General features: G+C 44.9%; 89 protein-coding genes, 2 pseudogenes and 1 other annotated feature (2 of these 92 cut by a window edge). Of the genes and pseudogenes, 22 read left to right on the top strand and 69 right to left on the bottom strand.

Going from position 1 to position 115343, the window contains the following annotated elements:
* Positions 1-262: the beginning of a DUF1989 domain-containing protein gene (locus AC1RRX_RS16255; protein WP_011996295.1), read on the bottom strand. It extends 335 nt beyond the left edge of the window; 262 of the gene's 597 nt are visible here — the first part of the coding sequence; its start codon is at positions 260-262; the stop codon falls past the left edge of the window.
* Positions 263-386: 124 nt separating this feature from the next.
* On the opposite strand from AC1RRX_RS16255, the gene AC1RRX_RS16250 reads away from it, so the two are divergent.
* Positions 387-1715 carry an amino acid permease gene (locus tag AC1RRX_RS16250; RefSeq protein ID WP_003156623.1) on the top strand — a complete coding sequence of 443 codons (1329 nt, stop codon included), beginning with the start codon at positions 387-389 and terminating at the stop codon, positions 1713-1715.
* 1 nt (position 1716) lies between these two features.
* Here the strand turns inward: AC1RRX_RS16250 and AC1RRX_RS16245 are convergent, their stop codons facing one another.
* The 3 genes from AC1RRX_RS16245 to AC1RRX_RS16235 all read right to left on the bottom strand — a co-directional run bounded on the left by AC1RRX_RS16245 (position 1717) and on the right by AC1RRX_RS16235 (position 3700).
* Entirely contained in the window at positions 1717-2478 is a 762-nt protein-coding gene (locus AC1RRX_RS16245) for a YqcI/YcgG family protein (RefSeq protein WP_038456905.1), read from the bottom strand.
* Between the two features lie 67 nt (positions 2479-2545).
* Complete coding sequence (locus AC1RRX_RS16240; protein ID WP_043021494.1) at positions 2546-3175, bottom strand: LysE family translocator; 630 nt, start codon at positions 3173-3175, stop codon at positions 2546-2548.
* A gap of 63 nt (positions 3176-3238) precedes the next feature.
* Positions 3239-3700 (bottom strand): MarR family transcriptional regulator, encoded by a 462-nt coding sequence (locus AC1RRX_RS16235; RefSeq protein WP_003156626.1) that lies wholly within the window; start codon positions 3698-3700, stop codon positions 3239-3241.
* A gap of 113 nt (positions 3701-3813) precedes the next feature.
* Between AC1RRX_RS16235 and AC1RRX_RS16230 the strand changes: the two genes are divergently transcribed.
* The gene (locus AC1RRX_RS16230; protein ID WP_020955287.1) at positions 3814-5346 is read left to right on the top strand and encodes an MDR family MFS transporter; all 1533 of its coding nucleotides are present in this window, start codon (positions 3814-3816) and stop codon (positions 5344-5346) included.
* A 41-nt stretch (positions 5347-5387) separates the two neighbouring features.
* On the opposite strand, the gene AC1RRX_RS16225 is transcribed toward AC1RRX_RS16230, so the two are convergent.
* The 4 genes from AC1RRX_RS16225 to AC1RRX_RS16210 form a co-directional block, all read right to left on the bottom strand.
* Positions 5388-6341 carry an L-lactate dehydrogenase gene (locus tag AC1RRX_RS16225; RefSeq protein ID WP_014416851.1) on the bottom strand — a complete coding sequence of 318 codons (954 nt, stop codon included), beginning with the start codon at positions 6339-6341 and terminating at the stop codon, positions 5388-5390.
* Between the two features lie 262 nt (positions 6342-6603).
* The gene (gene amyE / locus AC1RRX_RS16220; RefSeq protein ID WP_047935177.1) at positions 6604-8583 is read right to left on the bottom strand and encodes an alpha-amylase; all 1980 of its coding nucleotides are present in this window, start codon (positions 8581-8583) and stop codon (positions 6604-6606) included.
* Positions 8584-8812: 229 nt separating this feature from the next.
* On the bottom strand, positions 8813-9301 hold the full coding sequence (locus AC1RRX_RS16215; protein WP_144464867.1) for a DUF6773 family protein: 489 nt from the start codon (positions 9299-9301) through the stop codon (positions 8813-8815).
* A 91-nt stretch (positions 9302-9392) separates the two neighbouring features.
* Positions 9393-10826, bottom strand: a complete 1434-nt coding sequence (locus AC1RRX_RS16210; RefSeq protein WP_020955283.1) for a YfcC family protein — start codon at positions 10824-10826, stop codon at positions 9393-9395.
* Between the two features lie 133 nt (positions 10827-10959).
* Between AC1RRX_RS16210 and AC1RRX_RS16205 the strand changes: the two genes are divergently transcribed.
* On the top strand, positions 10960-12081 hold the full coding sequence (locus AC1RRX_RS16205; RefSeq protein WP_053104604.1) for a M20 peptidase aminoacylase family protein: 1122 nt from the start codon (positions 10960-10962) through the stop codon (positions 12079-12081).
* A gap of 34 nt (positions 12082-12115) precedes the next feature.
* Here AC1RRX_RS16205 and AC1RRX_RS16200 read toward each other — a convergent pair whose 3' ends face one another.
* The 10 genes from AC1RRX_RS16200 to AC1RRX_RS16155 form a co-directional block, all read right to left on the bottom strand.
* Positions 12116-12997: a glycine betaine ABC transporter substrate-binding protein gene (locus AC1RRX_RS16200; RefSeq protein WP_007409051.1), complete on the bottom strand. Its 882-nt coding sequence runs from the start codon at positions 12995-12997 to the stop codon at positions 12116-12118.
* Complete coding sequence (opuAB, locus tag AC1RRX_RS16195; protein WP_003156639.1) at positions 12997-13845, bottom strand: glycine/proline betaine ABC transporter permease subunit OpuAB; 849 nt, start codon at positions 13843-13845, stop codon at positions 12997-12999. Before opuAB ends, AC1RRX_RS16200 begins: the two co-directional genes overlap by 1 nt.
* Positions 13846-15102 carry a glycine/proline betaine ABC transporter ATP-binding protein OpuAA gene (gene opuAA, locus AC1RRX_RS16190; RefSeq protein ID WP_003156640.1) on the bottom strand — a complete coding sequence of 419 codons (1257 nt, stop codon included), beginning with the start codon at positions 15100-15102 and terminating at the stop codon, positions 13846-13848.
* Positions 15103-15483: 381 nt separating this feature from the next.
* Complete coding sequence (locus AC1RRX_RS16185) at positions 15484-16686, bottom strand: MFS transporter (protein ID WP_144464865.1); 1203 nt, start codon at positions 16684-16686, stop codon at positions 15484-15486.
* A gap of 114 nt (positions 16687-16800) precedes the next feature.
* Positions 16801-17889 (bottom strand): toxic anion resistance protein, encoded by a 1089-nt coding sequence (locus tag AC1RRX_RS16180; protein WP_029973928.1) that lies wholly within the window; start codon positions 17887-17889, stop codon positions 16801-16803.
* Between the two features lie 6 nt (positions 17890-17895).
* Positions 17896-19518 carry a YceG family protein gene (locus AC1RRX_RS16175; protein ID WP_144464863.1) on the bottom strand — a complete coding sequence of 541 codons (1623 nt, stop codon included), beginning with the start codon at positions 19516-19518 and terminating at the stop codon, positions 17896-17898.
* Between the two features lie 72 nt (positions 19519-19590).
* The gene (locus AC1RRX_RS16170; RefSeq protein ID WP_003156644.1) at positions 19591-20364 is read right to left on the bottom strand and encodes a TerC family protein; all 774 of its coding nucleotides are present in this window, start codon (positions 20362-20364) and stop codon (positions 19591-19593) included.
* A gap of 38 nt (positions 20365-20402) precedes the next feature.
* Complete coding sequence (locus AC1RRX_RS16165; protein WP_003156645.1) at positions 20403-20981, bottom strand: TerD family protein; 579 nt, start codon at positions 20979-20981, stop codon at positions 20403-20405.
* A gap of 32 nt (positions 20982-21013) precedes the next feature.
* Positions 21014-21595, bottom strand: a complete 582-nt coding sequence (locus AC1RRX_RS16160) for a TerD family protein (protein WP_003156648.1) — start codon at positions 21593-21595, stop codon at positions 21014-21016.
* A gap of 23 nt (positions 21596-21618) precedes the next feature.
* The gene (locus AC1RRX_RS16155; protein ID WP_144464861.1) at positions 21619-22215 is read right to left on the bottom strand and encodes a TerD family protein; all 597 of its coding nucleotides are present in this window, start codon (positions 22213-22215) and stop codon (positions 21619-21621) included.
* A 275-nt stretch (positions 22216-22490) separates the two neighbouring features.
* Between AC1RRX_RS16155 and AC1RRX_RS16150 the strand changes: the two genes are divergently transcribed.
* Positions 22491-23486 (top strand): LLM class flavin-dependent oxidoreductase, encoded by a 996-nt coding sequence (locus AC1RRX_RS16150; RefSeq protein WP_029973930.1) that lies wholly within the window; start codon positions 22491-22493, stop codon positions 23484-23486.
* Between the two features lie 43 nt (positions 23487-23529).
* Here the strand turns inward: AC1RRX_RS16150 and AC1RRX_RS16145 are convergent, their stop codons facing one another.
* The 6 genes from AC1RRX_RS16145 to AC1RRX_RS16120 form a co-directional block, all read right to left on the bottom strand.
* Entirely contained in the window at positions 23530-24369 is an 840-nt protein-coding gene (locus tag AC1RRX_RS16145) for a metal ABC transporter permease (protein WP_007409044.1), read from the bottom strand.
* Positions 24327-25022 (bottom strand): metal ABC transporter ATP-binding protein, encoded by a 696-nt coding sequence (locus tag AC1RRX_RS16140; RefSeq protein WP_021495283.1) that lies wholly within the window; start codon positions 25020-25022, stop codon positions 24327-24329. The genes AC1RRX_RS16145 and AC1RRX_RS16140 overlap by 43 nt, the downstream gene beginning before the upstream one ends.
* A 54-nt stretch (positions 25023-25076) precedes the next feature.
* The gene (locus AC1RRX_RS16135; RefSeq protein ID WP_032867360.1) at positions 25077-26036 is read right to left on the bottom strand and encodes a metal ABC transporter substrate-binding protein; all 960 of its coding nucleotides are present in this window, start codon (positions 26034-26036) and stop codon (positions 25077-25079) included.
* A gap of 185 nt (positions 26037-26221) precedes the next feature.
* Entirely contained in the window at positions 26222-27901 is a 1680-nt protein-coding gene (locus AC1RRX_RS16130) for a glycoside hydrolase family 13 protein (protein ID WP_144464859.1), read from the bottom strand.
* Positions 27902-27983: 82 nt separating this feature from the next.
* Positions 27984-28763 (bottom strand): glucose 1-dehydrogenase, encoded by a 780-nt coding sequence (locus tag AC1RRX_RS16125; RefSeq protein ID WP_144464857.1) that lies wholly within the window; start codon positions 28761-28763, stop codon positions 27984-27986.
* Positions 28764-28878: 115 nt separating this feature from the next.
* Entirely contained in the window at positions 28879-30000 is a 1122-nt protein-coding gene (locus AC1RRX_RS16120; RefSeq protein ID WP_007409040.1) for a response regulator aspartate phosphatase, read from the bottom strand.
* 109 nt (positions 30001-30109) lie between these two features.
* Here AC1RRX_RS16120 and cwlK point away from each other — a divergent pair, with 109 nt between their 5' ends.
* On the top strand, positions 30110-30613 hold the full coding sequence (gene cwlK, locus AC1RRX_RS16115) for a peptidoglycan L-alanyl-D-glutamate endopeptidase CwlK (protein ID WP_007409039.1): 504 nt from the start codon (positions 30110-30112) through the stop codon (positions 30611-30613).
* Here cwlK and AC1RRX_RS16110 read toward each other — a convergent pair.
* On the bottom strand, positions 30610-31968 hold the full coding sequence (locus AC1RRX_RS16110; protein WP_015239098.1) for a YcdB/YcdC domain-containing protein: 1359 nt from the start codon (positions 31966-31968) through the stop codon (positions 30610-30612). The two genes, cwlK and AC1RRX_RS16110, sit on opposite strands and share 4 nt — an antisense overlap.
* A 200-nt stretch (positions 31969-32168) precedes the next feature.
* Positions 32169-33569 (bottom strand): YcdB/YcdC domain-containing protein, encoded by a 1401-nt coding sequence (locus AC1RRX_RS16105; protein ID WP_144464855.1) that lies wholly within the window; start codon positions 33567-33569, stop codon positions 32169-32171.
* Positions 33570-33695: 126 nt separating this feature from the next.
* Between AC1RRX_RS16105 and AC1RRX_RS16100 the strand changes: the two genes are divergently transcribed.
* Entirely contained in the window at positions 33696-34691 is a 996-nt protein-coding gene (locus AC1RRX_RS16100; RefSeq protein ID WP_015416740.1) for a DUF5105 domain-containing protein, read from the top strand.
* Positions 34692-34734: 43 nt separating this feature from the next.
* Here AC1RRX_RS16100 and AC1RRX_RS16095 read toward each other — a convergent pair whose 3' ends face one another.
* From AC1RRX_RS16095 to AC1RRX_RS16080, 4 genes are all read right to left on the bottom strand, one after another.
* On the bottom strand, positions 34735-35667 hold the full coding sequence (locus AC1RRX_RS16095) for an aldo/keto reductase (RefSeq protein WP_144464853.1): 933 nt from the start codon (positions 35665-35667) through the stop codon (positions 34735-34737).
* Between the two features lie 130 nt (positions 35668-35797).
* Positions 35798-36868, bottom strand: coding sequence for a helix-turn-helix domain-containing protein (locus AC1RRX_RS16090; protein WP_015416739.1), 1071 nt, complete (start codon positions 36866-36868; stop codon positions 35798-35800).
* Between the two features lie 136 nt (positions 36869-37004).
* Positions 37005-37649, bottom strand: a complete 645-nt coding sequence (estA, locus tag AC1RRX_RS16085) for a lipase EstA (RefSeq protein ID WP_007409033.1) — start codon at positions 37647-37649, stop codon at positions 37005-37007.
* Between the two features lie 195 nt (positions 37650-37844).
* Positions 37845-38960 carry a type II asparaginase gene (locus tag AC1RRX_RS16080; protein ID WP_144464851.1) on the bottom strand — a complete coding sequence of 372 codons (1116 nt, stop codon included), beginning with the start codon at positions 38958-38960 and terminating at the stop codon, positions 37845-37847.
* A gap of 177 nt (positions 38961-39137) precedes the next feature.
* Between AC1RRX_RS16080 and lmrA the strand changes: the two genes are divergently transcribed.
* Together lmrA and lmr(B) are read left to right on the top strand one after the other, a co-directional pair.
* Positions 39138-39704, top strand: a complete 567-nt coding sequence (gene lmrA, locus AC1RRX_RS16075; RefSeq protein ID WP_007409030.1) for a transcriptional regulator LmrA — start codon at positions 39138-39140, stop codon at positions 39702-39704.
* Positions 39705-39740: 36 nt separating this feature from the next.
* Positions 39741-41180 (top strand): lincomycin efflux MFS transporter Lmr(B), encoded by a 1440-nt coding sequence (gene lmr(B) / locus AC1RRX_RS16070; RefSeq protein ID WP_032865253.1) that lies wholly within the window; start codon positions 39741-39743, stop codon positions 41178-41180.
* Between the two features lie 35 nt (positions 41181-41215).
* Here lmr(B) and AC1RRX_RS16065 read toward each other — a convergent pair whose 3' ends face one another.
* The gene (locus AC1RRX_RS16065) at positions 41216-42343 is read right to left on the bottom strand and encodes an aminotransferase class V-fold PLP-dependent enzyme (RefSeq protein WP_053104611.1); all 1128 of its coding nucleotides are present in this window, start codon (positions 42341-42343) and stop codon (positions 41216-41218) included.
* 71 nt (positions 42344-42414) lie between these two features.
* Between AC1RRX_RS16065 and pcp the strand changes: the two genes are divergently transcribed.
* Positions 42415-43062 (top strand): pyroglutamyl-peptidase I, encoded by a 648-nt coding sequence (gene pcp / locus AC1RRX_RS16060; protein ID WP_144464849.1) that lies wholly within the window; start codon positions 42415-42417, stop codon positions 43060-43062.
* On the opposite strand, the gene tatC is transcribed toward pcp, so the two are convergent.
* The 4 genes from tatC to AC1RRX_RS16040 form a co-directional block, all read right to left on the bottom strand.
* The gene (gene tatC / locus AC1RRX_RS16055) at positions 43059-43784 is read right to left on the bottom strand and encodes a twin-arginine translocase subunit TatC (protein ID WP_033575134.1); all 726 of its coding nucleotides are present in this window, start codon (positions 43782-43784) and stop codon (positions 43059-43061) included. The genes pcp and tatC overlap by 4 nt on opposite strands.
* A gap of 61 nt (positions 43785-43845) precedes the next feature.
* The gene (locus tag AC1RRX_RS16050; RefSeq protein WP_003156681.1) at positions 43846-44043 is read right to left on the bottom strand and encodes a twin-arginine translocase TatA/TatE family subunit; all 198 of its coding nucleotides are present in this window, start codon (positions 44041-44043) and stop codon (positions 43846-43848) included.
* Positions 44044-44055: 12 nt separating this feature from the next.
* Positions 44056-45807, bottom strand: a complete 1752-nt coding sequence (gene phoD, locus AC1RRX_RS16045) for an alkaline phosphatase PhoD (protein ID WP_033575133.1) — start codon at positions 45805-45807, stop codon at positions 44056-44058.
* A gap of 263 nt (positions 45808-46070) precedes the next feature.
* A complete protein-coding gene (locus AC1RRX_RS16040; protein ID WP_011996267.1) occupies positions 46071-46499 on the bottom strand; it encodes a cell wall hydrolase in 429 nt (142 codons plus the stop codon).
* A 153-nt stretch (positions 46500-46652) separates the two neighbouring features.
* On the opposite strand from AC1RRX_RS16040, the gene AC1RRX_RS16035 reads away from it, so the two are divergent.
* Positions 46653-47036 carry a DUF2512 family protein gene (locus AC1RRX_RS16035; RefSeq protein ID WP_003156684.1) on the top strand — a complete coding sequence of 128 codons (384 nt, stop codon included), beginning with the start codon at positions 46653-46655 and terminating at the stop codon, positions 47034-47036.
* A 63-nt stretch (positions 47037-47099) separates the two neighbouring features.
* On the opposite strand, the gene AC1RRX_RS16030 is transcribed toward AC1RRX_RS16035, so the two are convergent.
* The 4 genes from AC1RRX_RS16030 to AC1RRX_RS16015 all read right to left on the bottom strand — a co-directional run bounded on the left by AC1RRX_RS16030 (position 47100) and on the right by AC1RRX_RS16015 (position 49722).
* The gene (locus AC1RRX_RS16030) at positions 47100-47438 is read right to left on the bottom strand and encodes a thioredoxin family protein (protein ID WP_007409022.1); all 339 of its coding nucleotides are present in this window, start codon (positions 47436-47438) and stop codon (positions 47100-47102) included.
* Between the two features lie 179 nt (positions 47439-47617).
* Complete coding sequence (locus AC1RRX_RS16025) at positions 47618-48007, bottom strand: DoxX family protein (RefSeq protein WP_007609195.1); 390 nt, start codon at positions 48005-48007, stop codon at positions 47618-47620.
* Between the two features lie 131 nt (positions 48008-48138).
* Positions 48139-49077, bottom strand: coding sequence for a ring-cleaving dioxygenase (locus AC1RRX_RS16020; protein WP_144464846.1), 939 nt, complete (start codon positions 49075-49077; stop codon positions 48139-48141).
* A 24-nt stretch (positions 49078-49101) separates the two neighbouring features.
* Positions 49102-49722 (bottom strand): nitroreductase family protein, encoded by a 621-nt coding sequence (locus AC1RRX_RS16015; RefSeq protein WP_144464891.1) that lies wholly within the window; start codon positions 49720-49722, stop codon positions 49102-49104.
* Positions 49723-50150: 428 nt separating this feature from the next.
* Between AC1RRX_RS16015 and AC1RRX_RS16010 the strand changes: the two genes are divergently transcribed.
* Positions 50151-51044 (top strand): cation diffusion facilitator family transporter, encoded by an 894-nt coding sequence (locus tag AC1RRX_RS16010; RefSeq protein ID WP_007409018.1) that lies wholly within the window; start codon positions 50151-50153, stop codon positions 51042-51044.
* A 144-nt stretch (positions 51045-51188) separates the two neighbouring features.
* Here AC1RRX_RS16010 and AC1RRX_RS16005 read toward each other — a convergent pair.
* The 5 genes and pseudogenes from AC1RRX_RS16005 to glnK all read right to left on the bottom strand — a co-directional run.
* Positions 51189-51382 (bottom strand): annotated as a pseudogene (locus AC1RRX_RS16005) (transposase); the annotation flags it as partial.
* A gap of 114 nt (positions 51383-51496) precedes the next feature.
* Positions 51497-51661: an anti-TRAP protein gene (rtpA, locus tag AC1RRX_RS16000; RefSeq protein ID WP_007409016.1), complete on the bottom strand. Its 165-nt coding sequence runs from the start codon at positions 51659-51661 to the stop codon at positions 51497-51499.
* 86 nt (positions 51662-51747) lie between these two features.
* Positions 51748-51998: a binding site (T-box leader), on the bottom strand.
* 48 nt (positions 51999-52046) lie between these two features.
* Positions 52047-52427: pseudogene (locus AC1RRX_RS15995) on the bottom strand (phosphotransferase); the annotation flags it as partial.
* A 5-nt stretch (positions 52428-52432) separates the two neighbouring features.
* On the bottom strand, positions 52433-53380 hold the full coding sequence (gene glnL / locus AC1RRX_RS15990) for a glutamine utilization two-component system response regulator GlnL (RefSeq protein WP_007409014.1): 948 nt from the start codon (positions 53378-53380) through the stop codon (positions 52433-52435).
* Between the two features lies 1 nt (position 53381).
* Positions 53382-54674: a two-component system sensor histidine kinase GlnK gene (glnK, locus tag AC1RRX_RS15985; RefSeq protein ID WP_038463582.1), complete on the bottom strand. Its 1293-nt coding sequence runs from the start codon at positions 54672-54674 to the stop codon at positions 53382-53384.
* A 243-nt stretch (positions 54675-54917) separates the two neighbouring features.
* Between glnK and AC1RRX_RS15980 the strand changes: the two genes are divergently transcribed.
* From AC1RRX_RS15980 to AC1RRX_RS15965, 4 genes are all read left to right on the top strand, one after another.
* Positions 54918-55901, top strand: coding sequence for a glutaminase (locus tag AC1RRX_RS15980; RefSeq protein WP_007409011.1), 984 nt, complete (start codon positions 54918-54920; stop codon positions 55899-55901).
* Positions 55902-55925: 24 nt separating this feature from the next.
* Positions 55926-57362, top strand: a complete 1437-nt coding sequence (locus AC1RRX_RS15975; RefSeq protein WP_032870223.1) for an alanine/glycine:cation symporter family protein — start codon at positions 55926-55928, stop codon at positions 57360-57362.
* A gap of 115 nt (positions 57363-57477) precedes the next feature.
* A complete protein-coding gene (gene mmuM, locus AC1RRX_RS15970; protein ID WP_144464844.1) occupies positions 57478-58425 on the top strand; it encodes a homocysteine S-methyltransferase in 948 nt (315 codons plus the stop codon).
* A 113-nt stretch (positions 58426-58538) separates the two neighbouring features.
* Complete coding sequence (locus tag AC1RRX_RS15965) at positions 58539-59942, top strand: amino acid permease (protein ID WP_161620106.1); 1404 nt, start codon at positions 58539-58541, stop codon at positions 59940-59942.
* A gap of 40 nt (positions 59943-59982) precedes the next feature.
* Here the strand turns inward: AC1RRX_RS15965 and AC1RRX_RS15960 are convergent, their stop codons facing one another.
* Positions 59983-61050, bottom strand: a complete 1068-nt coding sequence (locus tag AC1RRX_RS15960) for a branched-chain amino acid aminotransferase (RefSeq protein WP_099567256.1) — start codon at positions 61048-61050, stop codon at positions 59983-59985.
* A 369-nt stretch (positions 61051-61419) separates the two neighbouring features.
* On the opposite strand from AC1RRX_RS15960, the gene gltP reads away from it, so the two are divergent.
* Positions 61420-62670 (top strand): glutamate-aspartate/proton symporter GltP, encoded by a 1251-nt coding sequence (gltP, locus tag AC1RRX_RS15955; RefSeq protein ID WP_007409006.1) that lies wholly within the window; start codon positions 61420-61422, stop codon positions 62668-62670.
* 36 nt (positions 62671-62706) lie between these two features.
* Here gltP and trhO read toward each other — a convergent pair whose 3' ends face one another.
* The 9 genes from trhO to AC1RRX_RS15910 form a co-directional block, all read right to left on the bottom strand.
* On the bottom strand, positions 62707-63675 hold the full coding sequence (trhO, locus tag AC1RRX_RS15950; RefSeq protein ID WP_031378711.1) for an oxygen-dependent tRNA uridine(34) hydroxylase TrhO: 969 nt from the start codon (positions 63673-63675) through the stop codon (positions 62707-62709).
* A 104-nt stretch (positions 63676-63779) separates the two neighbouring features.
* Entirely contained in the window at positions 63780-64055 is a 276-nt protein-coding gene (locus AC1RRX_RS15945; RefSeq protein WP_007409004.1) for a hypothetical protein, read from the bottom strand.
* A 42-nt stretch (positions 64056-64097) separates the two neighbouring features.
* Positions 64098-64913, bottom strand: coding sequence for a phosphatidylserine decarboxylase (locus AC1RRX_RS15940; protein ID WP_007409003.1), 816 nt, complete (start codon positions 64911-64913; stop codon positions 64098-64100).
* Positions 64906-65394 (bottom strand): DedA family protein, encoded by a 489-nt coding sequence (locus AC1RRX_RS15935; protein WP_003156711.1) that lies wholly within the window; start codon positions 65392-65394, stop codon positions 64906-64908. The genes AC1RRX_RS15940 and AC1RRX_RS15935 overlap by 8 nt, the downstream gene beginning before the upstream one ends.
* Entirely contained in the window at positions 65385-65918 is a 534-nt protein-coding gene (gene pssA, locus AC1RRX_RS15930) for a CDP-diacylglycerol--serine O-phosphatidyltransferase (protein WP_007409002.1), read from the bottom strand. Before pssA ends, AC1RRX_RS15935 begins: the two co-directional genes overlap by 10 nt.
* Before the next feature lie 476 nt (positions 65919-66394).
* Positions 66395-67549, bottom strand: a complete 1155-nt coding sequence (purT, locus tag AC1RRX_RS15925) for a phosphoribosylglycinamide formyltransferase 2 (RefSeq protein ID WP_032870218.1) — start codon at positions 67547-67549, stop codon at positions 66395-66397.
* A gap of 80 nt (positions 67550-67629) precedes the next feature.
* Positions 67630-68700 (bottom strand): iron-containing alcohol dehydrogenase family protein, encoded by a 1071-nt coding sequence (locus AC1RRX_RS15920; protein ID WP_007409000.1) that lies wholly within the window; start codon positions 68698-68700, stop codon positions 67630-67632.
* A gap of 71 nt (positions 68701-68771) precedes the next feature.
* Complete coding sequence (locus tag AC1RRX_RS15915) at positions 68772-69242, bottom strand: helix-turn-helix transcriptional regulator (protein WP_003156718.1); 471 nt, start codon at positions 69240-69242, stop codon at positions 68772-68774.
* 264 nt (positions 69243-69506) lie between these two features.
* A complete protein-coding gene (locus AC1RRX_RS15910) occupies positions 69507-69950 on the bottom strand; it encodes a Ser-Thr-rich GPI-anchored membrane family protein (RefSeq protein WP_007408999.1) in 444 nt (147 codons plus the stop codon).
* A gap of 373 nt (positions 69951-70323) precedes the next feature.
* On the opposite strand from AC1RRX_RS15910, the gene AC1RRX_RS15905 reads away from it, so the two are divergent.
* From AC1RRX_RS15905 to hpaB, 3 genes are all read left to right on the top strand, one after another.
* Positions 70324-72498, top strand: coding sequence for a glycoside hydrolase domain-containing protein (locus AC1RRX_RS15905; RefSeq protein WP_020955257.1), 2175 nt, complete (start codon positions 70324-70326; stop codon positions 72496-72498).
* A 72-nt stretch (positions 72499-72570) separates the two neighbouring features.
* Positions 72571-72996, top strand: a complete 426-nt coding sequence (locus AC1RRX_RS15900) for a hypothetical protein (RefSeq protein ID WP_033575121.1) — start codon at positions 72571-72573, stop codon at positions 72994-72996.
* A gap of 150 nt (positions 72997-73146) precedes the next feature.
* Positions 73147-74592: a 4-hydroxyphenylacetate 3-monooxygenase, oxygenase component gene (hpaB, locus tag AC1RRX_RS15895; RefSeq protein ID WP_144464842.1), complete on the top strand. Its 1446-nt coding sequence runs from the start codon at positions 73147-73149 to the stop codon at positions 74590-74592.
* A 55-nt stretch (positions 74593-74647) separates the two neighbouring features.
* Here the strand turns inward: hpaB and AC1RRX_RS15890 are convergent, their stop codons facing one another.
* On the bottom strand, positions 74648-74890 hold the full coding sequence (locus tag AC1RRX_RS15890; RefSeq protein ID WP_007408994.1) for a DUF2651 family protein: 243 nt from the start codon (positions 74888-74890) through the stop codon (positions 74648-74650).
* Positions 74891-75224: 334 nt separating this feature from the next.
* Here AC1RRX_RS15890 and glpT point away from each other — a divergent pair, with 334 nt between their 5' ends.
* The gene (glpT, locus tag AC1RRX_RS15885; protein ID WP_003156725.1) at positions 75225-76559 is read left to right on the top strand and encodes a glycerol-3-phosphate transporter; all 1335 of its coding nucleotides are present in this window, start codon (positions 75225-75227) and stop codon (positions 76557-76559) included.
* A gap of 95 nt (positions 76560-76654) precedes the next feature.
* Positions 76655-77542, top strand: coding sequence for a glycerophosphodiester phosphodiesterase (locus AC1RRX_RS15880; protein WP_007408993.1), 888 nt, complete (start codon positions 76655-76657; stop codon positions 77540-77542).
* Positions 77543-77722: 180 nt separating this feature from the next.
* On the opposite strand, the gene AC1RRX_RS15875 is transcribed toward AC1RRX_RS15880, so the two are convergent.
* The 4 genes from AC1RRX_RS15875 to aimA form a co-directional block, all read right to left on the bottom strand.
* On the bottom strand, positions 77723-77971 hold the full coding sequence (locus AC1RRX_RS15875) for a DUF2651 family protein (protein ID WP_014720665.1): 249 nt from the start codon (positions 77969-77971) through the stop codon (positions 77723-77725).
* Positions 77972-78038: 67 nt separating this feature from the next.
* Complete coding sequence (locus AC1RRX_RS15870; RefSeq protein ID WP_144464840.1) at positions 78039-79241, bottom strand: YycP family beta-propeller protein; 1203 nt, start codon at positions 79239-79241, stop codon at positions 78039-78041.
* A 64-nt stretch (positions 79242-79305) separates the two neighbouring features.
* The gene (locus tag AC1RRX_RS15865) at positions 79306-80046 is read right to left on the bottom strand and encodes a hypothetical protein (RefSeq protein ID WP_038456822.1); all 741 of its coding nucleotides are present in this window, start codon (positions 80044-80046) and stop codon (positions 79306-79308) included.
* Between the two features lie 369 nt (positions 80047-80415).
* Positions 80416-82035: a glutamate/serine transporter AimA gene (aimA, locus tag AC1RRX_RS15860; protein WP_144464838.1), complete on the bottom strand. Its 1620-nt coding sequence runs from the start codon at positions 82033-82035 to the stop codon at positions 80416-80418.
* A gap of 185 nt (positions 82036-82220) precedes the next feature.
* Between aimA and AC1RRX_RS15855 the strand changes: the two genes are divergently transcribed.
* Positions 82221-82481, top strand: a complete 261-nt coding sequence (locus tag AC1RRX_RS15855; RefSeq protein WP_003156732.1) for a YbyB family protein — start codon at positions 82221-82223, stop codon at positions 82479-82481.
* A gap of 44 nt (positions 82482-82525) precedes the next feature.
* Here AC1RRX_RS15855 and AC1RRX_RS15850 read toward each other — a convergent pair whose 3' ends face one another.
* The 10 genes from AC1RRX_RS15850 to AC1RRX_RS15805 form a co-directional block, all read right to left on the bottom strand.
* Positions 82526-83224 (bottom strand): YqeB family protein, encoded by a 699-nt coding sequence (locus AC1RRX_RS15850; RefSeq protein WP_033575117.1) that lies wholly within the window; start codon positions 83222-83224, stop codon positions 82526-82528.
* A gap of 109 nt (positions 83225-83333) precedes the next feature.
* Positions 83334-83582, bottom strand: coding sequence for a sigma-G-dependent sporulation-specific acid-soluble spore protein CsgA (locus tag AC1RRX_RS15845; RefSeq protein ID WP_007408989.1), 249 nt, complete (start codon positions 83580-83582; stop codon positions 83334-83336).
* Between the two features lie 80 nt (positions 83583-83662).
* The gene (locus AC1RRX_RS15840; protein WP_033575116.1) at positions 83663-84139 is read right to left on the bottom strand and encodes a DUF4879 domain-containing protein; all 477 of its coding nucleotides are present in this window, start codon (positions 84137-84139) and stop codon (positions 83663-83665) included.
* A 156-nt stretch (positions 84140-84295) separates the two neighbouring features.
* Complete coding sequence (locus AC1RRX_RS15835) at positions 84296-85339, bottom strand: methyltransferase (RefSeq protein ID WP_033575115.1); 1044 nt, start codon at positions 85337-85339, stop codon at positions 84296-84298.
* Positions 85340-85359: 20 nt separating this feature from the next.
* A complete protein-coding gene (locus AC1RRX_RS15830; RefSeq protein WP_144464836.1) occupies positions 85360-91980 on the bottom strand; it encodes a type I polyketide synthase in 6621 nt (2206 codons plus the stop codon).
* Between the two features lie 97 nt (positions 91981-92077).
* Positions 92078-93601 (bottom strand): phytoene desaturase family protein, encoded by a 1524-nt coding sequence (locus tag AC1RRX_RS15825; RefSeq protein WP_144464834.1) that lies wholly within the window; start codon positions 93599-93601, stop codon positions 92078-92080.
* Positions 93602-93622: 21 nt separating this feature from the next.
* Positions 93623-98413, bottom strand: a complete 4791-nt coding sequence (locus tag AC1RRX_RS15820; RefSeq protein WP_144464832.1) for a type I polyketide synthase — start codon at positions 98411-98413, stop codon at positions 93623-93625.
* A gap of 185 nt (positions 98414-98598) precedes the next feature.
* A complete protein-coding gene (locus AC1RRX_RS15815) occupies positions 98599-103371 on the bottom strand; it encodes a type I polyketide synthase (RefSeq protein ID WP_033575112.1) in 4773 nt (1590 codons plus the stop codon).
* A gap of 43 nt (positions 103372-103414) precedes the next feature.
* Complete coding sequence (fabD, locus tag AC1RRX_RS15810) at positions 103415-104668, bottom strand: ACP S-malonyltransferase (protein WP_144464830.1); 1254 nt, start codon at positions 104666-104668, stop codon at positions 103415-103417.
* Between the two features lie 82 nt (positions 104669-104750).
* Positions 104751-115343 carry the 3' portion of a non-ribosomal peptide synthetase gene (locus tag AC1RRX_RS15805; protein ID WP_144464828.1) on the bottom strand. 165 nt of this gene lie beyond the right edge of the window, so the window shows 10593 of its 10758 coding nt (coding positions 166-10758); its start codon lies beyond the right edge, outside the window — the gene reads right to left on this strand; its stop codon occupies positions 104751-104753.

The following is a 115343-nucleotide window of genomic DNA, read 5'->3' as shown; positions in this document are numbered from 1 at the left end:
CATGCTTGCCGACTGTATCCTCAATCAGCGTCAGCATCGGCTTGTATAAATTCGAATAAATATGATCACCCGTTTTTACATGAATGGACTGGTTGGCATCAATCGTCGCGCCCTGATCAAGATGTTCATAAAAGTCCTTGGCATGATACGCCGTAAAATCAGCCACCTGCTGCCCTTCCACATCGACTACTTTTATAATCTGCCCTTTGTGAACCTTCAGGCCGAGCCCTTTTTTCGGCGGTACGATAAATTGCTGTGTCATCAGACTGCTCCTTTTTTTCTTCTATTATGAACCCCGGCCGTTTGTTTCATGTAAAGCAATTTATTGGATGTATATTCCCCTTCTGACGGCCGCAATCTAAGCTTTGATAAAGGGGTTGAACTTCATGAGTAAATCACAGGACCAGCCTAAAGGGAATCTCGCTTGGTGGCAGCTCTCCTTAATCGGCGTCGGCTGCACAATCGGGACGGGCTTTTTTCTCGGGTCCAGCATCGCTATTGTCAAAAGCGGATATTCCGCGCTGATCTCATTTCTTATTGCCGGGCTTGGCACCTATTTTGTCTTTGAGCAGCTCGCGAAGCTCTCGGCCAAACAGCCCGAAAAGGGGTCTTTTTGCGCTTATGCGAGAAAGGCTTTCGGCACTTGGGCCGGTTTCAGCAACGGATGGGTGTACTGGTCGTCCGAGATGCTGATCACTGGAAGCCAGCTGACAGCGATCTCGCTTTTTACGAAGCATTGGTTTCCGAATGTGCCGCTGTGGATTTTCGCCTCCATCTATGCGGTGCTCGGTCTCTTGATTATATTTACGGGGCTGTCCGTTTTTCAAAAAACGGAAAATGTGCTCGCTGTTGTCAAGACGGCGGCGATTGTTATGTTTATCGTCATCGCCATATTGGCGCTGTGCGGTATATTTTCTCATAAACCGGATGTACAGGTGCCGAACGAATCAAAGGATTTGTTCCCGCACGGAGCGATGGGGTTATGGACCGGATTGATTTATGCGTTTTACGCCTTCGGAGGAATTGAAGTCTTGGGGCTGATGACCGTGCATTTGAAAAAGCCGGAGGAAGCCTCAAAATCAGGCCGGCTGATGCTTGCCGTTCTTGCGGTGATTTACGTCATTTCTCTCGGCCTGGCGCTGCTGTTAGTGCCGCTGGGCAAATTCACCGAACAGGACAGCCCGTTTATTACATCGCTGAAGGGTTTTCATTTAGATATCATTCTTGATATTTTTAACGGGATTTTTATTATTGCGGGATTTTCCACGCTCGTCGCCTCGCTGTTTGCCGTGACGACATTGCTTTGTACGATGGCAGATGACGGAGATGCGCCGAAATGCTTCAGATTAAAGGAAAACAAAAAAATCTGCTGGCCTGCGCTCGGATTAACGTTTGCCGGACTCATCGTCTCCATCATCCTGTCATTGGTGCTGCCGAAAAATATATATGAACACATGACAACCGCGGCGGGACTGATGCTTCTTTATACGTGGCTGTTCATTTTGTTCTCAGGCAAGAAACTGCTCGAAACAACAAAGATGGGAACCGTACAGATTGTTATCGCCCTTGTGCTGATTGTCGCGGCCGTCTCCGGGACGCTGTTTGAGAAATCGAGCCGGCCCGGTTTTCTGGTCAGCCTTTGTTTTCTCGCCGTCATTGCGATCGTGACATGGATCGTACAAAAAAAGCAGGGACACAGCCCTGCCGGATCATAGCTTATTTCGTCGGTTTAAACAGTCTCTTCAAATAAGAAAAGGGACACTTTGACACTTGCGTCTCATCATCACGGAGGAAATATTGCTTCCATTCTAAATTGTCTTTTCCTCCGTACCACCCCAATCGGGGATGAAGAGGGGCTTCATCATACGCCTCTAAGCGTTTTCTGATCAGCCGGCTCATGTTTCGTCCGAACGCGGTTGAATCATTTAATCCTTCGAAAACCCATCTCGGCTGAAACGCGAGCATAAAAAACGGGAAGCTTCTGCTTTGTCTCGCTTCATGCGCAGGCGTCGCGCACAGAATAAAATACGGCTCGCCGTCAAAGCAGAACTCCCATTTATAATGTTCAGGGTCTTCCGGTATGTCTTCCGGCCAGTCTTTCGGGTCGCAGCCGCTCAGCCGGTTTAAAAAAGACCAGAACAGCTCTTCATACGCCTCAACGGAATAATGCTCAGCTAAATCCTCAGGCGTATCAAAAATCACAAGCAGCGACGCGTATTTTCCGGTATTCCTTGATATCTTTCCGTACTCGGACAGCAGCATCCCCACTTCCTCCGGGGTTCCCTCTTCGCGGGGATCACCCGCAAAAGATATCCGGAGCTGATCTGTCAAAAATCCCTGACGTCCCGGAATGCACGGAAACGCGTCCGCTTTATCGCCTACTTTTTCTGATAGAAGCTCAAAAGCGACTCTCTGCCAATTTGGCAGATCCAATAACTTTTCCTCAAGGCAACTTTTTGTGTACAGCTCGCTTGCCATCGGCCCACCTCCAGTATCGTCATGATACGTTATGATGGAGACAGGCGATGGGTGACAGTCCTTCTATTTATGAGATGAGCATTTGAATCCCCTGCCAGCCGAAATAAAATCCGAAAACGATCAAAGACACACCCGCCGCTCCCGTCAGCCAGCGAAGCGCTGTTTCATGAAGGAGATTTCTGAAAGTGCTCGCGGCGATCGCCATGCAGAAATCCCAGATCAAAATGCCGAGAAGAATGCCGGAGCTGTAAATCAAAAGCTGATTTGCATCGAAGGATTCAGCGGTTTTAGCGAGGATGCTGCCGTATATGCCGAGCCAGAATAAAATGCTCAGCGGATTGGAAAGAGAAATAAAAAATCCCGCGCCGAATGTTTTGTAAAAAGCCGGTTTTCCTTTTCCGCTTCTGACATTCATGGCTTCCCTGATATTTTTTAGCGTTTCGACTCCCGTATAGGTCAGCACGAAAAAACCGAAGAGCCACAAAAACGTTTTAACGAAAGGCGCCGTCAAAAATTGAGACAGCCCGAAATAGATCAGAATCATATACAGCCCGTCCGCGGCCATGGCGCCAAGACCGAAAATCCATGCATGCCAAAAGCCGTTTTTGATGCCTTTGTCAATTTGCGCCGCATTGACCGGGCCGACAGGTGCTGACAATGACAGCCCGAGAACGATGTAGCTTAAAAAGATGTTCATTGGCTTCCCCCTCATTCATGCAACTTGTACAAGTTATTCATGAATGGGCCGTGCTATGATATATTATTTTAATTTCTCAAGCTCGTCTTCCATCATGTCCGTCGCTTTTCCTAAAAAATCGAATATCAGCCGCAGTTCTTCTTCTTTATATTGTCGGCAAAGGCTGATCGTGGACTGGGATAAGGAGCTGAACAATTGCTTCACATTCGCCTTTCCGGCTGTCAGCGGCACGATAATCACCCGACGTTTGTCTTCGGGGTCTTTTTTCCTCATGACATATCCCGCTTTTTCGAGCCGGTCAATGAGCGCCGTTACCGAACCTGTGCTGAGACCGGTTTTTTTCCCAAGCTCGCCTGCGGTCATCGGGCCTGCTTCATTTAAGATATCAGCTGATTTTAAATCGGTCGGAAACAGACCGAGAGATTGAGCGGCCGCCTGATGAAAAAGGATCGTCCTTGTGGCCATCTTTCGGAATAACTGTATCGCGGTTTCCTCCGTCTCGCTTCTGGTATTTCTTGTTGACAACTGACAGGCCTCCCTATAAAATCAATTTATCTTGACGATCAAGATAATTTTCGGCAAATCTAATATGATCATAGCAAATTTAATGATCAAAAGTAAGTATGGGAGGAAAAAGCATGGAACAAACAGCCGCGAAGGACGCCTCGACGAAGTTTGTCGTCATCGGTCTTTTGCTGGGCATTTTAATGTCGGCTATGGATAATACAATCGTTGCCACTGCGATGGGAAATATCGTGGCGGACCTCGGAAGTTTCGATAAGTTCGCGTGGGTGACGGCATCATACATGGTAGCCGTTATGGCCGGTATGCCGATTTACGGAAAACTGTCCGATATGTACGGACGCAAACGTTTCTTTTTATTCGGTCTTATTCTTTTCTTAATCGGATCCGCGTTATGCGGAATCGCCCAAACAATGGATCAGCTCATTATTTACCGCGTCATTCAGGGAATCGGCGGAGGCGCGCTGATGCCGATCGCCTTCACGATCATTTTTGATTTATTTCCGCCGGAAAAACGCGGAAAAATGTCGGGCATGTTCGGTGCCGTTTTCGGCCTGTCCAGCGTTCTCGGGCCGCTTTTAGGCGCGCTCATTACCGACTCCATCAGCTGGCACTGGGTGTTTTACATCAACGTGCCGATCGGTATTTTATCATTGTTTTTCATTCTTCGTTATTATAAAGAATCCCTTGAACACAAGAAGCAGAAAATCGACTGGGCCGGCGCAATCACGCTGGTGGTTTCCATTGTCGGTCTGATGTTCGCTCTTGAGCTCGGCGGAAAAACATATGATTGGAACTCCGTGCAGATCATCGGTCTGTTCGCTGTGTTCGCCGTGTTCTTTATCGCCTTTTTTATTGTGGAAAGAAAAGCGGAAGAACCGATTATCTCATTTTGGATGTTTAAAAACCGTTTATTTGCTACGGCACAGATTCTGGCGTTCCTTTACGGAGCCACGTTCGTCATTTTAGCGGTGTTTATCCCGATCTTCGTTCAGGCTGTGTACGGAAGCACCGCGACAAGCGCGGGCTTTATTTTGACGCCGATGATGATCGGCTCTGTTATCGGAAGTATGATCGGCGGAATTTTCCAGACAAAAGTGCGGTTCCGCACTTTAATGCTGATTTCCGTGGTCGCTTTCTTTATCGGAATGCTGCTGCTTTCCAATATGACACCGGATACGGCGCGTACGATGCTGACGGTATTCATGCTGATCTCAGGATTCGGCGTCGGCTTCAACTTCTCACTGCTGCCGGCTGCGTCCATGAACGATCTGGAGCCGCGTTACCGCGGAAGCGCCAACTCAACAAACTCGTTTTTGAGATCATTCGGTATGACGCTCGGTGTGACGATTTTCGGAACCATCCAGACGAATGTGTTTACCAACAACCTCACAGATTCATTCAGCGGCATGAAAGGAGCGGGCGGTGCGATGCAGAACATCGGAAATCCGCAGGAGATTTTCCAGGCCGGCACGCGCGCCCATATTCCGCCGCACATTCTGGATCGCATTATTGACGCCATGTCGCAAAGCATCACATATGTATTTACGCTTGCGCTGGCGCCGATCGTCATTGCGGCCGTTACCATTTTGTTTATGGGAAAAGCGAGAGTAAAAACCTCTCAGGAAATGGCGAAAAAAGCGAATTAAAAAAAGCAGTACATGGCGTTTGTCATGTACTGCTTTTTTGTTTACTCTGCGAAATGCGGAGCGAGAATATCTTTCAGCACGTTTGCGCTGCGGCTGAATTGAGCCTGTTCTGTTTCATTCAGCTCAAGTTCCGTCACACCTGCGATGCCGTTCCGATTGACGACGGCCGGAACGCCGATAAAGACGTCGTTTACACCGTATTGGCCGTCCAGATATGTGCTGACGGTTAAAATGCTGTTTTCATTACGCAAAATCGCTTTTGTGATGCGGGCGAGGCTCATCGCCACTCCGTAATATGTCGCGCCTTTTTTCTCGATAATATGGTAGGCCGCGTTTTTCACATCGTCAACGATCTGATCCAGCTCGTCCTGTTTGTAAGCTGCATTTTTCTCCAGCAATTGCTGCACCGGCACTCCGCCAATATTGGCGTGACTCCATACAGGAAGCTCGGTATCGCCGTGCTCGCCGATAATGTGGGCGTGTACGTTTTGCGGAGCGGCTCCGAAGTATTCGCTCAGCATATAACGGAATCGCGCAGAATCCAGTGTCGTGCCGCTTCCGATGACGCGTTCTTTCGGCAGCCCGCTGAATGTCCATGTCGCATAAGTGAGAATGTCGACCGGGTTTGTGGCAACGAGGAAGATGCCGTCAAATCCGCTTGCCATTACTTCACCGACAATGCTTTTAAAAATGGCGAGATTTTTTTCGACCAGCTCAAGTCTCGTTTCGCCCGGTTTTTGATTGGCTCCGGCACAGATGCACACGATATCGGCATCCTTGCAATCCTCATATGTGCCGTAAGATGTTTTGACCGGATGAGGCGCAAATGCCTTTCCGTGATTTAAATCCATGACATCTCCCATGGCTTTTTCTCTATTTACATCAATGATCACAAGCTCATCTGTGATCCCTTGGTTAATTAACGCAAATGCATAACTGCTTCCAACAAAACCTGCTCCGATTAATGCTACTTTGTTCACTCGTTCGTTCATCATATATGCTCATCCTCCAGTGTTTCGTGGTGTCTGTTTTTATCTTGTGAAGTATTTCACATTTATATTGTGCAATACTTCACAAACTTTTGCAAGAGAAAAGTTTGATTTTTGGACAAAAAAATATCGGTGATGGTTTCCGGATTGTTGACAACATCCTAAAACGGAACCGTTTTAGGATGCTGTCATCTTTTCAGCGTGATTGAAAACGCGCTGTCCTTTTCCTAACCGAAGTAAGGGTTTGATGTGATGATGGCCCTATCCATTAATGCGGAAGATAACCGTTTAAACCGGAGTTGTTATACAAACCATTCTGCACATAATCAAAGCCGGGCTGGTTCTGTCCGGGCACTTGGGCGCTGCCATTGTTAAAAATCACTTTGGCATTGGCCGTATCCGCATTCGCAGGCAGCGTCAGCGTGTAAATTCCATTTGCATTCTTAGTCATTGCTTTCCCGGGCCACGATCCGGTTAATTCTATGGCCCTGCCTCCATCATGTTTGTAAATATATACATTTACCTGGCCCCAATGATCCGGATTTTGATAGCCAATGATGTTGGTTTGGGCCGGGTCTTTTTTGACAAACGTGTATTCTTGGGTTCTCGCTGCACCCTCGACGTTCGTTCCGGTTAACTTGATGTTGTATGTCGTGCCGATTGGATCTCCTTTCCCGATCGTTAATCGGTCCCCATCCTTAAATGCTGTCTGCTGCCCATTATTGATTTGGTAAACGGCTTTTGTTGTTTTCGCATTTGCACGCAGGGTGACCGTCAGCTGATCATTGAAAGAATGGACTGCCCCCGTTTGGTAATTCTCAAGAAAGACATGAGGCGCATTCCCAATATCATCAGGATAAAGAACAGCCGCCGATCTGGCATTGATCGTACCTGTCAGTTTGCCGTTCGCTACTTGAAATGAACCGGCGCCGGCCCTATTATCATACCTGCCGTCAGGTAATTTCGTTGAAGTATTGATGGTGACAGAAGACGATCCTGCATTTGCCAGCACAACGCCTTTTGAGCCGCGCTGATTCATAAAGATTTGGTTGTTCCCATTCGGATTCGAGAGTTCCTCAGGCTGCCCGGCCATTACATTGTGAAATTGATTGACCGCAGTGATCGCCTGATCTTTAAATAAGGCGCTCCCGCGATCTCCTATTTGACTTTTTCCGGGAAATCTTACACCATTTCCTCCGCCCTCAGGTCTGGAAAAGAAAAGAGGCGTGCTTCCTGAGCGGGAACCAATCACTGCCCAGCCTAAACGAATATCGTCATCACTCATCCATGTGGACTCTTCATCATCATTGGCATACGTATCATGTGATTCCACCCATGTGACTAACTTGTCCGCAGACACGTCAGATGCATAATGGGAGATATTCGACACACTCAGATTACGGTTCTTTAAAGCGGATCTGATGGAATGCCCGTAGTTAGAAGCCGTCACATTCATATAATTCGCATAAGCAGTATCTCTGGACGCGCTGTCTTGCAGGATTTCTCCGTATTGGAACTCTGCCGATATATTTGTGATATTCGGCCAAAATTGGCTGCCGTAATTCCCATCATCCGGAAGCTCTATATGCTTGGCGGCATCATAGCGGAATCCGTCTGCTCCGTCATTCAATGCTCTTTCCAAGAAACGTTTCAGATAGACCTGCACCTCAGTATTCTGTGTATTCCAATCATACAGCCCAAGCAATGAATTTTGAGTGACGTCCCATCGATCCGACCAATTTTTAATTTGTGTGTTTCCATGGGTCCAGTTTGAAATACGCTTAATCTCGTCAGAAATCGCGCCATAATCGCTGGTAGTATGATTGATAACCGCATCGACAATGACTTTTACGCCATATTTTTCCGCGGCTGCACACATGTCCTTAAATTCTTGTTCAGTGCCTAAGTAACGGTTGCCGATTTGGTACGATGTCGGCTGATACAGCCAGTACCAGTTCCTCATGCTTTTATCTCCTTGGTTCCCTTCCTTTACTTGGTTAATCGGAGACGTCTGAATGGCTGCATAGCCCGCATCACGAATATCTTTCATATTTTGTGTTAACGTATTGAACGACCAATTCCATGCATGAAGGATGGTCCCGTTTTTGACCGATGACGCGGTCACCTTATTCGATTTGTTTGCAGTTTCAGCGTTTGCAGCCGCCGGGCCTGACAAAACCAAATGAAACAGCAATAAAAATCCGGCGAATAACGGCAGTAAAGAGGTTTTGAATCGTTTTTCAAACATTTTTGACACTCCTTATTTGATTTTTGAAGACTGACTGCGGAGTCAAAAATTCCTCTTACTCTTTCTTCAGCTCCTTTCAACTGTTGTGAAGACTGGAGAATTTTGTTAACGCTTACATTTCAACTTATCACACTCTCTCTATCAAAGCAACGTGACAGAGTGAATTCAAATCTATATTCCTATCAATTAAAAAGACTTCCCGCTTTCAAACAAAAAAAGAAACCACCTGTCAAGATGATTTCTTTTTTATTTCTTTTATCGCTCTTCTGTAAGACAGCTTCACAATGACATACCGAAGCAGAAACAGAATGCCTCCGCAGACGATAAAAAGAAAGATCATTTTCAGCCAAGCAAAGAATGTATGGGGAACCCCCCTGTCGTACATCGTAATCGCCGCTGCCGCAAAAGTGACCGCAATTGAATCTATCCGCTGCTGCTTCACCCGCTTTTGCAGTTCTTCTTTCGTGTCTATTCTCGGCATGAGCATTCCCGACGCTCCCGCCCTGATGCAATAATAAACAATTATAATGAAGAAAACCGCCAAGCTTCCGGCCCATTCCCTAAACGGACAGTTCAGAACAAGTCCGCGTACGATGATGTCAAGCAAAGACAGTGTGCCCACAAGCATTCCGACTTCTGACCAAATCATTCGTTCTTTCTCTTTCACACTCTCACTCTTTCCATTCACGTTTGAAAGTCTGTTCCGACGCTGATTCATGACTTCCTCCCGTACTATTAAGAATGGCTTACAACTCCCATTATATCTTGCCGATTCATAATGATAAACCGAAATATCATTGACAAAATGTTTAATAAGGACCCCAATTGATCAGGACGCCTATGCAGATAAACACGAGGCCGATGACAAACCAAATCAGCGCCAGCGGAATCATGAAGCGAAGCCACTTTACGTACGGAATGCCGCTGGCAGCCAGTACGGCCATCAGCACGCCGGAAGTCGGATTGACACAGTTTACGACGCCTTCTCCGAGCATGACCGCTTCAACCGCGACCTGTCTCGTGATGCCCATCAGATCGGCAAGCGGCGCCAAGATCGGAATAAATACGACCGCCTCCCCTGAGCCCGATGAAATCAGAAAATGAAGCAGGGCGCTGGAAATATACATTCCGATTGCGCCTGCCATCGGGCTGAAACCGTGCAGCAGTGACGCTAGTCCATTGACTACCGTATCAAGCAGCTTTCCATGTTCCAGGATAACGGAAATGCTTCTCGCCATTCCGACGATCAGCGCACCGTAAACGAGCCCCTGACAGCCTGTAATAAACGTTTTTGCGATATCATTTGCCGCCATTCCCGCAATCAGGCCTGACACGATTGAGATAAAAATGAACACGGCGGCCATCTCTGAATCAGACCAGCCAAGAGTAAGCGCGCCGTATAAAAAGCCGGCAAGCGACAAAGCCGCAACAGCCAGAATCAATTTATGGCGGACGGTAAACGGGACATGCTTGTCCTCCGGCTCAGAAACCTGCGGGAGTGAACCTGCCGCCGGAAACCAATCGTTCCCCAGCAGACTGGCGTCCTTTGCTTTTCTGAGTTTTCTCGTATACCGATAAATATATAAAATAGATGATAACAGAAAACAAATGTAGACGGCAATCCGCAGGCCGATACCGGAAAACAGCGGCAGCTCCGCGATGCTTTGTGATAACCCGAGCGGTGAAGGTGATAAAATCGTCGCGTTAAACCCGGCATAGCAGCCGATATAAATAACGGCCGCTCCGGCCACGGCGTCCCATTTCAGCGAGCGGGCGACGATCAGGCCGATCGGAATAAAACCGATCACGGAATTAACGACGATGCCGGTTGTGCCGAGGATCGAAAATAGAGATCCGACAATCGCAATAAACAGCAGCTGTTTTGTGCGGAACGTACTGATGACATTACTGATCAATCCATTGATGGCGCCCGTTTTCTCCAAAATCGCAATGGTGCCGCCCGTAAACAGGATTAAAAAAATAATCGGCGCGGAACTTGTCATCCCTTCCTGAATCGCGGTAAAAAAAGCGATCGGGCTGACAGGAGACTGGTCTAAAGAATGATAGCTTCCCGGGACGGCGGACGACACACTGCCCTTTGTCACCCTGTCAAATTCCCCCGCGGGAACGATGTACGACGCTATCGCGCATAGTAAAGCGACAATGAACAGCAGCACATAAGCATCAGGCATCACAAACAATTTCTTCTTTTTCAATACAGGTTCGGCCTTCGGCACAGCCATAACATCACCATCCCGCTTTAAATTTATAAACTATTCAGAAAATACAGATATGTGCTATATTATATACAGACCGATTGCCTGTTTTCAATATCAAAAATAAAAAACAGACAGCTTTTGAAGGAGGACTTACGGCATGAACAGACTCACAGCGCATGAAAAGCAAGTCATTATGGATATTTTTGACCACCTGCACGCCAATCCCGAAGTAAGCTGGAAAGAATATCAAACAACTGAATATCTGACTGAAAAACTGAAAGAGGCCGGCTGCCGAACCCGCACGTTTGATGATTGTACCGGTGTTGTCGGCGAAATCGGAGAAGGCTCGCCCGTTGTGGCTGTCCGGGCGGATATTGACGCGCTGTGGCAGGAAGTGGACGGTGTCTTTCAGGCGAACCATTCATGCGGACATGATTCACATATGACGATGGCGCTCGGCACGATGATGCTTTTAAAGAGTCAGCCGAAACTTCCGAAGGGCACCATCCGCTTTATTTTTCAGCCGGCTGAAGAAAAAGGCGGCGGAGCGCTGAAAATGATTGAAAAAGGCGTACTGGATGATGTTGACTTCTTATACGGCGTGCACGTGCGCCCCGTACAGGAAACGGCAAACGGCCGATGCGCACCGTCCATTCTGCATGGCTCAAGCCAGCATATAGAAGGCCTGATTATCGGAGAAGAAGCCCACGGCGCGAGACCGCATCTCGGGCTTAACAGTATCGAAATCTCCGCTCTTCTCGTCCAAAAACTCAGCTTCATTCATCTTGATCCCGGCATCCCGCATTCCGTGAAGATGACAAAGCTTCAGGCAGGCGGTGAGAGTTCCAATATCATTCCGGGAAAAGCATCGTTCAGCCTTGACCTCCGCGCACAAACAAATGCCGCCATGGAGAAATTAACCGCCGAAACCGAAAGAGCCTGTGAGGCGGCGACTGCCGCATTCGGCGCAAAAATTGAATTACAAAAAGAACACAGCCTCCCGGCAGCCGAGCGAAACAAAGAGGCGGAAGCCATCATGGCATCTGCGATCAGCGGCATTCTCGGAGAAGAACATGTGGATGAACCTCTTGTGACAACCGGAGGAGAGGATTTTCACTTTTACGGGTTAAAGGTGCCGAACTTGAAAACGACGATGCTAGGCCTAGGATGCGGTCTGGAGCCGGGACTTCACCATCCCCAAATGACATTTGACCGAAGCGCCATCTTTACTGGCGTTGAGATATTAACGGCCGCCGTCCTCAAATCGTTTGAAGCATAAGAAAAGCAGCCCGTTACAGGGCTGCTTTTCTTCGTTATTTCTTCAAATCTTCAATTGAATTGACGTTTTTCATATACTGAGGAACGACCAGACCCATCTTGACGCCTGTCAGACTCGTTCCTACATCTTCATATTTGCCTTTATATTTAGACGCATATGCCTTATGGGTATTCGGAAGCCAAGCAGACAATGACGCATCCGCGCTGCCTGTCGCAATCGCAGTCCACATCGGTCCTGCCTCCACTTGCGTCAGCTTCACGTCATAGCCGAGGTCTTGAAATACTTTTCCGATTACATTCGTACTTGCGATTTCACTGTCCCATGCCACATAAGCCAGGTTAATTTTATCCCCTTTAACTTTATGGGCGCCTTTTGTCCATTGAGCCACTTGGTCTTTGTGTTTTTTCACATATTCAGCAGCGGCTTTGGCCGGCTTTTCGCCTTCTTCAACGGCAATCATGACTTCTCCCATATCGTCCTGCGTCCATTTGAACTGGCTGAGAACTTTGGCCGCGTTAGGCTGTTCCTTACTGAAGCCGGTTCTTGTAATTGTATGAATCTGCTCGGCAGTTCCGTACGTTTTTTTCGGATCATCAAGGAACTTCAGCTTGTATCTGGAGAACATCCAGTGCGGCGTCCAGCCCGTTACGATGATCGGCTTTTTCCTGTCATATGATTTCTTCAATGTCGCCGTCATGGCAGCACTTGACGCCGTGACGACATTCCAGTCTTTCAATCCGTAATCCTTCACAGCCTCATCCGTCAGGGCCATGATCCCCGATCCCGGATCAATACCGATAATGGTTTTGTTCACCTGGTCCGCAGCCGTTGCCTTACCATCAGTCTGCGAACCGCAGGCAGCCAAAGAAAGAGCCAGCGCAGCGGTAACGCCGACACCGATGATTTTCTTAAGCATCAGGCATTCCCCCTGCTCTTCTTCTTCACTTTAATGTTTTGCGTGATACGGTCGAGTGTAATCGCTACGATGACGATCGCGATACCCGCTTCCACTCCGACACCGGTTTTCAACTGTGTCACGGCGCTGTATACTTCAGAACCGAGGCCCGGCGCACCGACCATGGCCGCGATAACGACCATTGACAAAGCAAGCATGATGCTTTGGTTAATACCGGCAAGAATTGTTTTTGTGGCAAGCGGAAGCTGCACCTTGAACAGACGCTGAGACGTCGTTGAACCGAATGCTTCCGTCGCTTCGATCAAATCAGCCGGAACTTGTTTAATACCGAGAACCGTCATGCGGATCGTCGGAGGCATCGCGAAAATAACAGATGCCACGACGCCTGGCACAACCCCGATATTAAAGAAGAAAATTGCAGGCAGCAGATATACGAAAGCCGGCATGGTCTGCATTAAATCCAGAATCGGTGTAACAATGCGGCGGACCGTTTCTTTCTGAGACGCCCATATGCCGATCGGAACCCCGATAATAATGGAAATCAAAACAGATGTGACGACAAGCGCCAACGTTTGCAGCATCGGCGACCAATAGCCCAAATAATCAATAACAAGGAATCCGATTAACGTAAAGAGTGCAATTCCTCTCGTACTGATCCACCAAGCGAGAGCTGCAAAAATAACAGTCAATAAAATAGACGGGATGAAACCCAAACCGCTCACAATCGCGTTTACGAAAGCGGCCAAACCGTTTGAGATTCCGTCAAAGAAACCCCCGAACGTCATGGTAAGCCAGTCAACAAACCGGTCAACGATATCTGCTAACGGAATTCTAGGCAATCTGTCCATTTACTTCACCCCCTGAACAGAAGAATCCTGAGCTTGTTCAGCAGAATCTTCAACATTTATATAATCGTTATTTCCTGAAAGCGCGCCGATTAATGCGCCTTTTACGACAATGCCTTTCATGCGGTCCTTATCATCCGTGACGGCGATCGGAATATTCGCATCAGACACGACATCGAAAATTTCAGTCAAGTATGTGCTTTCATGCACAGTCGTAAATTCAGTATTTAAAATATCCTGAAGCGATAAGTCGGATTCCACCGCTTTTTTCGCATCCGCCGCGTGAATGACGCCGAGAAGCTGTTTCTGTTTATCAACGGCGTAAATAGAAGAAATACCGAGATTCTTCATGAGCTGCAGCGCTACACGAGGCCCTTTGTCAATCCGCACGGTTTCAGCGCGCTTCATGATGTGACCCGCTGTCAGAACTTTGGATAAATCAACGTCCTCAACGAATTTCTCAACGTATTCATTGGACGGGCTCATCAGAATTTCTTCAGGCGTCCCGATCTGAACGATGTTACCATCTTTCATCAGCACGATTCTGTCGCCGATGCGCAATGCTTCATCAAGATCATGCGTGATAAAGATGATCGTCTTGCCGACAGAGTCATGAAGGTCTAAAAGCTCATCCTGCATGTCTTTGCGGATCAGCGGATCAAGCGCACTGAAAGCTTCATCCATCAGAAGAATGTCAGGATCATTCGTCAATGCGCGCGCAAGTCCGACACGCTGCTGCATTCCTCCGCTGAGCTGATCAGGGAATTGGTGTTCAAAGCCTTCAAGACCGACAAGTTTAAGCGAATCAAGCGCTTTTTGCTCACGCTCTTTTTTGTCGACGCCTTGAAGCTCCAGGCCGTATTCCGTATTTTCAAGAATCGTTCTGTGCGGAAACAGTGCAAATTTTTGAAAGACCATGCTGATTTTTTTCCGGCGCACTTCCCGGAGCTGGTCTTTTGACATATTTGTTATCATGTCACCATCAATATAAATATTCCCGGCAGTCGGTTCAATAAGCCGGTTTAACAGCCGAACTAAAGTTGATTTACCGCTCCCCGATAGACCCATGATGACAAATATCTCCCCATCATATACATCAAAGTTTGCTTGATTGACACCAACGGTTGATCCGGTCGCTTTCAGGATCTCTTTTTTGTTTTTTCCGCTGGACAGCATCTGAATGGCTTTTTTTGTCTGTTTTCCGAAAACCTTAGATACATTTTCGACTTTTATCTTAATTGGTTTCTCATCCAAATTCATATTTTCCCTCCATAATAAGCAATCTTTAATACCGTAACACGTTTGTAATAAGTCAAACAAACATCATAATCCCGTTTATTTTGTATCATTACTTTAAAAACATCCCTGTGTCTTATTTTCCTCTGGTATGCTTCTAAATACTCTCTAATCCTCCTTATTGAGGATAAATTATAAAGGAAATCGGGCTTTTATCAGGCTTGAGAACGTTTCCATCGAATGTGCTGCAAACTGATTTCCTATCCTTTTTTTACAAAAACAAGAATTTTTTCGCGACATTGTCCTGAAAAAAGAAGTTTTCCCCTCCTAAAAATAAGGAATATTAAGGAAAAATATAGGTCTGCCAACAGACGGCTCACTAAAAAAAGCACCCCAAAAGGGTGCTCATTGCGCAAGCTCTGTCTGTTTCGTTTCTTTTCCGAGAATAATAATGGTGATGACGGCAACCAGGATGGCCGCACAAAAGACGGCGAAAATCACTGTAAACGAAACGTTCCGGGCTGCAAGCGATCCGACGAGAAGCGGACCGAAAATGCCTCCGATTCTGCCGACGGCCGCCGTTGTGCCGGAACCGGTCGCACGGATCGCCGCAGGATACTGCTCCGGTGTATAGGCGTAAAGCACGCCCCATGCGCCGAGATTGAAGAAGGACAGCAGCATGCCCGCTGTGAGCAGCATGGCCAATGAATCCGCGGCACCGAAGAAATAAGCGCTGCCCGCCGTTCCGAGCAAATAGAAGACTAAGATGGTCTTCCGCCCCGCTTTTTCGATCAGCCACGCCGCAGAGAAATATCCGGGAAGCTGGGCAAGTGTCATCAGAAGGACGTATTCGAAGCTCTCAATCATGCTGTAGCCTTTCATCAGCATCACGCTCGGCAGCCATAAAAACATGCCGTAATAAGAAAAGACGACGCAGAACCAAACGACAGACAGCAGCACCGTCGGCCGGATATACGGTTTCGTCCAGACACTTCCCGCCTGCCCGCGTATGCTTTTTTTCTGCGGCAATGCCTGATGCGCCGGTGATTCCGGAAGGCTTTTCCGCAAGTACAGCGCATAAAACGCGGCCAGCGCCGTTAAGAGCAGCGCGGCCTGCCAGCCGAATGACGGTATGACAAAGTAGGAAATCACCGCCGCAAGAAGCCAGCCCGCGGCCCAAAAGCTCTCAAGCAGCACGATGATCCGTCCTCGCTTTTCGGGAGCGGACGCTTCTGACACGAGCGTCGAGGCGACAGGCAGTTCCCCGCCAAGCCCCATTCCGATCAGAAAACGCAATATGAGAAAAACCGTCAATCCCGTTGCGAAAGCGGATATGCCGCTTCCGACAGAAAAGAATAACAGCGTGATCATAAACACTTTTTTCCGGCCGATCCTGTCGGCCAGCATTCCGAATACAAAGGCGCCCGCTGCCATACCGATGGAATTGACGCTTCCGATCCATTTCATTTGATCAGGTGTTAAATTCCAATCAGTGTGAAGCGCGGCAATAATAAACGATAAAATTCCGACATCCATCGCATCAAACAGCCAGCCCATTCCGGCAATCGCCAGAAGTTTTCGCGGAGTGACGGCAGGTTGTTTGTTCATAAGCAGCACCTCAAATCGAAAATGATTACCGTATAAGTTTACACCTGTCTTTACACATTGTCATTATCTTTTTCACAAAAAAATCCCGCTTGCCGTAAGCAAGCGGGGTGTGTGTTAATTCTTTAAGACTGCGTTTTTAATATTATCCTGAAGCTGTTGAATCCGTTTCGCGCCGTCTTCTCTGATACGTCTGTTCTCTTCCTCGATCTGTTTCGTTTCCTGCATACCGCTGACAATCGTATTCCAAGACGTTTCAATCGTCTCAATGTCAATGCTCGGACGGCCTGCCATACGGGCAATCTCCACGCTTTGGTTTGAGATATTTTCAGCGTTTCGCTTCAGCATTTCATTCGTGCGGCGGTCCAGCTCGCTCATTGAATCAGCCACAAGCTTTTGCCGTTTGACTGTGACAGCCTGAATAATGCCGTTTTTGAAAATCGGAATCGTAATGACGAAAGCGGAATTGATTTTCCCGATGAGCTTCGTATTCCCGCGCTGAAGGAGGCGGATCTGCGGTGCCGTTTGCAGCGCCACCATCCGCGCCATATCTAAATCATACACACGTTCCTCAAGCGCCTGAAGCCCGTCACGCAGCGTATCAAGCTGCATTTGCGCAAGCTGGTTTCCGCCGGCCGCTTTTTCTTCATAAGAAGGAATGAGCGCCTGCATTTCCTCAAGCTTCATCTGCCCGGCAACGACATACTTTTCAAGCTCCATGTAGTAGTTCATGTTGTTTTCATACATCTCTTCAAGCGTATGGTTCGTCTTTGCCATTTCATCTTTGTATTTTGAAATTTCGACGTGGATTTTTTCAATTTCTCCGCCCAGGGTGCGGTACTTTTGAAAGATCTTTTCAATCATGCTGTTGCCGCGTTTGAACATTTTAGCGAGAAATCCTTTTGGTTCATCGAAATCATTTTTGTCGAAACGGTCCATGATTTTTCCGAGCTGCGTCAGCATTGTGCCTGAATCCGTGACACTTGTTGTTTTCATCATATTTAAGATGCGGTCGGAGAACTTCGAGATTTCAACTGCCGGTTCTTTTCCGTACTCAAGCAGCTCCATTTGGTTTTTCACGTCAATCTGCTGCGAAATGCGCTGCACCTCAGGGTCTTGGCGCAGCTGCACCCTGATGTCATCTGCTTTTTGTTCAGAAATCTCTTCATTTTTATCAAGAACAAGCGGATTTTGATTTTCTGTCATGTTTATTTACTCTCCCTGCTTTTGCGTAATGGTTCTAAACAGCTTTCTTACGAGTGACGGCTCCTTATATTCCTGCCGAAACACCATGTCCTCCAGCCAATGGACATCAAATTGGCTTTCTTCTATATAATGCTCAATATCTTGATGCCCCGGCGGATTATACAAGATGATATCGACGCCGAATTTATTTAAAAACAATAGAGCGGCGGCGTCAGAACGTGTAAGTTCGCCATTTTGTTCCGTATGATATAAAACGAGTTTCGGAACGGTTTGGGCGTAATCAAACGTCTGAATCAATTGCAGCAGCGAAGCGGGCAGGTTCGTCGCCTGGCGGAACAAATAGATTGCGGCATCCCTTGCCTGCTCCCCGGGCAAAGCCTTCAGCCCTGGGTTTCTGCACATGTCAGAAATCACATTGGCGATGGCGTTCTGCACGCCTGACGGGAGATGCTTGTACTGCCAGATGTTGCTTCTTTTCAGCCTGTCCGCGTCAATCGCTCCTTCTTCGTTCAAAACCTGACTGTAGTGATACTGGTAGTTGGCTTTCAGCTCTTCCGTAAACGGAAAACTGCGGATCATGTGTGTCTCCTGATAGTCTGCGGCGGTATGGAGTCTGTTCCAATATTCTTTCGTATCTTTGGAAACCCCCATCACTTTCGCAAAAAGGTTCGGAACGGCCACCCGCTCCCTGTCCGCTTTAAATTGCGGCCGGATAAACGCCCGCTCCTTCGCAATGAGAAATAACTCATCATACGTCGTTTTTAATGTCACGGACTGCGGGGTATGATCCCTGAACTGCCAAGGCTTATACATCATAGATTCCTCATGGTTCAGCACATGCTCAATTTCTTTCGTTGACCGGTAGGCCGTCGTGGACGTTCTGTCCGGCTTTTCTTTCGGGAATGGCTCAAGGCCGCCTGTTGCGGGGAGCTTTATCACAAAGCTGAGTTCCTCATCCGGATCAATCAAGCTGAACGGGTCTTCCGCAGCCGGATGAAACAATAGGACGTCACAGCCGATCAGCATGAGATAATAGAGAAAATAGAGCTGGCTTTTGGCAGCGTCTCCATACCACACCACCTTCGGCATCTCACGCTCTATATCGGCTTGTTCGAGCCATGGATTCAGGTGGTTCAGCGAAAACTTTGACACATCCAAGAGCACACGCCGGAAATCGGGATGATTCAGCCCGTTTTCATGCCGGTCCGCAAAAGTTTCCAAAAGCGTCATAAACGCGGTCCTCAGCCGGCGGTGCATAAGCGGATCAGCATGTTTGGCAAGCAGCCTGCCCCCATCGAGAAACGCGACAAATCTGGAAACCGAAAGCCCTTTCTCTTTTTGATTGACCGAATGGATGTGCTGGAGCGCCTGAAACGTTTCAGGCGCGATGGTCTTATCCAGCGTCTCGCTTAACACATGGATGTTTTCATGAGAAGACAGCTCGAAAAGCTTATTGTAATACTCCGTCTCATCATAAGGAGTGCCCAAAATCCGGACGGCAAGACGGGTAAACGCCAGCCCGTTTTCCCGCTCGTAACCGGGACGTTCCGGCAGCGGCCGCATCAGAAACGTTTCCCAGTCATCGTTTTCCGGCTCGGCCTTTCGGATCACCAATTCTTCCTGCTTCATCATTTTCCTCCTTTCTCTTCATGATTATCGGTACAAAAAAGGAAGGAAATGAACTCTCCCTCCTTTTTTGTTTTATTCTTCTTTAGATGCAGCCGTTTGCTCCTGAACCTGCTTTTGTTTGTTGAAATAGTGGATAATAAACGTTACCACAAACGCAGCGATGATGATTCCGAAGAACACCACGTGCGGCATTTCATAATCAAAGGCGCTCGCCGCCATTTTCACGGCGATAATCCCGATCAGCACAAAAGCCGTATTTTCAAGCTCAGGGATTTTATCAATTAAAACAAGGAATACTTTTGCGACTGTACGCATCATGAGAATGCCAAGCATACCGCCGATCAAGAGCACCCACACTTTTTCCGATACCGCAAACGCGGCCAAAATGCTATCAACAGAGAAGGCCAGATCCATTAACTCAACTGAAACGACAGTGGCCCAGAAAATTCCGAACGTACGGACCATCCATGAATTTTTCTTCATGCCTTCCGTATCGTCATCACCTTCTCCGATCCAGAAATGCTTAATGACGAGCCAAGCCAGGTACAGCGCGCCAAGCACTTTGATCCACCAGAACTTAATAAGCAGCATCCCGATTCCGATAAAGATAAAACGGAAAATATATGCCCCGAACAATCCGTATGTTAATGCTTTCTTCCGCTGTTTTTCAGGCAGATGCCTTACCATAACCGCAAGCACTAACGCATTGTCGGCCGACAGCAGCCCTTCCAGCAGAACCAAGGAACCGATCAGCCCCCATGATACAGGGTCAGTCAGCACCTCACCCCACATTTTCCAATCAAAAAAGGAAGCGTAGGTCGACATAATATGATGTAGAAAATCCAAGTTTTTTCCTCCTATTTAGTAAAACGATAATTTCCTGCTTACACCTGCAAGCCGTAATTCCGGCAAAGTGATGCCAGACCGCCGGAAAACCCGCTGCCGATGGCGTTAAACTTCCACTCAGCCCCATGGCGGTAAAGCTCACAAACGACAACCGCCGTTTCAATCGAGAAGTCTTCCCCTAAATCGAAACGAAGCAGTTCATTCTGGCTGTTTTCATCGACGACGCGCACGAACGCGTTCGAAACTTGTCCGAAATTTTGGCCGCGCGCTTCCGCATCATGAATCGTGACGGTGATGCCGATCTTTTCAATATTTGCGGGTATTTTTGAGAAGTCGACGATAATTTGTTCATCGTCTCCCTCGCCCTCGCCCGTCCGGTTGTCTCCCGTATGGATGACGCCCCCGCTCGGGTGTTCCAGGTTATTGTAGAAAACAAAATCAAGATCATTTACACAGTTGTCATGGGCATCGACAAGAAAAGCCGACGCATCAAGGTCAAAGTCATGCCCTCCGGAGTACTTGTTCGTATCCCAGCCTAAACCGATCACCGCTTTTGTAAGACCGGGGTTCGTTTTTGTCAGATCAACACGCTGTCCTTTCGCCAATTGAATAGCCATGTGCCGTCTCTCCCTTCTGTGTTTGATATGGTTCAGCCGATTTGCAGGCCGTAATCTGTCGCAATACGGGCCAGTCCGCCTTGGTAGCCTGAACCGATCGCGGAAAATTTCCATTCGCCGTTATGTCTGTAAAGCTCCCCTGCGATAATGGCTGTTTCAATTGAGAAATCTTCAGCCAGATCGTAGCGGATCAGCTCTTCATTTGTCTCTTCATTGACAATGCGCACGAACGCGTTGGAAACTTGTCCGAAGTTTTGGCCGCGCGCTTCCGCTTCATGAATCGTGATGACGAATGAAATTTTGTCAATAGCCGCAGGCACCGCGCTCAGGTTGACTCTTACGCTTTCGTCATCGCCCTCGCCCTGGCCTGTCAGGTTGTCGCCTGAATGTGCGACAGAGCCGTTTCCTCCTTCAAGCTGATTATAGAAAATGAAATCATCAGGCGACGCGCATCTTCCCGCTTCATTTAATAGAAAGACGCTGGAATCTAAATCAAAATCATGTCCGCCATCGTATTTGTTTGTATCCCATCCAAGGCCGACAACGACTTTAGAAAGACCCGGATTTGTTTTAGTCAAATCTACTTTTTGTCCTTTTGCCAATGAAATTGCCATGTGTGCACTCTCCTTTTTATCGTTTAGGCGTATCGGTTAACGATATCGCCGATTTTTGTATCGTTTGTGCCTTCTCCTACTGCGGCGAATTTCCACTCGCCGTCCTGGCGGTAGATTTCAGCCGCGATCAGGCTCGTTCTGCCTGAATAGTTATCTCTTAAATTGTAAGTCACCAGTTCTTCGCGATTAGCCTGATCAACGACGCGGATGAACGCGTTTTGAATCATGCCGAAGTCCTGTTTTCGTCTGACGCAGTCGTAAATATTGACGACAAACACAAGTTTATTAATCTGAGCGGGCACTTTCGCCAAATCGATGAGAATTTGTTCATCATCGCCGTCGCCTTCACCCGTCAGGTTGTCACCCGTATGTACGACACCGCTGCAACGGCTTTTCAGATTGCCGAAATAGATGACGTTTTTGCTGTCTGTCATTTTATCATTTTCAAGCATCAGTACGGAAGCGTCACAGTCGATATTGGCACCGCCTCCGCCGAACAGCTTTCCGAAAAAGCCCCCGGATGATACAGGGTCCCAGCCGAGTCCGACCAGCAGTTTTGACAGGCCGGCTTTTCCTTTTGTTAAATCAATCCGCTGTCCTTTTTGTAAAGAGATCGCCATATGATTCACTCCTATTCTGTAAGGGTGCCGCTAAGCACGCCGCAAGTGCGCATTTTTACTAAATTCCGGGACAAGAATCCCGGTGTTTATTAAGATATACGTCTTTTATTATATCAAAGTTTCATAAAACATAAGAATTTTTGGCGAAAAACGGCGAAAAATTACTTCCTATATTCTCCTTCGTTCCGGAGAAAATAGAGAAAACAAAGAAATTGACGAAGACTGAACATTTTTCCTATCCTTGTATCAATACATGTCAGGAAAGGGGCAGACGAGTGATTGATTTAAGCATACTTGATCAGGCGCCCGTATCCAAAGGAAACGGGCCGCACGAGACGCTCCGCCGTTCAGCGGAGCTCGCCCGCCTCAGTGAAGGATGGGGCTATAAGCGGTACTGGTTTGCCGAGCATCACGGCACAAGAGGGCTCGCAAGCGTTTCGCCGGAAATTATGATCGCTCATACCGCCGCAGCCACAACGTCCATCCGTGTCGGATCAGGCGGCGTGCTGCTGCCGCAGTACAGCCCCTATAAAGTCGCGGAAACTTTCCGTCAGCTTGAGGCGCTGCACCCGAACCGGATTGACCTTGGGGTCGGACGCTCACCGGGCGGCACGACGAAAATCCGGCTCGCCCTCACAGACGGGGTAAAGAAAAGCATGACCGAGTTTAACAGGCAGCTTCAGGATTTATCATCCTTTCTGACAGATTCGGTTCCCTCGGACCATGCTTATGCAGGAATAAAAACAGCGCCTTTGATTGAAACAGCCCCGCAGCTTTGGGTGCTCGGCCTCGGGGAAAACAGCGCCAGACGCGCCGCTCTTCAAGGTGCGGGCTATGTCTTCGGCCATTTCATTAATCCGGAACGCGGGGAAAAAGCTTTTCAGATCTATCGGGACCATTTCCGGGCCTCCGCCCATTTTTCCGCTCCCGCCTCGCTCTGTGCCATTTTCGTCATATGCGCGGCTACGGATGAGAAAGCGGAAGAACTCGCCTTAAGCCAGGATTTATGGCTTCTTCGTGTCGGAAAAGGCGCCGACAGCCGCGTGCCGAGTGTGGAAGAAGCGAAGGCTTATCCATATTCGCCGGAGGATCGTAAACAGATAGAAGAAAACCGGAAGCGGATGGTGATCGGCTCTCCTGCCGCAGTGAAACGCCGTCTGCTTGAACTTTCTGCGCGGTATCAGACAAAAGAGATGATGGTGCTGTGCAACGTCTTTGATTTCGAAGCAAAAAAAGAGTCATATGAGCGTCTTGCTGATATATTTCTGTAAAAAAAGCCGTCAAACGGAGCAGCAGATGAGACTGCTGCACCGCTTAACGGCGGTTTTTTCGTTCTTTTCCTTTTTTAAACGCATTCCAAATCCCTTGCAGCGTAAACCCGAGCAGAAGCAGAATGATTAACAGTAAAGTGATTGACGGCCCCGGAGGCGTTCCGAGCTGGTACGAAGACGTCAGCCCCATGAACACACTGAAAAGAGAAATAATAATGGCTGCCGCAAACACCCATTTAAACCCTTTGGCGATACGGATTGCAAAAGCCGCGGGCAGTACGAGGAGCGCGGAAACGAGCAGCACGCCGATAATCGGAATAATGACCGAAATCGCCAGCCCCGTCACGATGCTGAATGACATTGACAGCAGGTTTGTGTTAATGCCTGATGTCTTCGCCGTCGCCTCGTCAAAGGTAAGCAGATAGAGCGGTCTGTTTAATATAATGAAATAAAGCAGAATCAGCAGGGTAATGCCTCCGATAATATAGACCTGCTGCTGGCTGACCGTGACAAGCGATCCAAATAAATATTGATCGATGCTCATCGACGCGCCGCCTTTTGACAGGCTGATCAGAAACATCGCAAACGACAGCCCGGCCGCCATTAAGATTGCGATAGATACCTCGGAATATGTACGGTACGCCCGCCGCATGTATTCAATGCCGATCGCTCCGATCGTGACGACAACGATGCTCGCCGCCGTAATATTGGTACTGAGAAAAAAACCGATGGCCACGCCCGACAATGAAATATGAGACAGCGTATCCGCCATCAGCGCCTGTCTTCTCAGCACGAGATATACGCCTAATATCGGCGCCATAATTCCGATCATGCTTCCCGCTAGAAAAGCTCGTCGCATGAATTCCAAGTCAAACATTTCCATCCGCCTTTTTCCCCCCTTTCAAGCCGTATGACTTTATCCAGATACTGCTGTACTTCGTTTTGTTCGTGTGTCACCATGACGACGGTGCGGTTGTGATTTTTCACCTGATGGTGCATAAATTCGTAGAAACCCTGCCTGCTTTCATAATCAACCGCGGTTGTCGGCTCATCAAGCATCAGCAGATCCGGATTGCTCGCAAGCATTCTCGCAATGCAGATTTTCTGCTTCTGTCCGCCGGATAAATCGCCGATTTTCCGGTGGCGGAAATCCCACATTTCCACCATCTTCAGCGCGTTTTCCACCTCATGGTGATCCGTTTCGTTCAATCGTTTAAACCATTTTCCTTTCGTATAACGGCCTGATTGCACAAGCTCCAGAACCGTACTTGGGAATCCTGCGTTAAATGAAGAAATCTGCTGCGGAACATAGCCGATTGTCAGGCGTTTTCCGGCTGCGTTTTTTTTACTGATCTCGGCCGTTCCTTCCCAAGGTCTGAGCATGCCGAGCATGACTTTCATCAGCGTCGATTTTGACGCGCCGTTCGGTCCTGTAATGCCGACGAATTCGCCGCTTTTGATTTCCAGCGACACGCCGTCAAGCACCGGTGTATGCGAATAACCAAAAACGATATCTTTTAATGTAACGAGATTCATGCTGACCTTCCTTTCCCGCATAGAAATAGTGTGCACCCCGCGGCGCACACTATGTTATTTAACCAATAGCGAATCTTTCAGTGCATCAAGGTTTTTCTCCATAATGTCGATATAACCGATGCCTTTATCCCGTTCTTTTTGGCTTAAACCTTCCAGTGTATTGAGCACTTCCGTTTTCGCGCCGATTTCACCGGCAAGCGTATCTGCAACTTTAGGCGATGCAACTTCTTCAAAGTAGATGATCTTCACATCATGCTGTTTGGCAAACGTTTTGAGATCCGCCAGTTTGGCCGCACTCGGCTCTTCTTCAGGAGAAAGGCCTGCAATCGCAACTTGTTTTAAGCCGTATTCTTTGGCGAGATAGCTGAATGCCGCGTGCTGTGTGATCAATTCTTTTTTCGCCGCTTTATTTAATGTTGTACGGTATAGTTTATCAAGATCCTGCAGTTTTGCAATATATTCTTTACTATTTTTCTCATAGTATGCTTTATTCTTCGGGTCCTGTTTTACAATCTGCGCCGTAATGGTTTTGACCTCTTTTTGCGCAAGAACCGGGCTGAGCCACACGTGAGGGTCCATGCTGTGGCTGTGGTCATGACCGCCGTGTCCATGTTCCTCTTCCTCTTCATCCGAACCTTCGAGTAAGTCAATTCCTTTCGACGCCTTTACAAACTTCGCATGATCAGAGCCCATGCTTTTTTCCGCTGAAGGAACCCATGTCTCCATATATTCGCTGTTGTATACGAAAAGATCGGCGTTTTGAATGCCGGCGATATCCTTCGGCGTCGGCTCCCAATCATGGGGTTCGACCGAAGACGGGATGAGAATGTCTACATCGCCTTTGTCTTTGACAATTTGTTTCGTGAATTCGTACATAGGATAAAAGGTCGTCACGACGTGCAGTTTGCCGCTTTTTGAAGAACCTGACGAACCTTTTGAAGATGAATTGCCGCAGCCCGCCGCAATTAAAAAGCATGCCGCAATGACAATGATTCCGCTCCATTTTTTAAACAAGCCGTTTCCCCCTGTTCTGTAAATCAGAATGATGACGATTTCCAAAGCGTTCTTTCTCGTTCATTTGTTACCTATACCATAATAAAACGAAGTAATTACGTTTTGCAAGATATTTTTTTCTAAATTAATATCCAATTTACCTAAAAAGCCCCCGCCATGTATGGACGGGGGAGTCCTATCACATATCAGGCAAGCAGATAAACTCTTGTTTCGTATGGGCGGAATGTGATGCGGGATTCCGTGCCGCTGTCATTATCATAGTTGCTGAGAAGCAGCTCGGCCCTTTCAGGTTCGGAACCGTCCGGCCAATAAAAAGCGGCTTCTTCTTTCGATACGTTGCTGATGGACATGAGTTTTTGTCCGTTTGCCTGTCTTTCATACACGAACAGCTGCGGGTCATCAGGAAGCAGCAGCGTGTAGCTGCCTTTTATGATATCAGCATACTGTTTTCGCAGGCGGATCAGTTTTTTGTAAAAGTTCAATATAGAATCGGGATCATCCTGAGCCTCGGCCGCATTGACGGTTTTGTAATTGGAATTGACCGCGAGCCACGGTTCGCCCTCCGTAAATCCGGCATTCTTGCTGCCGTCCCACTGCATCGGTGTACGGGCATGGTCCCGGCTTTTCGCCATAATGGACGCCATGACTTCTTCCCTGTTCCGGCCCATTTCAAATACCCTTTTATGATACATATTGATGGTCTGAATATCTTGATAATCCTCTATTCTGTCAAACGGAGCGTTTGTCATGCCGATTTCTTCCCCCTGGTAAATGTACGGCGTGCCTTTCATGAAATAAAGCAGAGCGGCAAGCATTTTGGCGGATGCTTTGCGGTATGTGCCTTCGTCTCCGAAACGGGATACGATCCGGGGCTGGTCATGATTGCACCAATACAGCGTATTCCAGCCTCGATGTTCCAGTTTTTCCTGCCAATCTGTGAGCACTTTCTTCAAATCGGACAGCTCAAGCGGTTTTACATCCCAATGCTCTTGGCCCGGCTTTTGATCAAGCTCCATATGCTGAAAATGAAAAATCATATTCAGTTCATGCTCATCGGTTCCCGTGTAGACCAGCCCTTCCTCAGGCGTCACTGATCCGGCCTCGCCGACCGACATCACGTCATATTTGGAAAATACCTCTTTCGTCATTTCTTTTAAGTAATCATGTATCCGTGCTCCGTTTGGCCGGAAAGGCTTCGGATCGGCCCGGCGGGCGATGTAATCTTCATATGGCGGCAAGTATTCTTTTTTTGACAGAAGATGGAGCTGGTCTATTCGCAATCCGTCCACGGCTTTATCGAGCCAAAATCTCATCATCTCGTACACGGATTGCCGAACCTCGGGATTTTCCCAATTCAGGTCGGCTTGTTTGACGGCGTTCATATGCAGGTAATATTCGCCCGTATGTTCTTCGTACTGCCAGACGGATTGTCCGTAATCCGACACCCAATCGGTCGGCGGGCCGTCCGCGGTGCCCGGCCGCCAAATATAATAATCGCGGTATTTGCTGTCCGGATTCATTTCCGCCTCTTTGAACCAAGGATGCTCCGTGGAGGTATGATTTAAGACGAAATCCATCACAAGCTTTAATCCGCGGCTGCGGCATTCTGTAAGCAGATCGTGAAAGTCCTCCATCGTTCCGTAAGATTCCATAATCGCTTGATGATCCGTCACATCGTAGCCGTTATCGACGTTTGGCGACGGGTAAATCGGGCAGATCCATATCACATCAGCGCCAAGTTCTTTTATATAATCGAGACGCGCGATAATCCCCCGCAGGTCGCCTATACCGTCGCCGTTCGTATCTTGAAAGCTTCGCGGATAGATTTGATAGACAACGGCGTCTTTCCACCAGTCATTCGCCATCTTGCGGCCCTCCTGTTTTTTAGAGAACCATTTCCTTTATGATCCTTCCCTAAACAAAAAAGAGAAGGTTTCCCCTTCTCTTTTATCTGTCCAGCTGAGACGGATAAAGCGTCATGCCTCCGTCGACGAAAAGTGTCGTTCCGGTTACGTAACTCGCTTCTTCCGACACCATCCATGTGGCGGCCGCGGCGACTTCTTCAGGTTTTCCGAAGGCGTTCATCGGAATTTTTTTCAGCTGGGCCTGTTTATGTGTTTCATCTTCCAGATCCTTATTGGACTCCGTGGCGATCGTGCCGGGAGCGATGGCATTCACCCGGATGCCTTTGGATGCGTAATTGAGCGCCATCGTTTCCGTCATCATTTTGATCCCGCCTTTGGATGCCGAGTACTGCACGTTTTCAGGACGGGGTATTTGCTGATGAACGCTCGATATGTTTAAGACCGTTCCTTTTTTGCCGCGATCGAGCATATGTTTCAGTGCCGCTTTCGCCCCCAAAAAGGTGCCGGTCACGTTGACGTCGATGACCCTTTGCCAATCCTCCAAGCTCATTTCATGGGGCATCGCTTCGGCCCCGTTAAAGCCGGAATTGTTGACCATCACGTCCACACCCCCGAAATGCTCCTGGGCGGCATCAAACAGCGCCTGAATCCCTTCTTCTGAGGATACATCGGCTTTTACGGTGACGGCTCTGCCTCCCGCTTTCTCAATGATGTCCGCCGCTTCTTCCGCTCCGGCGGAATCACCGAGGTAGTTCACAACCACATTCATCCGCTCCTTGCCGAAGCGTTCGGCAATGGCTTTTCCGATTCCTTTCGAAGAACCTGTTACGATTGCTGTTTTTCCCTGTAAATCCTGATACATTGTCTCATTTCCTCCCTGATGTTAATACAGAGCATGTACCCGGTTTTGATCGGCCGAAAACAAAAGAGATCATAAAAAGAACGATGAAGCCGAAGCTCCCTCGTTCTTTTTTTCATTATGCGTAGTTGTTCATTTGCAGCCTTTTTTGCACGCCGACAAGCCTGCTGAAAAAATAAGATGCCGCTTTGTAGTTCTCCCGTTTATGAAAGAAATGAGCCGCGTCCTGAAGCAGTTCCTCTGTGTCAGCCAACAGCTCTTTTGATTCCAGAATGTCAAAATACTCTTTGAGCGAATCCTGTCCGCCTTCCCCCTGATAAAGCTCTTTAATCAGACGGAATTTCGTCATATAGATCTCATCTTCCCACTCCGCCGCGCTTCTCATGCCCCGCGCGCAGCTGGCGGCGGCTTCACTGTATTTTTCCGTTTTAAAGTAGATATGCGTGAGTGAAAAAACAGCCTGGATGACCTGCCGGAAGCTGTGTGCTTCAAATCCGGCAGCCGCCCGTTCAAAATCCTCCGCCGCCTTGCAAAAGTCACCCAGACTGTACATACAGTGCCCGATATTATAATAGGCCGCAGCAATCATATATTGATCATCAAGCCGCTCCGCGTGTTCCAAGGCGCATTCGAGGTATTCCAGCGCTTTTTTATGCTGCTGGGCGTCCATCAGATTTCCGGCAATGATAAATTTGCACTGCACCCTTCTCATTCCGTATAATTCATATTTCTTGTAAATATCAAGCGCCTGTCCCGCGTAATTCATCGAAAAGAAAGTCTGCTTGATATGATAGTACACCTCAGAAATTTTATACAGAAACTCGGCTTTCTCTATGTCATCTTCCACATATTCAAGCTTTTCCTCAGCCCGCTTATAATGAGAAATCGCTGAGATGAAGTTTTTCTGCTTAAATTCATACATTCCCCTGAAATAGTAAAAATAATATTCCAGTAAGCCGGTCAGCTTTTGCTGGTTCATCTCAATCTCAGTGAGCATTTCAGAGAACGGAGGCTGGCAGTCGCCGTCTTTCATGGGTTTTAATTTATCCAGCATGATGCGGTGCCGAAATTCCATCAATGAAAAATACAACAATAAATCCTGGTTCTCTTCCATATCTTCGAGTTCATATTGAATCTCCCGCTTCAGCGCTTCAGCTTGATCGGCTTCAAACGCGCGGATCAGCTTATACCATTCATTCATCTTTACGGCCACTTCTTCAGATGGAATCTTGGATTTCATAGATTTGCCTCCTTCCTCCGGCTACTAATTATGTTATATTTTATCATAGCAAATTTATGGCAGTGAGCAAACAAAGATTTTAATCAATTAAAGAAAGAGAGAATTCACCATGAAACGACCAGTCAGAATTGCGCTGCTTTTGATCCTCTTCTTTTCCGCAGACCTATGTTTTTCCTATGTGCAGAAAGAATTGAGGCCGCAGACGGCATTACAAGACAGAGCCATTCCAAGCGCTCTTCATCCGCTCGTGAAACAGAATGCGGAGCTATTGCAGACGGCCGCTCTGAACAAAGGCATCACCGTCGTTATCACAGAGGGTTTCAGATCAATTGAGGAACAAAACGAATTGTACCGTCAAGGACGTTCAAAAAAAGGAAATATCGTCACCTACGCAAAAGGCGGGGAATCTTACCACAATTACGGCCTTGCGATCGACTTCGCCCTGCAAAAAAAGGATGGAAGCCTGATTTGGGATATGACGTACGACGGAAACCGAAACGGCACGCCCGATTGGCTTGAGGTCGTATCGATTGCCAAAACGCTCGGTTTTGATTGGGGAGGCGATTGGAGAGGCTTTAAAGATTATCCTCATTTACAAATGATCCCTGGCTAATAAAACCTTTTCTTTTTTCGCTTTTGCGCATCAATGTACGGAGGATAGACAGGCCTGTACACAAGCTTATATCCTTCATTGCCGGACGGCGTAAAATCGCGCTGCCACTCCAGCCGCAGATGGAAATCGGATAAAAAAGCGGCCTTTGCTTCTTCGGGAGTAACGGCCGGCACCGGATTGATCTTCTCCAGCTGCTCCGGGTCAATGTCAGGCGCCATGTAAGCTTCCACAAGCCCCGTTACGGGACTGACAAGTATTCTCGCAGCGCCGAACCGCAGCGGAATATCCTGATGCCATATGGAAAAATGGAAGCGGAACCTGCCCCTTCCGTCCGTTTTCACCGGGTTCATTTTAAAAAACTCGTCCGCTCTCGGATAAAGCTTGTATAAAAATTGAAGCGCGACGGCCTCACACTCTTCCGCAGAATAAAAGGCCGGGCCCTGGTGCTCAATAAAAGATTTAAAGGCTGTCATTTTCCCTGTCTTTTTGTCCGTTTTCATCTTCATTGTATTTTTGTTGCTGCTTTCAAAATAGCTTTCGATACTCAAATCTTTCCGTTCCGGAACCGATCCTTTCCGCCATGTCGTTCCGATCTCATCCCCGAGATCGCGCCGGCGCGTCTGAACCATATCCGAGGTAAACCCCATTAATTCATCCAGGCTGATTTCCCGTTTATGTTCAAACGCGGGAAGCGGTTTTGCCGGCTCATTCCTGTCTTCGCAAAGCTGCTGATCCGGCACGATATCATCTTCACCGGCCGGATAGCTGTAAGCCGGCAGAATCGGTTCATAGACGAGACGCGGTATTTTCTCAAAATTGACCACATCATAGACGAGACTGAATGTCAGCACACTCATATAATGCGAGACGACTTTTTCCCGATCGACGAATGTTTCCGGAACGGGCGCTTCACCCTTATCCCCGTAATAGATAAACTGCACGACGAAGCCGCTCCTGGTTACATCAACGAAAAAACCTGAATCGGGAAGCGGCCGGCCGAGCACTTTTTTTGTATAGATAAATCGGATGCACCCATTGCGTTCTTCCCTCGCCTGAAAGATGAAATTCATAAAAGTTAGCGGGCGGTGTCTCGCCGCAAACCGAAGAGCCGTCAGCTTTAATTCGGCGTCTGACAGCTGCATGTCTGAACTCGGACAGTCGTTGCGTGAATAGGTAAGCAAAGATCCGTCGTCGCCCAGCTCAATCGTGACCGTTTTATCCGGATGGTTACGATCTTTCCATATATAATAGGCTTTCGTTTTTTGTTTTTCATCATAATCTTCTATTTCAAGCTCATAGTCCGGCGGTATGTTCCCGATTTCCAGCGCTTTTTTTCTCAGATGTTCTTTCAGCAATGGGGTCATCCTTTCAGAAGAGTGTATAAAAAAGAACTGTTTTTTATTATATAAAAACGTCCTTATCCTTTTAAAGGGAAGAAAGTGCCTTTTATGTGTCTATTTTTAGCAAAGAGGGAAAAGAGCCGTATTCAGAGCGGCACTTTTTCATACAAATGTCACATTCCCCGTGAAAGCCCCGGGACGAACGCCCATGACCTTCAGCCTATTAAACTCGTGATCGCTTCCCCTGTATGAGCCTCAATAAACCGCGGGAAAACCGGCTTGTATACGAGCCTGTACACTTTTCCGCAGCTGTCGTCATCGTAACAACGATCCCAAGCGAGCTCGGCTTTGATGGCCCGGCGGATCGCGTCCTTCGCCTCTTCCATTGTCAATGAAGGAACGGGATCGATTTCCTCGAGCTCTTTCGGATCAATTTCCGGCGGCATATAAAAAGTGACAAGACCCGTCTTTTTGCTGACACAGATTCTTCCCTCTCCGAATCGCAAATCAACGCCGCCCGAACAAGCCTTATATGTAAGTCCCACGTTTTCTCCTTCATCATCCGGTTCATCATATTGAACCCGGAAATACTGATCCGCTTCCGGAAACATGGCGAATAAAAAGCGGATGGCCATGTGATGGCATTCTTCCTCGGAAAACACCGATTCACCTTCAACTTTTATAAATGACATCACCCCGGTGAGCCGGCCCGATTCTTTATCATATCTTGTTTTCAATACGTGTTCATTCCGTTCTTTAAACAGACTTTCAAAGCTTTTATCTTCCCGCACGGATTTTGTTTTTTCAGGACGCCAGGCAATGCCGATACAGCCCTCTCCAAGATCGCTTTCCCTCTCTTTATAAAAACCGTCGTGCAGCCCGATCATGTCATTGATGCTCATCTTTTCCGCTTCAGGTGCAGGGCATGAAATCGGGACATACGGCCGCGTGCCGTCTTCCAGCTCTTCATATTCGTCTAATTCTGCATTCTCTTCCTTCAGGTCGGCCGATATCGGCCGCGTCGGAGACACGATTTCATAGACGAGATGGGGCTTGTCATCCCCCTGCACATAGACGGACTGATGCAGGACGGTGAACAACAGCTCTGCTTCAATATGTTTGACAAAGTGAGCCAATGCTTCCCGCTTGTCCGCAATTGTCTCCGGTCTTAACAGATCATCGGCCTTCCCATGGTAAGAAAAGCCGGTTACTTCCCCTGTCACAGCCAGGTCGATGTAAAACCCGGTCAGCGGAAGCGGCAGACCGTCAGCCATCTGAACATAGGAATATCTCACATCGCCATCATTTGCGGGTCCGTTTTTTTCCGGTTCAAACTCAGCCAATGCCCCCGGACGATGGGTTTCTAAAAACGCCCGCATCCGTTCTTCTATGTCCGATTCCGAAAGAGCCGGCAGATCAGTCTGGAAAGCCGGACGGGATAAGTATTTCAGTTTTCCTTCCCGGTCTAATTCGACCATGATGCCGGCTTGCGGATCATTCTTATCTTCCCACCAAAACAGAACCTCATCTTCCTGGTATTCTTCCACATTACTCTCGTAGCGGGCAGGTACGTTTCCGATTCGGAGAGCCAGCTGTTTCAATTCTTCTTTATTCATCATAACACTTCCTTTTCTTCCAAAAAGATTGATGATTACCAAGACTCTTTTATACAAAACTAGTATAATTAACCTGTCTGTCTTCATGACTATCGAATTAATCATTAACAACAGGGGGTAAACCAGATGTCCATCAAAAAAATGAGCGCCGTGTTTTTCATTCTGCTTCTCACGGCATTTACCGCCGCATGCAGCAGCGAAACGAGCGGCGGCCAGGAAAGCAGCACGGCGAAAGTGAAAATAAAAGAGACGGCATGGGCCGCTTCAGACGATACTGAACATCCGGCCGCGCTGAAAGTAACGGTCACCGTCAAAAATACGGGCAAAGACCCGCTTACCGTCAAAAGCAGCGACTTCTCACTTTATCAGGATGACGCGAAAACAGCCAAGGCCGATAAGGAAGATTTGATGCAGAGCGGCACGCTTCATGCCGGTAAGACAGTGACGGGCAATCTGTACTTCACGGCTGACGAAGGCAAATCCTATGAATTGGTATATCAGCCGCAGGCAAAAGACGCGAAGCCTTTATCTTATAAACTGAAAGTCAAAGGCACAGCCTCCAACGCAAAACCTGACCCGGCGGACGCATTATCCGCATACATTGATGTGATGCTGTACGGCAAGCACAATAAAGATTTCACCCGCCTGACCGGTGTAAATGAAAAAATGACGGCCGCCGCATATCAGGAATCGGCGAAAGCCAGCTTTATCGCTTCTGCAGGCATTTCACAAGAACAGGCGGATTCAAAAGCCATTTCCGCTATTATTGACGCCATGTCATCAGCGCTTCGGGATAACACAGAGCTCAAGGTGCATACCAAATCCATGTCAGGCAAAAAAGCCGTCCTTGAAGCAAAAGTGACGCCGCTTGATATGTCTCCGCTTGCGGGCCAGCTGCAAGACCGCGTGCAAGACTATGCCGGAAAGCACCCTGATGCTGATGAAAACGAAATTGTCAGCCACCTGCTTTCTGTCTATCCGGAAGAGTTTATGCGCCTGAAACCGGCTTCTTCTTCTGTTACAAGAGAAATTGAGATGAAGAAAAACGCCCGCGGCCAGTGGTATCTGGATACAGACGCCGATCTGGAAGGATTGACAGAAGCGTTTTTGAAAACGTCCTGACAACAAGAAAGGAAATAGCGCAGGCTATTTCCTTTTTTTATTTTCACTTAAAGATGTCACTGATATATTGAACCTCATCCTCGGTTAACTGCACATGAAGCGCGTCCAGATTGTGTTTCAGCTGGTCGGGGCGTTTGGCTCCGGGAATGATCGCATCCACCGCCGGCTGCGACAGAAGCCATGCGAGTGCGATATGCGCTGTCTGCGCCCCTTTTTCCTCCGCAACGGCCCGAAGCTTATCCACTCGCTCCAGATTTTGGTGAAAAGCTTCTCCCTGAAACGGCGGCCTGTTCTTTCGTCTGTCCTCAAAGACTGTGTCTTTTGTAAACTTTCCCGTCAGCAAGCCGGAAGCAAGCGGAAAATAAGGAATAAAGGAAATGCCGTTCTTTTCACAATAAGGCAGCAGATCATGCTCCGCCTCACGCTGAATCAGTGAATATTCCGATTGAAAAACCTCTAAATAGCCGTCGGCGTTAAACTCCTGCAATTGCCGGAAGCTGAGATTGGACGCGCCGATTGCTCTGATTTTCCCTTCGTCCTTCAGTTCTTTTAGCGTGCCCGCCACTTCGGAGAGCGGTGTTTTGCCGTCAGGGAAGTGGACGTAATACAAATCAATCACGTCTGTTTTCAGCCGCTTCAGGCTGTTTTCCGCCTCACTCCGGAGAAATTCACGGCTGTTGTCCAGCTCGATTTGTCCGTTGACTTCTTTATGCGCGCCTTTTGACGCAATCACGAGGCTGTCCCGCACGCCGCGCTCTGCGACAACTTCACCGATTAACTCTTCGGAACGCCCCAAACCGTATATAAACGCCGTATCAATAAAATTGACGCCGCCGTCCAATGCTGTGCGGATGAGTTCTTTTCCCGTTTCATCATTAAGATTCGGAAACAGATTATGTCCTCCGACCGCATTTGCGCCAAAACCGATACGCTTTACCCGTAAATCCGTCCTGCCCAGCGTACGTGTCTCATCCATGGCTCAGGCTCCCTTCTTTTTATCGCTCTGTTTAGTATTAGATAGACGGTAAGAATTATCCTGCCTGAGAGCCTATCTACAGAAAAAACCTTGAAAAGCGTTTGCCCTTCAAGGTTTTTTTGGCTGTGTATTAAGATGTCAGAGCTGCGGCGAAGCGTTCGGCTTCATCCGTGAGAGCACCCTCGATTTCCTTATAGCGGCTGGAAATCGTTGAGGCGCTGACGCCGTACTTCTTCGCCAGCTTCGCTTGAGAAACGGACGCGCCGTTCAGAGAAATGCTGTTTACGTAATATTCGACCGCCGCCGCGAAAGCTTCAGGCTTTCTGATCGTCGGTGTTTTTTTGACACAGAACGTTTTCCACAGATCAATAACGGCCGGAACCAGCTCAGCCGGGTATTCATCCCCGCTCAGGCCTTTTTCAATGGCGTCTGCCGTTTCCTTCTCCATGTCGTTGGCCCACTCTGTCTGTTTTTCTTCAGCAGCCTGCTCAGGCTCTTCCGCCGTTCCTAAAAGAGCGGCCAGCACAATGTCGAAGTTGTCCTGCATAAAGCGCTCAGGCGATTTTCCTTCCGCAAGAGCCGGGGCAGCCGCCTTTTTCACTTTGCTGATTAGAGCTTCGGTCCGCTTCACAGGGAAGATCGTAAATTGCATGAAGAACTCCGCTTTTTCCGCTTCGTGGATCGGATAGCCGAGAATCAGGCTTCCCGCCGGCGGAAGATCCTGCTGGCTGACGTCCATTTCCACTTTGAATTGTTTTTTCGTCATCACATCTTCAAAGTGAATCATTCCTTCTTTCACATCTTCAAGCACCATAACGGCAGGTGTCATGCTTTTCCATGATTCAACGATTTCCCGTGTTTTCGGGCGGTTGATGCCGCCGGCTTTTTTCTGAAGATATTCTTCAAAAATCGTCTTGCCGCCTGCCAGCGGACGGAAGAAAATTCCCCAGATGCCGAGGTTGAAGACTCCGATGTCTTTTGTCTGTCTGTCCAGCTCCGTAATGAACGCGTGCTGGTTAATAAATGATGATATGCCGTCTCTATGTGCTGTAAAGGCGTACTCCATTAGGCTTTCCTGAATCTGTTTCGCTTCTTTTGCCGCGATGTCTGCCGGAATGGCAGCTTCTTTGCTTCCGCAGCATTTTTTATATTTCTTCCCGCTGCCGCATGGGCAAGGGGCATTTCTTTTCACTTTTCCCACAATAAACCCTCCGAATTCTGATATAACTTTATTATTTTAACAAAAATAACTTCAGAGGGCTTGGTTTACGGCGAAAAAAGAATATGGAAGAAAAAAAGACCCCGGGATATTCTCATTCTCCGGGGCTTTGAAACTGTTAATTTGTATTTTGTCCGCCGCCGTTCAGACCTTCTTTAATCAGCCCGTTTACTTGGCTGTTCATCAAAAGTCCGATGTGTCCGACACCGTGAATCTGCACGTTTTTCCCGCCGATCAGCCGTGACAGCGGGTTCAGGACGATTAAGTCCGCTGAGCTGTAAATCGATGTATATAAAATCTTTTGGTTCGGATCAGTCCCCGGAAGCGCCCGGTTGGTCACAAGGCCGTTCGCTCCGCCCAGTGTGACGACGTTTGCGATTTTGTCTCCGCCGTCAAGATTTTTAATGTAATAGAGCGTGTTGGCGCCGCCCATGCTGTGCGCGACGATATCGACTTTTTTCGCACCTGTTTCGCTGAGCACTTTTTTCACGTAATTGGACAGTCTCGGTGCATTGTGTCTGTTGTTTCCGGTTTTGTCCAGAAAATCAATGGCGTACATCTCATTTCTTGACCAGCCTTGGGATGCCAAGTACGTTTTGATTCCCGCGAAGTTAAAGGACGCCCCGCCGATTCCGTGGACCATGACAACCGGGTTATGCTCTGAGGAGGCTTTCGATACGGTCGGCTGGAAGGCAAATACGGAAATGACGGAGAGCATGCAGACTGTAAGGATCGCTAGGATTTTGCTTTTGATTTGTTTCATGAACTTTCCTCCTGTTATGTAATTTTTTGCAATTTTCATTTTATTAGAGAAGAAAAGGAAAAAATAGAGTATTTTTTACTGTTTTCAACAATTGAAAAAGAGGCGGAAAAATGAGAAAGACGCCCCTTTCCCGAAAGCACACTTATACTTTAATACGGCAAACAAAAAAAGGAGAGAACACCCGGTTCTCTTCTCCTAGTACTCATTGAAATAGGTTTGAATCCGCTTAGGGTCATGCGTTTTTGTCAGCGCGAGCATCAGCAGAATCCGCGCTTTTTGAGGGTTGAGAGAGTTTGAAGCTGTCAAATGGTCTTTTTCATACTCTCGATTAGGTGTTACCGTTCCGTTTCCCGTCCTTGTGGAGCGGACGACCGCCAGCCCGCTTTTGACCGACTTTACGGCGCCTTTTTGCGCCGCATCAGACATTGAGCCGTTTCCCGAGCCTGCAAAAATAATGCCTTGCGCCCCTGATTTTACGGCAGCTTCAAAGAGATAGCTTCCGTCATTTTGATAGCCGTATATAATATCGACTTGCGGCAGTTTATCAAGTTTATCTATCTTGAAATCTGTATCCTTCGTATGTTTTCGGGTCATGATGTTATTAAAATAGATGTCATCAGCAATTGTTCCGATATAACCCATTTCTTCCGATTTGAATGTGTCGGCCGCGGTTGTATTGGTTTTTGTCACATAGCGCGCCGAAGCGATTCTGTCATTTAATACGACAAGCGTCCCCTTACCTTTCGCATCAGGCGCAGCCGCTGTTTTTACAGCGTTATATAAGTTGGACGGCCCGTCTGCTCCGATCGCCGTGGACGGCCTCATTGACCCGGCGACAACAACGGGCTTGTCACTTTTGACCGTCAGATTGAGAAAGTAGGCGGTTTCCTCAAGTGTGTCTGTTCCATGTGTAATGACAATGCCGTCTGTATCATCAGACTTGAGCAGCTTGTTTACCCGTTTTGCAAGTTTCAGCAGTGTCTCGTTATTCATATTCTGGCTGCCGATATTCACAACCTGTTCTCCGCTCACATGCGCGACCTCTTTTATCTCCGGAACGGCCTGAATCAGGGCATCAACTCCGATTGCCCCCGCCGTGTACTCCGTAGCTGACGTCTTTGAAGGAGCAGCGCCTGCAATTGTGCCGCCGGCGGCAAGAATTTTAACATTCGGAAGTCCGTCTTTTTTCGCTGGGGCTGCGGCTGCCATCCGGGGCGGTGTTTCTTTCGCTTGAGGAGATTGGGAGCAGCCGGCCGCGATGAAGAGCAGAGCCGTGATAAATGTAATGAAGGGCATAAATTGTTTTTTCATTCTTTTCTCTCCTTTTCTTTATTTATGAAGATTTTCCTCTCACCGGTCAACGCGCTTGTCAGGCAACCTCCCGAAGAAAATAACCGTTAAAAAACCTTGACACCGTCATGTGAAATCAAGATAATAGACCAGTCACTATATTTTAAATTTGTCAAAAATCAGTAAGGTGGGAACATTATGAGCTATGGAGATTCTCGTGAAAAAATCCTCGCCGCGGCAACCAGGCTGTTTCAGCTTCAGGGGTATTACGGCACGGGGCTGAATCAGATTATTAAAGAAAGCGGTGCGCCGAAAGGTTCTCTTTACTATCATTTTCCGGACGGCAAAGAGCAGCTCGCCATTGAGGCTGTCAATGAAATGAGCCATTATATCCGTATGAAAATAAAAGAAAGCCTTGATGCCCATCCTGATCCTGCGGAAAGCATTCAAGCGTTTTTACAGGACTTATCAAGCCAATTCACATGTCCGGAAAACTTTGAAGGGTTTCCTGTCGGTTTACTGGCTGCCGAGACTGCTTTAAAGAGCGAAAAGCTCCAGCAGGCCTGTCAAAGCGCTTATCAGGAATGGGAGAATCTGTTCGCGGGCAAATTGAGATCAGCCGGTTTTTCTGATGAGAAAGCGGCGGAAATCAGCACTGTTTTAAATGCCATGATAGAAGGCGGCATCATTGTGTCCTTAGCCAAAAAAGACAAAATGCCGATCCTCCATATTTCTAAACAAATCCCGAACCTGCTGAAGACATAAAATACGAGAGACATGTACGTATAGAAAGAGAGGAGAATGATTTTGGAAAACGCTCAGCCTTCCAAACAATATAAAGTCATGCCGATCATGATTTCTTTACTGACGGCAGGGTTTATCGGCATGTTCAGTGAAACGGCGCTGAATATCGCCCTGACTGACCTGATGAAGGAGTTACATATCACTCCTGCGACCGTCCAGTGGCTGACGACGGGCTATCTGCTCGTTCTCGGTATTCTTGTCCCGGTATCGGGTCTGCTTTTGCAATGGTTTACGACGAGACAGCTGTTTATCGTTTCACTCGCTTTTTCCATTATCGGCACGCTGATTGCAGCGCTTGCACCGAGCTTTCCGTTTCTTTTGGCGGCAAGAATCGTGCAGGCTTTAGGAACCGGGCTGCTGCTGCCGCTGATGTTTAATACGATCCTCGTCATCTTCCCGCCGCATAAGCGCGGAGCGGCGATGGGGACGATCGGGCTTGTCATCATGTTCGCTCCTGCGATCGGTCCGACATTTTCAGGGCTTGTGTTAGAGCATTTGAACTGGCATTGGATTTTCTGGATTTCCCTGCCGTTTCTTGTGTTGGCTCTTTTATTCGGCATCGCCTACATGCAGAACGTGTCTGACATTACAAAACCGAAAATTGACGTGCTTTCCATTATTCTGTCTACAATCGGGTTTGGCGGCATCGTATTCGGATTCAGCAATGCGGGCGAAGGATCAGACGGCTGGTCAAGCCCGACGGTTATCGGTTCGCTCACTGTCGGTGCGATCGCGCTCATCTTATTTTCCATCAGGCAGCTGACAATGAAGCAGCCGATGATGAATCTGCGCGCTTTCCGCTATCCGATGTTTGTTCTCGGTGTCGTGATTGTGTTTATCTGTATGATGGTTATCTTATCGACAATGCTCCTCTTGCCTATGTATTTACAAAGCGGACTGATGCTGACGGCGTTTACGTCCGGGCTCATCCTGCTGCCGGGCGGTATTTTAAACGGCTTTATGTCTCCGGTGACGGGGCGCCTGTTTGACAAATACGGACCGAAGTGGCTTGTCATTCCCGGGTTTGTCATCACGGCCGCCGTACTTTGGTTTTTCTCAAACATTACCGGCACTTCAACGGCCATTCTCATCGTCGTGCTCCACACATGCTTGATGATCGGCATTTCCATGATCATGATGCCGGCGCAAACGAATGGCTTAAACCAGCTGCCGCCGGAATTTTACCCGGACGGAACGGCCATTATGAATACGCTCCAGCAGATGGCCGGCGCAATCGGCACTGCGGTGGCGGTCAGCATCATGGCAGCCGGGCAGAAGAATTATATGAGCACCGTGAAAAACCCGAATGATCCTTCCGCATACTCTCACGCGCTGATTGCGGGCGTCCAGCACGCCTTTATCTTCGCGATGATTGTCGCCGTTATCGGCTTGATCAGCGCTTTCTTTATGAAACGGGTCAAAGTGAATCACTCATAAGAAAACAGCAGGCTCCCCGTGAGTCTGCTGTTTTTTTATATATCGCGCGCTTCAGCCAGTTCATCAATCGCATACATCAGATCATCGGCCGTGTTATAGAAATGAGGCGCCAGCCGGATGATATGTCCGCTGGGTGCGCATACGATGTTTTTCCGCCTCAACAGCGCAGCCGTTTCCGCCGCTTTTTCATCCCGTATGGAAATCATGCCGGGTCTGTCATCGGCAGACGGCGGCCCTGTGAGATTCAATCCTTTTTCAGAAGCGTATTCATACGCAAATGCACTGAGTTTTTTTACTTCTTGGTGAATGCGGTCTGTGCCGGCATCGTTTACTAGAGATAAAGCCGCCTGTGCCGCATATATGCTGATAAATGCCGGGGTTCCGGTCTCAAAGCGTTTGGCTCCGTCCGCATAAGAAAAACGGGTTAAATCCAGCATCGACGCCCGCTGCTGCCCGAACCACCCGGTGACTTTCGGCTTCAGCCGTTCGGCAAGTTCCTTTCTGACATAAAGAAACGCCGTTCCCGGTATGCCGAGCATATACTTTCTCGCACCCGCGGCCAGCATATCAACTCCCCATTCTTTTACATCAATCGGGATGTGCCCCGCTGATTGATAAGCATCGACAAAAAGAAGCGATCCCTTCTTTGCGGATATCTCGGCAATGCGCTTCATATCCTGGACAAAACCGGACGTATATGACACATGGGGCACACAGGTGAAAAGCGTCTGTTCCGATATGTACGTCTCATACCGCTCTAACGGGATCATTCCATCTTCAGACGGCACGACTGAAAGCTCCATCTCAGTCTGTGCCTTCAAAATGTGGGCGATCGCCGGAAAATCCAATTCCGTATACACCGCCTGTTTCTTTCGGCAATCCGGTAAAGCGGAAACGACGGCAGAGACAGCAGCCGTTACTGAAGGTAAAACGGCGATTTCTTCAGGATGGGCGCCGATCAATTTCGCAAATTCACACCTTGCCTGCTCCGTTCGTCCAATGGCTTCTTCCCAGTTTCCGCCATGCTGAAGCAGGCTTTCCTGATAGTCATTGATCGCTTTTGAAACCGGCAGGGCAAGAGCGCTTTGAGAGCAGCTGGCGAGCATCGTATGTGTGCGGAGCGCCGGAAATAAAGATCGGTATTGCACCAGAGGCGAATTCAAGACGTGTTTCCCCCTTCGGCAGGAATATATGTCCATTATAGAGTATGGTAAAAAGAAAAGGAGGGTTTTATATGGAGAAAAAAGTATTGCTGACAGGCTTTGACCCCTTCGGCGGGGAAACGGTCAATCCTTCATGGGAAGCGGTCAAACGGCTGAATGGTGCCGCTGAGGGCCCCGCCTCTATCGTATCTGAACAAGTGCCAACCGTTTTTTATAAGTCTCTTGCCGTGCTGCGCGAGGCGATCAAAAAGCATCAGCCTGACATTATCATCTGTGTCGGACAGGCAGGCGGCAGAATGCAGATCACGCCGGAACGGGTCGCGATCAATCTCAATGAGGCGCGCATACCGGATAACGAAGGAAACCAGCCTGTCGGGGAAAACATTTCTCATGTCGGTCCCGCGGCCTATTGGACCGGCCTTCCGATCAAACGGATCGTTGAGGAAATCAAAAAGGAAGGCATTCCCGCGGCTGTATCCTACACGGCGGGGACATTTGTATGCAATCACCTCTTTTACGGGCTGATGGATGAAATCAGCCGCCATCATCCGCACACCCGCGGCGGGTTTATACACATCCCGTACATTCCGGAGCAAACCTTGCAAAAGTCTGCGCCGAGCCTCAGCCTGGATCTCGTGACAAAAGCGCTCAAAATCGCCGCGGTGACCGCCGCGGCGCATGAGGACGATATTGAGACCGGCGGAGGCGAACTTCACTAAGCTGCAGACGCCGCCTCGGCCCATTTCTTCCGGTAAACGATGCGGGACAGCGTCACACTGATTTCATAGAGGACGAGCAGCGGAATCATGACGAGAAAGTCAGACATAAAATCCGGAGGCGTAATCAGCACCGAGACGACGATCAGCACAAAATACGAAAGCTTCCGCGCCTTTGCCAGCCGGGTTGGATTCACGATTCCGAGCCGTGTCAGAAACATGACGGCCAGAGGCATTTCAAACAAAAATCCGAACGGCAATGTAAGATTCAGCATAAAGGTAAAATACTTGTCCGCCGTAAATACCATGTCAAAATGGCCGGCGGATAATTGTGTTAAAAATCCGAGCACAATCGGAAACAGCACAAAATACCCGAAGGAAATTCCGATAATAAACAAAACCGAAAGCCCCGGAATGTAAAGCAAAGCGGCGCGGCGTTCAAACGGGGTCAAGGCCGGCGCCGTAAAACGCCAGAGCTGAAAGGCCGCAACCGGAATCGTTGCCGTAAGGGCACATATTCCCGCAATCATCATATACACCCATAAAATCTCACTCGGCCCTAAAACGGCCAGCCTGCCATCCAAATCCTTGATCAGCCAGTCATAAATATCCTGCACAAACCAGCAGGCGCCGATAAAAAACACGAGAAAGGCGATAACGGTTTTAATGAGACGCTGCCGGACTTCCTCTAAATGCCCGATCAAGTGGGTTTCTTTTTTATCCAATCGTACATCCTCCTTATAGAGAAAGAGGCAGAAGCGGATTCGTCTGCCCCCATGTCAGGATTCAGCCTGCCGTTTTGTCTTTCTCAGCCGTCTGCTTGTCCGGCTCTTCATTTGAGACCAGTGTTTTTGCGGCGCTTTTAAATTCAAGCAGCGTGCGGCCGGCGGCACGGCCGATTTCCGGAAGCTTTGAAGGCCCGAAAATGATGAGAGCGATGACGAAGATCAGGATCAACCCGGGAATGCCGATATTAGAAAACATGAGTGTGCCTCCTTATTGTGAGATTTTGGCCCGTTTCTTTCTCATTTGCTTTTCATGCGCATTGTTATGGGCGAAGAAACGATCCTCTTCCACCTCATTTGACTGCTTTACACCGCCTGCAACCGCAGCTTGAGAGACCTTCCGAATCCCCGTCTGGTCTTTCTGATAAATGAATGAAGCCCGCGTGGATACCTCAGCCCCCGGCTCCGTCACGTACGGCACCACTCTGTAATCCGCTCTCCATTGGGCAGGGGTCACCGTACAGCGGACATAGCCGCGGTAATCGTTGAAAAACTTAATATGCGGGTTTTGTTTTAAGATCTGATCCGTATCGGCCCGTTTATCCGCTCCGTTTCCTCCAGATGTAATGGAAGTTCCGACGAATTCGGCTCCGAAAATCTTTGAATTCGTTTGATTAAAATCGGTATGCAGGTTTGACGCCCAGCTTGCGTGAACATCACCCGTCAGCACGATGACATTGTTCAGGTTTTTGCTTTTTATAAAATTGATGACCCGCTCCCGCTGAGCCGGGTAGCCGTCCCATGAATCCATGCTGTATATCGGATTGGCGGTTGTTCCGAAATTCCATTGCGCGAAAAAGATTTGCTGCGCCAGCACATTCCACTTCGCTTTCGAGGCGGCTAAATTTCCGAAGAGCCATTGCTCCTGTTCTGTCCCCATCAATGTACGCTTCGGATCTCTCCACTCATCAGAAGGCGGCTTATTCCCGTCGCCGTTGGCCTGATCATCTCTGTACTGTCTTGTATCAAGCACATTGAACGATGCTAAATTGCCATAAGAAAATTGCCTGTACAGCCGCATATCAGGACCGTTCGGCAATGACATGCGCCTGAGCGGCATGTGTTCATAATAAGCCTGATAAGCTGCGGCCCTCCTGAGCACAAACGCTTCAACGGATTGGCCTTTTTCAGGGATAATATTGGCATAATTGTTTTCCACCTCATGATCGTCCCACGTCACGACCCACGGAAATGCGGCGTGGGCGGCTTTCAGATTGGCATCAGAGCGGTATTGGGCATGACGGTTGCGGTAATCTGACAGTGTATACACTTCAGCGCTGCTGTGCGTCCTGACATTTCCCGTTTTTGACACATATTCGTTCGGTCCGTATTCATAAATGTAATCTCCGAGATGGAACACGAGATCAAGCTTTTCCTTCGCCATATGTTTATACGCCGTATAATAGCCGTGTTCATACTGCTGGCATGAAGCAAATGCAAACGTCATGGCGGATACGTCAGCACCGGGAGCGGGCAGCGTTTTCGTCCGGCCGACGGGACTGAGCTCATGCCCGCTTTTAAACCGGTAATAGTACACTTTATTGGGCTTGAGCCCGTCCGCCTCGACATGGACGGAGTGTCCGAGATTCGGCTTGGCCATTTCCGTTCCGCGTTTGACAATGTGACGAAAATGTTCATCAGCGGCGATTTCCCATTTTACCGGCACGGCCTGCTTCGGCATGCCGCCCCCATTCAGCGGGTCAGGGGCAAGACGCGTCCAGAGAATGACGCTGTCAGACAGCGGGTCGCCGGAAGCTACGCCGAGGGTGAACGGATAGTTTGAAAATTTCGGAGCGGCATTCACTTCAAACGCGCCGATGGATTGCGCGATCGCTAACCCGAGGGAAAGACCGGCGATTTTCCCGGCGCCCTGTATAAATGCGCGGCGGTCAAACGTATTGTTCTGAAAGCTTTTGTTCTCCAATTCCTTGATCCATTCATCTAAACGGCCGTCATGTGTCATGTCAGTTCCCCTTTCGTCTCATTGATCGCCCTTATTATAAAAAAGAAATGTTAAACCGCTATGAAGAAGTGTGAAGGGTTTGTAAGGCTGAAAAATGGACGGCGGGAGACATTTTTCACATTGTTTCGACAAACCTTGCCCCGCCGGGAGAAAACCCCCTCTGTTTCTTTTTGGCTTGTCATCCGTCAAGCGAACTTTTTTCCTATTTTTCTTCACAAGAAATTAAAAAAGCACCGTTCATTCTCAGAACGGTGCGCCCGGGATTAAAATGTATTGTACACGTTTTCGCACGTTTCACCTGTCGGCTGATAGAAGCAGTGGGATTTGAATCTCGCGACAAACGGCTGATCATACCAAGTCGGCGGGCAGTTTCCCGGCGGCTTAAAATACCACAGACTGAACTTAGCCGGCCAAAACCGTTCTCCGTTAATCGTCCGGCGGGCAAGCCTCCGCTCGGATTCACGCGGTCTCTGGTAAAAGTATCCGTGAGTCACCGCTTCAAACGCGTGCGGCTGAAACACCATCTGCCTGATGGTGCGCAGGCCTTTAAAATCAGAACAATTCGCCCGCACCCGATTGATTCCCACATTGCCGACCAAAAGCATTCCCTGCTTCCCTTCGCCTTCCGCTTCCGCCCTGAGCAGCCTTGCCATTAGATCCAGATCGGCGCTCGACGCTTTTACGACTGCCATCATGACACCTCCCGTATTTTCTCCCTTCATCATATTCAGCCGCGGCCCAGTGATGACAGACAAAAGCCAGAAAACAAATGTTCACGAAAAAAGGGTTTATATTTCACGTTATGAGGAAACATATTAACATGATTTCCATAAGGAGGAATTCGCATGGAACACATTAAAGCGCTTGCCATTAAAGGCATTATGACCATCATTATTCTGTATCTGATACTCGGCTTAGGTTTTCGCTTTACATTCGGCGACGTGCTGCTGATGACCATTGTGCTGGGAGCCGTTTCCTACTTTACGGGCGACCTGTACGTGCTTCCGAGATGGAATAATATCACGGCGGCGTCCGCTGATTTCGGAATCGCGTTTCTTGTTGTCTGGCTGATGGGAATGCCGCTGTCCATGGGCATTTCCGGAGGAAGACTGGCGTTTGCCGCTCTTATTTCCGCCGTCATCATCGCCGTCGGAGAATATTTTTTCCATATCTATCTGATGAGAAAAGACTTGGGCGGGTCCCGTTTTTTAGAACCCCGGTCCGAATAACGTAAAAAAGGCCGGATAAAAGCCCCTTTAAAGGGGGCTTTTTATTTGTAAAGTATAAACGCTTTATACATCTTGATATAACTGATAAACCCTTTTCAGCCTTTCTTCGAGCTGTTCAAAATGAACAAAGCGGGCTTCTCTCAGAAACTCAGTCCCATCAATGAACAAAAGAAGCACGGGAACAGTGAAGACTGAAAATCTGCCGGCCACCTCTTCTACCTCGTCAGCATTGATATGCCCCAATTTGATATTCGGAAACTGATCCAATACTTTTCTGAGCTGCGGCAGAACAGCGTGACATACTGTACAGGCGGGTCTTGAAATGTAGATAAAACTGAATTGATGCTGTTTAATAAAATTCTCGATAGAATCTAATGAATGTAATTCTGCCATCTCTTTCAACAAAACCCTCCTCCAAATCGGCTCGTCTTTCATGACCAAGCTCATCAATACTCTTACATTCACTATACACATTTATATTGAACATATCCGCTTTTTTGCTATTCAGAGCACCTGAACGTTGTGCTTAAAAAATAAAAGAACAGTTACCGCTTTTCAGTAACTGTTCTTAGATACTTATATTAAAAATGCAAAGCGTACGCCCCTGAACCGATGAGTGCAACTCCGATGGAGACTGCAATCAGCACCAAGTTATATTCAAAACCGCCGGCACCGTTGGCAAATCCTTTCGCTCCATGGACTTTTACGATGGCACCTAACATAATAATCGTTATAATAGCAGCTCCGAGCGGGAGGAAAACACCTAAAATAAATAGAATTCCGCTTGCGAGTTCCCCGAGACCTGATAAAGCGGCCGCGGCATTGCCTGGTTTAACTCCAATTGACTCGAACCATTGTCCGGTTCCTTTAATTCCGTATCCGCCAAACCAGCCGAATAATTTTTGTGATCCATAAAACAGAAACACCACACCAATCATGATTCGAATAAGTAATAGTCCTGCATCTTCCATTTTTATCTCTCCTTATTTTTCATATTATATGATGTCTGCAAGGCAGCTGTTTACCAACAGTCGCTTCCAGCAAACATCTGTTAAATGTATGTCTTTTTATTTTTTCTTCATGCTTCACGTTCATCTATCAATCAATCTAATTCTCTCACTTCAAACGGCAGCAGCCCTTGTTCAATTTGTGCCCGGTGCGGTTCATACTGCTCAGGGAGCATCAGTTTTCCGCCCATTGTTTCTTGTGACTCATCATGGGCAAAGCCCGGCGGATCAGTTGCGATCTCAAATAAGATTTCCCCATGTTCTCTGAAGTAAACCGCATTAAAATAGTTTCTATCCTGAACAGGAGTCACACCATATCCGTGCGCAGCAATGAACCTTTGCCAATCTAATTGATCTTCGTCATCCTGAGCCCGCCAAGCGATGTGATGGACCGTGCCGACACCCATTTGCCCGCGGCCGATAGGCGTTAACTTAAGGTCAATCACATTTCCGATATCACCGGCAGAACGATAACGAACGAAGTCTCCTTCTTTACCGACTCGCTCAAGCCCCATGATGATTTCTAGCAATTCACCTGTTTTTTCAGGCTGTGCTGATAACAGGGTTGCACCGCCAAAGCCTTTAATGGCAACATCCGGGGTTACATCTCCGAAAGTCCACGTATTGGCCTCCCCTGCTTCTCTTTCCACGATTTCTAAATGCAGGCCATGCGGGTCATCAAATTCTATATATTGTTCTCCAAAACGCTCGATTTTTGTGTATGGAATGTTGAACTTTTCAAGTCTCTTTTCCCAAAACGCCATGGCACCCTTCGGCACGACGTAAGATGTCACGCCAACCTGTCCGTCTCCAATGATGCCTTGGCGGGCGCCCGCCCACGGAAAGAATGTGATGATTGTTCCCGGCTTCCCGCCTTCATCCCCAAAATAAAGGTGATACGTACCCGGATCATCAAAATTGACCGTTTGCTTGACCAATCGCAGCCCCAGCACTCCAGCGTAGAAATCAGCATTCTCTTGAGGGTGACCGACAATTGCTGTAATATGATGGATGCCCATCGTTTTTTTCGCCATTTTTATTTGCTCCTTTACAAATAGTTAAATATACTCCACAAACTCATTCACAGGCTTTCGGTAGCCGCGCGGCCTTCTGCTTTCTATTTTTTCTTTCCCGATTGTAATCATCATGACGACCTCAAATTGATCATCTATCTTCAAAATCTGTTTCACGGCTTCAGCATCAAACCCTATCATCGGACAGGTGTCCCAGCCTTTTTCCTTAGCACTCAGCATAAACATCATCGCAGAAAGTGAAGCATTTCTTATCGCCTCATCTCTCTTAAATGGTTCTCCTTTGTTATCATAAAACGAAACGGTGTCTTGAACCATGTGATCATACTCTTGTTTATTTAATACCCCCAGCATCTTCAATCCTTCATAGATGTCAGCCGCTTGCTGATATGCCTGCTTATCCCCTAAAACCAAAAGAACAGCTGATGAGCTAAACACTTTATATTGTCCGTTTGCGGCCTGTTTCAGCTTTTCTTTTACATCCGGGTCAAGAACCGCCACATATTTTGTATGCTGCAAATTAAAAGCTGATGGAGCCAACCCAACCAATTCAAACATTTCGTTGAGTTCATCTCTTGTGATTGGATGTTCTGGAAGAAAGTTGCTTGCAGATCTTCTTTCATTCACTAGCTGTACAAATTCAGCCATTTCTCTCGCACCCCTTTTATCTCGAATTCGAGATATTATCGTATAAAAAATCAAATAACGTATGATTAAAAAACGAAACGTTCTCTTCACTGATCTTTTCGTGATTCAAACGATCGGCAGGTTCTTATCCTGCACTCTAATTAAATTATCTTGAATTAAAAAATCTTGAATTCGAGATAATGATAAAAGATAAATACTCAAATGTCAACAGTTCTTTTTTTAATTCAGCCCCAATTTGTCTGTGTACTGTTTAGCCCTGCTCCAACTTTTTTTCTGTCACCTTATTTATTAGTAAACAGGAAACAACCTTGCTATAGACCCACTCGAAACTGAATTGGTACGATAAGCAAAGTGATTACACAAGAAAGGATACGGAGAGCGAATCAAAAGCGCCTCTATTTTTTTGTGCAGTTTTATAGGAGGAAAAAATGACAAGTGAAAGAGAACAAATAAGCAAAAAAGTTGCTTTGATTGCATTGATAGCCAATCTGATCTTAATGGCAGGAAAGATCTTTTTTGGACTGATAGGCGATAGTGAAGCAGTTTTTGCCGACGGTATACATTCTGCAGCGGATGTCGCGGCTTCAATTGCTGTCCTGGCCGTCATCGGCATTTCTAATAAGCCGCCCGATCAAGACCATCCTTTCGGGCATGGCAAAGCTGAGGTCATCAGCGAAGCGATTGTAGGAATCATATTAGTGCTCGTTTCCGTGTATATTCTGATAGAAGCGATTTCGTCCTTTGTTGAAGGTCCAAGCATCCCGCAATACAGCGCATTGTTTGCGGCTCTGATATCCTACGCGGCTAAGCAGATCTTATATCGTTATTCGATCAAACAAGGGGAAAAATGGAACAGTAAAGCGATTATAGCGATTGCATACGATCATAAAGGCGATATCGTTGCCTCTCTTGCCGCTTTTATCGGCGTCCTATTGGCGATTATCGGGAACACACGCGGATGGTCCTATCTGTTGTACGCCGATGCAATTGCCAGTGTCATCGTGGCGTACCTTATTTTTAAGATTTCAATGGAATTAATCAGGCCGTCTGTTGACGTTCTCATGGAAAAAAGTGTTGATCCCGAACTGATAGAGGAATATAAAGCCGTTATTTTGCATTGCCCTCAAGTCAAACGGCTCGATAAAATCCGAGCAAGAGAACACGGCCACTATAAATTGCTTGATGTCCGGTTATCTTTGGATCATGATTTGACGATTAAGCAGGGACACGATATTGCCCGCGAAATCCGAAATGAAATCCAAAGACACTTTTCAGATGTTGAAGAAGTGCTCATCCATGTGAATCCTTATTTTGAAGAATGAAAAAGCAGCTTGTAGAGAAAATGATGTTTTTCTACAAGCTTTTTTGTTTTGTGCTGTTTCTTTACATATTCATTTGATTTCAGGTGCAGAAAAAGCACTCCCACATGCCTAGCTTTGCTTGGCTGGGTATGTGGCAATCTTCAACATCATTTTGAATAAGATCAGCGGATCAAGTGAGGGGGGGCTTTATTTTCGCTGCAGTAAGGTTTGACCTTTTCAACGATGAAAGAGAAGTCTATGTATTTATCAATTTTTCGAAGAAGGTGATCCTCTTCGACGAGTTGGTCAAACAGAACGAATTCGGCTGTGTTTTGAGAAAAATTTCTTGTGTGGAACATGAGAAAGAAACCTTTTTTTCAGTCTTTCTTTTATTTTATGACAAGGGAAACATAAAGGCTGTCGAGGTTTTCTCGACAGCCTGAAGGCCGGATAACGGCCTTTTTCGTTTGATTTCACTGATCAATATGCTTTCTGATAAAATGCAGCAGCGTGTTTCCTTGAGCGGTCAATATGACGCCCTTCGCGCCGCACTTCGGACAGGGCGTCCCTTCTTTCTCCTCGCCGGTTCCTTCACAATGCGGACACGTGAGCTCAAGATCGTCGGTTGCGATCACCATGAATATCCCTCCTTTTTGATTGTCTGTCCGTCTCCAGTCACTTTCCATGGCCATCACCTCCTTAACAATACAAAAAACCCCGTCCATCAAAGGACGAGGTTTTCGCGGTGCCACCTTTATTAACGGCTGAAGAGCCATTCTCTCAAAAAGTACAGAAACACACGGTTTCAATACTCCTTTTTTGATAACGGGGAAAGAATCCCGGCACCGCCTACTGTCATTTCAGCGCAGCAATTCAGAAGCCCATTCGGCACCGGACGGGGATCGGTTCACAGCGGCCACCGGCTCTCTGAACCCCGCGCGCTGATGCGTACTTACTCTTCCTCAGCATTGTTCATCCGTTCTTTTATTTTAAAATGTATCATACGCTGTCATCCGGCGGAAGTCAATAACCTTTCGGATCGGTCAGGCCGAGCATGTCCCGCGCCATTTGCATATGCTCCTCTTGCCCCGTCTGAAGCGCGAACTTCGCCGTTTCCACAGGGTAAGCGGCCTGCCATTCTGTCACATGCTCCTGCATTTTCGGCCAGACGCGCCCGCCTTCAGCTTCGCAGCTCTTCATCAGCCGTTTTGTTTCTTTTTCTCCTAATATCACTTGATAAAGGACAAAATCCTTGGCCGGATCGGCAACCTTTGCCTCCGTCCAATCGAGGAGACCCGTCACACGCTGATTTTCGCCGATCAAAATATGCGGAGGATGCAAGTCGCCATGGATCAGCGCGGAAAAATCACTGTCATTTATCCACGTTTGCCATCTTTTCCAAAGCCAGCTTACCGGCTGCCTCCGCTGACAAATTTTGATCCTTCGCGTAAATCTTTCGCCTCCAAAAAGAAGACGTGAATGAATTTTTTCATATTCACTTTAACCGGAGAAAGCGGCACGGTTTCCTTAGCCTGCATTTCTTTCATTCTCTTGCTGACAGCGGGGAAATCAAAGAATTTCGAGGCGTAATATTCAAATTTGGGGTTTGAAAAATCAGTTGTGCCCAATGAAGCGAAATGGTTTAACGAATGAATGACGGCCCTTCTGATCCGCTGTTCCGAGGCTTTGATTTCCCTGTTAACCTCGGCTTGTGCCGCCGCAGGCCCCAGCTTTCGGATGGCGACGTTTGTAAACATCTGCTTTAAAGACGGGATGTTTCTTTCCGCCTGTTCATCCTCAAATAAATAGTGAAGGACGGCCATGAGGTCATGCGCCCCGCTTTCTCCCACGATGCCTAATTCCGATAAAAGAAATTTTCCTGTTTCTTTGATTGATTTCTCGTGCATCCCCCCCGGCCCGCTTTTTTTCGGCTCATTCCGCTGAATAAGACGGCTTAACGAGTGTTGGATGTCGCCGATCGAGGTTTCCAGTTCAATCCGCTCTTTTACTTTTCGCAAAACGGTGACGATCTCGATTTTGTTGATCGGTTTGTGGATAAAGTATTCGATGCCGAGAGAATAAGCTTCTCCCACCATTTCCTTTGCCTCCACCTGCGATATCATCACCGCTTTTCCGTTGTACGATCCCTGAAGATGCCGGATCGTCTCAATCCCGTCCCGACCCGGCATCAGCAGATCAATTAATAAAATATCGACTTGTTTAAAATGGAGATAATGCCCTTCAATCTGGCTTCCGTCCTCTGCCTCACCGACGACTTCTCCTAAGTCCTCGTCCTCGATCATCTGTTTTAAAATGGAACGGATCGCCCGGTCATCATCAGCTATAAAAAAACGCATATTATGAGTTCATCCTTTCTGCAATCAAATGCTTCACCGGCAGTTTAATCGTAAATATGACGCCTTTTGGCTTGTTATGAAAGGAAATGTCTCCGTCAAGTTCAGTTACGATTTCCTTCACGTAAGTAAGCCCGATGCCCGTTGAAGGTGTGCCGAATTCATCGTATTTGGATGTAAACCCGGGATCATAAACGACCTCTCCGATTTTTTCCGGAATGCCGGGACCGTCATCTTCCGCCTGAAATTCAGCCTTTTCTCCTTCCGCCCTGCGCAGCGCGAGGCGGATCTCACCCCTGTCACCCATGGCTTCGACGGCATTGGCGGTCAGGTTATTTAAGATCGACAGGACGGTAAAGACGTGATAATCGGGATGTTCTCCTTCAATCACGCTCCGGAATTGAATGTCCTTGCCTAAAGATTCGGCGTATTTTTCATTGATTCGGATGACGATGCCGACCAGAGCGGCGGCATTCATGTAATCCCGGAATCTCTCATTGGAAATCAGCTTCGACAAACCGGCGAATATTCGCTGATTGTCTTTTTTCACTTCATGAATTTCTCCCGCAAGGCGCAGCATTCGGCTCCCGAGCTCCCGGTCGTTCCCGCTCATTTCCCGATATAGCTGATAGGATTCTTTCGTCACATGCTCCGTCGTTTTCAGCGTTTTTTTCAAATGAATCGTTTCTTCATATAAGTTGGACACAATCATCAGCATGTGCTCATGCTGCTTTCTCGTTTGTTTTTCCCTGACCTGAGATTCGTGCAGCTTCATCACGTTGAAAAAACTCAGCACAATAAATGTGTGAGAAACAGCGATAACCGCAATATCCGCCAGCTTGTCCGGCATCATAATCTGCCGGCCGCCGGAAAACTGAACCGTCATTTCAACGGCATCAGACGCAATTTCAATGAGAAAACCGAGAAACCCGATCATCAGCGGCCGATCCCAAAAAAGCCTGACCTTCAGCACATAAAACAAGCAGGCATATGTAAAGTAAAAAAAGAAACTGGGATATTGGCTGAAAAAAACCTCCGTAAAGCCGGCATGCTCTCCTCCCCAGCACGCCAGGCCGATCCGGAATGCCACAACGGCTGCACCTGTCAACAGCCCTGACAATACTGCCGGCACATGCCGAAGCAGCAGCAGAAAAAAGAAAAAAGCCGGGGCGCCGAAGCTGATCCGATATACCTCATTCAGGGGGTAAAATTTCAGTTCCCCCGCCAACGGCACGGTGATCAGCATAAGGGCGAAAAGATAGCCGTCTTTTTTCAGTAAATAGTCGAGCCTGATCATAATCACTTCCTTCTTCTGTCTATTTTGAACAAGACCGATACAGTCCGCAAATTTCTTTAGACCCGAATGGCGGGACACTCCGGCTGATTTATAAATCTATCGGCTTATTTTAAGAATGATTTTGTCGTTTTTTGTATGATTCTGTAGATGTCATTATACATTAACATGGAACACGCTATTTTTGAAAACGTTTTCCAAGACCGGTTTCCGCTTCGGACAGGCTTGCAATAGAGGAGGAATGTTATGAAAGATATGGTCAGAGAGCGCCTTGAAAAAGAGGAACTGGCTTCACTTTTACAAGATTGGGTCGAGCATTACCGACCGTTTTCCGTCAATGGAAAAAGCGCAAATTATATACCCGCCCTCGGAGAAATCAACGACTCTCAGCTGGGCATTTGCATATTAGAGCCGGATGGCTCAATGATTCATGCCGGTGAATGGAATGTCCCGTTCACATTGCAGAGCATCTCAAAAGTCATCAGCTTTATTGCCGCCTGCATGAACAGAGGCATTTCTTACGTGCTGGATCGTGTGGACGTGGAACCGACGGGTGATGCGTTTAATTCTATCATCCGGCTTGAAATCCATAAACCCGGGAAGCCCTTCAACCCGATGATCAATGCCGGCGCCATTACCGTCGCCTCGCTGCTTCCGGGTGAAACGGCGCATGATAAATTAGAATATCTCTTTTCCGTTTTTGAAAAATTAATAGGAAAACGCCCTCACATTCACGAGGAGGTCTTCCGTTCTGAATGGCAGACCGCGCATCGGAACAGAGCGCTCGCCTACTATTTAAAAGAAACGAACTTTCTAGAGGCGGATGTGGAAGAAACGCTTGAAGTGTATTTAAAGCAGTGCGCCATGGAGGGTACAACCGAGGACATCGCTTTAATCGGATTGATACTTGCGCATGACGGCTACCATCCGATCCGACGGGAACAGGTCATTCCGAAAGATGTCGCGAAACTCGCCAAAGCCCTGATGCTGACGTGCGGAATGTACAATGCGTCAGGCAAATATGCGGCTTTCGTCGGCGTCCCGGCCAAAAGCGGGGTATCCGGCGGCATTATGGCATTGGTTCCCCCAAGCGCCAGAAGAGAACAGCCTTTTCATAACGGCTGCGGCATCGGCATTTACGGTCCGGCCATTGATGAATACGGCAACAGCCTGACCGGCGGCATGCTGCTGAAACATATCGCACAGGAGTGGGAGCTCAGTATTTTTTAATCAAACGAACCAAGAGGTGATTGGATGCAGGAATTCCTTGAAAATGTAATCGGCTCGGCAAATGATTTTTTATGGTCAAAACTGTTAATCGTACTGCTTCTTTCTCTGGGACTGTTTTTTACGTTCAGATCAAAGGGTCTGCAAGTCCGCATGCTGAAGGAAATGATCCGGGTTTTGAAGGAAGGCGCGGCCGCCCGGACAAAAAACACCATTTCCCCGTTTCAGGCATTTTGCATCAGTATGGCGGCGCGTGTCGGAACCGGGAATATTACCGGAATCGCCATTGCGATCGCACTCGGCGGTCCGGGCGCTATTTTCTGGATGTGGATTATCGCAGTCATCGGTTCGGCTTCAAGCTTTGTTGAAAGCACGCTGGCCCAAATCTATAAAGTAAAAGATCAAAACGGATTCCGCGGAGGCCCGGCCTATTACATGGAAAAGGGCCTGAAGAAACGCTGGATGGGCGCGCTGTTCGCCGTATTAATCACACTGTCATTCGGGGTTGTTTTTAATTCCGTTCAATCCAATACGATCAGCGTCGCCTTTCAAAACGCATTCGGCACCAGCCGGCTTACATTGGGCATTATTTTAATCGTGGTTTTCGGCGGTGTAATCTTCGGCGGCGTCAAACGAATTGCGAAAATGGCGGAATACATCGTAGTCGTCTTGGCCGTTTTATATATCGGTGTCGCTTTCTTTGTCATTCTGACGAACATCACCCAATTGCCCGGCGTTCTGTCGCTAATCGTAAAAAATGCGTTCGGCATTGATCAGGCAGCGGGCGGCGCTTTAGGTGCGGCCTTGATGCAAGGTGTAAGGCGCGGGATTTTCTCAAATGAAGCGGGTATGGGAAGCGCTCCGAACGCGGCGGCGACAGCTACGACGAGCCACCCGGTGAAACAGGGGCTCATTCAGGCATTCGGCGTCCTGACGGATACGCTCGTCATTTGTACAAGCACGGCGCTTATCATTTTATTTTCAGACGCTTATCACCAGCCGGGACTGAGCGGCATCGCGCTTTCTCAGGCCGCCTTGAGCGACCATGTCGGCGCGTGGGCGTCAGGTTTCCTTGCCGTCTTAATGCTTTTGTTCGGCTTCAGCGCTCTGATGGGCAACTATTATTACGGAGAAACCAATATCGGATTTTTAAGCCAGAACAAAAAATGGCTGTTCATTTACCGCATCTGCGTGCTCGGAATGGTACTGTTCGGCTGTATTTCCAAAGTCCAGCTTGTGTGGGATATGGCTGACTTATTCATGGGCTTAATGGTGGTCGTGAACTTAATCGCGATTTTCCTTCTGTCGAAAAAAGCGTTTGCCGCTTTGAGCGATTATGCCCGGCAAAAGAAAGCCGGAAAGGACCCCGTCTTTTACAGAGATGTACTCCCTGATGATGACGGGATCGACTGCTGGGAGTATTCAGACATCGCGAAAAGTGCGAAAGGCAAACACATTTCCTAAACAAAAGGTGTTCGGGCAGCGTCCTGAACACCTTTTTTCTGCCGGTTCATTGACAAAGAGAATAGCGTCCATTACCCTTTTTATATATTTTCAGTAAAGTCAGAAAGGAAGGCCTATGAATCCCATTACACAAATATTAAATGAATACCCGGTTATGATCATAGACGGCGCGATGGCAACCGAGCTTGAGCGGATGGGCTGTGATTTACATGATGATCTGTGGTCGGCCAAAATTCTTTTGGAGAGACCAGAACTGATCAAACAGGTGCATGCAGAATATTTTGCCGCCGGCGCTGATTGCGCGATCACCGCCAGTTATCAATCGACAATCGAAGGATTTGCAGCGCGCGGCATCCCGGAAACCGATGCGATACGTCTCATTCAGACATCTGTTGAACTTGCCGCACAAGCACGCGATGAATTTTGGGCGCATGAAGAAAACCGTTTACACCGGCCCAAACCTTTGGTCGCCGCTTCTATCGGGCCTTACGGCGCGAGCCTCGCTGACGGCTCAGAATATCGCGGGCATTACGGACTGACGGAGGATGAGCTGATCAGCTTTCACCGCACCCGGATGAAAGCCCTCATAGAATCCGGCGCCGATCTTTTGGCCTGTGAGACCATTCCGTGCCTGTCAGAAGCAAAAGCGATCACAAGGCTGCTGGAGGAATTCCCCGGCACTTATGCATGGATCAGCTTCAGCGCCAAAGACGGACGGCATATCAGCGAAGGCACGCCAATTTCCAAATGCGCGGCCCTGCTTGACTCCTGCAGTCAAATCGCAGCGATCGGCATCAACTGCACACCGATTGAACATATTCCGCCGTTGATAGAAGAAATCAAACGGTCAGCATCCAAACCGATTATCGCCTATCCGAACTCCGGCGAACAATATGACCCAGTGACAAAAACCTGGAAAGGCGCAGCGTGCGAAAACCATTTCGGAAAAAGCGCGCAAGGCTGGTACGAAAACGGCGTGAGCATGATCGGAGGCTGCTGCCGGACGAAACCTGCGGACATTCAGGCCATTGCCGATTGGGCCAAGACCTTAAAAACAACTTGACTAATCGGAATAGTTTGTATATTCTATTCAAAAAGCCGGTTCGCCGGAATCTCGTGCCGTTCGTCGGCATGAGATTTTTTATTAGAACGGCCCTCGCAGAAAGTTGGAAAACAATGAACAACAAGAACGAGACGAATTTTCAGAGAAGTATGAAAAGCAGACACCTCTTTATGCTATCACTCGGAGGTGTGATCGGAACGGGGCTGTTTTTAAGCTCTGGGTATACCATTCATCAGGCGGGTCCGGCGGGCACCATTTTCGCTTACCTTTTGGGCGCGGGCATCGTCTATCTTGTCATGCTTTGCCTCGGTGAACTGTCAGTGGCCATGCCGGTGACGGGCGCATTCCACACCTATGCGAAGACCTATATCGGGCCGGCGACGGGCTTTACGGTCGCATGGCTGTACTGGCTGACGTGGGCGGTGGCGCTGGGCTCTGAATTCACGGCGGCCGGGCTTTTCATGCAGCGCTGGTTCCCGCATACTTCAGTTTGGATGTGGAGTGCGGTATTCGCTCTTTTCATCTTTTTATTAAACGCCTTCTCCGTGAAATTTTTTGCTGAATCGGAGTTTTGGTTCTCAAGCATTAAAGTCTTAGCCATCTTACTGTTTATTTTATTGGGCGGAGCGGCGATGTTCGGCATCGTCCCGATGAAAAGCGGTGAGGCCGCACCTATGCTGTCGAACTTTACGGATGGCGGCAGCCTTTTTCCAAATGGCTTTTTCCCGATACTGATGACGATGCTTTCAGTAAACTTCGCTTTTTCAGGGACGGAATTGATCGGAATCGCCGCAGGGGAAAGCGCCGATCCGGAAAAAACCGTTCCGCGCGCCATTAAGACTACAGTCTGGCGGCTGGCGCTTTTCTTTATCGGAACGATTTTTGTGCTGTCAGGGATGATCTCCATCAAGGAAGCCGGTGTGATTGAAAGCCCGTTCGTCACGGTATTTGACAGAGTCGGCGTGCCTTATGCGGCCGATCTGATGAATTTCGTCATTTTAACGGCGCTTCTGTCTGCGGCCAATTCAGGGCTGTACGCGTCATCACGCATGCTGTGGTCCCTGTCTAAAGAAGGGGAGCTTCATCCCGCCTTTGCCAGGCTGACCTCTAAAGGCATTCCTTTTAACGCTCTGATCTTCAGTATGATCGGCGGCATTCTGTCGTTGTTGTCAAGCGTATTTGCAGCGGATACAGTCTATCTTGTTCTCGTCTCCGTCTCAGGATTTGCGGTAGTGGCTGTGTGGATGAGCATCGCCGCATCGCAATTTTTGTTCCGAAGACGGTTTCTTACAGAAGGGCACCAGCTTTCAGACTTGAAATACAGGACGCCGGGATATCCGGCCGTACCGATAGCGGCCTTTCTCCTATGCCTCGCCTCCTGTATCGGCATCGCTTTTGATCCGAACCAGGCCATCGCCCTTTATTGCGGAATTGCATTTATGGCCGTTTGCTACACCGCTTATTACTTGAAAAACCGGAAAAGCAGAGCCCGCGTGCAAGCCGTAAAATCCCAATAACCAAAAAAAGAACCCTGCAGCGCAAGGGTTCTTTTTTCATTTATACTTCAACCACCCATCTGAACGAATCCCGCACCTTCCCGACTTGGATGCCGGCAATCGTTTCATAGAGCCTTTCTGACACTTCACCGATCAAACCGTTATTCAGTTCAATCGTTGCTCCGTGAATGTGCAGCGCGCCGACCGGCGAGATGACGGCCGCGGTTCCTGTACCGAATACCTCTGACACCTCGCCTCTCATCGCAGCCTCATAGATGTCATCAATGGCGACCTGTTCTTCCCTGACGCGGATGCCCCAGCTTTTTAACAGCTCTATCACAGATGCGCGTGTGATGCCCCCGAGAATGCTTCCGTTTAACGCCGGCGTTACGGCCTCTCCGTTTATGATGAAAAAGATATTCATACTCCCTACCTCTTCGGCATATTTCTTTTCCACCCCATCGAGCCAAAGCACCTGATCATACCCCAGTTCTTCGGCTTTCCGCTGAGCCTGTAAGCTGGCCGCATAATTTCCGGACGTTTTGACGTCGCCCACTCCGCCGGTGACGGCACGCACATACTCATCCTCCACATAAATCCGGATCGGTTTCAGCTGATCGCCGTAATACGAACCGACAGGCGTCAGAACAACCATGAACTTGTAACGCTTTGACGGCCGGACGCCTAAAGAAGGCTCAGTCGCAATTACAAACGGACGGATATATAAAGAGGTTCCTTTTTCTATCGGTATCCATTCCTGCTCCAGCTCCACCAATTGTATCAATGCCTCCAGCGCCAGCTTCTCATCAAGAGGCGGCATGCTCATCCGCCGTAACGATTTATTCAGCCGTTTTATATTTTGGTCAGGACGGAACATCAACACCCGTCCGTCTTCTGACCTGTAAGCCTTCAGCCCTTCAAATACGGCCTGCCCGTAATGGAAAACCGATGCGGAAGGATCCAGATGGACCGGTTCATAAGGGGTGATTCTCGGATCATGCCACCCTCTCTCCTCTTCGTAATCCATGACAAACATGTAATCTGTGAAGTACTTGCCAAACCCCAATGAAGCGGAGTCCGGTTTTTCTTTTCTTGCTGTGACCTTACGTCTTTCAATCAGTTGATTCAACAAAAGCACACCTTTCTTGTAATTGTTAAAATTTTCAGTCTTTTATAAGCTGCCTGTTTTCTCTGCCTGAATCGTGTATGCACAGATATATGAGGATGCAGTTGACCGTATCATATCAAATATACCACTTATAAGAGGATAATTATCAAAATTTTTGATATTTTCAAGCGAAAATCTAACTTTATTTTATTCTGCTTGATTTTTTTCAATGAGGACTTTCTGTCATATTAAATGATTGCGCTTACATAATGTAAAGCAATCCTTTCTTTCGCACAGTCAATAATGTGACAAATTTATGGCGGATAGGAAGGTGGTTGCCGCCTGCTTCACGAATTACGTATGAAATGCGCAAGTAAAAGGGGGATTCGCTTGAAAAAATTTATCGCATTCCAGATTTTGATCGCTTTAGCCATCGGAGCATTGATCGGCCATTTCTTCCCGGATTTCGGGATGGCGCTGCGGCCCGTCGGAGACGGATTTATCCGCCTGATTAAAATGATTGTCGTGCCGATCGTGTTTTCGACCATTGTTATCGGAGCCGCCGGCAGCGGCAGTATGAAAAAGATGGGCAGTCTCGGCATCAAAACGATTATTTGGTTTGAAGTGATTACGACGCTTGTTCTGGCGCTCGGTCTGTTGTTGGCGAACGTGCTGAAGCCGGGAGTCGGCCTTAACCTCTCTCATCTTGCTAAAAAAGATATTCACGAGCTTTCCGGCTATACGGAAAAAGTAGTCGACCTGAAACAAATGCTTCTTGATATTATCCCCGTTAACATCATTGACGTCATGGCGAAAAACGATCTTCTCGCCGTCATTTTTTTCGCGATTTTATTCGGTGTTGCCGCAGCCGGCATCGGCAAAGCCTCCGCACCTGTCATGAGTTTCTTCGAATCCACGGCAAATATTATGTTCAAGCTGACGCAAATGGTAATGGTCACCGCTCCGATCGGCGTTCTCGCCCTGATGGCCGCCTCTGTCGGGCAATTCGGAATCGCGCTTTTGCTTCCGATGCTGAAGCTGATCGGCACTGTGTTCCTCGGGCTGTTCCTGATACTCTTCGTTCTGTTTCCGATCGTGGGGCTTATCTTTAAAATCAAGTACTTTGAAGTGCTGAAAATGATTTGGGATCTGTTTTTGATCGCTTTCTCCACGACAAGCACAGAAACCATTCTGCCTCAGCTGATGGATCGGATGGAGAAATACGGCTGTCCGAAGCGGGTCGTCTCCTTTGTGGTTCCGTCAGGTTTATCGCTGAACTGTGACGGCTCAAGCCTCTATTTATCGGTGTCCTGTATTTTTCTGGCGCAGGCGTTTCATGTGGAGATGCCGCTTTCTCAGCAGCTTCTGATGATGCTTGTCCTCGTCATGACAAGCAAAGGCATTGCCGCCGTCCCGTCAGGCTCACTCGTCGTGCTTCTGGCGACAGCGAATGCCGTCGGTCTCCCCGCGGAAGGCGTCGCCATCATTGCCGGTGTCGACCGCGTCATGGACATGGCGAGAACCGGCGTCAACGTGCCCGGCCATGCGGTCGCCTGCATCGTCGTGTCCAAGTGGGAAAAAGCATTCAAATATAAAGGACCCGTCACGGCAGACCAGACCGCCCGGACAGAAAGTATGTAAACACAAAAAAGACCACCTTATTGGTGGTCTTTTCTATTAATCAATCGCCGCATGATCCTCTTTCTCAATCAAAGCAAGGCGTTCATTGATTTCTTCCTGAGTCATTTCGTGCTCTTTCACATACATGTTGCGTTCGTTCGTACGGCATTCGTGACTGCAGCTGCGCATGTATTTGTATTCATTCTCAGGTGTGCAGATCATTTTTTTATTACATGCCGGATTTGCGCAGTTCACATAACGCTCGCACGGCTCGCCCGTGAAATAGTCTTTTCCGATGATAACGTGCTCTACGCGGTTGACCGGTACGCTGATTCTTTCGTCAAACACGTAGCACTGTCCGTCCCACAGTTGCCCTTTCACTTCAGGATCTTTACCGTAAGTGACGATACCGCCGTCAAGCTGGGACACGTCTTCAAAGCCCTTCTTCAGCAGCCAGCCGGAAAATTTTTCACAGCGTACGCCGCCTGTGCAGTACGTGAGGATTTTTTTGCCTTCAAGCATGTCTTTGTGCTCTTCAATCCAGTCCGGCAGCTCACGGAACGCCTCAATATCAGGTCTGACCGCTCCGCGGAAATGACCGAGGTCATACTCATAGTCGTTTCTGGCGTCGATCACGATCGTGTCAGGATCCTGCATTTGCTCATAAAAGTCTTTCGGTTTCAAATGCTTGCCCGTCGTGACATTCGGATCAACATCATCTTCGAGACGAAGCGTCACCAATTCTTTTTTATGGCGCACAAACATTTTGCGGAATGCATGTCCGTCAGCCTCGTCAATTTTGATCGGCATGTCGGCAAAGCGCGGATCAGCTTTCAGTGCATTCATGTATTGATCCGTCTGTTCAACCGTTCCGGACACCGTACCGTTAATGCCTTCCTCAGAAATCAAAATACGGCCTAACAGACCGAGCTCCTTACAAAACTTCAAATGCTGAGCCGTGAACTCCTCAGGCTCATCAATCTTTACATATTTATAATAAAGTAAAACTCTATATTGTTTTTCCATGATTTATACACCCTGTTCAATTATATTAATGATCGCACACTCTACTATATCATACAGGAAAACGGGCGAAAGATGAACATTTCCGTCCGTACTCTTTCTTCCAGTCACGCTTCGCCTTTTAAAACCTGCTGAAAATAAAACCGATACGTATTGCGCAAAAAGGTCTCAAGCGAAAGGCCGGCCGCGGTCTGATACTTGCCGATAATAAACGGAAAACGGTCACGGCCTTTTGCCCGCAAAAGATCGGCGCTGTCTTCAGCCAGTTCTGAGATGAGCGCCTCAACGACAGGCCGGCATGCGTCCCGCACGGCTTCAAGAATTTGCTGATCCCCTGTATGCTGGTACTGTTCTATCAGCTTTGCCAAATCCTTTTCTTCCATAATGTTCACTTCCTTACACCATATAAAAAAGAGGAGCAGCTTTTATAAAGCGGACGCCTCCTCCTGTGACTCCGCATAACCGATGATCTGACCGACCTGTAATTCACGGCCTTCAGTCAGGTTATCCGAAGGGGTAAACATATCTTTCTCGAATACTAAAATAACGGTCGATCCAAATGAAAAATAGCCCAGCTCTTCCCCCGTCTCAAGCCTGTTTCCGGTGTTTGTCTGAACGATCGAGTTAATATTCATCGCACCTACCGGAATCATGAGCATCTGCTGGTCAGCACGGGTCAGCTCGTACACATAACGGTAATTTTTTGAGAGCACGTCTTTCCCGTACTTTAACCCCATCGTATTAACGGGATAGGAGCGTTTCCCCAGCTCGGCCAGCTTCTGATACGTGCAGCTGACAGGAGAATGGAAGCGGTGGTAATGTCTCGGGCTCAGGTAAAGCACGGCAAAACACCCGCCGTTATACTTGTGATCGGCGCTTTTAAACCCCGTCAGTTCGGCGAACGAATAATCCTTCCCTTTTACCATGAAAGTTTGATTGGGTTTAATCATGCCAACCGTCTGAACGACACCGTCCACCGGGCTGACGATGGCGTTCTTCTCTTTTGCCACGGGGCGGAGATTTAAATTAATATCACGAATGAAAAATGACGCCAATGAATCAAAGTCAGAAGCCGTGCGTTCCGTTTCATTCCAGTTGATGCGATAGTGTTTGGAAAACAGCGGAATCATCGGCTTGCTCAGTTTCGATTCACAGAAGTTTTTAATGAGATAAGACGTCAATCGATTATTAGTCAGTTCAATCAATGAACGGTAAAGAACTTTAGCGGCAGTATTAAACATTGATTACTCCTATGAATTTTCCTATAGTAATAAAAATAAAACACCATAAAAACGCTCCGATGGCGGCGAAGCATAAGTAGGTTTTGAATTCCATTCTGCCGATTCCGGAAAAGTAGCAGGTCACGTGTCTGATGCCGGGGATGAAATAACCTAAAATAATGGTGTACGGCCCGTACTTCTTCATCCACCTGTCTACTTTCTCCATCCTCTTTTCCTTCAGGCCGACCCATTTCCCGAACTTATTAATAAACGGCCGGCCGGCTTTTCTGCCGATGAAGTAGCTGATAATCATCCCAAGGAGCGCTCCGATAAAGCTGATCAGAATGGAGAGCCCGTAATTCAGCACGTTTAAATGAGCGAAGTAGCCCACAAGCGTCATCATGACTTCATCCGGAATAGGCAATCCGATAATACCGAGTGTCAGCATAAGAAAAATCGCGATATATCCGTAATCGGATATTAATTGCTGAACTAATTCCATCTTCTGCTCTCCAGGTTTTCAGGCGCCTGTTTTTTAAAGTGCGGAAATTTAATGTTGCTGACCATTAAATAACCGAGCGCGATCGTTCCCGCCCCCAGAAGAAAAGCGTTATTGATAAAGCTCAAAATGACAAGACACATACCCGCAAACGGAATCGGCATCCCGATAAACGTCGGCAGCTTGCTTTGTTCAATATTAAATCTGGAAAGACGGATCATCCCGCAGATACTGTAGGAAAGCGCGATTAAAATTCCGATGAACGGAATCGTATATAGTGAAACACTGTAAGCGAGCATGGACGGCGCCACGCCGAACGTCACGAGATCAGCAAAAGAGTCAAGCTCCCTTCCCATCTCCGATACCGCGTTCAGCTTACGGGCGGCCAAACCGTCAAAGAAATCAAGAAACATCCCGGTGAAAATAAAGATCACCGCAGAGTGTATATTATGATACAAAAGGGAATGAATCGATAAGAGCCCGCAAATAAAATTTCCAATTGTAATCATACTAGGTATATAATTCACAGTTTACACAAACCCCCAATTAAAACCATATCAAATCGGACTGCGTATGCATAAAGGCTCCATTTTACGGAAACATAAAATGAAATTCTTTCAATGCTATCATTCAAATTCTTTTATTATACAGCATTTGGTGTTATTTGAACAATCTAATCTGGTGATTTTTGTTTTTTCGCCGTTCATATTAAGGTAAGCAATCATGGATTCCTCTATTCCGGATTACCCTGCTTAAATATTCCATGCCGCGATCCGGATTGTCCGTTCTTGATGAATGAAAAGCCGTATGATGTATTGTTATTTCCTTCTCCGTGAAATGAGAACATTACATATAACGATTGCGGACATAAAAAGTTTCATGAATTAAAAAGCCGGCACAAAACGGCCTCATACATTATCTCACAACCCCGTTTTCCAGTATATAGTCTGCCAAACAAAAAAGGCGCCTTACCATTACGGTAAAAACGCCTTTTAAGATCATTTTATGTAATTGATAAATGACTGAGTGCTTCGGCCGCTCTTTCTCTGGCTTCTTCAACGGTCTCAGCTGCAGAAAGCGCAACCGCCATACGGCGTCCAACTTTCGTGACGGGTTTACCGAATACGCGGACCTGAGTGCTTTTTACCCCCAAAGCCTTCTCCAAACCTTCAACCGCATAATCAGCAAGCTCTTTTGGCGCCTTCAGCGGACGGCTTGCCCCCGGCGACAGCTGAGTGATTTCCGGAATCGGGAATCCCAATACCGCGCGGACATGCAGCGCAAACTCTGACAAATTTTGCGTTACAAGCGTAACGAGCCCCGTATCATGCGGACGGGGAGACACCTCGCTGAAATATACTTTATCTTCAGTAAGGAAAAGCTCCACCCCGAACAAACCGTATCCGCCGAGCTCGTCCGTTATGCTTTTCGCAATGTGTTTCGCCTCTTTGATCTGCTGTTCCGTCATATGATGAGGCTGCCATGATTCAATATAGTCACCGTCTTTTTGTTCATGTCCGATCGGCGCGCAAAAGGACGTACCGTTCGCCGCGCGCACTGTCAGAAGAGTGATTTCTGATTCAAACGGAATGAATTCCTCAACGATGACCCGGCCGTTTTTCACCCGGCCGCCTTCCATCGCCATGTCCCAGCAGCTTTTCAGCCCGGAAGCCGAGCGGCACACGCTTTGCCCTTTTCCGGAAGAGCTCATCAGCGGTTTTACCACGCACGGAAAGCCGATTGTTTCCGCCGCTTCTTTAAATTCTTCATATGTATTCGCGAATTCATAGCCGGCAGTCGGAAGATGAAGCGTCTCTGCCGCAAGCCGTCTGATGCCTTCACGGTCCATCGTCAGCTTTGCCGCACGCGCATTCGGAATGACGTGAAAACCTTCTTCCTCAAGCTTCAGCAGCTCATCCGTCGCAATGGCTTCCACTTCCGGCACGATCAAGTCCGGTTTTTCTTTCTCAATGACTTCTCTGACCTGCGCTTTATCAAGCATATCAATCACATAGCTTTTGTGCGCGGCCTGCATGGCGGGAGCATGCTCATAGCTGTCAACGGCTACAGTGACAACCCCGAGCCGCTGCGCTTCAATGACGACTTCTTTCCCCAGCTCGCCTGATCCTAATAACAACATCTTCTTCGCCTGATACATGTCCTTTGGCCCTCCCTTTCTATACCCCACTCATTATAACGGAAATATTCAAAAAATAAAGACAAGATAGATAACAAGCTCTATCCTGTCTTTTGCGCTGATTCGAGCGATTCAATCGCAGCTGACACGTCCTTCTCGCGATATTGCCCCATTAAGCATAACGATTCTTCCGCCCGGCAGGCGTGAGAAGCAATGCGGCGCTTGGCTTCCTCATGGTTGTCAAGGATGCCGAGATCACAGAGACTGACGGGGAAACCGAGCCGGCGGTAAAACGGAAGCAGCTCTTCAATCTCAGGTCTTCGATTCTCAAGCGCGAGCTGCACCAATATGCCGTAAGCAACCTTCTGGCCATGCAGCACCTGATGTGTCTCCTGAAGAAAACTGAGTCCGTTGTGGACCGCATGCGCCCCTGCCATCCTGCACAAACGGCCGCCATACCCGCCGACCGTCCCCGCAAGCATAATGATCGTTTCCGCCGTATGGATGAACGGCACGGACAGCTCGCCTTTCTCCATGCTTCCGACGGCCGCTTCACTGTAACGCAATAACAGATTACGGATATATTCCGCCTGTCTCAGCCCCGCCTGCGCCATCAGCGGCGCCGCCTCCTCCGTATTTCTGATGACCGCCTCGGCCTCATACCATTTCGCCAGCGTATCACCGATCCCGCTTTTCATATATTCAATGGGAGAGGAAAGCAAAAACAGCGGATCAACAAGCGTCAAATAGCTTGAACGCTTATGATAATCAACTCTGATAAAATTGCCGCTCTCATCATATATGACACTCAACGGCGTACTTGCCGCACACGTCCCCGCAATGGAAGGAACCATCACAGCTTCAATATCAAGCCGGTCTGCCGCCGCTTTTGCCAAATCCAATATCGTGCCGCCTCCGATACCGATGATCACATCCGCGTCTTCCGCCTGCTCACAGACCTTACGCACCGCCTCAGGTGAACAGTATCCTTTATGCTGAATCACATCCCAGGAAGAACCGCCGCCGTAATCGGAGAACGCCTGATAGGATTTGATTCCGGTCACAATAACGGGTTTTCTGAATGTCTCCAGCAGCCCCGGAAGTTCTTTTGCGATTCCTTCCTTGCATATGTACTGATTCGGGCCGCTTCGGACGATATCTTCAGGCTTCATTCGAATCTCTCCTTTGGCTGGAATTTATATATATTTTCCCACTTGTCAGAAAATACATCAACCGGAGGTGCTTAGCGCTTCGCTTCTTCCGCCTCCAAAAACAGCTCATCAAGCCGCTCCAAAGCCTCTGCCTTTTCAAAACTGCTGAACCACAGATCATCATAAGAATCAAGGATGCGGTAATGGTGGGAAATCAAATGCTGCTGCAAGCGGAACTCGCCTTTTTTCTCGATGGCTTTCCACCACACCTTGCCGCCCATCGTCTTCCCCTTCGGCCTGTCAATTGTGCGGTGAGCAACCGTTTCAATGACCTCCAGCGGATCATCTCCTAATACGGATTGCAGTGTTTCACTTGATCTGAAAAGCGCGCAAACCGCCACAACATGCGGCCATTCCGCAAGCGCCCGCCCTTTCTCAATCTGCACCAGCGACTTTTTAGAAAGGCCGATCACATCCGCCATTTTCTCCTGTGTGTAGCCTCTCTCCGACCGGATTTTCTTCAGCTGGACTGAGACAAGCTCAGTCATATAATCTTGATCCATCTCAACCTCCATATTTATCAATATAGCCATTTTACACCGCGGCACGCCTTTTTTATATCAGAACATTTTCAAACGAATCAAAAGAACCCGGGATTGGCTTATCATTGAAGCGATGTACCTTTCCGCATAATCCAGAATGATGCGGTGAAATACAAACGTACGCCCGAAGAGACAGGTGCAGGCTCCCTGGCGGTTGAGCTCCGGACAAAATAAAAAGCTGCCGCAGCTGCAGCAGCTAAAACTTTATAGACCGGAAGATCAGCATTATGAAGCGAATACAATCCATCTTGCACTATAATTGACACGTTTTTTCGAACCCTGATTGACCATTTTAAATCTGTATGAATCCCCTTTTTTTAACGAAGGTGTTTCAAAATAAGTCGTACCATTTTTCTTTGCATTGGCGGTTTTGATTGTTTTCCAGGCACCTTTGCCGTTGACTTGCTTTTGGACGTATATTTTATACGTGCCCTTCCCTTTACTGTTGGATTTAAAAGTCACGGCTCTCAAGGTGTACTTTTTTGTCGTTTTAGTGAATTTAGGGTGATATGTATTGATCACATAGTTAGTGAAATACCCGCTTTTATAAGTATGAAGCCAGTCTTTAGCCTCTGCTTTTTGCGGAGAAGAAAAACCCATAAAACCAATTCCGCTGATTAAAAGAGTAAAAATAATGATGAGCGACTTAAAAATCTTTTTGCTTTTCATCGAGAAAATCCTTCCTTCCTGTAACTATTTACCCTATTTATGTTAATGACAATATAGCCAATCATAAATCCGTCCAACTAACCATTTTGACCGCAGGAAGAGATGTGAACAGCCCTTAAAATGACTATATGACTACTACTTATGATTCTTGTCATTTTTGATTAAGTGATAAAGTTACTTTAAACCGCTATTCATTTTGTTGTTTTTGTATCAATTGTCATAGCGAGGTCTTTTCCTATCAATGCCTCTCTTTCGGCGTTTGTTCTGCTGCCGTGATGGGGCGCTCCTTGGATAAACCCCTGCACCCATGACAAACTGTCATACGTTTGCCACCTATGAATGAACGCACAATACACATAATGGAGGGATTGCAATGGACGAAATGGTCCTGGAAACACAACAATGGCTGAATGAGACGTACAAAGGCAGACACGGGTACAACAAAGTGCCAGAAAACGGAAAAACGGGCTGGGATACCATTTACGGTCTGACACGGGCGCTTCAAATTGAGCTTGGTATTTCAGAACCTGCCGATAACTTCGGACCGACGACACAAAGATTGTTTAAGCCGTTGAAAAAGCAGGCTCCCGATTCTAAGCCGACAAACATGAATTACATTCTGCAGGGGGCGCTGTGGTGTAAAGGTTTTAACCCCGGCGGATTTTCAGGCGTTTTCTATGAAAATACCGAAAGCGCTGTAAAAGAGTTTCAAAAAGCGGCCGGGCTCACTAAGCAAGACGGCATCGTCACGGCACTCATTATGAAAGCCTTGCTGGATATGAGCGCTTTTCGGTTAGTAGCGGGAGGCGACAAAAAAATCCGCCAAATCCAGCAGAACCTGAACCGGGATTACAATGACTACATCGGCTTGATGCCTTGTGACGGCTTATATGCCCGCGATACAAACAAGGCTCTCATTTATGCCCTGCAAAAAGAAGAAGGCATGAGCACAAGCGTCGCCAATGGATTTTTCGGAAACGGAACGACCAGCTTATGTCCTACCTTGACTCCCGGCGATTCACGGACAGGCTTTGTTTTGATTGTTCAATACGCGCTTTACTGTAATGGGAAATCATTTGACCCCGGTGAATTCGACGGAAAATACGGCGTCGGCGTTGTATCGGCAGTGAAAGCTTTCCAAAAGTTTATGTGCCTGCCGCAGACCGGTTATGCGGACATGCCGACGATTAAAGCTTTATTATCAAGCTCAGGCGACACAACACGGGCTGCTTCAGCTTGTGACACCGCTGCCATTTTGACGGCAGATACAGCTAAAACTTTGCGTGAGAATGGCTATAAGATCGTGGGAAGATATCTGACCGGGAATGTGCGGACAAGCAGCGGACTGACATCGAAAGCGTTGACGTCAAAAGAACTTTCCGCGATTTTCAATGCCGGCTTAAGCGTGTTTCCGATTTATCAGGACGGCGGCTATGAATCTTCTTATTTTGTAAAAGACCAAGGAACGAGAGATGCGTACAGCGCTGCATCAGCCGCCCGAAGATTAGGTTTTCCGTCAGGAACGACCATTTACTTTGCGGTCGATTTCGATGCGTATGATTATGAAGTCACGGATAAAATCATCCCTTACTTTCAAGAAATCAAGTCAGCTTTTATGAAAATGCAGGCGTTCTCAACTGCGCCGAAATATGAAATCGGCGTATACGGACCGAGAAACATTTGTATCCGGACGTCAGAAGCAGGTCTGACCAAATATAGCTTTACGGCTAACATGTCGACCGGATTCAGCGGCAACCTCGGATACCCGATGCCGAAAAACTGGGCTTTTGATCAATTTTATGAAGGATCAATCGGAAGCGGAGCGGGAAAAGTCGCCATTGACAAAGACGGATACTCCGGGAAAGACTCGGGTGCAAGCAGCGTCCATCCGCCTTCTGATCCTGTGTATGATGCAAGACTGCGCACACTGACGGATATTTTAACAACCATTCCTGCTTTAGAAAATATATCGAATCTTGCGAATGCCATGTTTGAATTCGACAAGACAGAAACCATTTATGCATCACCTGAAATGGATATTCTTTTATCTACTTCACTTTTGGCAACAGTGCCAAGCGAAGGTTCTCCCAACACAGTTACCATTACAAATGGCAAACCGGGAGCCTATATTACCGGTCTGATGGGAGATTCACAAGTCTCTTTTACAGCATCACAAATTGATTCCTATCAAAACCTGCTTAACAGTCTGAGCTTGTCAGTCCGCAACGGTTATTTAGAAGTGTATGTCAATCCGGCTGCAGGATCGCTGAATATTCAATTTAAAATTTATACACCTGATATTCCGGTCGGTGACAGTGCTACAACTGGACTAACAACTACCATTACATTTAAAATAAAACAAAAGAGCTTCAGGTTGCCGGATTCCGAAGAGGTGTACTCCCCGGATTGGGATTCTGTCGTGAATACCATGGCTATTGCAGGCGCAGGAATTATTGTTATTGTAGGGATCGGTGCTTTAGTCGTTTTAGCACCTGAATTAGGAGGAGCTGCAGCCTTGTTCAGCACGGTTTTATCACTATTTCTATAATTGAACAGGCAGCTCCTTGCTCCAGGAATGCTCAATGAGTATTCTTGGAGTTATTTCTAAAGGAGGATTCGCATGAAGATTGATATGCAGACATACAAGGACACCGTTCAAAAAATAGAAACCGATTTGATTCCGCGAAGTCAAAATGACGAAGAACTGCTTACATACTTAATGAAACAAGATTCGCTCACACTGAATCAAATGAAAATGTGTTTCACTGAACCGCCCCTCACCTTCCAACATACTGTCAAAATCGTATGTACAGTCACATTCATCACGTTATATATCTTTTTTTTCAGCACTCATTTTAATGATTTGATTGAAATGGCTCTGCAGATGGTTTTCGGCCTGGCCGGCCTTGTTTGGGTTATTGCTGTATTTCCGTTTTCAAGAAAAATCCAAGTGTCTGACCGTTTCAGACAAAAATCTGAAAACACCCGTATCACCGGAATGATAGACTTCGTCCTCGAACAACGATACAAAGACATGATCAGTTAAAAACCCCTCTGCTTAAGGGGTTTTTTTATTATGCAATCCCTTCACCCCCCTTATCAAAAAAGGCCCTTCCCCTTTGGAAATAACCGGAACACCCAATTTCGTTTTCAATATAATGAGGTAGTGGATCTGCAAAGAAAGAAGGGCGACATGATGGGTATCATTAATGGCAAAATGTTCATTGACCGATTAAATCAGCTTGGAAATGAGATTTGGCTCGATGGTGAAAAGATCGAGGGACAGATTTCTGAACATCCCGCATTTAAGGGCCTTCTGGAAACGAAGCGCTCTCTTTATGATTTGCAAACGAAACCGGACATGAAAGATCAAATGACTTACAGTCTTCCCGGTAAAAAAGAACGGGCCGGGCTTTCATACCTGCAGCCGAAAACGAAAGAAGACGTAAAAAGAAGAAGAAACATGTTCGAACATTGGGCCAGACACACGCACGGAATGATGGGACGAAGCCCGGATTATATGAATACCGTGCTGATGAGCTTCGCCTCCTCCGCCGCGCTTTTGAAAGACCGCGATCATTGTTTTCCGGAACATGTTCAAGCGCTGTACGAACGCGCTGCTGCACAGGATCTTTCTTTTACGCACACGTTTATCACCCCTCAGGTGAATCGTTCACAAATGGGTGTAAACGTATCGCCGACACCTATCTCGGCAAAAGTCGTCGATAAAAATGAAAAAGGCCTCATCATACACGGCGCCCGGATTTTAGCCACACAAGGCGGCCTGACGGATGAAGTGCTCGTGGTTTCTCTGCCTAAAATGTATTTTGAATCGGATGAAGCGTTCGCTTTTTCAATCCCTTCCAATACAAAGGGAGTAAAATTCATCTGCAGGGAATCTTTCGTACTCGGAAAATCATCGTTTGATTATCCGCTCAGCTCAAGATATGAAGAAATGGATTCTATCGTTGTATTTGATCACGTTTTGGTCCCTTGGGAACGCGTATTTTTTTATAATAATTACGAGGCGGCTTTTGATTTTAATATGAAAAGCTCTTTTAACGCCTTCTCATTTCATCAAGTCATCACGAGACAAATTGTAAAGACGGAGTTTCTCCTGGGCCTCGCCCAAACGCTTGTCGAAGCGATAGATGTGGGCGAATATCAGCATATTCAGGCTAAGATGGCTGAAATCATCACCGGTCTGGAAACGATGAAAGCCCTTTTGGAAAAGTCGGAGAATGATGCGGAAACAGATGAATGGGGTTATATGCGTCCGAGTGTCACTCCGCTTCGTGTGGTCAGCGCGATTTTTCCCGACATCTACCCGCGCTTTACGGAAATCATTCAGCTGATCGGGGCAAGCGGAATGGTGACTTTGCCGACTGAAAAAGCGTTCCGTTCTGACATCAGAGGAGACCTTGACCAATATTTGCAGGCGGCCGAATTGAACGCTGAGGACCGGGTAAAAGTGTTCCGCCTCGCATGGGATTTGACCATGAGCCCCTTCGGAACAAGACAGACACAATATGAGCGGTACTTCTTCGGTGACCCCGTCCGCTTAACCAGCCATCTGTACAGAAGCTATCCAAAAGAAGAACAGACCGCGGTCATCAAGGAATTCCTGCACATTCATAAATAAAACAAAGCAGAGAGCGCATCTCTGCTTATGATAGCTGGATCGGCTGCCGCCGATCCTATTTTTTATTTTGGCTGATCACCACCATCGTAATATGCGATAACGCGAAAGAGACAAGCGTATACACAACGGCCCACCCGATAAACGAGAAATTCAATACGGTAAAGGTGCATATAAGGCAAACGGCCAAAGCGGCAGCCGGCATAATGAACGCGTTTTTAAACAGGTACGTTCCGGCGACTGACAAGATGATGATACAAAGCGGCAGAACACCGAACGCAAAATCCAATTCATCAATCAACAGATGCACTCCCTTCGCTTTTCTTAGTCCGGCCTAACACATCTTATGCCTGAGTACAAAATCGAGTACTTCAAATCTTTCGCGCTCCGGCTGATTTTCCCTCCGGTTATTTATTCAAAAAAATGAAAACTTTCCTTAAAGCGTTTACATTCACGTCAGACTGTGATAATTTAAGAAAGCGCTATCATACACAAGTTAATGATTTTTGGATGGAGATGAGGAGAACCAGGAAACCCCGCCCTTTCACAAGGGTGATTTCTGGTTCTTTTTGTCATTTTCAAGGAAAGGAGTCATACATACATCATGATAGACGTTCAGCAAAGGGGAGGATATGATGTTTCAATTGTTTAAGCCGGCTCCGCATATTGAGAGATTGGATGATTCAAAGACGGATGCGGCCTATAAACGGCTCAGGCTGCAAGTATTTTTGGGGATTTTCATCGGGTATGCCGGGTATTATTTGCTTCGCAAAAACTTTGCCTTCGCTATTCCTTATTTTCAGGAACAAGGGTTTTCAAAAGGGGAACTTGGCTTGGTGCTTGCGGCCGTATCAATCGCTTACGGCTTCAGTAAATTTATTATGGGGATGGTGTCTGACCGCTGCAACCCGAGATATTTCCTTGCGACAGGTCTGTTTTTGTCAGGTGTCGTAAACATTTTATTTGTTTCCATGCCGTGGGTCACGTCAAGCGTGACGATTATGTTTATTTTTATGTTTATTAACGGATGGTTTCAAGGAATGGGCTGGCCGCCTTGCGGACGGACGATGGCTCATTGGTTTTCCATCAGTGAACGCGGAACGAAAATGTCGATATGGAATGTCGCCCATAACATAGGCGGAGGTATTCTCGCCCCGCTCGTGACTCTCGGCATCGCCATGTTTGTTACTTGGAAAAGCGTGTTTTTCTTTCCGGCGATTATCGCCATCGTCATTTCATTTGTGATTGTTCTTCTCGTTCGGGACACGCCGCAATCCTGCGGGCTTCCGCCGATTGAAGAATACCGGAATGACTATCCGAAGCATGCGTTCAAAGACCAGGAAAAAGAGATGACGACCAAAGAAATTCTTTTCAAATACGTGCTGAATAATAAGTTTCTGTGGTATATCGCATTTGCCAATGTCTTTGTTTATTTCGTGCGGTACGGTGTCGTTGACTGGGCGCCGACTTATTTGACGGAAGCGAAAGGGTTCTCTCCTGAAGATTCCAGATGGTCTTATTTCCTTTATGAATATGCGGGAATTCCGGGAACGATTTTGTGCGGCTGGATCAGCGACCGGTTTTTCAAAAGCCGCCGCGCGCCGGCAGGCGTACTGTTCATGGCCGGCGTATTTATCGCTGTATTGGTCTACTGGCTTAACCCTGCCGGTCATCCGCTCATCGATAATATCGCGCTGATCAGCATTGGGTTCTTAATCTATGGACCTGTCATGCTGATCGGGCTTCAGGCCATTGACCTTGCGCCTAAAAAAGCGGCGGGAACGGCAGCCGGCTTAACCGGGTTTTTCGGCTACATCGGAGGCTCTGCTTTCGCCAACGCCATCATGGGTTATGTCGTAGACCGCTTTGACTGGAACGGCGGCTTTATCATGCTTATCTCCTCATGCGTGCTGTCCATCGTCTTCTTGGCTATGACGTGGAATACGGGCAAGCGGGCGGAGCATGTGTAAGAAAACAACATAAAAGATTAATATTTTTGCAGTACAGCATTTACAACGATTTTCTACACTAGAGACAGATATTGATTTTTAAGGGGGAAGAAAACATGCGGAAACATAAATTGTTTGCTTTGGTATTGCTTTCATTCGGTTTATTGTCATTCATCGTCACGCCTGTATCAGCGGCAGGAAAAGGAAACCTCTTGTCTCCTGACAGAATTTTGACCATTGCCCATCGCGGTGCTTCGGGATATGTCCCGGAGCACACGATCCTTTCTTATGAAACTGCGCAAAAAATGAAGGCTGACTATATTGAGCTGGATTTACAAATGACAAAAGACGGCAAGCTGATCGTCATGCATGATGAAAAACTGGACCGCACCACAAACGGACAAGGCTGGGTGAAGGATCATACATTAGCCGAGATTCAAAAGCTCGACGCCGGCTCTTGGTTCAATAAGGCCTATCCGGAAAAAGCAAAACCGCAATACGCCGGACTTCGCGTTCCCACACTTGATGACGTGTTAAAACGGTTCGGCAGACATGCAAACTATTATATTGAAACAAAGGCGCCCGAAACATATCCGGGTATGGAAGAAAAACTGATCGCTTCACTGAAAAAATACAAATTGGCAGGTAAGCATGCGAAACTTGGACAAGTTATCATTCAGTCTTTCAGCAGGGACAGCCTTCTGAAAATCAAACAGCTCGATCCGAAACTTCCCGCTGTCCAATTGCTTGAAGCGGAACAGATGACGTCAATGACTGACGCAGATTTAACGGACATTAAAACATATGCCGTCGGTATCGGACCGGATTACAAAGCGCTGAACGCTCAAAATGTCCGAAACATTCGCAGCCACGGCCTTCTGCTTCATCCTTACACCGTAAACAGCGAGGCGGACATGCGCCGTCTGCTGAATTGGGGCGTAACCGGTGTGTTTACCAACTATGCGGATATATTCCAAAAGGTTAAAAAAGAATACAAATCATAAAGCCACATGGGTTCGGAGATGATGCCGAGCCCATGTTTTTTGCCCGATAATGCAAACGCCATCATGGGTTATGTAGCGGGCGGAGCATGTTATTAAAAGGCTGAGACTCACCTTAATTGTAAAAAGGTATCACTGTAATGATGAATTACTTGTGATACCTTTTTAAACAAAGGAATATAATTATTTATTTCTATTATCTATTTTCTTTCTTATACTATTTGTAATAGACGATAATACAAGTGATACTAAACCATAGACAACAACCCATCCCCAGAAGGATAGATTAAAAACAGTGAACATTAATATGACTGAAACAACTATACTGACAAGCGGCATTATATACACTTTTTTGAAAATATAAGTGAATATAATCGATAAGACGATAATAGAAAGTGGTAAAATACCAAAAGCAAGATCTAGCTCATCCATTATTATTCTCCTTTGTGAATTTAATTTCCCCTTAAGTATACTCACTCAGCTGTCTAGCCATTTATATCTAATCACCCCATACTTCTTTGTTTTTCTTAATCATAAAAAAGTCATATTCAGAAACATGGGTGTTGTTAATAATTTTTTCAAGTCCTCTGATAGGAGTAGATTTTAATTTTTTTCCGTTTTTATAAGAGTAAGAATTAATCACATATTTCCCACCCTTGCTTATTTCTAACAAGAAAATTTCAGACTCATCAAAATAAGTGAATTTTGCTTGGTTTTCAAATTTTGTTGATCTATGTAATGGGAGTTTTTTCTTCGGCTTCATACTTTTCAGATCAAAAGTATAAAGTATTGAATTAGCTGCCAAATGATATAAAGTGTCATTTTTCACAAAAAAGTTATTAGTGGAAAGAGGAATTGCCAGTTGAGAAATTTCATCAGGGATATTATAACTGCCTAAAGGATATGCCCCTTTAAACTTATTATGCTTTAAATCAATTTCTGCTACTTTGAATTGTACTTTGTTTGATTTATCCGTTTGGTTATATAGTATAAAAAAGGCTGAGCTTTTTTTAACTATTATCTGTGAATAAACACTCCAATTTTCTTCATTTAATATAGGAATTGTTGTTCCTTTCCCTACTGTAACTTTATCTTTATCTATTTTAACATCCTGGAAAGTCGGTGTTTTGATTGAAGAATCTTCATTTATCACGTAAATATATTCACCGTCATTACCGGTACTTGTATAGAAACCCGGAATAATTTTTTCATGAAATCCATTGCTGTTACCCCATCTGATTAAGCTATTATAATGGTTTTTACCGACTTCTTGATTATTCAAAAAATAAAGGATATTTCCTTTTATTAAATGGCCCGATGACTGCCCATAACTTGTATGTACTTGATGTTGCATCGGGAATTTCTTAAAGCTATCGCCTATCATATATACTTCTTTTTTGTCCTGTCTAACTATGTTTTTTTCATCTTGTGCAATGGTTCCAACCTCAATAGCATCTCCTTTTACAGCTGTTGCTGCTCCTTTTTCATCAATATATACAGTGTAACTCCCATCTTTAGGGTAATCTATTGTTGCTGAATAATATATAGCTGCAATTTTATCATTCAAGAAATTCTTTTCTTTTTCTGTTTCAGTTTGTTTAACATCAGAAACTGAATTAGTATATTTAAATGTTCCGATACATATAAATATACCAATAAATACTATGACCCCAATTATAATAAGCCACTTAATCTTGTTCAAATATAATCTCACTCCTTAAAATAATATGACTCCCTAAATAAACTTAGGGAGTGAAAATAATTCATCAAAATGTTTTAATAGTTTTTGTATAATTGGAATCTCTGATGTCTCTTGGATAGACACCCAGACCTTTATCTTTATCCATATCTATACCAGCCTTTAGCTTAAAAGCTGACCATAATAGTTTTGAACAGTTTTTATCACCATAATGACTCGATTTTCTATTTGTTGCAAAATTATATGAATAACCATCCTTCCCAACCCTGCTGTAACCCCAATTTACTGAATTATTTTTTTTAGAACTAGAAACTTTCACATTTTGAATTACAGCATTTTTTTCGACCTTACGTTTCGAGGAAGCTATTGCACGAACACCTTTTTTAGGGACCGATTCGACAATTTGATTTCCCTTATAGTACATACCGACATGTCCATGCGGAAGCCCAAAAGTAGATGCAGGTGTATAGTAAACATTACCTTTAGAGCTTGATCCTATAATTTTCGGCCCGCTATTCTTGCCCATTGTGCTCATTCTATTACTTTTATCTTCTTCTTTATCTAGCTTTTCTTGCTTCTTTAATTCAGTTTTAATTTCCTCTAAGATCTCATTAGATGTTTTATTATCTTGTTTAACTAGATCATTAACAGATTCAATTAATTCTTTTTTCGACAGATTCGGATTCATTTTCAATATGTAGTTTACTGTTTCTGAATTATACGAGTCTACAGCCTTAACACTCGTAAAACCTCCAAATACTAAGGGAGTAACGATGCATAATGTTGCAAAAAATTTTCGCATTTTCATACTTATTACCTCCAACTATTTATTCTCCTATTTTTTAATTGATTATACATTTATTGTAAACACGACTTACGTACTGTATTTTCTCTGCGGTTAATTATTTGTCTTGTCTCAAAAACTTTGACTTGGAGTAAAGGAAAACGGATGAAGTTACGGAGAAGAAAGAAGTTGCCCAACATATCTTTTACATTCATTGTTTAATATGGAAGACAGTTATTGATAAGGCGGAGAAATCATGAGAAAAAAAGAATACTGTCCGTGGTTGCCTGTCGTTAGGCTTTCTCATTCATCGTCACGTCTGTATCGAACCCATGTTTTTTTGCCCGATCAAAAAACCTTGCGGGAACGTTACCGCAAGGTTTTTATCAATCATTATTCTTTTCCGGCAGCGGCTTCCGCCTGTCCGCCTTTTAATTGATCGTTGATTGCTTTGGCGTCTTTCAAATACTCAGTCTTGAATCCGCTCTTCAGGGCCCACGCATAGAAGGCAAGGGCAACGATTGCGATCAGCCCCATATCCCAGCCGTACGGAATGATGTTCAGACCGCCGAATTTTTCACTTCCGAGCCATGAAATGACCATCATGCTGAGCAGATAGACAACCATCCAGACGCCGCCTTTAAAGTTTCTGCGGAATCCTTTCCACTTCGCTTTCGCTTGGTAGTAGAAATAAATCGGAAGGCCGATCAAAATGATAAACAGCACCTGCCCTGTTAACGGCCAGCGCGCCCAATACAGCACGAGAGACGCGAACACGAAGCCGAGCGGTGCCACCACGCTGAGACCTTTCAGACGGAGAGGCCTGTACAAATCCGCCGCCGTCCGCCGCAGCGTCATCACCGTCACGGGACCCGTGATATAAGAAATCAGCGTCGCAACGGAAATGATTTCAGCAAGCACGCCCCATCCTCTGAATAAAAACAGAAAGATAAACGATACGATCAGGTTGAAAATCATCGCTTGGCGCGGCACGCCGTACAGCGGATGAAGCTTTCCGAAAATGCTCGGCATATATTTATTTTTTTCCATGCCGTAAATCATGCGTGACGTCGTGGCGGTATATGTGATACCCGTTCCTGACGGAGATACGAACGCATCCGCATAAAGAATAATGACAAGCCAGTTGATATTCAATGCGATCGCCAAATCGGCAAATGGAGAGTTGAAGTTCAGGTGACTCCAGCCGTGAACAATCATGGAAGGTTCAACCGCACCGATAAATGCGATTTGCAATAGGACGTAAATGACGGTTGCGACCAGCAGCGAACCGACAACCGCAATCGGAATCGATTTGCCGGGATTTTTTGCTTCTCCGGCCATGTTAATCGGGCTTTGAAACCCGTTAAACGCAAATACGATACCTGATGTGGCCACCGCCGTCAGCACGCTCGCCCAGCCGTTCGGCGCAATGCTTGAACCGGATGTGAAGTTTCCGCCGTGAAAACCGGTAAACAGCAGCGCTCCGATTGTCAGCCCCGGAATAATAATTTTAAAGATGGTAATCAATGAATTCGCTTTTGAAAATAAGTTAACTGTCCAATAATTCAGTAAAAAGTAAACAATCAGTAATACGGATGCGAAGCCGAGCCCCTCTCCCGTAAGAGTGCCGTTGTGAACGAGATTGCTTGTCCATTTTGCCCATTCCCACGGCCATGAGCTCATGTATTGAACAGACGCAACCGCTTCCACCGGAATAACGGAAACAATCGCAATCCAGTTTGCCCATCCTGCGATAAATCCAATAAATGATCCATGAGAATATTGAGTATATTTTACCATTCCCCCGGCTTCCGGGAACATTGAACCCAATTCACTGTAAGAAAGTGCGATAAACAAAATAACGATCATACCGATAATCCAGGAAATAATTGCGGCAGGTCCCGCAATCTGAGCCGCCCGCCACGCCCCGAATAACCAGCCGGAGCCAATCATCGACCCAAGTCCGACCATCATGAGTGCAAACGTTCCCATTCTGCGATGTAATTGATTCATAAAGTTAACACCTTTCAATTAAAATATGACTCCAGCGCTATCATATATTTATAATATTATTCTGAAAATAGTTTTGTCAATCTTTATCGCATTAAAGCAGAAAGCCAAAATTACCCTTCCGATGTTTAAACAGCCGTTAAGCGGGAATAACTACTGCAAGCCAGAAATAGAAAGGAGTTTTTATCGTGAAACAAAAACTGCTCATTTCAGGACTTGCCGTGTCGACTGTCGGAGTGACTTCCTACCTGCTCAAAGATAAATCAAACCGCCAAAAGGTGATGAACTTTATCCGCAATATGAAAACATCGCTCTCCGGGAAGCAGGATATTGAATCATTCCCCGTCAACAAAGCAGGCAACCCGCATCCCGAAGATATTGAAGATAACAAAATGGTATCCGAAGGCTCCATGTACCCGGTTCAATATTATGATGACAAGAAGAAATAATCTGTTCCCGGGCTGCCCGGCCGTATCAAACGGCGGCAGCTTTTTTATGCAGACGGCGTTTGATAGAACCGCCAATATTGGCGCGAGCCTTTATCCCGCACGGTAATGCCCAGTTTGGATATTTCCGCTTTCAGTTCTTTCGCATCAGCCTTTTCCTCCTCTTTCAGCGCCTTTTCTCTCGCTTTTAAAAGAGCATTTGCCCCTGGCTCCAAATCCGGCGTGTCCGGCACCCACCGTTTGTATTCTTCTTTAAAAGGATCTTCCGTCCCCAGCCAGACATACCCATGCGCGCGAAACGCATCAGCCGCTTTTTCAACCGCCGGCTCAAGCTTCTCCCGAAAAAGCTCCTGTCCTTCAGTGCCTAATAAGACAAGATGCTTCTCATCCGTAAACACACCGGAAATGCTGTCTTTCGAAAACACGCTTTCTTCATTATATATGGTTAAGGACACCTCGCTGTCCGTCACGACCGCCGTAAGACATTCTTTAAAAACAGTCCGCGTCAGCCACACTCCCCCGATTAAGCCGATAACGGCGATGACAGCCGCAGCCTTCCATCCGTGAAAAGAAGCGATCATTTCCAGCGGCCCGATAACAGGCAGCCAATCCAATGTTACGGCCCACTTCGCAATGACCGGCAGAAACCATCCGATGACCAGCCCCAATAATGGTGGCACCAGAAAAACCAAAGCTTTTTCAACCGATGACAACTCAAGAACCGTCTGTTTTTTTAATTCGTTCATGTTTCTCCTCCGTCTGTGTTTTTCACAACTATCCATTATACAAAGGGTTGGATGATTCTGTAAACTGTTTCTGAAACAATAAAAAGCCTCCCGACCGCCGGGAGGCTTTTTAAAACAGGAGCTCATATACTTCATTCAATTCCATCGTGCGCTTCTCATCCTGCTCGTTCTCAGCATATTTGATTTCCTTTTCAAGCACCTGATTCAGCGCATCCATTTCCAAATCATTTAGATCTTTCACAAACTCGCCCTCATTTGCATAATGCTTCACCTGAAGCTTTTTATAAATCCCTCGGCACACATCATGCTCCAAGTGGTTCGAAAGCGACTCGCGCAAATATCCGAGTGTCCTGTCCATCATGTAAGCCCTCCCTTTTCTTTAGGAATAGCTTCCCGGAAAGAGAGAAAAACTATACATGAAAGCACCGGGCGGCTGTTTTAACTCTGTACCTGAATGGAGAAAAATCCGCTGCTTAACGGCGTGTACGGCCCGTTCAGCCCCGTTGCGGAGAAAGAGAACGTTCCTGAACTGACATAAGAAAGAGGAACGCTGTAATATTTAATATAGCCTGTAACGATATTGCCGTTTTTTGTATATTCATCTTCCAGCGCTTTTGACGTAAGATTTGTAATATTCGTTCCGTTGTTAAACGCCTGGATCGTATTATTGTTCGGATACCCTTGGAAATATACGGCTAAATAACCCGTTGTCCCCTTCATCGGTTTTGATGCGCTGATTTGGTTCGGCCCGATATTTTCCCATTGGTAATTCTGACCGTCAGACGTCACACCGATAATACGGATTTGTGTTAAAGCAGGAGCCGGCGCCGCAGACGCTGATGGAGCCCACAACCCGCTCACAAGCAACAAAACAGCGGCGGCCGCCGCGAATAGCATAACGAGTCTCTTTTTCATGTTTCTTCCTCCCTGATGGTTCAAATTTATAATTATGTTAAATATTATAAGTTTTATTTTATCAGAGAAATCAATAGATAGACAGAATCAATCAGTCAAATTGGTGAACTTTTTATATAAAAAAAGCTATCTCCTAAAGAGATAGCTTATATAACATTATTTCTTTCCACACTCCAAAATTGTGTATTTACTCGGGGTCTGAATTACATTTAATAGTGTTAATCCGGCTTTCTCAATCAATTGTTCAAACTCGGTTTTCTTTCTGACTCTGCCGCCTGCAGAGCATACTAAAAATAATAAATCACGAAAAGCTTCTTCAGGGGACAGCTTGTCTGCTTCAGGCACATTTTCAACTATAATCAGCTTGGAATGATCAGACATGGCACCGGCTATATTTTCAAGAATAGCAACCACATGCTCATCATCCCAATCATTTAACACTTTGCTTATCACATACAAGTCTCCTCCGGAAGGAATTTCCTCAAACATACTCCCTTCCGTAAACTGACAGCGTTCGCTCATCTCTGAAGATGCTAAATGCTTTTTTGCACTTTGTATCGTTTTTGGAAGATCAAACAATATCCCCTTTGATTTAGGAGCAGCACCTAAAATGCCTGTTATTAACTGGCCCATTCCTCCCGCGACGTCTACGATAACATCAAACTTTTCAAATGAGTAAGCTTTCAATATGGATGGCAGACTCATTTTTGAATAAATCTCCATCGCCTTATCCATTGTTTTTAAGTAATCTTGATCAAGACTATTATTCTCATACCATTTATCGCCATAAATGGCTTCAAAAGCGGATTTGCCGGTTTTGATACTATAATCCATTTTAAACATAGACTGCACTACTGTTTCATGCAGCAGATATTCTACCAAAGGCTCAATGGATTTTGCTTTCCCAGGCATCAAAGTGGCACCATACTCTGTTACATCATAATAGCCATTTTGAGCTTGGGCGACCAAACCGACGGATTCCAGCGCTCTTAAGAGCCTGAATAAGGCAGAGGGGTTCAATTCAAGGGCTTCAGCTATCGCTTCCGCTGAAGCTGGTCCATTTTGAAAAGCGGAAAATACATCTAATTCTACCGCTGTTTTAACTGCCAGGGAAAACCCCAGCCCTGAAACCATTTGCATGACTGCGGCCTGAGGATATTTCTTCGGTACTTGTTTATCTTGCTGAACTGAATTGGTCATTTACGTTAACCTCCGATTAATTAAATGGTTTCTGCTGCTTTTTTGATATAATGCATATACTGATTAAGCAGATTTTCTACAGTACTCTTATGGTACTGATTTTGATTATATTCAATTCCAATGCTCAATTTTTTCTCTCTTACCAACACAATAAACTTAAACTTGTAATTCCAAATTTCATCTTCACTTATATCATTCCCGGTTGAAAGCGGAGATACCGTAAAGCTTTCTGTGTGCAGTTCATTATCAAATTCGCCCATATAATTAAATGAAATGTCTGGTTTTGATTTCTCTTTTATATCTTGTTTTAAATATCTTAAAATACCATATCCTATCCCTTGATCAGGAATATTTGCTAAGGTCGAGTTAACATTATCTAAACTCGAACCGATATGATCTGAATCGGAGACCTCCAAAGCCACTGGATAGATTGCAGAAAATCTGCCTACTGTTCTGTAGATATTAAGCTTCTCACTCTGATGAGTGCGGCCATGGTTGCCTAAGTGCACGAGAGATGTATTACTGCCTGTTTGATGTTTTATTGTCAAACCTAACGCTGTGAGCAAAACAGTCTCAATAGTGAAATGATCTTGTCCTTGAATCGCATTCATTATATTTTCAGTTTCCCGAACATTAAACTGCCTGTATACTTGTCTGTTATCTTTGACTTTGGCAATTTGCCCCTGAATATCAACCGGAATAGACGGAGCATAAACATTTTCGATTTTTGTCCAATACTCTTTCTCAAACAACAGCCGTTCACTTTTAGCATATTTATAGAGATAATCAGACCATTTTAAATACGAATCGGTTTTATTTGGTAATACAATGTCTTCGTTACTTTTAACTTGCTGATATGCTGTATTAAAATCTTCAAGCAGTATTCTCCAAGACATATGATCAATTATCATTTGGTGAATGACGATTAACAGATGTTCCCCATCTGCTTCCTTAATCAGTGCCAATTTAACAAGCGGTCCGTGAGTCAGATCCATACTGGCTTGTATTTGATTTATTTTCATTTTTAAATCTGATTGCGGCATGTTTATTGCATTAATCAGATGAAAGTCAAACAAGTCGCCGTCCGTCAGGCCTCTGATTACCTGTACCATTCTATCGCCTTTACGTTTGAATACTGTTCTCAGACTGTCATGATGCTGAATAATCCGGGTGAAAATGTCTTTTACAATGTCTTCGCCAAACCCGGCTTCCCTGTATAGCATAAAAGAAAGATTCCGATGGTGCAGAGTATCATTATGGCGTTCAGCCAGCCAGCATTGAATTGGCACAAGACCGGCTTCCCCCGTTATCACACTGTTATCAGATGCCGTTGTTATATAACTGACTTTATTCGAAACTCCTTCGATTGTCTGGTAATGAAAAATGTCTTTCACTTCCAGCCTAAGATTGAATTTTTCCATTCTGACCGCTGCTTGTATGGCTTTAATTGAGTCTCCGCCTAAAACGAAAAAATTATCTTTTATACTGATTTTAGAAACTTCAAGAATGTCGGACCAGACCTCACTGACGATTCGTTCAATCTCGTTTCTCGGAGCAATAAAGTGATGCAGCTCGGCATTATTTTCAGCTGGTAGCGGCAAACGTTTTACATCAGTCTTCCCATTGTTCGTCAACGGAATTTTATCTATGCCCATAATGACTGTCGGGACCATATATTCCGGCAGATATTCCAATAAGTATTCTTTTAGCTGAGAAGGCGGCTGCGTATCTTTACATACTGTATAGGCATATATCTGATCATTGTGAGCAATCGCAACCGCTTCTTGAACATTTTGGTGAGACAGCAGTCTGTTTACAATCTCATCCAGTTCAATTCTAAATCCTCTGATTTTTACTTGACGATCGATTCTTCCGGCAAATTCTATATTCCCATCCTCATTCCACTTGCCTAAATCTCCGGTTTTATACATTTTCTCACCAGAATGAACAAGATCCGGGATAAACTTAGCCTCGGTTAGTTCTTCACGATTGCAATAACCCCGTCCAACTCCTTCCCCTCCGATGTATAACTCTCCGATAACTCCCGGCGGCACAGGCTTCTGCTGTTTATCTAGTATGTAGATAGAACAGTTTTTTATCGGCGTGCCGATAGGGATCCTCTTTATATTGGAAATATTATCTGGGTTTATCGTATAAGATGCAGCATCAACACAGCATTCCGTCGGTCCATATACATTTGTTATATAAGGACGGTCATTCTTCTTAAATACTTTATAAAAACGCTTTACTTCTTCAGGTTTAAGCACTTCGCCGCCTATAATAAAATGTTTTACACCTATACGGCCACACTGCGGAGACTCAGAGAGCAGGCTGAGATAGGCTGGTGTTCCATCAGAAATATTTATTTTATTTTGGATATAGAACTCAGCAAGTTTCGTGATATCATGCCTGGCTTCTTCAGAGATGATGTAAAGAGAGTGTCCCAAAAGCAGCGCAGAAAAAATCTGTTTGACAGAAGCGTCAAAGGAAAAGGGTGCCAACAACGCTACATTCTGCTGCCCGCCATGTTTGCAGTAGATACGTTCATGCAGGGCTTCTGTTAAATTCACTATACTTTTATGTTCGATCATCACACCTTTTGGGTGTCCCGTTGATCCAGAAGTGTAGATGATATAGGCAAGGCTGTGCCGTTCCGCTCCTCCTTTAACATTTCTCCCGTCGTCTGGAACTGTTTCCAATTCATTCAGACAAACACTTTCTACTCCGTACCTTTGACAATGATTGTTACGATCCGTCAGTAACAAGCGGGCCCCGCTGTCTTTGAGCATATACTCAACTCTTTCTTGCGGATATGATGGATCAATTGGCAGATAAGCTGCTCCCGCTTTTAAAATTCCCATTACTCCGATGATAAAATCAGTGGTTCGGTCTGCAGCTATGCCCACTGCTTCATTCTTTTTGATACCTTTTTGAATGAGTGCTCTTCCAAGCCGGTTTGCATTTTTGTTCAGCTCACTATAAGTTAAGCTTCCGTCTTGTGCAGACACAGCTATTTGATTCGGCGTTGCTTCCGCCTGCTTCTCAAAAAGCTCACAGATAGATGCATCTGTGCCTCTGCTTCTCAGTGATTTTCCACTGTAACTCAACATCTCGCGTCGTTCATTTTCTTCTAAAATGTTAATCTCACCGATTAGTCCATTTTGACTTTCAACAATATGATTGAGAATCATTAAGAATCGATGTGAGAATTTTTCTACAGTTGTGCGCTTAAACAAGTTTGATGAATAAGTGAACTCAAACTTGATATCCTCTTCTGAAGGAAATGCTTGAAGCAAAAGATCAAATTTGGCTGTTTTGTTTTCGTAAGGATACGGCTTATATTTCAGCCCATTTACTTCAATTGCCGGATTATCCATCAGCTGAAGGACAAACATAACGTTGAAAAGAGCATTCTGGTTTATATCCCTCTCAAGGTTCAAATGGTCTACAAGCTCTTCAAAAGGATAATCTTGATTTTCATAAGCCAGAAGCGCATTATCCCTAACGGCTTCAAGCAGTTCTTTGAATGTTTTGTCGGCAGATGGTTTATTTCTCAGTGCCAGCGTATTTACAAACATTCCTATCATGTTTTCTAATTCTTTATGCTTTCTTCCGGCTACAGGTGTGCCGATAACAATATCTTCTTGACCAGTAAGTTTATGGAGTAGCACATTAAATGAAGCCATTAAAGTCATGAAAAGGGTGACTTTTTGTTTTGCGTTTAATTCTTTTAACTTGGCGGTCAGCTCTCTTCCTGCATAAAAATAGATTCGTTCACCTTGATCATCTCGTTTGGCTTCTCTTGAAAAATCTGCGGGCAGATTGAGAGCGGGAATTTCTCCTTTAAACTCATTTAACCAAAAGTCTTTTTGTTTTTTCATTTCTTCAGTATGAAATAATTCATTTTGCCATTTCGCAAAATCCTTAAATTGAACGTTCAATGGCGGCAGTTCGTTGCCTTCGTATAAATTTATTAATTCCCTTTGGAGGATCGGGATAGACGCCCCATCCGCTATAATATGCTGTAAATCTATCATTAAAAGATGTTTTTGATGACTAATCTCGGCTAATCCTGCACGCAGTAAAGGAGCCTTTTCTACATCAAACGGGCGGACAAAATTAGCCATAAGGCTCTCTAATTCTTCGTCGGAGGTCTTGATTCTATCCATTTTAAATCGAACGTCTTTTTCTATGTTTTGCACAAGCTGCCCGTCCCTTAAACCTATGGACGTTCTTAAAACCTCATGCCTGATTATTAATTTTTTAAACGCATCTTCTAAACGTTTATCGTCCAACTCTCCTTCAATCATTAAAAAGAACGGGATATTATAAGAAGTGCTGTTTTTATTTAATTGATCCAGAATAAAAATTCTTTTCTGTGCAGATGATGCCTCATACCACTCAAAATCGCCTGCTTTGGGAATCACATTCACATCATTTGTCTTCCTCAGAGAATATTCATCCAAATAAGCTGAGAAGAGTTTTATATTCGAATGCTTTAGCAAATCTGAAACTGAAAGCTCCGTTCCTTGCTGTTTATTGATAAAGTTGATGATTTCTATTGCTATGATTGAATCTCCGCCCATTTCATAAAAATCGGATGTAACATCGATCGGATTGATTCCAAGGGCATTTCCCCAAATTTGTCCTGCCATTAGCTCTGTTTCTGAATAACAGCCGTCTTCCCTGCCACTCAGTCTTATTATTTGAGGCTTGTTGACTGAAGGGTTATCTAGTGCATTGCTTATCGGTAATTTTTCAGGCAGTTTCACCCAATGTCTCTCCCGCAAAAATGCGTAACCCGGCAAGCTGATTTTTCTTCTTTTTTCTCCTTCGTATATCATTTCCCAATCGATCTCTGCACCTTTTTCATAGAGCTTGCTTATATCAATCAGAAGACTCTCATCTGTTCTCCCGCCTGCATTATAAGCCTTAAGTTTTTTTCCAGCAGCGATACTTAGATCTCTATCGGTCTTCAAAGAAAATGCAGCTTCTTCTTGCTGAACCGGCGCTTCGAGCAGACTTTCAAGTTTTTCCTTCAGATCTTCGATGTCTTTTACGAGAAAACACACTCTATTCTCCAGATGTTTTCTTCCCGTATTCGCTGTATAACAAAGATCAGAGAGATTCAAATTGTTTTCTTCCGAGATAAAATGAAGATACTTTGATGCTGTATCATTCAGGACGGACTTATTTTTTGCAGACAGAGTGAATACCTCTTTTACCTGTCTCTGTTCAGTCTCACCTATTATTCCTGGTGCTTCTTCCAATACAATATGACAGTTGGTTCCGCTGAAGCCAAACGAACTTACACCGGCTCTTCTTGGCGTCTCTCCTTTTTCCCAATTTCTTATCATGTCATTCACATAAACAGGTGAATTCGAAAAATTAATTAAAGGATTCGGTTCATTAAAGTTGATACTTGGGGGGATGACCTTCTCTTTTAAAGCCATGCATGCTTTAATGAGAGACGCCATGCCTGATGCCCCGACTGTATGGCCGATATTGGGTTTGACTGAACCTATACCGCAAAACTGCTTTTTATCGGTATATTTCTTAAACGCATTCGTTATCCCTTTGATCTCAATCGGGTCTCCCAAAATCGTGCCTGTTCCATGCGTTTCAATATAAGAAATAGTTTCCGGACTAATATTCGCATTCTTCCAGGCACGCGTAATCAATTTCTCTTGTGATTCAGCATTAGGAGCGGTGATTCCGTTAGAAGCCCCGTCATTATTCGTAGCGCTCCCTTTAATGACAGCATATATGTGGTCTCTGTCTTCTATAGCCCTATGTAAAGGTTTTAATACAATAGCAGAAATCCCCTCACCCCATGCTGTCCCCTTTGCATTTTTATCAAAAATGCTGATTTTAGCGTTTTCCGCTTCTATTTCGCTCATCGTACCTATATTTTCAGGTCTCAGAAATAAATTAACGCCTCCCGCAATAGCCATGCTGCATTCTTCATTTTTAAGTGCCTCACAAGCAAGATGAACCGAAACGAGTCCGGAAGAGCAGGCTGTATCAACAACCAAGCTTGGCCCTTTCAGATTAAAAATGTAGGAGGTCCTGCTTGCCAATATGCCGGGATAAGTACCTGTCATTGCAATCATATCCGCATCATTTACTAGGGAAGCATAGGAAAACTTCAAGTCACCGCTATGATCATGTCCAACGAAAATACCTGTATTCGAACCTTGTAACTTGTTCCCAGCATAACCGGAGTCTTCAATAGCGTGATAAACTGTCTCCAAAAACAATCTTTGTTTCGGATCCATAAGCATGGCTTCTCTTGGCGAAATTCTGAAAAATGATGAATCAAACTTATCAATTTCATCTAAGAAACCCGCTTTAAAATAAGAATTCTCATTCGCACTGGGCAGCAATGGATCAATATCTTTCCGCCGCTTCTTCGGTAAGTCCCGGATGCATGAGGTACGGTTCATAATGTTTTGCCAGTATTCTTTTGCATTATTGGCTTTTGAGAAACGGCAGGATATGCCGATAATGGCAATATCACATTGATTTTTCTTAGACTTATCTGATAATCCTTTCAAAATGCGCAAAGCCATTTCCCTGTTCATTTTTTGCTCTTTTACTTGCTCCAATACATATTGTTTTATAATCGAAATATCATCCACGATTAATCACCCCTATCGATTTTGATTCTATATAAAATATGAGAAGCATCATGGATATATAGAATAGCTGCTTCAATTGAAGAAGCAGCTTATTGAATTAGTTAATTTTTGTCTCAAAAACCTTTCCATCTTCTTTACATAACACCTGCACCAGATTTCTGGCCTGTAAGACAACACTCGGAAGACCTCCTCCCACTTGACTCCAATGCCCAACCATATAAAAGTCTTTAAGTCCGGGAAGTGAACGTTTCAGTTTTTTCTCGTGCATGATGCCTTCCATCTGTTTTTCCCAGCCCTGCCAGCTTCCATTTCTATTATTTGTGTATCTTCTGATCGTATATGGGGTGGATACATCAGTCACGTCAATATTTGATTTAATTTCACCAAACCATTTGTCTAATTCATCAATCATTACATTCGCAATTGCTTTTTTCTCTTCTTCATATTTTTCGCGGTTGTTTTTTTGCAAAGTCTCCCAGTATTCAGCAGAAGTTTTCGCATACACGATAATACTCGTTTTGCCATCAGGTGCGAATGAAGGATTTTCGTTATATATTTTCACAAATATGTTTTTAACGTTGTCACAGCCATAGGCATTAAGAGGCTGTTCTAATTCCAGGCTCAAATAATGAGGATATTTTTCAAACGTTTTTGATACGCCCAATCCGACATAAATTTGCGGCGCACTTGTTTTAAGGTTGTCATAACAAAATGTCAGTTCATCATCTGTATATTTTCCATCCAGCATTTCAAAAATAGTTTTATAGCCATCCGCTGCTGAAATGACGATATCTCCATAATGACACTGTCCGTTTTTCAACTCTATTCCGATCGCTTTATCATTTTCTACTAAAACCTTAGAAACAGGTGATTTATATTGAATCTCACCGCCTAATTCAACATATCTGGCTTCAATAATTTTTGCGAATTGCAGAGAACCTTCTACAGGATGTCCTGAAGATTTGCTATTAGCCCAGCCTAAAGTAGCCATAAAGTAAGATATAGGGGTATCTACATTAAACCAAAACAGACGATTTACATTTTCTCTTACAAAACTGCTTTTAAAGCGCTGGGCGAATTCTTTGATCGTCACTTTTCCCCATTGCCCCATTACTTTCATGTAAGGGCCAGCCTTTGCTTTGAAGGCCTCAAAGTCTGCTAAATCGAACAGTTCGGGCGCTTTATCCAAATCCAGATCTACATCAGAAACAACTCGAATGCCATCAGTTAAAAGCTTAATTGTTTCCGCATCTTCAGGTGCAACTTTTAAAAACTCCTGTTCTAATTTATCTACATCAGCATACAGCGTAAATGTATCACCATTTCTAAAGTTAACAACCGCAAATTCTTCATCATTAATGAATTCCATATTTTGTATCACGTTCAGCTCTTTCCAAAATTTATGGAACGTGTTGTTAGGTCCTGAACCGACCAGCCAGCTGATACAACCGTCAAAAAAGTACCCTTTTCTCTTCCAGCCGGTACATAAACCACCCGGCAGCAAGCCCATTTCAAAAATTTTCGTGCTGTATCCGTTCATTTGCAAGTAACAGCCCGCGGCCATTCCTGCAATACCGCCTCCGATTATGATTGCAGTCTTGTTTTCTTCTGTATTCTTCATTAATTTTCCCCTTTTCCGAAACTAGTTTTCTAAAATTTTCAATCCTTCTTGTATATTGATTTTGCCGTTCTCCAGGTCGTCAAATAGATTGTTGAGTTCTTGCTCAAGCCGATTTTCAGCAGTATCTTCTTCCGTTTCTTGCTGTGGATCTTTATTCAGCTGCTTGTCAATATACTCTGATAGCTCCACTACAGAGGAATATGTAAATATATCGGATATATCCACAATGTCAGGATATTGTTGATTAATCAGTTTTAACAGTTGGGTTGCCATAATAGAATCGCCGCCCATGGCACTAAAGCTTTCATATAAATCTAGCTCTTGCATATCCAAAACCATAGAGTACATTTGCGCAATACTTTTTTCGGTATCGGAGTAAAGTTCTCCCTTTCCTTTGAGCACTATATCTTCAGTATCTGTTCTTCGACGTTTTTCTGCTTCGTTTTTTGTCCTGTTTTTATCTATTAATTTGTTTTTGATTTGCTCAGATAATTCAAAAGACAATTCATCCTTTGCAAAAGCGAGGAGCTTCATATTTAATGTACCTGGAATGATATTAGTAAGCTTATTCGATGCTATTTCTTCTAAAACGGAAATAGCCCTTTCTACCGTCAATAATCTGAAAATAGAACTCTCATCAGTAATTCCATAATCGACAGCTATGCCGACCTCATCCCAAGCCGGCCAGTTAATTGACAGCGTGTTTTTTCCCTGTTTGTTTTGCATATAAGCAAAGGAATCTAAATAAGCATTTGCAGCTGTATAATCTCCCTGTCCGGCACCTCCGAAAATAGAATTAATTGAGGAGAACAAAATCGTGAAATCTAAATCTACGTCTCTCGTTAAATGATTGATAACCCATGTTCCATTAATTTTAGGAGCGAGCACTTCTTTAAAAATATTAGCTTCTTTTCTAAAGAGGAAACCGTCCCCGGCAACTCCGGCACAATGGAACACGCCATTGATCGTACCGTATTTCTGTTTTATTTCTTCAATTACCGGCCCCATGCTGTTTAAGTCAGAAACTTCACAGCTGTAGCAATCAACTTTAGAACCCATTGACTCGATAGCTCTGATGGACTTCAGTTTTCTGCAAAGCTTTAAATCCGTTCCATCAGCAATGATGTCGTCCCATCGGCTTTGATCAGGCAGTTTAGAGCGATTGAGCAATACAGCATTGACGTTATGTTTTCCAGCCAGGTGCTTTGCGATCTCCAAACCGATTCCGCCGGTGCCGCCGGTAATCATATAGACACCGTTTTCTTTAATTTCCAAACCGCCGTGTTTCTTATTCTTTATTGGTTCAACCGTATCCAACCGACTGATATACCGCTTACCATCCCTAAAGGCGACTTGATAGTGTTTCCCTTTTGTTCTTAACTCCTCACTAATAATTTCCGGTGAAGTATGTTCATCAATATCAATTGCTTTACATGAAACATTTTGGAACTCCTGCGAAATAACACGTCCCAGACCAAACAACGCGGCGCCCAATGGATTGATTGTATTTTCTTCTCCTGACACTTCTGTCACAAGATCAGAAATAAGATGCAAATTAATATTGCTTTTCATCTTATTCTTACTTAACCCCCGGACTAAGCGGAACAGGCTGTATACGCCTTTATTCTGCATGTCTTCTAAATCTGTTAATGATTCCGTTCCTTGGCGGCTGATAGAAGACATATGTATAATGCTGCTGATATTTTGATCGTTTATGCTATGCAATAATTGAACATAGTCTTCTTCTGATCCGCTAATTAGGAATTTCCGCCCATTTATCTTCTGAAATTCATCCCCAAACTCCACTTCAATAACATCATCGTCATGAATTTTCAACTGTTCCAGTATAGATTTATAAATTTCCATGTTGTCTTTAAATAACAGTACAGGACCTGTTACCTCTGTTTTTTCTTCATCAAAAGCTTCTTGCGCCATCCATTTTAATTGATAAAGTGATTCAGAACTTTTATCAAAAAGGGCATTAATCCGATTTACTTTTTTTAATACATAATCGGTGATTTCTGCAAAAACATTTCCTTCTGTATCTATTAACTGAATATCACACAGCTTTGTCTCTTTGCTGCTTGCGTTCTTTTTGACAAATGCATAAAAATGCTGCGGCATTCTTGAGTAAATCTTCACACTTTTATATGAAAAAGGAAGGAATGTACTATCGTCATCATCTTCTCCAATAAACACGTTCACTGCATTATCTAGCAAAGCGGGATGTAAAAAGACGTCTTTTAAATCTGCTGTAAATTCATCAGCCAATTTTAATTCGGCCAACTGTTCATCAGGGCCCAGTATGACTTCTTTGAAGTTCAGCCACCTCGGTCCGAAAGTAAAGACTTTGCTGATTAAACCATTTTTATTTTCATAATTGACTTTTATCTTCTCTCTGTTACTGTCATTCCTAACAGAGTGTAAATCAAACATTGATACAGAGTCTGTTAATGGAAACGCTTTTCCTTCTGCATGTGTAATCCAGGTTTCTCCTTCCTGACTGGCTATTATAAATTGAATACATTCTTTCTTTTTCTTAATGATTGTGTGTACAACCTTATTCTCATCCTCATTTACCGTTAACGGAGTGAAGAAGATAATATCTCGTAATTCTAATTGATTGCTTTTATAGTAAGCGGCACTTGCTCTTCTTCCCATTTCGATATAAGTCGTCCCCGGAATAACACAAGCCCCCATGATTTTATGGTCACTTAAAACCCAATCCTTATTCACATTAAATGTCGTTGAATAAATCGTCTCATTCATTGAATCAGCCAAACACTGGTCAATCAGCGGGTGACTGATATTTTTCTGATGCGGCGCTTCACCTCTTCTGTCCTTTACTTCTCCCCAGCATAATGTTCTTTCAAATTGGTATGTCGGAAGACTGACAATCTTTCTGTGCTCATCCTTGTACATTTTTGTCCATTCTACTTTTGCTCCTCTGATATACAGGTTGCAAATTTCCGTAAGGTTTAGCAGTAAATATTCATCCCCTTCAGTAAGAATGTCATGTATCAAATTGTCAGATTGAGCATTCATTTTTCGATGTTCAGATAAGGAAATTTCTCCTTCATCCATAATCTGTTTTCTATCAGAACCAACTTTATGGAAAGAAAAATATACGCCTTTTTCTGATATTTCATTCAGGTTTTGTCCTGCAAGCCTGCCGATTTTTCTCTTTAATTCTTCGTAACTTTTTACAATCAGAGCCAATCGGTAGCCGTAATGGCCCCGCCCTGTGTTTGCCGTATAGCAAATGTGTTTTACGTTTTTTTGAGTTCCTTTTTTAAAGAATTCATTATATTCCTTGATGAGTTTCATTAAAGAATTCTCTGTTTTAGCTGATAAAGTAAATATCTCAAATGTTTCATTTGCAGGAATGACCTCTTCAACCTCATCTCCAGCATCTTCAATCACTACATGTGAATTGGTCCCCACAAAGCCGAAAGAACTGATTCCCGCTCTCCTCGGTGAGTTATTTTTAGGCCATTCATGGGCTTTGTCTGTAACAAATACAGGTGACTTCACAAAGTTAATCAATGAATTCGGTTCTTTAAAATTAATACTCGGAGGGATGACTTGATGCTTCATAGACAGAACGATCTTGATAAGTGACGCCAAACCCGAAACGGCAACGGTATGGCCAATATTAGATTTAACAGATCCGATCCCGCAAAACTGCAGCTTGTCCGTATATTTTGAAAACGCATTGGAAATCCCCTTTATTTCAATTGGATCTCCAAGCTTTGTGCCTGTACCGTGCGCTTCGATATATTGAATGGTTTCGGGATCAATTTGAGCATTTTCCCATGCCTGAACCAGTACTTCTTCCTGGGCGATGGCATTTGGAGCTGTCAATCCGTTTGAGGCCCCGTCATTATTAACTGCACTCCCTTTGATAACAGCATAAATATGATCTCCGTCCTGCTTGGCTTTACTTAAAGGTTTTAAGATGACTGCCGCTACTCCGTCACTGAAAAATGTCCCGTCTGCGTCTTTATCAAATGAGTGTACTTTATCACTTACTGATTCCATCATTGATTTTTTGGACGTTTTGAAGCGCGGAAAGAATCCTAATGAAATTCCGCTGACAATAGACATATCGCATTCTTTATTTTTCAAAGCATTACAGGCAAGATGCACACCAAGCAGCCCCGAGCTGCAAGCAGAATCCAAAACCATAGAACTTCCTTTTAAATTTAATAAATAATTAATCCGCCCCGCCATCAAACCCGGCCAGTTGCCCGTCATACTTGTCGATTCTGATTCTGTAATGTAGCGGTACAACGTATTATTGACATGGTCTTTTCCAACAAAGAGCGATGTGTTGCTTCCATAAATTTTGTCCCCTGCATACCCTGCATCTTCAATCGCAGTCCATACCGTCTCCAGCAATACTCTATGAGACGGGTCAATGGCCTTTGCTTCTTTAGGAGAAATATTAAAAAATTCAGGATCGAACTTGTCTACGTCTTCTAAATATCCGCCAGGTTTCCAGTTATCTGCTTGTTCTTCCGTCAGATATCCTGAACCGAGAAAATCAGTAAACCCTTTATTGTTTACGATCGGTTTAATGTAATTGATCATATCTTTTGGATATTCCGCTTTGCAGTCTTCTCCATTCATCAGATTCTGCCAGTATTCATCTGTATTGTTTGCTTTCGGCAGTTTGCAGGAAATTCCAATGATAGCAATATCTTCATTGCTGCTTGCAGCCTTTAATTCTTTTAGCATTCGCTTTGCTTCTTTCTGGCTTAGCTTATGCTGTTTCACTTGTTCAAATATATAAGATTGAACGCTATTCATTACGGATCACTCCCGCTTTCTTTCTAAGAAAATTTTTGATAGGAAGGGTAATAAGATCTACAATTTTACCTTAAAATGGAATTCAGTTCCCATAATAATGTGATAGGCAGGCTGCTTTTTCTTCATTCCATTCGCAGCCTGCCAATATTTCATTTTGCGAATATATTTTTACAGGCCCAATTCAGTTATTTTCGGTCTGGATGAAATATTTGATTTGCTTCGCTGACTTCCATCTCTCCGGATGCCAGCTTATTCAAAATTGCATCCAGGTCATCTTCATTGTCTTCTTCAGGGATTCGGTCAGAAGACTTCTGATCACTGAAGTGGGATTCAAGGTAGGTTGACATCTCCTTAATGGAGGGATACGTAAAAATATCAGAAACATCAATGAGAGAAGGCCATTCTTTCTCTATTTCTTTTACCAGATATATCGCGGATATTGAATCTCCGCCCAAATCATAAAATTTATCAGTTATACTGATTTGTTCTAAGCCTAAAACTTTTATCCAAGCTTTCATTAGTTTATTTTCAATATCGCTGAAGCAAAATGTCTGATCAGTTTTCGACTCAACAGATTTTTTTACAATCGCCTGCTCCTTAAAAGTCAAAATATCCGGGGATAATCGGAACTGAATTTGATCTTGATTTAATTCCAGTACCCGATGATCAATTTCCCCGATGATCACATTCCGGATGTCCTTTTGCATGACTTCATCGAAGGCACGTATCGCTTCAGCTGAGGTAATCGTCTTAAAGCCGTTTTCATCTTTATGTTCGTTTCCGGCCTTTTGACGCTCTTCAATATATTCGGCAAGCATACCCACATCAGACCAGCCGCACCAATTAATCGTAACTGTTTTTTCATCCGGTCTTCTTCGCTGTCTGCGTTCTGCGAAGGAATCCAGGTAGGCATTAGCCGCAGTATAATCAGCCTGCCCCATACTCCCCGCAAGTGCTGTGATAGAAGAAAACATTATGAAGAAATCCAGATGCTCATGCTTTGTCAGCTCGTTTAATATCCATGTTCCATTAACTTTCGGTCTGAGCACGTTATCAAACACTTTTTTTTCCTTTCTGAAAATAAACCCATCTCCAGAAACACCAGCACTATGTATGACACCGTGGATTGTATTGTATTTACTCTTTATTTCCTCGAATACATGAATCATTTCACTTTCATTTGCGACATCGGCCTTATAGTAATCTACCTTAGAACCGCTTTCTTTTATTTCTTTTAGAGCATCGATTTTCTTTTTGTTTCCCTTCTCCATGTTGATCTGCTGCTCGGAGCGTCCAATGAGGATTAATTGGACATTTTCTTTTGATGATAAATACTTTGCCATTTCTAATCCCAGTCCGCCCATACCGCCGGTAATAACATATACACCGTTCTTTCTGATGCTTATTTTCCCTTCCCGAATTACGGATAAGTCTTCAGTCTGGAGCTCTTGAACGTATTTATGCCGGTCTCTGTAAGCGACAAGCTCTGACTGTTTTTTTGAGTTGATTTCAAACATGATGTTTTCCGCCATAAGATTTTGATCCAAATCTATGCATCTGACACTTACACGCGAATATTCCTTTTCAATTACTTTTCCAAAACCGAAAAATGCCGCGTTATGCGGGTTAATGTCTGGTTCTTCACCGCTTACTTGATGTGCAAGGTCTGCAAACAGCATCAGTTCTATGTTATTTTTTGTATTTTCTACAAGTGATTTTGTTAAATAAAATAAACTGTCTACCCCTGAGGATATTTTTTTCTGAAGCTGATATATGTTTTTGTCTTTCTCATCGCTGATAGACATCAAATGGACAATCTGAGAAACCTTTTCACTTTGAAGAGTTTTTACAAGACAGTCATAATCTTCTTGAGAATCACTGACTGTATAATGATGGCTTCCGATTTTAGAGAAATAGTCACCCTGTTCCGCGACAATCACAGTTTTCCCTTCCAGTTCTAAGCTTCGAATGATTTCCTCGGATAAACTGCAGCCATTATTCTTAAATAATAAAATAGGATGATGAATTTCTCGCATCTCGTGTGATTGATCGCTTTCTCTTATCCAAGATAGCTTATGATATATATTGTTCCTTTTAGTCTTTTCAGCTGCTTTATGCACCCTTTTTACGATGTAATTGTTTATTTCACCGAATACTTCTCCAGTCTCATTCAGCAGGACGATGCGAAACGTTCCTGTTTCTCCGTTGCTTCGGCTCTTTTTCTTGATATAACTGTAAAACTTTTTAGAAGCGGAGCCATAAATCTTAAATTCTTTATAAAAATAAGGGAGATAGGTTTCGTTATCTATCGTGAATGTCCCGGCATTAACGGCACAATCCATCATCGCAGGATGAAGCGAAAACTGAACGAAATCACTCTCATATTCTTTCGGCAATTCCAATTCACATAGAAGCCTGTCGTCGTCTCTGTAGATTGCATTGGTGCATTTCCATCTGCCTCCGACTTGAACGATGCTTTCCGGTCTATTGGTATCTTCTATATGATAAACCGACTTGTATTCATCGGTGTTTATTTCTGTCAATGGATGATTATTACGTTGAATGGCATAGACAGCATTGAAGCTTTTCTTTAAATCCTCAATGTCATATGTTTCCCGTACCGGTTCTTCTTTCGCAATGACCGCTTCCGCGTGCTTTATCCATTTATCGCCGGACTTACTTATCACACTAAACTCTAAAACGCTGTCCTTTTTCTTTATGATCGTATGAACTTCTTTAACTTCATTTGCTTTTACCTTTAACTGATTTGAAAACGTAACGTCTTTTAACAGAATGCCGAAAGGTGCGCCGAAGTATTTTCTTCCCGCTTCTCTAGCTGTTTCTATATAAACCGTTCCAGGGATAACGTAAGAATCATTCACTTTATGTTCATTTAAAAACCAATAATCAGTGACATTCAAATGGGATATATACACTTCCAGATTCAGTGACTGCACTGCAAGATTGCTCAATAAAGATTGTTTTTTCTCATCGGCTGAAGGGCCGTCTGCAGCCGGCTCAGCCCATAATCTTTTTCCGCTGAATTTGTATGTCGGCAAGCTGACCTTTTGAAAATTCATCTCGCTATAAAGATCTTCAAAGTTGATATTCGCCCCATCACAATACATTTCACATAAAATATGTGAGTCAGAGGTTGAAATATTAGAGACGTTTTGTCTGACTCTTTGAATCACATTTTTTATTGTTTGAGTATTCTGCACACTGTCTGTATGCGTTTTTCCTATAAACTTTGTTTGATTTGTTATCGATTGAAAGTATATATTTTTCTCCCGATACGTTTTCCATTCAGAGCATGATAAAAACTCCAGCTTTTTCAGCAGTTCCGCGACAGAGCTTATTACCATAGCGATTCTGTATTTGTTTGGCAATCTCCCAGTGTTTGCTGTATAACATATATCTCCCAGATTCACATCTGTTTCTCTCTTTAAATAATCAATATGATCTGTAAGCAAGTGCGCGAGTGATGTTTTAGTCCTAGCTGAAACAGTAAAAATATGTTCAGATAAAACGGATTGATCGACTTTTTCAACTGCGGGTGCCTCTTCTAAAATGACATGACAGTTTGTACCGCTCAGCCCAAAACTGCTGATGCCGCACCTGTATACTCCGCTGCTCTCCCATGCTGAAACGGAGTCATTGACGTAAACAGGCGATTCATGAAAATTGATATTTCGGTTCGGCACTTTAAAATGTAAACTTGGCGGAATTTTTTTATGCTTTAATGCCATTACCGCTTTAATTAAACCCGCTATTCCCGCCAAACTATCAAGATGCCCGATGTTTGTTTTGACTGAAGATACGGCACAGAACTGTTTTCGGTCTGTATATTTTCTGAAAGCCCGTTGCAACGCATTTATTTCAATCGGATCCCCTAATTTGGTCCCTGTCCCATGAGCTTCAATATATGTAATTGTTTTAGGATCTATTTTTGCATTTTTCCACGCATCTACTATTACTTGTTCTTGAGCTGCTGCGTTAGGAGCGGTAATTCCTACTGAGCTGCCGTCCTGGTTAACAGCGCTCCCCTTAATGACTGCATAGATCTGGTCATGATCACGAATCGCTTGGGCCAGCGGCTTCAGCAATACGGCAGCGACTCCTTCGCCGCTATTCGTGCCGTCAGCTGAATCATCGAAAGTCCTTACAGCAAAATCAGATGAAGAATTCCCGATATTTAACCTGCTCTCCTCTATTGTCTTTGGGAATACTTTTATATTCACTCCGCCGGCTAATGCCATATCGCAATCCTTATTTCTTATTGCCTGACAAGCCGTATGGAGGGCGACAAGTGATGAAGAGCATGCAGTATCGATTACCATTGCTGGCCCTTTAAAATCCAAGATATATGACAGTCTGCTTGCGATAACTGATTTAATGTTACCCGCGGTAGCCAGTCCGAGTAACGATTGATCTCCTTTTTCAAGCAATCTGAAGTATTCATTTGAGCCGTCACTGCTGAGTCCAATGTATACTCCCGTATTTGTCCCACATAATTTTCCGCCGCCGTAACCCCCGTCTTCCAATGCGTTCCAGGCCGTTTCAATAAATAATCTTTGTCTGGGATCAATCAACTTTGCTTCATTTGGAAGGATACTGAAAAAGTCACAATCAAATTTATCAATCTCATCCATATAGGCTATTTTTGTATAGGCTGCATCTTTACTGTACTTGGTTCCGCTGTTTTTTAATGACTGGTCAGCATCTTTTTTTCTGTTCAGCGGAATGTCTCTGATGAACTCTTTTCCTCGTAAAAGTAAATCCCAATATTCATTTACGTGATTGGCTTCGCCGATTCTGCATGATAAACCGACAATGGCAATGTCATCTCCGGAAATGTCTTTGGCCCCTACCTCGTTTTTTTGTTTCTTTACATTCAGAGTTTGATTTGTAAAAGCGGCCGCTTTTAAATTACTTAAACTTATAAAGTCTGTTTTCATTTTTTTACCTCGCTGAGAATCACTAGATAGGTAATCATACCTGTCAAACTTCAAAGTCTTCAAAGTGTTTTTTTGTGTTTGTTTCAGAAAATAATTGATTAAATCTTTTTTTCTGTTCATCTATAGGGGTTTTTTTGGTTCGAAACACTGACTTCAGCATTTCTACTGCCATATGCATTTGTTCTCTTGACGGCTGACGACCTGATGTTTCAAGTTCAGCCTGTATGGCAGCTACTTTTTCATATGGTTCGATTACACCTTTGGCGTATTCCTCATTGTTCCAGTTGTAATTTTTAGTAGCAACCGCGATCCCTAAACTTCTCGAGATAATAGAAAAACCGGCTTGCAGTGAAACAGATTCGTTCAAAAGAGTCTCTTTTATAATTTTCACGTCCTCTTCTTTGTCATAGCTGTACGATTTGATGTCAGCGATATTGTTTCTTACAAGATTCCTTAATACAGATTTCGGTCCAAATTCAATCACAGTATCAGTATGGTTTGCTTCTAAATACTTCATGATTCCCATCCAATTTACCGGTTTTACGATTTGAGTTCCCAGTATGTCAGCCATTTGCTGTTTATCCGAATATGGAAGAGCCGTCACATTAGATAAAACTTTGTATTTTGGAGTTCTGAGATCATACTTTTTTAGCTCATGGCTGAATTTTTCCGCAGCAAAACCCATGATCGGAGAATGAAAAGCAGCACTTACATTTAATTTAAAAATGTCTGCTCCTCTGGCTTTAAGAGTTTCACTAAGCTCTTCAACTGCTGCCGCTTCTCCGGATACCACAACATCTTTATATCCATTGTAGTTAGAAACAGCAATCGTTTTTCCTCTTGAAGAGAGAGATTCGCACTCTTCTTCTGCTATTCTTTCATCCAGGTTCCTGATAACAGCCATTGCTCCGGTCCCTTGTGCGGCAGCTTCTTTCATTAATAATCCTCTGGCTCTCACCAGCTTTACAGCGTCCTGAAAATCCAAAACGTCACTGCAAACCAAGGCAGAATATTCTCCTAAACTATGGCCGGCGATGTATTCAGGTTCTTTTCCGACCTCTTCCATGTAGATTCTGAATTGTGCAATACTTGTTGCCAGGATGGCCGGCTGAGTATTTTCTGTTTGAGATAGCTCAGCGGCACTTCCATCTACACATAATTTCTTCAGGTCAAATCCCAATGCATCACTGGCTTCGTCAAACGTTTTTTTAGCGATAATAAAATTGTCACATAAACGTTTGCCCATTCCTGCATATTGAGATCCTTGTCCTGAAAATAAAAAACCTATTTTCGACATTTAAATACCTCCAAAGTCTCTATAATGCCTGATTTGCCTTACATTCTGCCGATCAGCAAAATGTAAGGCAGAACCGGCCGCTTTATATTGAATTGTCTGCTTTGTCTGCTGTAATCACTTGAATCAAATTCATGTAGTTATAAAATAAATCTTTCATTTTGTGCTCATTTAGTTTCTGATGGTTATATATAAAAACGATTTCTGCTTCGGATGGCTTTTCATGAACTGCAAAAACCAGATCATATAATTCTGAGTACTCTTTTTTTGATTCATTACTAATATAAAAAAGAGGAAAAACATCTTGGGCCGAACTTGATTTCTTATAGTGAGTATTCAAATCGTATTGATCTGAATCCTCTTGATTCTCAATCTGCTCCTTCGCCATACGAATAATATCGTGAAAATTCTCGATATCAGACAGATCAAAAGACAGCTGACTCATCCGATCATCTCCATGACCCGAAAATTGGATATGAACCAAGTTTTGCTGGCTGACATCAGCTAATAAAAATACATAACCCGCTAATAAAACATGAGAAATATCATATTTGTAGGTATTGCATATTGTTTTTAAACCATCATAATAATTCGCATTTACCGCATATTCGTGCATGGCTGTATGACTTTGTCCAGTTGATTCCGAGATGTATTCAAGCGGTAAAGTAATAGGAATGATTTCTTTTTCCAAGGACACTGCTATCTCCGCAAAGGCTATAGCTGATTCTATATATTCGGACAATCTGTAAATAGTCGGATATGCAAACAAGTCAGCAATTTGAATTTGTTTTGGATACAGCTTCTGAAGCTCATTATAAACTGCAACGATTTTGATTGAATTACCGCCTGCTTCAAAGAAGTTATCATGTATTCCAAGCTCTTCTATTTTTAAAACATCGGTCCAAACACGGCTGATACTTTTTTGTACATCCGTTACCGCTTCCTCAAAAGGCCGGTCAAAACCTGTTCTATCTATCACAGGTTCAGGCAGTGCCAGGACATTTATTTTTCCGTTTGCTGTCAGCGGAATTTGGTCAATTTTCATAAAGATCTGCGGAATCATATACTCAGGAAGCACAGGTGATAATAATTTAATAAATTCTGAAGGATATACAGTGCTTTCTGCCACATAATACAGAACTAAATCTTGGACTCCTGCGGAATTTGTTTTTCCGGCAGCTACACATTCCTTAACTTTTTCGTGTTGGTTTACTATGCTTTCAATCTCTCCCAATTCTATCCGATACCCTCTGATCTTTACCTGATTGTCCATTCTTCCGATAACGTCCAGTTCACCATTAGGCAGCCACCTTGCTAAATCTCCTGTCTTATACATCTTGGTTCCTTTAACAAACGGATTGTCTACAAACTTTTGCGCAGTCAAATCTTCTTTTCCTAAATATCCTCTGGCCATTCCGGCTCCAGCAATGCATAATTCGCCAGTACTGCCGAGCGGTACAGTGTTTCCATCATGATCTACAATATATATCTGTGTATTCGCAATCGGCTTGCCTATATTTACACTATTTTCATTGGTTAAGTCTTTCACAGAAGACCAAATCGTCGTCTCAGTCGGACCGTACATATTATAGATCTTCAGATTTTTATATTTTTTTAGTTCAAATAACAATTCCCGTTGAAATACCTCGCCCCCAACCATGATGGTCTTCAATTTCTGAAGGCTCTCCGTGCTGTTTTCTGCACTTAGCATCAGCTTTAATCTGGATGGCGTAAGCTGAATAGTATTGACATCAGTCTCAACAACGATCTTGTTTAACAAGTACGGATCTCTTTGTTCCGCTTCACCGGCTATGACAACTTTCAGCCCTTGAGTTAAAGGCAGCAGCGACTCTAATCCGAATATGTCAAATGAACACGTGGTGACCGAAAGAAGGACATTGTCTTGTGAAAAGCTGACCCTGTCTGTTATTCCCTTGATAAAGTTATGAACGGCACGGTGCTCTACGGCGACCCCTTTCGGTTTTCCGGTTGATCCCGACGTATAAATGACATATGCTAAATCTTCGGCCCTGTTAATAACATCAATGTTCGTCTCCAAGTGATGTAATAAATCCTCTGAATCTATGTTAAATACAGTTCCGCTGTACGTTAATTCATTTGGAAGTCCTTCCTCAGTTAACAGCAGGCCGCTTTTACTGTCTTTCAGCATATAATTGATCCTGTCTGCCGGATAATCTGGATCAAGCGGTAAGTAACATCCCCCTGCCTTTAGTATTCCTAATATTCCTATAATCAATCGGAAAGACCTTCTTACCAAAATAGGAACCACAACATTCTCTTTGATGCCGTTTTCCCTGAGGGCTCGTGCCAATTGATTTGCCTTATTATTCAGCTCCTTATAGGTCAGGAAGTCTCCGTTCCATTCCAGAGCGATTGCATCAGGTGTCCTTACAGCTTGCTCTTCGAAAAGCTCTTGTAACGTCTTTTCTTTCTTATATGATAATTCCGTGCAGTTGAATTCTTTCACCAGCTTTTGTTTCTCTGTCTCATTTACCATATCGATCTGAGAAACCATTACTTCATGATCAGCCGCTGCCTGCTGTAAAACGCTAACCAGGTTATCCAAGATTGAACTTACCGTTTCTTTACTGTAAACACTGGCGTTATATGTGATTTTCATATGCAATTCGTCACCGGGAGCAATTAAAAGCTCTAAATCATAGTTGGTTTGTTCAAACCCATGTTCAGCAGTTATTTTCACACTCGAATGGGCTGAATCTTGGAAAAGATCCTCATTCAACGGGTAATTTTCATACACGACTACGTGATTGATTAATTTATTCTTCATACTTGTCAAAGACTGTATGTCTGCCAGAGAACAATAACTGTATTCGTTCGCTTCAATAAAGTCTTTATTTATTTGTTTAGCCAATGAAATAAATGATGTATCACATTCTCTTTTCACTCTGATTGGCACTGCATTTATAAATAAGCCGACCATATTTTCAATTCCGTTTATCTCACTCGGTCTGCCTGAAACAATGGAACCAAATACCACATCATTTGTATTGTTATATTTCTGCAGCAATATCCCCCATGCTGTTTGAACGATAGAATTTAATGTAATGCTGTTTGACTCAGCGATTTTTTTCAGCTTAGCGGCGGTTTCACCGTTAAGCGCTCCCAGTTTTTGATCATGCTGATACTCGTCAGATTTCAATTCCAGTTCCGGAAATGAGATCTCTTGTTCATATGCAGAAAGGTATTCCTTCCAATATTCAAATGCACGGTCCTTGTCCTGCTGATCAAGCCATTCAAGATAACGACTGTACGGTACAGGTGTTTCTTGAAGGAGTTTTTTCCCTTCAGCCACGTCACCGTATAGATCCATAAGCTCTTTTAACAGAATACCGACACTCCAGCCATCCAAAATAATGTGGTGGAAACTGTATATGACTTTAAATTTATTTCTTCCCAGCTTGATCACCGATACTCTGATCAGACAATCTTTGTTCAGATCAAACGGAGTATTCCTGTCTCTCACCTTGAATTGCCCTACAAAGGCATCCTTCTTCTGCTCCTCCCATTGGCTGATATCATGATATTGAATGTTTAGTTTTCTTTCTTTTAAAATGGCTTGTTTAAATACACGGAAACCGTTATAGAAAAATGACGTTCTTAATATTTCATATTTAGCAATCAGTCTGTTTAATGCGTCACTGAGAACTTCTGTATTCAGATTTCCTTCAACTGTTATTTCACTTTGTTCGAAATAAGCGCTAGATTGATGGTCAATCACAGCGTTATACAGCATGCCTTCCTGCATCGGTGAAAGAGAATGAATTTTTTCTACTTCAGCACCGCTTGCAAGAATTTGATTTAACTCCTCTATTTGAAGATCGGGATCCCCATAATCCCATGGGGTTTTCTCAGATATTTTCTTATTCACACAATGTTCTATGATCTGATTTATTTTCAATTGATAGGCTTTCGTAAATTTCTCAATCGTCTCTCGTTTATATTGGTTTGCACTGTAATTGAACGAAAACATCAGCCTGCCATCCATGATATATCCATTTATTTCTATACTATGTGTCTTTTTATTTCTTCCAGATATGCTCGTTCCGGCGGACAAAGGTGATATTTGAAATAGGTTGCTGCGATCTTCTTGGCCAAATTCACCCAAGTAGTTAAAACTGATATCAGGTTTTAATTGAAGGTGAACCGAGTCCGACAAATATCTGAGTATTCCGTAACCAATCCCGTTTTGGGGGATATGTCTAAGCATTTCCTTTGTATACTTAATGGAGCTTGATAAACTATTACTTTCTGTCATATCGAGAACAATTGGGTATATTGTCGTAAACCAGCCTATTGTGCGATGGACCGGGGTTTTTATAACACTTTCACGGCCGTGCCCTTCAAGATTCACAAGGATCTTCTCGTTGCCGGTCCACTCTTTGGCTGCAAGTCCCAGTGAGCAAAGCAATATATCATTAATTTGTGTATGATATGCTGCATTTGTATTTCTTAAAAGTGTTTTTGTTTGATCCTCTGTTAATTCAATTTTAATTTCTTTACTATCTTCATAAGAGCAGCTTTCGGCAATGAAATCCTTTGGAAGAGGTTCAATATTAGCCGTTTCTATGGTCTCCCAGTACCCAGCTTCCTTTTGAAGAGCCTTGCTGTTTGCATATTCTTTCAATTGACGCGCCCATTCTTTGAACGATGCTGTTTTAGTTTCCAGCTCCACCTTGTTCCCATTAACTGTTTGAAGATAAGCAGTTTCAAAATCTTCCAATAGGATTCTCCAAGATACTCCGTCAATGATCATATGATGAATGGTTAATAGAAGATGATCTCCGTTTTTGGTTTTAAATACCGCCAGTTTTATTAAAATCCCCTTTTCCAAGCTCAATTCGTTCTGCATACGGTCAGCCAGTGATTCAATTGCCATGGCTGGATCTTCTGTTTGTGTCATATCAAATACGTCTAAAGTAAATGTTTCTTTTGCCTGTTTAATGCCCCTATTCCATTGCTTAATTTCACCGTTTTCCTTTTTAAACTGCATCCTGAGGGCATCATGATGCCTCACCAATTCCAAAAAGGCCGTTTCGATTGCTTTTTCTTCTATGCCGGACTTTTTGTAAAGCATAAAGGCTTGGTTATAGTGGTTTTCTTGTTCAAATCTCTGTTCTATAAACCATTTTTGAATCGGTGTCAGATCAACGTCTCCTTCTACAATCGACTGATCTGCTTGTATATCAGCTGATTTTACGTGAGCACTCAAGTCTTTTATGTGCGGATATTTCATTAAATCTCTGACTTCAAGTTTTAAGCCGTATTTTTGGAGTTCGGAAACTACTAAAATGGATTTAATTGAGTCTCCGCCGATCTCGTAATAGTTATAGTTAATCCCGATTGATTTCATCCCCAGAACTTTCTCCCATACGCATGCGAGAATTTGTTCCTTTTTATTTCGCGGTGCTTCATATGCAGACTCCAATACATCCGCAATATCTATAATCGGCAATGATTTCGTATCTATTTTTCCGTTTGAGCTTAACGGCATTTTTTCAATCTGGAAGATATAACTTGGCACCATAAATAACGGTAATTCTTTAGACAGATTTTCTTTTAAAGCATAAACATCTATTTTTTTGTCGGAAGTAACATAACCGCAGAGATATTTATCCCCATGTTGGTCATCTCTCGCTACAACAACAGCCTCTCTTATGTGACTCATTTTCAGAAGCCGGTTTTCTATTTCTCCCGTTTCAATACGATACCCTCTGATTTTGACTTGATCATCAATTCTTCCTAAATAATCAATTGTCCCGTCCGGCATCCATTTTGCCATATCCCCTGTTCTGTATAACTTAGCCCCGGGTTCAAAGGGGTTATCTACAAATTTTTCTGACGTCAAGCCCGCTTTATTTTTATATCCGTCCGCAAGCCCTTCTCCGCTGACACAAAGTTCCCCGGCTGCCCCTAAAGGAAGTAATTCCAATTGTTTTCCTAATATATAAAGCTTAGTATTATCCGCAGGTTTGCCTATTGATACTGCATTGCCATTGTCTCTTTCAATATGATATTGATGAATCATACACCCGACTGTAGCCTCTGTCGGGCCGTATTCATTGTAGATTTTGACATGACCGTTAAATGCACCGTGTATCTTTTTTGCAAGCCCGGTTTTCAGCTCTTCCCCGCCGACGATTATTTTTTTTATCTTTGACGTACTTAAATCTACATTCTCCAGCAATCTCAAATGCGTCGGCGTTAGCTTAATAATATCCGCTTTATTTTCTTCTATAATTCTTCTGATCAGAAGAGCCTTGTCCGGTCCCTCATAAATGATAATTTTATTTCCTGAAATAAGCGGTGTATAAATTGAAGTAACCGTTAAGTCAAAAGAAATAGAAGAATACAGAGGAAAATCAATATCTTCATCATTTACATATATCTTATTTGCCCAATGAATATAATTTACCACGCCTTTATGTTTTACCATGACGCCCTTCGGCAGCCCTGTAGTCCCTGAAGTATAAATCATGTAGGCAAGGTCTTCCGGGCAACTGACATTCGGCAGATTACTTCTGTTATGCATATATAGAGCAGGATCGCTTAATGATAAAATTTCTTTATTGAATGTAATACCACCTGACAATCCGTTTTGAATTAGGAGAATGTTTGCATCACTGTCTTTCAGCATGTAATTTACTCTTTCATCAGGATATTCAGGATCTATCGGCAAATACGCTCCCCCTGCTTTCAGCACCCCGATAATTCCGATGATCATCTCAAAAGATCTCTCTGTCATGATTCCGACAATGCTGTTTTCTCTAATTCCTTTTTGTCTCAAAAGATTAGCCAGGCTGTTTGATTTCTCGTTTAGTTCTTTATAGGTTAATAGCGTATCTTCTTGGACAGCCGCAATACGTTCAGGTGTTTTTTCTGCCTGCTCTTCAAATAATTGATGAATCGTTTTATTTCGCGGAAATTCAGCTGCCGTGTCATTGAATATATGGAGCAATGTGTGCTTCTCCTGTTCAAGAATCATATCCAGTTTCATTAAAGGTTGATCTAGGCCGGCAGCTGCACTTTGTAAAAGCTTCGTAAAATGGGCACCCATTCTCTCGGCTGTTTCTTTTTCAAATAATTGACTGGAGTATTCCAAGTGGAACTTGATTCCTTTATCAATTTCCGTCGCGGTTAGCGTTAGATCGAATTTTGAAATATTGATCTCGGTTTGAATATGCTCTTCCGGATTTGGATCCAAGTGATTTTCAATACCGTAATCTGCATTTTCAAGTACAAACATGACATCAAACAGCGGGTTCCGGCTCGAATCTCTTTTTACCCCGAGTTTTTGAACAATATTTTCAAATTGGTAATCTGTATTCTCAAAATCTTTTAACGTATGATGTTTGACCTCTTCTAAAAACGCTCTGAATGTTTTATGTTCCTCAGGAAAATTTCTTATGGCGACGGTATTGACGAACATCCCCACTGTATTCTCCAGTTCGGTGTCTGACCTTCCGGACTCTGCTGTTCCGATGATCACATCCTGCTGACCGCTGTATTTTGAAAGCATGACATTATATACCGCCAGCAGCACCATGTACAAAGTTGTTCCTGTTTCTTTCGCCACCGACTTTAAGCTTGATGTTAACCTCTCATCGGCCGTAAAGCTGATTCGGCTTCCTTCAAAGCTTTTGACTCTCGGCCGCTCATAATCAGTCTGCAGATTGAGAATCGGCAGATCTCCGCTTAACCGCTTAAGCCAATACTCCTCTTGTTCCTTTAACGCCTCTTTTGTTCCTGAGCTTACTTGCCATTCTGAATAATCTTTAGATTGCAGCGGCGGCTGTTTTAGTTTATGACCCGCATACAGCGCATTGAATTCTTTGCGGATTATTCCAACCGATACACCGTCCGCCGCGATATGATGAACATCCAGCAGCAGCAGATTCCGGTCTTCATACGTTATGAGTCCGGCTCTGATTAACGGTGATTTGTCCAAATGAAAGGGTCTGATAAACTGCTTCACATATGGTCGTATCCCATCAGACGGCAGCTTCTGATAATCAAATTCGAGCTCCCATGTATCGTGAATAATCTGAACCACATCGTCGCTTACAACATCGAAACTTGTCCGTAACGCTTCGTGTCTGCCAATAATCTCTTGTAAAACTGATTCGGCTTTTTTCACATCTAATTTTCCATTTAGTTCGATCATAATCGGCAAGTTATAAACGATACTGTCTTTATCCGTCTCCCAAAGGGCAAACATTCTTTTCTGAGCAGATGATGCTTGATAATAAGACTGCTTCCTCGCTTTACTGATGACCGGATAATTCTGTTTATCCCGCTTTTGAATAAGACGGCTCAGCTGTTTGATGGTAGGCTGCTCAAAAAGCTCCTTCACCTTTATATCCGTACCGAAAGTTTTTCTGATGCGGGAAATAGTGAACGCAGCTGTTAAAGAATGTCCGCCCAGTTCGAAGAAATCTTCATTTATACTGATCCGTTTATGCCCAAGCATTTCTTTCCAAATTTCAGCTAGTTTTTCTTCCGTTTCATTTGCCGGAGCTTCGTATCGAGGTACTGACAACCGTTGCAAGTCAGGAAGAGGCAGTTCTTTTCGATTGATTTTTCCGTTAGCTGTAAGAGGCAGCTCTTTCAGTTGTATTATGAAACTCGGAATCATATACTTCGGAAGAGCCTGTGCCAATTTCTCCTGTACGAACGAGCCTTCCATCTCAATGTCCCCAGTAATATATGCAGAAAGATATTTCTCCTCTATATAAACAACCGCGGCTTCTTTTATACCTTCCAGCTGTAATAGTTGGTTTTCGATCTCACCGATTTCAACTCTAAAACCCCTGATTTTGATCTGGTTGTCAATCCGGCCTAAAAATTCTATATTTCCATCCGGCATCCATCTGCCAAGGTCTCCTGTTTTGTACATTTTTGCTCCGGGATGAAAAGGATTATCAATAAATTTTTCATTCGTTAATTCTTCATTATTGACATATCCCGATGCTAAACCTACCCCGCTGATACAAATCTCACCGGGTGCTCCCACAGGGACCAGTTGATCTGAACGATCCACAATATAGATATTAATGCCGTGAATTGGTCTTCCTATTTTATTGTATATTTCACAGTTTTGAATATGATCTAGATCAATGCTATGTGCAATACAGCCAACAGTGCTTTCGGTCGGCCCGTAATGGTTAATAAACTTCATCCATCTGCATTTTTCAGCGAGCTTTTTGACGTTGCCGATGTTTATGCTTTCGCCGCCCAGTATGATAACTTTTAAATCAGGACAAGACGCCAGCATGTCAACATCCTCCATCAATGTTGAAAATAAAGTGGGTGTCATTTTAAGATATGTAATACTATTTTTATGAATATATTCTATTAATGATAGAGAGTGAAGATACACTTCTTTATCAACAAAGTGGACTTGTCCGCCACCGGATAAAACCGGAAATATACTGGTATAGCATAAGTCAAAACTATATTTTGACGTCACTAACGACCTGCTGTCAGAATTTATGTTTATTTGATCACATACCCATAATGAATAATTAACTAATGATTTATTTTTCACCTTCACCCCCTTCGGTTTTCCCGAAGTACCCGAGGTATATATAACATATACCTCGTCCTCGAGATCATACTGAACATCAGGGTTTGATGTATTTTGGCTCGTATAAATCGATTTATCCGTAATATCCAAACATTCCGCCGCAATGTTTTTATCAGCTAAAAAGCACAAATCTGTAATGAGGATATCAGCTTTGCTATCTTTTAAAATATGATTTATCCGACTGACCGGTGATTCATCATCAATAGGCAGAAACGCACTTCCGGTTTTTAAAATTCCCAGTATCCCAATCATTGAATATTCTGAAGGACGGATCATCATAGCCGTAATGCTGTTTTTTCCTGCCCCTTTTTCCATTAATAATGTTGCAACTTGATTAGCCTTTTCGTTTAGCTCTTTATAAGTGATATGCTTTCCTGCATAGACAGCCGCTGTTTGGTCAGGTGTCTTTTCCGCTCGTTCTTCAAAAAGGTCTTGTATCGTTTTATTCACGGTATAATTAGAGGACTGCTTATTAAACTCCTGGAGCATTCCGCGCTCTTCTTCATTTACAGCGCTGATGTCTTTCAGGACACGCGTAGGATCAGTTGCCACTTGCTTTAATACATGACAGAAATTAACACCTATACGATTAATGATATCTTCACGATAAACATTATTGTTATACGTCATCTCTGCTTTGATTTGGCTGCCTGGAATAATAACCAGCCCAAAGTCATAGTTCGTCTGTTCAAACACTTCCATATCTGTAATCCTTAAAGCATCAGTTGTATCATCGACCGCCTTGCCATAGTCATCAACAGGGTAATTTTCATAAACCAACATATGGTTGATCAGTTTCTCTTTCATCTTTGTAAGAGCTTGTATATCCGCTAAAGAACTGTAACCGTATGATGTATTCGCTTTGATAAAGTCACTGTTCAGCTTTTGGGCTAATGCTATAAATACCGTATCACCATCGCCTTTTACTCTCAGAGGAACCGCATTGATAAATAACCCCACCATTTTTTCTATGCCTTGCACTCTGCATTGTCTTCCGGAAATAACCGCACCAAACACAACATCATTCACGTTGTTATACTTCTGCAAAAGAAC

This window comes from Bacillus sp. GW821-FHT11D08, from assembly GCF_058808515.1.
The sequence above is the reverse complement of the archived record's forward strand: the minus strand, read 5'-3'. Positions and strand labels throughout refer to the sequence as shown.

Bases quoted from the DNA above. Each gene is read 5' to 3' on its own strand.
- AC1RRX_RS16040 (WP_011996267.1), bottom strand. From the start codon at position 46,499: ATGGCAGTCGTAAAAGCGTCGAGCGCCGATCTGGATCTAATGGCAAGG.
- fabD (WP_144464830.1), bottom strand. From the start codon at position 104,668: ATGTCGAAAATAGGTTTTTTATTTTCAGGACAAGGATCTCAATATGCA.
- glnL (WP_007409014.1), bottom strand. From the start codon at position 53,380: ATGCGTTTTTTTATAGCTGATGATGACCGGGCGATCCGTTCCATTTTA.
- purT (WP_032870218.1), bottom strand. From the start codon at position 67,549: ATGTATCAGGCGAAGAAGATGTTGTTATTAGGATCAGGCGAGCTGGGG.
- AC1RRX_RS15910 (WP_007408999.1), bottom strand. From the start codon at position 69,950: ATGAAAAGCAAAAAGATTTTTAAGTCGCTCATCATTATTTTTACTCTT.
- AC1RRX_RS16010 (WP_007409018.1), top strand. From the start codon at position 50,151: ATGACAAGTGAAAGAGAACAAATAAGCAAAAAAGTTGCTTTGATTGCA.
- AC1RRX_RS16175 (WP_144464863.1), bottom strand. From the start codon at position 19,518: ATGAAGCAGGAAGAATTGGTGATCCGAAAGGCCGAGCCGGAAAACGAT.
- AC1RRX_RS16215 (WP_144464867.1), bottom strand. From the start codon at position 9,301: ATGAATCAGCGTCGGAACAGACTTTCAAACGTGAATGGAAAGAGTGAG.
- mmuM (WP_144464844.1), top strand. From the start codon at position 57,478: ATGAATCCCATTACACAAATATTAAATGAATACCCGGTTATGATCATA.
- phoD (WP_033575133.1), bottom strand. From the start codon at position 45,807: ATGACACATGACGGCCGTTTAGATGAATGGATCAAGGAATTGGAGAAC.
- AC1RRX_RS16180 (WP_029973928.1), bottom strand. From the start codon at position 17,889: ATGACAGAAAATCAAAATCCGCTTGTTCTTGATAAAAATGAAGAGATT.
- AC1RRX_RS16020 (WP_144464846.1), bottom strand. From the start codon at position 49,077: ATGGCGAAAAAAACGATGGGCATCCATCATATTACAGCAATTGTCGGT.
- opuAA (WP_003156640.1), bottom strand. From the start codon at position 15,102: ATGAATTTGGATGAGAAACCAATTAAGATAAAAGTCGAAAATGTATCT.
- AC1RRX_RS16200 (WP_007409051.1), bottom strand. From the start codon at position 12,997: ATGCTTAAGAAAATCATCGGTGTCGGCGTTACCGCTGCGCTGGCTCTT.
- AC1RRX_RS15975 (WP_032870223.1), top strand. From the start codon at position 55,926: ATGCAGGAATTCCTTGAAAATGTAATCGGCTCGGCAAATGATTTTTTA.
- AC1RRX_RS15980 (WP_007409011.1), top strand. From the start codon at position 54,918: ATGAAAGATATGGTCAGAGAGCGCCTTGAAAAAGAGGAACTGGCTTCA.
- AC1RRX_RS16230 (WP_020955287.1), top strand. From the start codon at position 3,814: ATGGAACAAACAGCCGCGAAGGACGCCTCGACGAAGTTTGTCGTCATC.
- AC1RRX_RS16035 (WP_003156684.1), top strand. From the start codon at position 46,653: ATGGAACACATTAAAGCGCTTGCCATTAAAGGCATTATGACCATCATT.
- AC1RRX_RS16015 (WP_144464891.1), bottom strand. From the start codon at position 49,722: ATGGCTGAATTTGTACAGCTAGTGAATGAAAGAAGATCTGCAAGCAAC.
- AC1RRX_RS16165 (WP_003156645.1), bottom strand. From the start codon at position 20,981: ATGGCTATTCAATTGGCGAAAGGACAGCGTGTTGATCTGACAAAAACG.
- AC1RRX_RS16025 (WP_007609195.1), bottom strand. From the start codon at position 48,007: ATGGAAGATGCAGGACTATTACTTATTCGAATCATGATTGGTGTGGTG.
- amyE (WP_047935177.1), bottom strand. From the start codon at position 8,583: ATGTTTGAAAAACGATTCAAAACCTCTTTACTGCCGTTATTCGCCGGA.
- AC1RRX_RS15965 (WP_161620106.1), top strand. From the start codon at position 58,539: ATGAACAACAAGAACGAGACGAATTTTCAGAGAAGTATGAAAAGCAGA.
- rtpA (WP_007409016.1), bottom strand. From the start codon at position 51,661: ATGGTGATCGCAACCGACGATCTTGAGCTCACGTGTCCGCATTGTGAA.
- AC1RRX_RS16095 (WP_144464853.1), bottom strand. From the start codon at position 35,667: ATGGATGAGACACGTACGCTGGGCAGGACGGATTTACGGGTAAAGCGT.
- AC1RRX_RS15920 (WP_007409000.1), bottom strand. From the start codon at position 68,700: ATGAAGCCTGAAGATATCGTCCGAAGCGGCCCGAATCAGTACATATGC.
- AC1RRX_RS15825 (WP_144464834.1), bottom strand. From the start codon at position 93,601: ATGAAGAATACAGAAGAAAACAAGACTGCAATCATAATCGGAGGCGGT.
- trhO (WP_031378711.1), bottom strand. From the start codon at position 63,675: ATGGAAAAACAATATAGAGTTTTACTTTATTATAAATATGTAAAGATT.
- AC1RRX_RS16125 (WP_144464857.1), bottom strand. From the start codon at position 28,763: ATGTATCAGGATTTACAGGGAAAAACAGCAATCGTAACAGGTTCTTCG.
- opuAB (WP_003156639.1), bottom strand. From the start codon at position 13,845: ATGGACAGATTGCCTAGAATTCCGTTAGCAGATATCGTTGACCGGTTT.
- estA (WP_007409033.1), bottom strand. From the start codon at position 37,649: ATGAAACAAATCAAAAGCAAAATCCTAGCGATCCTTACAGTCTGCATG.
- AC1RRX_RS15945 (WP_007409004.1), bottom strand. From the start codon at position 64,055: ATGGAAGAAAAGGATTTGGCAAAGCTGATAGAACAGTACCAGCATACA.
- AC1RRX_RS16140 (WP_021495283.1), bottom strand. From the start codon at position 25,022: ATGAATCTCGTTACATTAAAAGATATCGTTTTTGGTTATTCGCATACA.
- AC1RRX_RS16210 (WP_020955283.1), bottom strand. From the start codon at position 10,826: ATGGCTGTGCCGAAGGCCGAACCTGTATTGAAAAAGAAGAAATTGTTT.
- AC1RRX_RS16160 (WP_003156648.1), bottom strand. From the start codon at position 21,595: ATGGCAATTTCATTGGCAAAAGGACAAAAAGTAGATTTGACTAAAACA.
- AC1RRX_RS15915 (WP_003156718.1), bottom strand. From the start codon at position 69,242: ATGGATCAAGATTATATGACTGAGCTTGTCTCAGTCCAGCTGAAGAAA.
- AC1RRX_RS16105 (WP_144464855.1), bottom strand. From the start codon at position 33,569: ATGAATAAAGAAGAATTGAAACAGCTGGCTCTCCGAATCGGAAACGTA.
- AC1RRX_RS16185 (WP_144464865.1), bottom strand. From the start codon at position 16,686: ATGAACAAACAACCTGCCGTCACTCCGCGAAAACTTCTGGCGATTGCC.
- aimA (WP_144464838.1), bottom strand. From the start codon at position 82,035: ATGAATCAATTACATCGCAGAATGGGAACGTTTGCACTCATGATGGTC.
- AC1RRX_RS16205 (WP_053104604.1), top strand. From the start codon at position 10,960: ATGAACAGACTCACAGCGCATGAAAAGCAAGTCATTATGGATATTTTT.
- AC1RRX_RS16155 (WP_144464861.1), bottom strand. From the start codon at position 22,215: ATGGCGATCTCTTTACAAAAAGGACAGCGGATTGATTTAACAAAAGGA.
- hpaB (WP_144464842.1), top strand. From the start codon at position 73,147: ATGGGTATCATTAATGGCAAAATGTTCATTGACCGATTAAATCAGCTT.
- AC1RRX_RS15935 (WP_003156711.1), bottom strand. From the start codon at position 65,394: ATGGAATTAGTTCAGCAATTAATATCCGATTACGGATATATCGCGATT.
- cwlK (WP_007409039.1), top strand. From the start codon at position 30,110: ATGAAACGACCAGTCAGAATTGCGCTGCTTTTGATCCTCTTCTTTTCC.
- AC1RRX_RS15865 (WP_038456822.1), bottom strand. From the start codon at position 80,046: ATGAAAATGCGAAAATTTTTTGCAACATTATGCATCGTTACTCCCTTA.
- AC1RRX_RS15875 (WP_014720665.1), bottom strand. From the start codon at position 77,971: ATGGATGAGCTAGATCTTGCTTTTGGTATTTTACCACTTTCTATTATC.
- AC1RRX_RS16050 (WP_003156681.1), bottom strand. From the start codon at position 44,043: ATGTTTTCTAATATCGGCATTCCCGGGTTGATCCTGATCTTCGTCATC.
- AC1RRX_RS15835 (WP_033575115.1), bottom strand. From the start codon at position 85,339: ATGACCAATTCAGTTCAGCAAGATAAACAAGTACCGAAGAAATATCCT.
- AC1RRX_RS15880 (WP_007408993.1), top strand. From the start codon at position 76,655: ATGCGGAAACATAAATTGTTTGCTTTGGTATTGCTTTCATTCGGTTTA.
- AC1RRX_RS15905 (WP_020955257.1), top strand. From the start codon at position 70,324: ATGGACGAAATGGTCCTGGAAACACAACAATGGCTGAATGAGACGTAC.
- pcp (WP_144464849.1), top strand. From the start codon at position 42,415: ATGGAGAAAAAAGTATTGCTGACAGGCTTTGACCCCTTCGGCGGGGAA.
- AC1RRX_RS15840 (WP_033575116.1), bottom strand. From the start codon at position 84,139: ATGAAAAAGAGACTCGTTATGCTATTCGCGGCGGCCGCCGCTGTTTTG.
- AC1RRX_RS16225 (WP_014416851.1), bottom strand. From the start codon at position 6,341: ATGATGAACGAACGAGTGAACAAAGTAGCATTAATCGGAGCAGGTTTT.
- AC1RRX_RS16120 (WP_007409040.1), bottom strand. From the start codon at position 30,000: ATGAAATCCAAGATTCCATCTGAAGAAGTGGCCGTAAAGATGAATGAA.
- AC1RRX_RS16245 (WP_038456905.1), bottom strand. From the start codon at position 2,478: ATGGCAAGCGAGCTGTACACAAAAAGTTGCCTTGAGGAAAAGTTATTG.
- AC1RRX_RS16145 (WP_007409044.1), bottom strand. From the start codon at position 24,369: ATGGAAATGTTTGACTTGGAATTCATGCGACGAGCTTTTCTAGCGGGA.
- AC1RRX_RS16100 (WP_015416740.1), top strand. From the start codon at position 33,696: ATGTCCATCAAAAAAATGAGCGCCGTGTTTTTCATTCTGCTTCTCACG.
- AC1RRX_RS16250 (WP_003156623.1), top strand. From the start codon at position 387: ATGAGTAAATCACAGGACCAGCCTAAAGGGAATCTCGCTTGGTGGCAG.
- AC1RRX_RS15850 (WP_033575117.1), bottom strand. From the start codon at position 83,224: ATGAACGAATTAAAAAAACAGACGGTTCTTGAGTTGTCATCGGTTGAA.
- AC1RRX_RS15940 (WP_007409003.1), bottom strand. From the start codon at position 64,913: ATGTTTAATACTGCCGCTAAAGTTCTTTACCGTTCATTGATTGAACTG.
- lmrA (WP_007409030.1), top strand. From the start codon at position 39,138: ATGAGCTATGGAGATTCTCGTGAAAAAATCCTCGCCGCGGCAACCAGG.
- AC1RRX_RS15845 (WP_007408989.1), bottom strand. From the start codon at position 83,582: ATGGACAGGACACTCGGATATTTGCGCGAGTCGCTTTCGAACCACTTG.
- AC1RRX_RS15815 (WP_033575112.1), bottom strand. From the start codon at position 103,371: ATGAAAACAGACTTTATAAGTTTAAGTAATTTAAAAGCGGCCGCTTTT.
- AC1RRX_RS16130 (WP_144464859.1), bottom strand. From the start codon at position 27,901: ATGGCGAATGACTGGTGGAAAGACGCCGTTGTCTATCAAATCTATCCG.
- AC1RRX_RS16240 (WP_043021494.1), bottom strand. From the start codon at position 3,175: ATGAACATCTTTTTAAGCTACATCGTTCTCGGGCTGTCATTGTCAGCA.
- AC1RRX_RS15820 (WP_144464832.1), bottom strand. From the start codon at position 98,413: ATGAATAGCGTTCAATCTTATATATTTGAACAAGTGAAACAGCATAAG.
- glpT (WP_003156725.1), top strand. From the start codon at position 75,225: ATGTTTCAATTGTTTAAGCCGGCTCCGCATATTGAGAGATTGGATGAT.
- glnK (WP_038463582.1), bottom strand. From the start codon at position 54,674: ATGATCAGGCTCGACTATTTACTGAAAAAAGACGGCTATCTTTTCGCC.
- AC1RRX_RS16080 (WP_144464851.1), bottom strand. From the start codon at position 38,960: ATGAAAAAACAATTTATGCCCTTCATTACATTTATCACGGCTCTGCTC.
- AC1RRX_RS15900 (WP_033575121.1), top strand. From the start codon at position 72,571: ATGAAGATTGATATGCAGACATACAAGGACACCGTTCAAAAAATAGAA.